Source organism: Streptomyces sp. NPDC059832, from assembly GCF_042731715.1.
Lineage (GTDB): Bacteria > Actinomycetota > Actinomycetes > Streptomycetales > Streptomycetaceae > Streptomyces.
On sequence record NZ_JBHWIY010000005.1, the window covers coordinates 211,076 to 323,341 of the forward strand.

General features: G+C 71.9%; 103 protein-coding genes, 5 tRNA genes and 1 pseudogene (1 of these 109 running past the window's edge). 72 read left to right on the forward strand and 37 right to left on the reverse strand.

Annotation, left to right across the window (positions count from 1 at the left end; translation table 11 throughout):
* Positions 1-89: 89 nt before the first annotated feature.
* Positions 90-1,115, reverse strand: a complete 1,026-nt coding sequence (locus ACFV8T_RS11120; RefSeq protein ID WP_385326498.1) for a LacI family DNA-binding transcriptional regulator — start codon at positions 1,113-1,115, stop codon at positions 90-92.
* A gap of 133 nt (positions 1,116-1,248) precedes the next feature.
* Here ACFV8T_RS11120 and ACFV8T_RS11125 point away from each other — a divergent pair, with 133 nt between their 5' ends.
* The 12 genes from ACFV8T_RS11125 (at position 1,249) to ACFV8T_RS11180 (ending at position 13,327) form a co-directional block, all read left to right on the forward strand.
* A complete protein-coding gene (locus ACFV8T_RS11125; protein ID WP_385326500.1) occupies positions 1,249-2,508 on the forward strand; it encodes an MFS transporter in 1,260 nt (419 codons plus the stop codon).
* 9 nt (positions 2,509-2,517) lie between these two features.
* Entirely contained in the window at positions 2,518-3,879 is a 1,362-nt protein-coding gene (gene pafA / locus ACFV8T_RS11130) for a Pup--protein ligase (protein ID WP_266421641.1), read from the forward strand.
* 126 nt (positions 3,880-4,005) lie between these two features.
* Complete coding sequence (locus ACFV8T_RS11135) at positions 4,006-4,953, forward strand: FKBP-type peptidyl-prolyl cis-trans isomerase (protein WP_385326502.1); 948 nt, start codon at positions 4,006-4,008, stop codon at positions 4,951-4,953.
* Positions 4,954-4,996: 43 nt separating this feature from the next.
* Positions 4,997-5,371 (forward strand): FKBP-type peptidyl-prolyl cis-trans isomerase, encoded by a 375-nt coding sequence (locus tag ACFV8T_RS11140; protein ID WP_266421645.1) that lies wholly within the window; start codon positions 4,997-4,999, stop codon positions 5,369-5,371.
* A gap of 113 nt (positions 5,372-5,484) precedes the next feature.
* Complete coding sequence (locus ACFV8T_RS11145) at positions 5,485-6,438, forward strand: WYL domain-containing protein (protein ID WP_326764656.1); 954 nt, start codon at positions 5,485-5,487, stop codon at positions 6,436-6,438.
* Positions 6,439-6,455: 17 nt separating this feature from the next.
* Positions 6,456-7,424, forward strand: a complete 969-nt coding sequence (locus ACFV8T_RS11150) for a helix-turn-helix transcriptional regulator (protein WP_385326504.1) — start codon at positions 6,456-6,458, stop codon at positions 7,422-7,424.
* Between the two features lie 7 nt (positions 7,425-7,431).
* Complete coding sequence (locus ACFV8T_RS11155; protein ID WP_385326505.1) at positions 7,432-7,704, forward strand: hypothetical protein; 273 nt, start codon at positions 7,432-7,434, stop codon at positions 7,702-7,704.
* A gap of 46 nt (positions 7,705-7,750) precedes the next feature.
* Positions 7,751-7,948 carry a hypothetical protein gene (locus tag ACFV8T_RS11160; protein ID WP_385326507.1) on the forward strand — a complete coding sequence of 66 codons (198 nt, stop codon included), beginning with the start codon at positions 7,751-7,753 and terminating at the stop codon, positions 7,946-7,948.
* 263 nt (positions 7,949-8,211) lie between these two features.
* Positions 8,212-8,505 (forward strand): Sec-independent protein translocase subunit TatA, encoded by a 294-nt coding sequence (gene tatA, locus ACFV8T_RS11165; protein ID WP_266421656.1) that lies wholly within the window; start codon positions 8,212-8,214, stop codon positions 8,503-8,505.
* Positions 8,506-8,570: 65 nt separating this feature from the next.
* Positions 8,571-9,521 (forward strand): twin-arginine translocase subunit TatC, encoded by a 951-nt coding sequence (gene tatC, locus ACFV8T_RS11170; RefSeq protein WP_385326509.1) that lies wholly within the window; start codon positions 8,571-8,573, stop codon positions 9,519-9,521.
* A gap of 17 nt (positions 9,522-9,538) precedes the next feature.
* Positions 9,539-10,447 (forward strand): diacylglycerol kinase, encoded by a 909-nt coding sequence (locus ACFV8T_RS11175; protein ID WP_385326511.1) that lies wholly within the window; start codon positions 9,539-9,541, stop codon positions 10,445-10,447.
* Positions 10,448-10,492: 45 nt separating this feature from the next.
* Positions 10,493-13,327, forward strand: a complete 2,835-nt coding sequence (locus ACFV8T_RS11180) for a DEAD/DEAH box helicase (RefSeq protein WP_385326512.1) — start codon at positions 10,493-10,495, stop codon at positions 13,325-13,327.
* Positions 13,328-13,478: 151 nt separating this feature from the next.
* Here the strand turns inward: ACFV8T_RS11180 and ACFV8T_RS11185 are convergent, their stop codons facing one another.
* The 3 genes and pseudogenes from ACFV8T_RS11185 to ACFV8T_RS11195 form a co-directional block, all read right to left on the reverse strand.
* On the reverse strand, positions 13,479-14,600 hold the full coding sequence (locus tag ACFV8T_RS11185) for an LLM class flavin-dependent oxidoreductase (protein ID WP_385326513.1): 1,122 nt from the start codon (positions 14,598-14,600) through the stop codon (positions 13,479-13,481).
* 220 nt (positions 14,601-14,820) lie between these two features.
* Positions 14,821-16,092, reverse strand: a pseudogene (locus tag ACFV8T_RS11190) (allophanate hydrolase); the annotation flags it as partial.
* A 9-nt stretch (positions 16,093-16,101) separates the two neighbouring features.
* Entirely contained in the window at positions 16,102-17,655 is a 1,554-nt protein-coding gene (locus tag ACFV8T_RS11195) for a PucR family transcriptional regulator (RefSeq protein WP_385326515.1), read from the reverse strand.
* Positions 17,656-17,759: 104 nt separating this feature from the next.
* Here ACFV8T_RS11195 and ACFV8T_RS11200 point away from each other — a divergent pair, with 104 nt between their 5' ends.
* The 5 genes from ACFV8T_RS11200 to ACFV8T_RS11220 all read left to right on the forward strand — a co-directional run bounded on the left by ACFV8T_RS11200 (position 17,760) and on the right by ACFV8T_RS11220 (position 24,411).
* Positions 17,760-18,806 carry a DUF917 domain-containing protein gene (locus ACFV8T_RS11200; protein ID WP_385326516.1) on the forward strand — a complete coding sequence of 349 codons (1,047 nt, stop codon included), beginning with the start codon at positions 17,760-17,762 and terminating at the stop codon, positions 18,804-18,806.
* Complete coding sequence (locus ACFV8T_RS11205; RefSeq protein WP_385326518.1) at positions 18,803-20,143, forward strand: hydantoinase/oxoprolinase N-terminal domain-containing protein; 1,341 nt, start codon at positions 18,803-18,805, stop codon at positions 20,141-20,143. The genes ACFV8T_RS11200 and ACFV8T_RS11205 overlap by 4 nt, the downstream gene beginning before the upstream one ends.
* A gap of 96 nt (positions 20,144-20,239) precedes the next feature.
* Positions 20,240-21,694 (forward strand): purine-cytosine permease family protein, encoded by a 1,455-nt coding sequence (locus ACFV8T_RS11210; RefSeq protein WP_385326520.1) that lies wholly within the window; start codon positions 20,240-20,242, stop codon positions 21,692-21,694.
* Positions 21,695-21,749: 55 nt separating this feature from the next.
* The gene (locus ACFV8T_RS11215) at positions 21,750-23,345 is read left to right on the forward strand and encodes a hydantoinase/oxoprolinase N-terminal domain-containing protein (RefSeq protein ID WP_385326521.1); all 1,596 of its coding nucleotides are present in this window, start codon (positions 21,750-21,752) and stop codon (positions 23,343-23,345) included.
* A complete protein-coding gene (locus tag ACFV8T_RS11220; RefSeq protein WP_266421670.1) occupies positions 23,338-24,411 on the forward strand; it encodes a DUF917 domain-containing protein in 1,074 nt (357 codons plus the stop codon). The genes ACFV8T_RS11215 and ACFV8T_RS11220 overlap by 8 nt, the downstream gene beginning before the upstream one ends.
* Positions 24,412-24,524: 113 nt before the next feature.
* Here the strand turns inward: ACFV8T_RS11220 and ACFV8T_RS11225 are convergent, their stop codons facing one another.
* The 3 genes from ACFV8T_RS11225 to ACFV8T_RS11235 all read right to left on the reverse strand — a co-directional run bounded on the left by ACFV8T_RS11225 (position 24,525) and on the right by ACFV8T_RS11235 (position 27,756).
* A complete protein-coding gene (locus tag ACFV8T_RS11225; protein WP_266421673.1) occupies positions 24,525-24,968 on the reverse strand; it encodes an SPW repeat protein in 444 nt (147 codons plus the stop codon).
* A 99-nt stretch (positions 24,969-25,067) separates the two neighbouring features.
* Complete coding sequence (locus ACFV8T_RS11230; protein ID WP_385326524.1) at positions 25,068-26,090, reverse strand: ADP-ribosylglycohydrolase family protein; 1,023 nt, start codon at positions 26,088-26,090, stop codon at positions 25,068-25,070.
* A gap of 55 nt (positions 26,091-26,145) precedes the next feature.
* A complete protein-coding gene (locus ACFV8T_RS11235; protein ID WP_385326526.1) occupies positions 26,146-27,756 on the reverse strand; it encodes a molybdopterin-dependent oxidoreductase in 1,611 nt (536 codons plus the stop codon).
* Between the two features lie 190 nt (positions 27,757-27,946).
* Here ACFV8T_RS11235 and ACFV8T_RS11240 point away from each other — a divergent pair, with 190 nt between their 5' ends.
* The 3 genes from ACFV8T_RS11240 (at position 27,947) to ACFV8T_RS11250 (ending at position 30,777) form a co-directional block, all read left to right on the forward strand.
* Complete coding sequence (locus tag ACFV8T_RS11240) at positions 27,947-28,609, forward strand: PadR family transcriptional regulator (RefSeq protein WP_385326528.1); 663 nt, start codon at positions 27,947-27,949, stop codon at positions 28,607-28,609.
* 378 nt (positions 28,610-28,987) lie between these two features.
* Positions 28,988-30,001 carry an ATP-binding cassette domain-containing protein gene (locus tag ACFV8T_RS11245; RefSeq protein WP_385326530.1) on the forward strand — a complete coding sequence of 338 codons (1,014 nt, stop codon included), beginning with the start codon at positions 28,988-28,990 and terminating at the stop codon, positions 29,999-30,001.
* Positions 29,998-30,777 (forward strand): ABC transporter permease, encoded by a 780-nt coding sequence (locus tag ACFV8T_RS11250; protein WP_385326532.1) that lies wholly within the window; start codon positions 29,998-30,000, stop codon positions 30,775-30,777. The genes ACFV8T_RS11245 and ACFV8T_RS11250 overlap by 4 nt, the downstream gene beginning before the upstream one ends.
* Before the next feature lie 9 nt (positions 30,778-30,786).
* Here the strand turns inward: ACFV8T_RS11250 and ACFV8T_RS11255 are convergent, their stop codons facing one another.
* Positions 30,787-31,257: an ABA4-like family protein gene (locus ACFV8T_RS11255; protein ID WP_385326533.1), complete on the reverse strand. Its 471-nt coding sequence runs from the start codon at positions 31,255-31,257 to the stop codon at positions 30,787-30,789.
* The gene (locus tag ACFV8T_RS11260; RefSeq protein WP_385326535.1) at positions 31,254-32,312 is read right to left on the reverse strand and encodes a hypothetical protein; all 1,059 of its coding nucleotides are present in this window, start codon (positions 32,310-32,312) and stop codon (positions 31,254-31,256) included. Before ACFV8T_RS11260 ends, ACFV8T_RS11255 begins: the two co-directional genes overlap by 4 nt.
* A gap of 105 nt (positions 32,313-32,417) precedes the next feature.
* Here ACFV8T_RS11260 and ACFV8T_RS11265 point away from each other — a divergent pair, with 105 nt between their 5' ends.
* A complete protein-coding gene (locus tag ACFV8T_RS11265; protein ID WP_385326537.1) occupies positions 32,418-33,122 on the forward strand; it encodes a MerR family transcriptional regulator in 705 nt (234 codons plus the stop codon).
* Positions 33,123-33,185: 63 nt separating this feature from the next.
* On the opposite strand, the gene ACFV8T_RS11270 is transcribed toward ACFV8T_RS11265, so the two are convergent.
* Together ACFV8T_RS11270 and ACFV8T_RS11275 are read right to left on the reverse strand one after the other, a co-directional pair.
* On the reverse strand, positions 33,186-34,028 hold the full coding sequence (locus tag ACFV8T_RS11270; RefSeq protein ID WP_385326538.1) for a siderophore-interacting protein: 843 nt from the start codon (positions 34,026-34,028) through the stop codon (positions 33,186-33,188).
* Positions 34,029-34,075: 47 nt separating this feature from the next.
* Positions 34,076-34,984 carry a 5'-3' exonuclease H3TH domain-containing protein gene (locus ACFV8T_RS11275; RefSeq protein ID WP_385326825.1) on the reverse strand — a complete coding sequence of 303 codons (909 nt, stop codon included), beginning with the start codon at positions 34,982-34,984 and terminating at the stop codon, positions 34,076-34,078.
* Positions 34,985-35,335: 351 nt separating this feature from the next.
* Between ACFV8T_RS11275 and ACFV8T_RS11280 the strand changes: the two genes are divergently transcribed.
* The 4 genes from ACFV8T_RS11280 (at position 35,336) to ACFV8T_RS11295 (ending at position 40,461) form a co-directional block, all read left to right on the forward strand.
* Positions 35,336-36,409: a glycine betaine/L-proline ABC transporter ATP-binding protein gene (locus tag ACFV8T_RS11280; RefSeq protein ID WP_385326539.1), complete on the forward strand. Its 1,074-nt coding sequence runs from the start codon at positions 35,336-35,338 to the stop codon at positions 36,407-36,409.
* Positions 36,402-39,038, forward strand: a complete 2,637-nt coding sequence (locus ACFV8T_RS11285; protein WP_385326541.1) for an ABC transporter permease/substrate binding protein — start codon at positions 36,402-36,404, stop codon at positions 39,036-39,038. The genes ACFV8T_RS11280 and ACFV8T_RS11285 overlap by 8 nt, the downstream gene beginning before the upstream one ends.
* 160 nt (positions 39,039-39,198) lie before the next feature.
* On the forward strand, positions 39,199-39,744 hold the full coding sequence (locus ACFV8T_RS11290; protein ID WP_266421699.1) for a helix-turn-helix domain-containing protein: 546 nt from the start codon (positions 39,199-39,201) through the stop codon (positions 39,742-39,744).
* Positions 39,745-39,756: 12 nt separating this feature from the next.
* On the forward strand, positions 39,757-40,461 hold the full coding sequence (locus ACFV8T_RS11295) for a helical backbone metal receptor (protein ID WP_385326542.1): 705 nt from the start codon (positions 39,757-39,759) through the stop codon (positions 40,459-40,461).
* On the opposite strand, the gene ACFV8T_RS11300 is transcribed toward ACFV8T_RS11295, so the two are convergent.
* Positions 40,400-41,551, reverse strand: a complete 1,152-nt coding sequence (locus tag ACFV8T_RS11300) for a TDT family transporter (protein WP_385326543.1) — start codon at positions 41,549-41,551, stop codon at positions 40,400-40,402. The two genes, ACFV8T_RS11295 and ACFV8T_RS11300, sit on opposite strands and share 62 nt — an antisense overlap.
* Positions 41,552-41,621: 70 nt before the next feature.
* Between ACFV8T_RS11300 and ACFV8T_RS11305 the strand changes: the two genes are divergently transcribed.
* Together ACFV8T_RS11305 and ACFV8T_RS11310 are read left to right on the forward strand one after the other, a co-directional pair.
* Positions 41,622-42,545, forward strand: a complete 924-nt coding sequence (locus ACFV8T_RS11305; RefSeq protein ID WP_385326545.1) for a LysR family transcriptional regulator — start codon at positions 41,622-41,624, stop codon at positions 42,543-42,545.
* A 105-nt stretch (positions 42,546-42,650) separates the two neighbouring features.
* Entirely contained in the window at positions 42,651-43,607 is a 957-nt protein-coding gene (locus tag ACFV8T_RS11310) for a phosphotransferase family protein (RefSeq protein WP_385326547.1), read from the forward strand.
* A 70-nt stretch (positions 43,608-43,677) separates the two neighbouring features.
* On the opposite strand, the gene ACFV8T_RS11315 is transcribed toward ACFV8T_RS11310, so the two are convergent.
* Complete coding sequence (locus ACFV8T_RS11315) at positions 43,678-44,406, reverse strand: FadR/GntR family transcriptional regulator (protein ID WP_385326548.1); 729 nt, start codon at positions 44,404-44,406, stop codon at positions 43,678-43,680.
* Between the two features lie 110 nt (positions 44,407-44,516).
* Between ACFV8T_RS11315 and ACFV8T_RS11320 the strand changes: the two genes are divergently transcribed.
* Complete coding sequence (locus ACFV8T_RS11320) at positions 44,517-45,449, forward strand: DUF2510 domain-containing protein (protein WP_385326550.1); 933 nt, start codon at positions 44,517-44,519, stop codon at positions 45,447-45,449.
* Between the two features lie 15 nt (positions 45,450-45,464).
* Here the strand turns inward: ACFV8T_RS11320 and ACFV8T_RS11325 are convergent, their stop codons facing one another.
* Positions 45,465-46,667: an amino acid deaminase/aldolase gene (locus tag ACFV8T_RS11325; RefSeq protein WP_385326551.1), complete on the reverse strand. Its 1,203-nt coding sequence runs from the start codon at positions 46,665-46,667 to the stop codon at positions 45,465-45,467.
* 461 nt (positions 46,668-47,128) lie between these two features.
* On the opposite strand from ACFV8T_RS11325, the gene ACFV8T_RS11330 reads away from it, so the two are divergent.
* Entirely contained in the window at positions 47,129-48,031 is a 903-nt protein-coding gene (locus ACFV8T_RS11330) for a hypothetical protein (RefSeq protein ID WP_385326827.1), read from the forward strand.
* Positions 48,028-49,215 (forward strand): type VII secretion-associated serine protease mycosin, encoded by a 1,188-nt coding sequence (gene mycP / locus ACFV8T_RS11335; RefSeq protein ID WP_385326553.1) that lies wholly within the window; start codon positions 48,028-48,030, stop codon positions 49,213-49,215. The genes ACFV8T_RS11330 and mycP overlap by 4 nt, the downstream gene beginning before the upstream one ends.
* Positions 49,216-49,243: 28 nt before the next feature.
* Here mycP and ACFV8T_RS11340 read toward each other — a convergent pair whose 3' ends face one another.
* Positions 49,244-49,981, reverse strand: a complete 738-nt coding sequence (locus ACFV8T_RS11340; RefSeq protein ID WP_385326554.1) for a serine hydrolase — start codon at positions 49,979-49,981, stop codon at positions 49,244-49,246.
* Positions 49,982-50,089: 108 nt separating this feature from the next.
* Here ACFV8T_RS11340 and ACFV8T_RS11345 point away from each other — a divergent pair, with 108 nt between their 5' ends.
* The gene (locus tag ACFV8T_RS11345; RefSeq protein WP_385326556.1) at positions 50,090-50,818 is read left to right on the forward strand and encodes an SseB family protein; all 729 of its coding nucleotides are present in this window, start codon (positions 50,090-50,092) and stop codon (positions 50,816-50,818) included.
* A gap of 73 nt (positions 50,819-50,891) precedes the next feature.
* Here ACFV8T_RS11345 and ACFV8T_RS11350 read toward each other — a convergent pair whose 3' ends face one another.
* Entirely contained in the window at positions 50,892-51,254 is a 363-nt protein-coding gene (locus tag ACFV8T_RS11350; RefSeq protein WP_266421723.1) for a DUF1844 domain-containing protein, read from the reverse strand.
* Between the two features lie 343 nt (positions 51,255-51,597).
* Between ACFV8T_RS11350 and infC the strand changes: the two genes are divergently transcribed.
* The 9 genes from infC (at position 51,598) to ACFV8T_RS11395 (ending at position 61,502) form a co-directional block, all read left to right on the forward strand.
* Positions 51,598-52,296: a translation initiation factor IF-3 gene (gene infC / locus ACFV8T_RS11355; protein WP_266421725.1), complete on the forward strand. Its 699-nt coding sequence runs from the start codon at positions 51,598-51,600 to the stop codon at positions 52,294-52,296.
* Between the two features lie 121 nt (positions 52,297-52,417).
* Positions 52,418-52,612, forward strand: a complete 195-nt coding sequence (gene rpmI / locus ACFV8T_RS11360) for a 50S ribosomal protein L35 (protein WP_072484441.1) — start codon at positions 52,418-52,420, stop codon at positions 52,610-52,612.
* A gap of 109 nt (positions 52,613-52,721) precedes the next feature.
* Positions 52,722-53,105 (forward strand): 50S ribosomal protein L20, encoded by a 384-nt coding sequence (gene rplT, locus ACFV8T_RS11365; protein WP_072484442.1) that lies wholly within the window; start codon positions 52,722-52,724, stop codon positions 53,103-53,105.
* 125 nt (positions 53,106-53,230) lie between these two features.
* Positions 53,231-54,061, forward strand: a complete 831-nt coding sequence (locus ACFV8T_RS11370; RefSeq protein WP_385326558.1) for a TrmH family RNA methyltransferase — start codon at positions 53,231-53,233, stop codon at positions 54,059-54,061.
* Between the two features lie 103 nt (positions 54,062-54,164).
* The gene (locus ACFV8T_RS11375) at positions 54,165-55,328 is read left to right on the forward strand and encodes an ATP-binding protein (protein WP_385326560.1); all 1,164 of its coding nucleotides are present in this window, start codon (positions 54,165-54,167) and stop codon (positions 55,326-55,328) included.
* Positions 55,329-55,474: 146 nt separating this feature from the next.
* On the forward strand, positions 55,475-56,602 hold the full coding sequence (gene pheS / locus ACFV8T_RS11380; protein WP_385326562.1) for a phenylalanine--tRNA ligase subunit alpha: 1,128 nt from the start codon (positions 55,475-55,477) through the stop codon (positions 56,600-56,602).
* Positions 56,602-59,112: a phenylalanine--tRNA ligase subunit beta gene (gene pheT / locus ACFV8T_RS11385; RefSeq protein WP_385326564.1), complete on the forward strand. Its 2,511-nt coding sequence runs from the start codon at positions 56,602-56,604 to the stop codon at positions 59,110-59,112. Before pheS ends, pheT begins: the two co-directional genes overlap by 1 nt.
* A gap of 422 nt (positions 59,113-59,534) precedes the next feature.
* The gene (locus tag ACFV8T_RS11390) at positions 59,535-60,884 is read left to right on the forward strand and encodes a transcriptional regulator (RefSeq protein ID WP_385326566.1); all 1,350 of its coding nucleotides are present in this window, start codon (positions 59,535-59,537) and stop codon (positions 60,882-60,884) included.
* An 87-nt stretch (positions 60,885-60,971) separates the two neighbouring features.
* Entirely contained in the window at positions 60,972-61,502 is a 531-nt protein-coding gene (locus ACFV8T_RS11395; RefSeq protein ID WP_385326568.1) for an NUDIX domain-containing protein, read from the forward strand.
* Between the two features lie 72 nt (positions 61,503-61,574).
* On the opposite strand, the gene ACFV8T_RS11400 is transcribed toward ACFV8T_RS11395, so the two are convergent.
* A complete protein-coding gene (locus ACFV8T_RS11400) occupies positions 61,575-62,435 on the reverse strand; it encodes a 3-hydroxybutyryl-CoA dehydrogenase (protein WP_114243580.1) in 861 nt (286 codons plus the stop codon).
* A gap of 216 nt (positions 62,436-62,651) precedes the next feature.
* On the opposite strand from ACFV8T_RS11400, the gene ACFV8T_RS11405 reads away from it, so the two are divergent.
* Positions 62,652-63,917: a glycoside hydrolase family 10 protein gene (locus tag ACFV8T_RS11405; RefSeq protein WP_385326569.1), complete on the forward strand. Its 1,266-nt coding sequence runs from the start codon at positions 62,652-62,654 to the stop codon at positions 63,915-63,917.
* 134 nt (positions 63,918-64,051) lie between these two features.
* Here ACFV8T_RS11405 and ACFV8T_RS11410 read toward each other — a convergent pair whose 3' ends face one another.
* Positions 64,052-64,261 (reverse strand): DUF1918 domain-containing protein, encoded by a 210-nt coding sequence (locus tag ACFV8T_RS11410; RefSeq protein ID WP_385326571.1) that lies wholly within the window; start codon positions 64,259-64,261, stop codon positions 64,052-64,054.
* An 85-nt stretch (positions 64,262-64,346) separates the two neighbouring features.
* Positions 64,347-65,345: a DMT family transporter gene (locus ACFV8T_RS11415; protein WP_385326573.1), complete on the reverse strand. Its 999-nt coding sequence runs from the start codon at positions 65,343-65,345 to the stop codon at positions 64,347-64,349.
* On the opposite strand from ACFV8T_RS11415, the gene ACFV8T_RS11420 reads away from it, so the two are divergent.
* On the forward strand, positions 65,344-66,813 hold the full coding sequence (locus tag ACFV8T_RS11420; protein ID WP_385326575.1) for a PLP-dependent aminotransferase family protein: 1,470 nt from the start codon (positions 65,344-65,346) through the stop codon (positions 66,811-66,813). The two genes, ACFV8T_RS11415 and ACFV8T_RS11420, sit on opposite strands and share 2 nt — an antisense overlap.
* A gap of 146 nt (positions 66,814-66,959) precedes the next feature.
* Positions 66,960-67,535 (forward strand): histidine phosphatase family protein, encoded by a 576-nt coding sequence (locus tag ACFV8T_RS11425; RefSeq protein WP_385326577.1) that lies wholly within the window; start codon positions 66,960-66,962, stop codon positions 67,533-67,535.
* A gap of 331 nt (positions 67,536-67,866) precedes the next feature.
* Here ACFV8T_RS11425 and ACFV8T_RS11430 read toward each other — a convergent pair whose 3' ends face one another.
* From ACFV8T_RS11430 to ACFV8T_RS11445, 4 genes are all read right to left on the reverse strand, one after another.
* On the reverse strand, positions 67,867-68,610 hold the full coding sequence (locus ACFV8T_RS11430) for a Clp protease N-terminal domain-containing protein (RefSeq protein ID WP_385326579.1): 744 nt from the start codon (positions 68,608-68,610) through the stop codon (positions 67,867-67,869).
* A 54-nt stretch (positions 68,611-68,664) separates the two neighbouring features.
* Positions 68,665-69,168, reverse strand: coding sequence for a hypothetical protein (locus tag ACFV8T_RS11435; protein ID WP_385326580.1), 504 nt, complete (start codon positions 69,166-69,168; stop codon positions 68,665-68,667).
* 110 nt (positions 69,169-69,278) lie between these two features.
* Positions 69,279-69,776, reverse strand: coding sequence for a peptidylprolyl isomerase (locus ACFV8T_RS11440; protein WP_266421761.1), 498 nt, complete (start codon positions 69,774-69,776; stop codon positions 69,279-69,281).
* Positions 69,777-70,017: 241 nt separating this feature from the next.
* Positions 70,018-71,202 carry a serine hydrolase domain-containing protein gene (locus ACFV8T_RS11445; RefSeq protein ID WP_385326582.1) on the reverse strand — a complete coding sequence of 395 codons (1,185 nt, stop codon included), beginning with the start codon at positions 71,200-71,202 and terminating at the stop codon, positions 70,018-70,020.
* Positions 71,203-71,533: 331 nt separating this feature from the next.
* Here ACFV8T_RS11445 and ACFV8T_RS11450 point away from each other — a divergent pair, with 331 nt between their 5' ends.
* Complete coding sequence (locus ACFV8T_RS11450; protein WP_385326584.1) at positions 71,534-72,844, forward strand: MFS transporter; 1,311 nt, start codon at positions 71,534-71,536, stop codon at positions 72,842-72,844.
* 6 nt (positions 72,845-72,850) lie between these two features.
* On the opposite strand, the gene ACFV8T_RS11455 is transcribed toward ACFV8T_RS11450, so the two are convergent.
* Complete coding sequence (locus ACFV8T_RS11455; protein WP_385326585.1) at positions 72,851-73,453, reverse strand: TetR/AcrR family transcriptional regulator; 603 nt, start codon at positions 73,451-73,453, stop codon at positions 72,851-72,853.
* A gap of 133 nt (positions 73,454-73,586) precedes the next feature.
* Between ACFV8T_RS11455 and ACFV8T_RS11460 the strand changes: the two genes are divergently transcribed.
* The 3 genes from ACFV8T_RS11460 to ACFV8T_RS11470 are packed head-to-tail and all read left to right on the forward strand — an operon-like array spanning position 73,587 to position 77,652.
* The gene (locus ACFV8T_RS11460) at positions 73,587-75,185 is read left to right on the forward strand and encodes an AMP-binding protein (protein ID WP_385326587.1); all 1,599 of its coding nucleotides are present in this window, start codon (positions 73,587-73,589) and stop codon (positions 75,183-75,185) included.
* Between the two features lie 35 nt (positions 75,186-75,220).
* A complete protein-coding gene (locus ACFV8T_RS11465; protein ID WP_385326588.1) occupies positions 75,221-76,417 on the forward strand; it encodes an acyl-CoA dehydrogenase family protein in 1,197 nt (398 codons plus the stop codon).
* Between the two features lie 59 nt (positions 76,418-76,476).
* Positions 76,477-77,652, forward strand: coding sequence for a CaiB/BaiF CoA transferase family protein (locus ACFV8T_RS11470; protein ID WP_385326590.1), 1,176 nt, complete (start codon positions 76,477-76,479; stop codon positions 77,650-77,652).
* Here ACFV8T_RS11470 and ACFV8T_RS11475 read toward each other — a convergent pair.
* A complete protein-coding gene (locus ACFV8T_RS11475; protein ID WP_385326592.1) occupies positions 77,643-78,440 on the reverse strand; it encodes a hypothetical protein in 798 nt (265 codons plus the stop codon). The genes ACFV8T_RS11470 and ACFV8T_RS11475 overlap by 10 nt on opposite strands.
* A gap of 288 nt (positions 78,441-78,728) precedes the next feature.
* Here ACFV8T_RS11475 and argC point away from each other — a divergent pair, with 288 nt between their 5' ends.
* The 5 genes from argC to ACFV8T_RS11500 are packed head-to-tail and all read left to right on the forward strand — an operon-like array spanning position 78,729 to position 83,559.
* On the forward strand, positions 78,729-79,757 hold the full coding sequence (gene argC, locus ACFV8T_RS11480; RefSeq protein WP_385326594.1) for an N-acetyl-gamma-glutamyl-phosphate reductase: 1,029 nt from the start codon (positions 78,729-78,731) through the stop codon (positions 79,755-79,757).
* Entirely contained in the window at positions 79,754-80,908 is a 1,155-nt protein-coding gene (argJ, locus tag ACFV8T_RS11485; protein ID WP_266421781.1) for a bifunctional glutamate N-acetyltransferase/amino-acid acetyltransferase ArgJ, read from the forward strand. Before argC ends, argJ begins: the two co-directional genes overlap by 4 nt.
* Positions 80,905-81,819 carry an acetylglutamate kinase gene (gene argB / locus ACFV8T_RS11490; protein WP_385326596.1) on the forward strand — a complete coding sequence of 305 codons (915 nt, stop codon included), beginning with the start codon at positions 80,905-80,907 and terminating at the stop codon, positions 81,817-81,819. The genes argJ and argB overlap by 4 nt, the downstream gene beginning before the upstream one ends.
* Complete coding sequence (locus ACFV8T_RS11495) at positions 81,816-83,012, forward strand: acetylornithine transaminase (protein ID WP_385326597.1); 1,197 nt, start codon at positions 81,816-81,818, stop codon at positions 83,010-83,012. The genes argB and ACFV8T_RS11495 overlap by 4 nt, the downstream gene beginning before the upstream one ends.
* 10 nt (positions 83,013-83,022) lie before the next feature.
* Positions 83,023-83,559 carry an arginine repressor gene (locus ACFV8T_RS11500; RefSeq protein ID WP_072484461.1) on the forward strand — a complete coding sequence of 179 codons (537 nt, stop codon included), beginning with the start codon at positions 83,023-83,025 and terminating at the stop codon, positions 83,557-83,559.
* Between the two features lie 24 nt (positions 83,560-83,583).
* Here ACFV8T_RS11500 and ACFV8T_RS11505 read toward each other — a convergent pair whose 3' ends face one another.
* On the reverse strand, positions 83,584-84,285 hold the full coding sequence (locus ACFV8T_RS11505) for a L,D-transpeptidase (protein ID WP_385326599.1): 702 nt from the start codon (positions 84,283-84,285) through the stop codon (positions 83,584-83,586).
* Positions 84,286-84,340: 55 nt separating this feature from the next.
* Positions 84,341-84,955, reverse strand: coding sequence for a pyridoxamine 5'-phosphate oxidase family protein (locus tag ACFV8T_RS11510; RefSeq protein WP_385326600.1), 615 nt, complete (start codon positions 84,953-84,955; stop codon positions 84,341-84,343).
* 351 nt (positions 84,956-85,306) lie between these two features.
* On the opposite strand from ACFV8T_RS11510, the gene argH reads away from it, so the two are divergent.
* From argH to ACFV8T_RS11525, 3 genes are all read left to right on the forward strand, one after another.
* Positions 85,307-86,740, forward strand: coding sequence for an argininosuccinate lyase (argH, locus tag ACFV8T_RS11515; protein WP_385326602.1), 1,434 nt, complete (start codon positions 85,307-85,309; stop codon positions 86,738-86,740).
* Between the two features lie 114 nt (positions 86,741-86,854).
* Positions 86,855-87,826 (forward strand): aldo/keto reductase, encoded by a 972-nt coding sequence (locus ACFV8T_RS11520; RefSeq protein WP_385326604.1) that lies wholly within the window; start codon positions 86,855-86,857, stop codon positions 87,824-87,826.
* A 93-nt stretch (positions 87,827-87,919) separates the two neighbouring features.
* Positions 87,920-88,819 carry a sigma-70 family RNA polymerase sigma factor gene (locus ACFV8T_RS11525; protein ID WP_385326605.1) on the forward strand — a complete coding sequence of 300 codons (900 nt, stop codon included), beginning with the start codon at positions 87,920-87,922 and terminating at the stop codon, positions 88,817-88,819.
* Here the strand turns inward: ACFV8T_RS11525 and ACFV8T_RS11530 are convergent.
* A complete protein-coding gene (locus ACFV8T_RS11530; protein ID WP_385326607.1) occupies positions 88,809-89,342 on the reverse strand; it encodes a hypothetical protein in 534 nt (177 codons plus the stop codon). The two genes, ACFV8T_RS11525 and ACFV8T_RS11530, sit on opposite strands and share 11 nt — an antisense overlap.
* Before the next feature lie 83 nt (positions 89,343-89,425).
* Between ACFV8T_RS11530 and ACFV8T_RS11535 the strand changes: the two genes are divergently transcribed.
* On the forward strand, positions 89,426-89,977 hold the full coding sequence (locus ACFV8T_RS11535) for a TetR/AcrR family transcriptional regulator (protein WP_385326608.1): 552 nt from the start codon (positions 89,426-89,428) through the stop codon (positions 89,975-89,977).
* Positions 89,974-91,518: an MFS transporter gene (locus ACFV8T_RS11540; protein WP_385326610.1), complete on the forward strand. Its 1,545-nt coding sequence runs from the start codon at positions 89,974-89,976 to the stop codon at positions 91,516-91,518. Before ACFV8T_RS11535 ends, ACFV8T_RS11540 begins: the two co-directional genes overlap by 4 nt.
* A 99-nt stretch (positions 91,519-91,617) precedes the next feature.
* Here ACFV8T_RS11540 and ACFV8T_RS11545 read toward each other — a convergent pair whose 3' ends face one another.
* Positions 91,618-92,289 (reverse strand): lysophospholipid acyltransferase family protein, encoded by a 672-nt coding sequence (locus tag ACFV8T_RS11545; RefSeq protein ID WP_385326612.1) that lies wholly within the window; start codon positions 92,287-92,289, stop codon positions 91,618-91,620.
* A 235-nt stretch (positions 92,290-92,524) separates the two neighbouring features.
* Here ACFV8T_RS11545 and ACFV8T_RS11550 point away from each other — a divergent pair, with 235 nt between their 5' ends.
* The 3 genes from ACFV8T_RS11550 to ACFV8T_RS11560 all read left to right on the forward strand — a co-directional run bounded on the left by ACFV8T_RS11550 (position 92,525) and on the right by ACFV8T_RS11560 (position 94,898).
* On the forward strand, positions 92,525-93,697 hold the full coding sequence (locus ACFV8T_RS11550; protein ID WP_385326614.1) for a glycerophosphodiester phosphodiesterase: 1,173 nt from the start codon (positions 92,525-92,527) through the stop codon (positions 93,695-93,697).
* Between the two features lie 94 nt (positions 93,698-93,791).
* The gene (locus tag ACFV8T_RS11555) at positions 93,792-94,358 is read left to right on the forward strand and encodes a sigma-70 family RNA polymerase sigma factor (RefSeq protein WP_385326615.1); all 567 of its coding nucleotides are present in this window, start codon (positions 93,792-93,794) and stop codon (positions 94,356-94,358) included.
* Positions 94,359-94,394: 36 nt separating this feature from the next.
* Positions 94,395-94,898 (forward strand): GNAT family N-acetyltransferase, encoded by a 504-nt coding sequence (locus tag ACFV8T_RS11560; RefSeq protein WP_385326617.1) that lies wholly within the window; start codon positions 94,395-94,397, stop codon positions 94,896-94,898.
* 4 nt (positions 94,899-94,902) lie between these two features.
* Here the strand turns inward: ACFV8T_RS11560 and ACFV8T_RS11565 are convergent, their stop codons facing one another.
* Positions 94,903-95,340, reverse strand: a complete 438-nt coding sequence (locus ACFV8T_RS11565) for a hypothetical protein (RefSeq protein ID WP_385326619.1) — start codon at positions 95,338-95,340, stop codon at positions 94,903-94,905.
* A gap of 2 nt (positions 95,341-95,342) precedes the next feature.
* Positions 95,343-95,702 carry a hypothetical protein gene (locus ACFV8T_RS11570; protein ID WP_266421820.1) on the reverse strand — a complete coding sequence of 120 codons (360 nt, stop codon included), beginning with the start codon at positions 95,700-95,702 and terminating at the stop codon, positions 95,343-95,345.
* 605 nt (positions 95,703-96,307) lie between these two features.
* Between ACFV8T_RS11570 and ACFV8T_RS11575 the strand changes: the two genes are divergently transcribed.
* The 8 genes from ACFV8T_RS11575 (at position 96,308) to ACFV8T_RS11610 (ending at position 107,409) form a co-directional block, all read left to right on the forward strand.
* Positions 96,308-97,369 carry a methionine ABC transporter ATP-binding protein gene (locus tag ACFV8T_RS11575; RefSeq protein ID WP_385326620.1) on the forward strand — a complete coding sequence of 354 codons (1,062 nt, stop codon included), beginning with the start codon at positions 96,308-96,310 and terminating at the stop codon, positions 97,367-97,369.
* Positions 97,366-98,037: a methionine ABC transporter permease gene (locus ACFV8T_RS11580; RefSeq protein WP_266421825.1), complete on the forward strand. Its 672-nt coding sequence runs from the start codon at positions 97,366-97,368 to the stop codon at positions 98,035-98,037. Before ACFV8T_RS11575 ends, ACFV8T_RS11580 begins: the two co-directional genes overlap by 4 nt.
* A 75-nt stretch (positions 98,038-98,112) precedes the next feature.
* Entirely contained in the window at positions 98,113-98,979 is an 867-nt protein-coding gene (locus tag ACFV8T_RS11585) for a MetQ/NlpA family ABC transporter substrate-binding protein (RefSeq protein ID WP_385326623.1), read from the forward strand.
* Positions 98,980-99,119: 140 nt separating this feature from the next.
* A complete protein-coding gene (locus tag ACFV8T_RS11590; RefSeq protein WP_266421830.1) occupies positions 99,120-99,767 on the forward strand; it encodes a GNAT family N-acetyltransferase in 648 nt (215 codons plus the stop codon).
* Between the two features lie 107 nt (positions 99,768-99,874).
* The gene (gene cbiE, locus ACFV8T_RS11595) at positions 99,875-101,113 is read left to right on the forward strand and encodes a precorrin-6y C5,15-methyltransferase (decarboxylating) subunit CbiE (RefSeq protein WP_385326625.1); all 1,239 of its coding nucleotides are present in this window, start codon (positions 99,875-99,877) and stop codon (positions 101,111-101,113) included.
* A gap of 333 nt (positions 101,114-101,446) precedes the next feature.
* A complete protein-coding gene (gene cobT, locus ACFV8T_RS11600; RefSeq protein WP_385326626.1) occupies positions 101,447-104,986 on the forward strand; it encodes a nicotinate-nucleotide--dimethylbenzimidazole phosphoribosyltransferase in 3,540 nt (1,179 codons plus the stop codon).
* Between the two features lie 248 nt (positions 104,987-105,234).
* On the forward strand, positions 105,235-106,491 hold the full coding sequence (cobA, locus tag ACFV8T_RS11605) for a uroporphyrinogen-III C-methyltransferase (RefSeq protein ID WP_385326628.1): 1,257 nt from the start codon (positions 105,235-105,237) through the stop codon (positions 106,489-106,491).
* Positions 106,492-106,590: 99 nt separating this feature from the next.
* A complete protein-coding gene (locus ACFV8T_RS11610; RefSeq protein WP_385326630.1) occupies positions 106,591-107,409 on the forward strand; it encodes a TrmH family RNA methyltransferase in 819 nt (272 codons plus the stop codon).
* 4 nt (positions 107,410-107,413) lie between these two features.
* On the opposite strand, the gene ACFV8T_RS11615 is transcribed toward ACFV8T_RS11610, so the two are convergent.
* Positions 107,414-108,754 carry a serine/threonine-protein kinase gene (locus ACFV8T_RS11615; RefSeq protein WP_385326632.1) on the reverse strand — a complete coding sequence of 447 codons (1,341 nt, stop codon included), beginning with the start codon at positions 108,752-108,754 and terminating at the stop codon, positions 107,414-107,416.
* 606 nt (positions 108,755-109,360) lie between these two features.
* Here ACFV8T_RS11615 and ACFV8T_RS11620 point away from each other — a divergent pair.
* The 3 genes from ACFV8T_RS11620 to ACFV8T_RS11630 all read left to right on the forward strand — a co-directional run bounded on the left by ACFV8T_RS11620 (position 109,361) and on the right by ACFV8T_RS11630 (position 111,160).
* Positions 109,361-109,567, forward strand: coding sequence for a hypothetical protein (locus ACFV8T_RS11620; protein ID WP_385326634.1), 207 nt, complete (start codon positions 109,361-109,363; stop codon positions 109,565-109,567).
* Positions 109,568-109,847: 280 nt separating this feature from the next.
* Complete coding sequence (locus ACFV8T_RS11625) at positions 109,848-110,819, forward strand: aminoglycoside phosphotransferase family protein (RefSeq protein ID WP_385326635.1); 972 nt, start codon at positions 109,848-109,850, stop codon at positions 110,817-110,819.
* A 68-nt stretch (positions 110,820-110,887) separates the two neighbouring features.
* On the forward strand, positions 110,888-111,160 hold the full coding sequence (locus tag ACFV8T_RS11630) for a zf-TFIIB domain-containing protein (protein ID WP_189543692.1): 273 nt from the start codon (positions 110,888-110,890) through the stop codon (positions 111,158-111,160).
* Positions 111,161-111,281: 121 nt separating this feature from the next.
* Here the strand turns inward: ACFV8T_RS11630 and ACFV8T_RS11635 are convergent.
* The 5 genes from ACFV8T_RS11635 to ACFV8T_RS11655 all read right to left on the reverse strand — a co-directional run bounded on the left by ACFV8T_RS11635 (position 111,282) and on the right by ACFV8T_RS11655 (position 111,727).
* Positions 111,282-111,356 (reverse strand) — tRNA-Val (locus ACFV8T_RS11635).
* A gap of 23 nt (positions 111,357-111,379) precedes the next feature.
* Positions 111,380-111,451, reverse strand: a tRNA-Val gene (locus ACFV8T_RS11640).
* Between the two features lie 19 nt (positions 111,452-111,470).
* Positions 111,471-111,542 (reverse strand) — tRNA-Val (locus ACFV8T_RS11645).
* 1 nt (position 111,543) lies between these two features.
* Positions 111,544-111,617 (reverse strand) — tRNA-Cys (locus ACFV8T_RS11650).
* Positions 111,618-111,654: 37 nt separating this feature from the next.
* A tRNA-Gly gene (locus ACFV8T_RS11655) sits at positions 111,655-111,727 on the reverse strand.
* Between the two features lie 163 nt (positions 111,728-111,890).
* Between ACFV8T_RS11655 and ACFV8T_RS11660 the strand changes: the two genes are divergently transcribed.
* On the forward strand, positions 111,891-112,266 hold the beginning of the coding sequence (locus tag ACFV8T_RS11660) for a chorismate-binding protein (protein WP_385326829.1). 659 nt of this gene lie beyond the right edge of the window; 376 of the gene's 1,035 nt are visible here — the first part of the coding sequence; the start codon lies at positions 111,891-111,893; its stop codon lies beyond the right edge, outside the window.

A 112,266-nucleotide genomic window follows, 5' to 3' on the forward strand; every position in this document is an offset into this window, starting at 1 on the left:
GGGGGAAAAAGAAGGGGAGGGTCTTTGGGGGGGGGGCCCAACCAGGGGCCTTCCCTTTGTTCCCCTTTCCCGGGGGGCGGGTGCCACGGTCATGCGGGCGGGGGCGCCGAGGAGCCGCGGGCCACCAGATGCACGGGGAGGCTGCCGGGCTCGGCCGGCCGGTCGTCCAGGACCGCCAGCAGGGCGGCCATGCCGCGCTCCCCGACCTGCTCGGCGGGCAGCTGCACGGTGGTGAGCTCCGGTTCGACGGCCGTGGCCAGGGCCAGATCGTCGAACCCGGTGACGGACAGGTCGCCGGGCACCCGGAGGCCGAGCCTGCGGGCGGCCTTGCAGGCACCCGCGGCGAGGATGTCGTCGTCACAGACGAGGGCGGTGGGCCGGGGGCCCGGTGCGGCGAGCGTGCGCTCCGCCGCGATGCGGCCCGCATGGACGTCGAGCGCCGCCGCGACGGTCCGTACGGAGGTGCCGGGCACCGCCCGCAGCGAGTCGTGGAGCGCCCGGCCGCGCACCGCGAAGGTCCAGGAGTCGACCGCCGACGCCAGATGGACGAAGCGGCGGTGGCCGAGGGCGAGCAGATGGTCCGCCACCTGCCGCATTCCGTCGGCGATGTCCAGGTTGACGCGGGCCGCGACACCGGTGTCCGCCGGGTCGCTGTCGAGCATGATCAGTGGCAGGCCCGCGCCGCGCAGCTCGTCGAGCGCGCCGGCGGCCATGGAGGAGGCGATCACGCCGTCCAGGGAGGCGCTCGCCGAGGCGAAGGGGTCCCGGGCCGGACCGGTGCCGTCGGGGGACGGGTAGAGGACGACGCCGAAGCCGTGCTCGGCGGCGACCCCGGCGGCGCCGGTGTAGACGCGCGCGAAGAACTCGTTGGTGAGCGCGGGGACGACCAGCAGCGCGGTCCTGGTGCGGCCCAGCCGCAGGTTGCGGGCGGCGAGATTGGGCCGGTAGCCGAGTTCGTGGGCGGTACGGCGTACGCGTTCGGCGGTGGCCTCGGAGACCCTGCCGCGCCATTTGCCGCCGAGCACGAGGGAGACGGTGGCCTGCGAGACGCCTGCGGCCCGCGCGACATCGCGGCTGGTGGGCCGGGTCGGGGCGGGCTGTGGTGCGCTGGTCACTCGGGCCTCCGGGCCGGTCGGGGCAGGCGCCGTGAGGTGGACCTGCGGACTGGGCACATGGTACGTATGAACCTCGACGTTATACGTAAAACCTCGGGGTCGTCGGACCGCTCGGGGGAGAGGGGCGACCGACATGGCCGCGGGATATCTGGACATCCTCCGGGCGCGGCATGCCGCCCGGCTGCTGGCGGGGACCCTGGTGGGACGACTGCCGAACGGCACCGCCCCGGTCGCGATCGTGCTGTTCACCCGCGCCGAGGGCGGCACCTACACCCTGGCCGGCGCGCTCGCGGCCGTGTACGGGCTGGCCACCGCGGTCGGACAGCCGCTGCTGGGCCGTGCCGTGGACCTGTACGGCCAGCCGCGCGTCCAGCTCCCGGCCGCCGTGGTGTCGGCGCTGGGCATGTCCCTGCTGGCCCTGGTGGGCCTGGGATCGCTGCCGCTGGCCTACGGGGCGGTGGCGGTGGCCGGAGTGTTCACGCCGCCGCTGGAGGGCGGCCTGCGGGCCCTGTGGCCGAGCGTCCTGGGCCGTGAGGACCGGGTGCACCGGGCGTACGCCATGGACGCCGTCGCCCAGGAGGTCATGTTCACCGTGGGCCCGCTGCTGGTGACGGTGCTGGTCTCCTTCTGGTCACCCGCCGCAGCCCTGCTCGTCATCAACGCGATAGGGGTCCTGGGGGCGCTCTCCGTCGTTCTGTCCGAGCCCTCCCGGACCTGGCGCTCCGCACCCCGCGAGGCGCACTGGCTGGGCGCGCTGCGCTCACGGGGGCTGCTGGCGCTGCTGGGGTCGTTCTTCTTCGTCGGACTCGCGCTGGGCTCGATCACGGTGGCCGGCGTGGCCTACGCCGACGACCACGGCCGGGAGTCGGTGTACGGCTGGCTGATGGCCGCGCTCGGGCTGGGCGCGCTGATCGGCGGTGCCGTCTACGGGGCGCGGCAGTGGGCCGGGGCGCCGGAGCGCCGGCTGCGGGTCATCGTCGCGCTGCTGGCACTGGGCTATCTGCCGCTGATGCTGACCCCCGGAGTGGTCGCCATGACCGCACTGGCGGCAGTGGCCGGGGTCTTTCTGGCGCCCGCGATCGCGTGCTCCTTCATCGTGGTCGACCGGCATGCTCCGCGGGGCACCGTGACCGAGGCGTTCTCCTGGCTGGTGACGACGTTCGGGGTCGGCGCGGCGGCGGGAACGGCCGTGGCGGGCCCGGCCGTGGAGCTGGGCGGCACGTCGTGGAGTTTCGCCGTCGCGGGGGCCGGTGGGGTGGCGGCGCTGCTCGTCCTGCTGGCGACGGGAAGGGTACTGGCAGTTCCCGGGCGTACGGCCGTTGCCGTACAGGGATCGGAAAATGATCGAAACGGTGCTGTCGAACCCGGTTTCAGCTCAGGCCATCAGGCGTAATGTTCAGTCATGGACCGCCGCATTTTCGGGCTGGAGAACGAGTACGGCGTCACGTGCACGTTCAGGGGACAGCGCCGACTGTCCCCTGATGAAGTGGCGCGCTACCTCTTCCGCCGTGTTGTGTCATGGGGCCGCAGCAGCAATGTCTTTCTGCGGAACGGCGCCCGCCTCTACCTCGACGTGGGATCGCATCCGGAATATGCAACCCCCGAATGCGACAACCTGACCGAACTGGTCACCCACGACAAGGCCGGCGAGCGCATTCTCGAAGGCCTGCTCGTCGACGCCGAACGCCGCCTGCACGAGGAGGGAATCGCGGGCGACGTCTATCTCTTCAAGAACAACACCGACTCGGCGGGAAACTCCTACGGATGTCATGAGAACTACCTCGTGGCCCGGCACGGAGAATTCTCCCGGCTCGCGGACATCCTCATTCCCTTCCTCGTCACGAGGCAACTGATCTGCGGCGCGGGCAAGGTGCTGCAGACCCCCCGGGGCGCGGTCTACTGCGTCAGCCAGCGTGCCGAGCACATCTGGGAGGGCGTCAGTTCCGCGACCACGCGCTCCCGCCCGATCATCAATACACGTGACGAACCGCACGCGGACGCGGAGCGGTACCGCCGCCTCCACGTCATCGTCGGCGACTCCAACATGTCCGAGACGACCATGCTGCTCAAGGTCGGCGCGACCGATCTGGTGCTCCGCATGATCGAAGCGGGCACGGTGATGCGGGATCTGACGCTGGAGAACCCGATCCGGGCGATCCGGGAGGTCAGTCACGACACCACGGGGCAGCGCAAGGTGCGCCTGGCCAGTGGCCGCGAGGCGTCCGCCATCGAGGTGCAGCGCGAGTACTACGAGAAGGCCGTCGACTTCGTCGACCGCCGTGGCATCCGCACCGGAACCGTCGCACAGGTCCTGGAGCTCTGGGGCCGTACGCTCGACGCGATCGAGGCCGAGGACCTCGACCGGATCGAGACCGAGATCGACTGGGTGATGAAGTACAAGCTCATCGAGCGGTACCGGGCCAAGCACAACATGACCATGTCGCATCCGCGGGTCGCCCAGATAGACCTCGCGTACCACGACATCCACCGGCGTCGCGGCCTGTACTACCTGCTGGAGCGCAAGGGACAGGCCGCCCGCATCTGCAACGACCTGAAGATCTTCGAGGGCAAGTCCGTGCCCCCGCAGACGACCAGGGCGCGGCTGCGCGGCGACTTCATCCGCAGGGCGCAGGAGCAGCGGCGGGACTTCACCGTCGACTGGGTCCACCTCAAGCTCAACGACCAGGCGCAGCGCACCGTGTTGTGCAAGGACCCGTTCCGTTCGGTGGACGACCGGGTGGAGAAACTGATCGCGGGTATGTGAGCCGGCACAGGACGTTCCCGGCCGAAGACGCGACGCGGGCCCCGTACGTTCCTCGTGCGGGGCCCTGCGTACGCCCTAGAGTGTCGGGGACTCAACCAACTGTGCCGTCTGAGATCTGAGGAACAAGTGCGCCGACTTGCCGGCCTTCTCGTCGTCCCCCTGTTGCTGCTGACAGCGGCTTGCGGCGGCGAAAAGGGCTCCGATTCCGTTTCCGCTTCCGCCACGTCGAAGGACGGGTTCCCCGCGATCACCGCGGGCGCGAAATTCGGTGAGAAGCCGACCCTGGCCAAGGGCACCGGGAACCCGTCCAAGGAGCTGAAGACCCGAGTCGTCAGCCAGGGAGACGGCGCCACGCTCAAGAACGGCGACGCGATCCAGGTCAACTATCTCGGCCAGTCCTGGGACTCCGACAAGCCCTTCGACAACAGCTTCGACCGCAAGCAGCCGTTCGATCTGACGCTCGGCGCCGGCATGGTCATCCAGGGCTGGGACAAGGGCCTCGTCGGCCAGAAGGTCGGCAGCAGGGTCCAGCTGGTCATTCCGCCGGACCTCGGTTACGGCGCCCAGGGCCAGGGCGACATCAAGCCCAACGCCACGCTCGTCTTCGTCGTCGACGTCCTGAAGGCGACGCAGATCCCGGCCTCCGCCAAGGGCACCGAGGTCGCCCAGGACAACATCGACCTGCCGAAGGTCGGCACCAACACGGACGGCAAGGCCCCCAAGGTCACCGTCCCGACCAAGAGCGACCCGCCGACGAAGCTCGTCTCCAACTACATCCTGGAGTCCAAGGGCGAGGTCGTGAAGGACACCGACAGCGTCGTCGTGAACTACGTCGGACTGCTGTGGAAGGACGGCAAGACGTTCGACAGCACCTACAGCGCGGGCAAGACGCAGACCTTCCCGCTCGCCCAGGTGACCCTGAAGGGGCTGAAGAACGGTCTGGTCGGCAAGAAGATCGGCAGCCGGGTGCTGCTCGTCATCCCGCCGGACCAGGGCTTCGGTGACAAGGCGCAGCAGACCATCCCCGCCAAGTCCACGCTGGTCTTCGCCGTGGACCTCCTGGCAAAGATGTAAGACTGTCCCGGTTGCCCAGTTCATCATCAAGAGGAGCAAGTCAGTGAGCATCGAGAAGCCCGAGATCGACTTCCCGGGTGGCGAGCCGCCGGCCGAGCTGGAGATCAAGGACATCTGGGAGGGCGACGGCGCGGTCGCCAAGGCGGGCGCCACCGTCTCCGTCCACTACGTGGGCGTGGCCTTCTCCAGCGGCGAGGAGTTCGACGCCTCCTGGAACCGTGGCACCCCGCTGCAGTTCCAGCTCGGTGCCGGCCAGGTCATCGCCGGCTGGGACCAGGGTGTGCAGGGCATGAAGGTCGGCGGTCGTCGCCAGCTGACCATTCCCGCGCACCTCGCGTACGGCGACCGCGGCGCCGGTGGCGGCCGCATCGCGCCCGGCGAGACGCTGATCTTCGTCTGCGACCTGGTCGCCGTCTGATCCGCACCCGTGCGATGCGAGGGCCCGTGCCGCGAGGCACGGGCCCTCGCTTTTGTCCCGACACCGCGTAGCGGTACGGTCGACGGTCGTAGAGCGAAACAGAAAGGGCGTCGATGGCGATTGCCAAGGCCGAGCGGCTGATGAACCTGGCGCTGTGTCTGCTGGGGACCCGCCGTCCGCTCAGCAAGCGCGAGCTGCGCGGTTCCATCGAGGCCTATCTGGAAGCGGGCTCCGACGACGCCTTCAACCGGATGTTCGAGCGCGACAAGGACGATCTGCGCGAGCTCGGCCTGATCATCGAGACCGTGGAGAACCTGGACGGCGACACGGGATATCTCGCCCGCCGCGACAGCAACCGGCTGCCCCCGATCACGCTGGACGCCGAGGAGGCCGCCGCGCTCGGACTGGCCGCCAAGGTCTGGCAGCAGGCGCGGCTGGCCGGCGCGGCCAGCGGCGCGCTGCAGAAGCTGCGGGCCGCCGGCATGCCGGAGGCCGAGGACGCGTACGAGGTGCACAGTGCCCTCGAACCGCGCATCCCCGTCCACGAGGCGGCGTTCGAGCCGCTGATGCTGGCCTGCCGCGACCGCCGCCCGGTGACCTTCGACTACCGCAAGGGCAACGCCGCCAAGCCCGAACAGCGCCAGGTCGAGCCGTGGACCCTGGAGTGCTGGCGCGGACACTGGTATCTGGCCGGCTGGGACCGGGACCGCGGCGCCGAGCGGGTGTTCCGGCTCTCCCGGATCACCGGCCGGGTCCGCTCCCGGGCCGGGGCGTTCACCACCGAGGTGCCCGACGTCGTGACCGTGCGCGAGACCGTCGAGAGCTGGGCGGGGGAGACGGCCACCAGGACCGCGCTGATCAGGCTGCGCACCGGGGCCGGCTACCCGCTGCGCTCGCGCGCCGTGTCGGTCCGGGAACTCGGGAACGGGTGGGACGAGTTGGAGATTCCGTACGGACACGGCCTGGACGCCTGGCTCGTCGAATTCGGTCCGGACGTCGTCGTACAGGAACCCGCCGACCTGCGGGCCGATGTGGTGGACCGGCTGCGCGCCGTGGCCAAGGACTGAGGGGGAGGACCGTATTCATGGCGACGAACGCGATCGACCAGACCCGCCGGATGCTCTCCCTGGTGACGTATCTGCGTGAGCGCCCCGGCGCCCATGTCCAGGACGTCGCCCGCGCCTTCGGGATCACCGAGGACGAACTGATCTCGGACCTCGACGTGCTGCCCATGTGCGGTACGAGCTTCCGCGGCGGGGACCTGCTGGACATCGACACCGACGGCGACCGCATCTGGTGGCACAACCCGGACGACGTCGCCGAGCCCCTGCGGCTCGCGGCCGACGAGGCGACGGCCCTCCTGGTCGCCGCCCGTGCCGTGGCCACGCTGCCGGGACTGCGCGAGAGCGACCGGCAGGCGCTGCTGCGGGCCACCGCGAAGCTGGAGACCGCGGCCGGTGAGGTGGGGGCGGCGAGCTCGCGGCTCTCGGTCACCTTCGAGTCCGAGGGCGGTGTCTTCGCCGATGTCGACCGGGCGATCTCCGAGCGGCGCAGGCTCTGGCTGCGTTACTACTCGCCCGCGCGTGACGAGCTCACCGAGCGCGAGGTGGACCCGATCCGGCTGTTCGCCGTGGGGCACACCTACATGGAGGCCTGGTGCAGGTCGTCCGAGGACCGGCGTACGTTCCGGCTCGACCGGGTCGCCGAGATCCGGTTGCTGGACGAGCCCGCCGCGCCGCCCGAGCTGGAGCTGCGGGATCTGTCCGAGGGGCTCGTCCAGCCGGCCGCCGAGGACCCGGAAGTCGTCGTCGAGGTGGGTCCCGGCGGACGCTGGGTCGCCGAGTACTACCCGCACGACAGCGCGCAGGAGCTGCCCGACGGCGGGCTGCGGATCGTCCTGCGCACCCCCGACCCGGCCTCGCTGCGCAGGCTCGCGCTGCGACTGGGCGGCGAAGGCCGCATCGTCTCCCCGCCGGAGCTGGCGCAGAGCGCACAGCAGGCGGCCCGTGCGGCGCTCGCCGCGTACGACGAACCGGTCCGAGCGGAAACCTGAGGGAGATATGAGCAATATGTCTGTGGTGTCAGGTGTTCCGACCGTGGTGGTGCCCGAGTCCGTGCGGTTCAAGGCCGCTTGCCCGGACTGCCGCGAGCGGTTCGAGCTGGCCGCGGCCGCCATTCGCCTCGTGGTGGGGGCGAGTCGTCGGACGACGTTCTACTCCTTCACCTGCCCGCAGTGCCGTGCGGCCGTCCGCAAGCCCGCGGGGGAGCGGATAGTCGAGCTCCTCAGCCGGGGCGGGGTGCGGACGCTGCGCCTCCACACCACCAGCTTCTAGAAAACGCCCACGCAGTCGGACACCTAGACACATCGAGGCTCTGCGCATGTTCTGGCCCATGCTCGCCATCGCCCTGGGATTTCTCGGGATCGCCGTTCTCGGTGCGCTGGCCGTCAAGGTCTTCATCGAGGCACAGCGGCTCGGGCATCAGGTGACGCGGACCACCCAGCGCATCAACCGGGCTGCGGAGGACCTCGAAAGGGCGGCGACGGACCTTGCCGCGACCGGCGAGGCGCTGCGCTAGACGTTGACGCCCCATCTGTCCGTACACGGCTGTGAGCAGGGCAGATGGATCAGGGCGGGCGCGGCCTCCTGTTTCGCGGGTTCGGAGGGTACGCTGCTGAAGGCGGCCCTGAGAGCGAGGCATGGGCCGTAATCGCAAGGATGCATGGGTATTGCCCTGCGTTTACTCCTGCGGGATACGATCGCTGACGGTAAGAAGATCGGACGTCTGTCCGAGGTTCCATCCGCCCCACCCCTGCTGCCTCGGTGAGAAGGTACACGCATATGTTCGGAAGGCTCGGCGCTCCCGAGATCATCCTGATCCTCGTCGTCATTGTTCTGCTGTTCGGCGCGAAGAAGCTTCCTGACATGGCTCGCTCGCTCGGCAAGTCGGCCCGCATCCTCAAGAGCGAGGCCAAGGCCATGAAGTCCGAGGGCAGCCCGTCGGCGACCCCGGCCGAGCCGGCCGCCAACGACGCCGCCCAGGACCAGGCCGCCCCGCGCACCATCAAGGCAGCCCCCGGCGACGTGAGCAGTTCGCGTCCGGTCGCGGAGCCGACCGACTCGACCAAGCGCTGACAAGAAACGGGCCGACGCAGGCGCCGCGATCGGTGACGGCCTGCTGCACGAGATGAGGACGTGGGTTGCTCAAGTCTGCCCGCAAGCAGGAGACGGACCCAGAGGGCCGCATGCCCCTGGTGGAGCACCTGCGTGAGCTGCGTAACCGGTTGGCCAAGGGGCTGCTCGGGATCGTCGTCGTCACGATCGTGGCTGCGTTCTACTACAAGGGGATCATCGAGTTCTTCACCGACCCGGTGCTGAAGTCGGTCGGCTGCGCGTCGAGCTTCGCCGAGCTCGCCAAGCAGGAGGACGGTACCTGCGCGCGTATCGTCCTGAACGGTCTGCTCACCCCGTTCACCCTCGCCCTCAAGGTCTCCTTGATGGCCGGTGTCGTCCTTTCCTCGCCGGTCTGGCTCTATCAGTTGTGGGCCTTCGTCGCCCCGGGCCTGCACAAGCACGAGAAGAAGTACTCGCTCGCCTTCGTCGGCGCGGGATTCCCGCTCTTCCTCGCCGGTGGCTTCTTCGCGTACAAGACGCTGCCCACGATGGCGCGGGTGCTTCTGGAGTTCTCGCCGGCCGACCTGGACAACCAGCTGCCGCTGGACGATCTGCTCGATCTGATCACACGCATGGTGGTCGTCTTCGGGCTCTCGTTCGAACTGCCGCTGCTGCTCGTCATGCTGAACTTCGGCGGGGTCGTCACCGGCAAGCGGATGCTCGGCTGGTGGCGGGGCATGATCATGGGCATCACGGTCTTCGCGGCGGTGGCCACGCCCAGCACCGACCCGGTCAGCATGCTGGGGCTCGCCGGACCGATCTGGGTGCTCTACTTCGTGGCCACGGCGATCTCGCTCCTCAACGACCGCCGCAGGGCACAGATCGTGGCAGCCGGGCCCGCCGACGACGAGGCCTCGGAGCTGGACCTCACCCCCGAGGACATCGGTGAGATCGAATCGGTCTCGTCCAGCCGGTCGTTGCCCACCCAGGCGAGCTCGGACCATGACCGGGTCAACGGTTACGACGACATCACCTGACCTTGTAGGGTCCCGGGGTGACCAGCGAGATCACCCTCTTCGTCAATCCCACCGCAGGACGCGGCCGGGGCGCGCACGCCGCGCAGCCGGCCGCTTCCGCGTTGCGGGACGCAGGATTCTCCGTGCGTACGGTTCTCGGTGAGGATGCCGACGACGCCCTGCGGCGGGCCCGTGCGGCCGTCGCGGCCGGGACCGGTGCCCTGATAGCCGTCGGCGGGGACGGCATGATGTCCCTCGCCCTGCAGGCGGTCGCGGGAACGATGACCCCGCTCGGGGTCGTGGCCGTAGGCACCGGCAACGACTTCGCCCGCGCGCTCGGGCTGCCGATACGGGACCCCGCCGCCGCCGGACGGCTGGCCGCCGAGGCGCTCAAGGGCGGTGCCGTCCGCGAGATCGACCTGGGCCGGGTCGGTGAGCGGTGGTTCGGGTCGGTGCTCGCCTCCGGCTTCGACTCCCGGGTCAACGACCGCGGGAACCGGATGCGGTGGGTCGGCGGACGGTTCAAGTACGACCTCGCGATCCTCGCCGAACTCGCCGCGTTCAAGCCCATTCCGTACCGCATCAGGCTGGACGGCGGACCGGTCCGGGAGATCGAGGCGACGCTCATCGCCGTCGGCAACGGATCGACGTACGGCGGCGGCATGCGGATCTGCGCCGACGCCGTGATGGACGACGGGCTCTTCGACGTGACCGTCGTCGGGGACTGCAGCCGCACGACCCTGCTGAAGGTCTTCCCCCGCGTCTACAGGGGAACGCACCTCGGCCATCCCGAGGTCACCGTGCACCGGGTCTCCTCGATCGAGCTGGCCGCAGCCGGTGTCACGGCGTACGCGGACGGTGAACAACTCGGGTCGCTGCCACTGACCGCGGACTGCGTGCCGGGCGCGGTGAGAGTGCTCGCACCCGCTGCTCCCACCGGGATTTAAAGATCGCGCCTGCTGTCAGAGGTGGCGGGTAGGCTCGTAAGCAAGATGACAGAGGACCTCTCACCAGCTGAGCGATACCAGGCTTCTCGGATCCGCGCCGCCGAGCAGGCCACCGCACTCGCGCCCTTCCGCGAGCTGTACGAATTCGATCTGGACCCCTACCAGATCGAGGCCTGCGAGGCCCTGGAGGCCGGCAAGGGGGTGCTCGTCGCCGCCCCGACCGGCTCGGGCAAGACGATCGTCGGCGAGTTCGCCGTGCACCTCGCCCTCGCACAGGGCCGCAAGTGCTTCTACACCACCCCCATCAAGGCCCTGTCCAACCAGAAGTTCGCCGATCTGGTCAAGCGCTACGGACCGGAGAAGGTCGGCCTGCTGACCGGCGACAACAGCGTCAACGCCGATGCCCCGGTGGTCGTCATGACCACAGAGGTGCTGCGGAACATGCTGTACGCGGGTTCGCAGGCGCTGCGGGGCCTGGGCCATGTGGTGATGGACGAGGTGCATTACCTCTCCGACCGCTTCCGGGGTGCCGTCTGGGAGGAAGTGATCATTCACCTCCCGGACTCCGTGACCCTCGTGTCACTGTCGGCGACCGTGTCGAACGCCGAGGAGTTCGGCGACTGGCTGGACACCGTCCGCGGCGACACCCAGGTGATCGTCTCCGAGCACCGCCCCGTGCCGCTCTGGCAGCATGTGCTGGCCGGCCGCCGGATGTACGACCTCTTCGAGGAGGAGACCGACCACGGCGGCCGCGGTGCCGGACGCCGCGAGGTCAACCCCGACCTCGTCCGGCTCGCCCGGATGGAGAACCAGCGCGGGTACAACCCGCGTGAGCGCCGCCGCGGCAAGATGGTCCGCGAGGCGGATCGTGAGCGCGAGCGGCGTCAGCGCAGCCGGATCTGGACCCCGGCCAGGCCCGAGGTCATCGACCGGCTGGATGCCGAAGGGCTGCTCCCCGCCATCACGTTCATCTTCAGCCGGGCCGGCTGCGAGGCCGCCGTGCAGCAGTGCCTGCACGCCGGACTGCGGCTCAACGACGAGGACAAGCGACGCCTGGTCCGCGAGATCGTCGAGGCGCGGACCGCGTCCATTCCCGGCGAGGACCTCCATGTCCTGGGCTATTACGAATGGCTCGAAGGGCTGGAGCGGGGCATCGCCGCGCACCACGCGGGCATGCTCCCGACGTTCAAGGAAGTCGTCGAGGAGCTGTTCGTACGCGGGCTCGTCAAGGCCGTCTTCGCCACGGAGACCCTCGCCCTCGGCATCAACATGCCCGCGCGCTCGGTGGTGTTGGAGAAGCTCGTCAAGTGGAACGGCGAGCAGCACGCCGACATCACTCCCGGCGAGTACACCCAGCTGACCGGGCGGGCCGGGCGGCGCGGCATCGATGTCGAGGGCCACGCGGTGGTGCTGTGGCAGCGCGGCATGGATCCGGGGGCACTGGCCGGACTCGCGGGCACGCGTACGTACCCGCTGCGGTCCAGCTTCCGGCCCTCCTACAACATGGCCGTCAACCTGGTGCAGCAGTTCGGGCGGCACCGTTCGCGCGAGCTGCTGGAGACCTCCTTCGCGCAGTTCCAGGCGGACCGGTCGGTGGTCGGTATCTCCCGGCAGGTCCAGAAGAACGAAGAGGGGCTGGAGGGCTACCGGGAGGGCATGACCTGCCACCTCGGTGACTTCGAGGAGTACGCGCGGCTGCGCCGCGACCTCAAGGACCGGGAGACCGAGCTCGCCAAGCGGGGCGCGACGCAGCGGCGGGCCGAGGCCGCGGCGTCCCTGGAGAAGCTCAAGCCCGGCGATGTCATCCACGTGCCCACCGGCAAGTTCGCCGGGCTGGCACTGGTCCTCGACCCCGGACTGCCCGCCGGGCGGACCAACGGGCACGGCCACCGCGGGCTCGAATACCACGACGGGCCGCGGCCGTTGGTGCTCACGGCCGAGCGGCAGGTCAAGCGGCTCGCCTCGATCGACTTCCCGGTTCCGGTGGAGGCGCTGGAGCGGATGCGGGTGCCGAAGTCGTTCAACCCGCGCTCCCCGCAGTCGCGCCGCGACCTGGCCTCCGCGCTGCGGACCAAGGCCGGGCACATAGTGCCCGAGCGGCACCGCAAGGGGCGGTCCGCCGCGGCCGACGACCGGGAGATCGCCCGCTACCGGGCGGAGTTGCGCGCGCACCCCTGCCACGGGTGCGCCGAGCGCGAGGACCATGCGCGTTGGGCCGAGCGATATCACCGGTTGCAGCGCGACACGAGGCAGTTGGAGCGGCGGATCGAGGGGCGGACGAACACGATCGCCCGCACCTTCGACCGGATCGTCGCGCTGCTCACCGAGCTCGACTATCTGCGGGGCAATGAGGTCACCGAGCACGGGCGCCGCCTGGCGCGGCTCTACGGCGAGCTCGATCTGCTGGCGAGCGAATGCCTGCGGGCGGGTGTGTGGGAGGGGCTGAACCCTGCCGAACTCGCGGCGTGCGTCTCGGCGTTGGTGTACGAGGCGCGGCAGGCCGATGACGCGGTGGCGCCGAAGCTGCCATCGGGGCCCGCGAAGACCGCGATGGGTGAAATGGTCCGGATCTGGGGCCGGCTCGACGCCCTGGAAGAGGACTTCAAGATCAACCAGGCGGAGGGTGTCGGGCAGCGCGAACCCGATCTGGGCTTTGCCTGGGCGGTCTATATGTGGGCGTCGGGGCGGTCGCTGGACGAGGTGCTGGGCGAGGCGGAGATGCCGGCCGGGGACTTCGTGCGGTGGTGCAAGCAGGTGATCGACGTGCTGGGGCAGATTGCGGCTGCGGCGCCGCGGGACGGGAGTACCGTGGCGCGGAATGCGCACAAGGCGGTGGATGCGGTGTTGCGGGGGGTTGTGGCGTACAGCTCTGTGGGGTGAGGGTTCCGCGGGGGTGCGGATTCCAGGGCGGGGTGCGGGGGTGGAGTGCGGTGGGGTGTTGCGGTGCGGTGCGGGGGTGCGCCTGCGGCGGGCCTGTTCCCCTACCCGCCCCTTCCCGTAACCGGAGGATCCGCCCCCGGACCCCCGCTCCTCAATCGCCGGAGGGGCTGAAGATGTGTGCCGGACGGGCTGCTTCTCGTTTGGCTACTTCCTCGCGGACTGTCGGGATGACGTGCCGGCCGAAGTCGATGGCGTCGTCCAGCAGGTCGTAGCCACGGGCCGAGAGGATTTCCACGCCGAGGTCGTAGTAGTCCAGCAACGCCTGTGCCACTGTCTCCGGCGTTCCGACCAGGGCCGTCGAATTGCCGGCGCCGCCTGTCTCCGCCGCGGTCGGTGTCCACAGGGCGCGGTCGTGGCGCTCGCTCTCGGCGGCCACCGCGAGGAGTCGTCGGGAGCCGGCGTTCTCCGGGTCGGTCAGCGGGTGACGGCGGCTCAGTGGCGTGCCGGCCTTGCGGGCCTTGATCCGGGCCAGGGTGCGGTGGGCCTTCTCCCAGGCCAGTTCCTCGGTGGGTGCGATGATCGGGCGGAAGGCGACCTGGATCCTCGGCACGTCCGTGCGGCCCGCCGCCTTCGCGGCCTCCTTCACCGAGGCGATCTGCTCCGCGGTCTGTGCCAGCGGCTCGCCCCACAGGCAGTAGATGTCGGCCTCGGCGCCCCCCGCCGCGTACGCCGCAGGCGAGGAACCCCCGAACGAGACCTGCGGATGCGGTTGTTGCACGGGGAAGGTGTCGCTGACGAAGTCGTCGAAGCGGTAGTGCGTGCCCTCGTGGTCGAAGGGCTCGTGCGACGTCCAGGCCTTCTTGATGATCTGGATGGCCTCACGGGTGCGTGCGTACCGCTCGTCCTTGGTCAGGAAGTCGCCCTCGCGCTGCTGCTCGTGGTCATTGCCTCCGGTGATGAAGTGCACGGCGAGGCGGCCGTCGCTGATCCGGTCCAGGGTCGCGAAGGTCTTGGCCGCGAACGTCGGGTACGAGACGTTGGGGCGGTGCGCCACCAGGATCTGGAGCTTCTCGGTGCGGGCCGCTACGTAGGCGGCGGCCGGGGACGGATCGGGGGAGCCGGAGCCGTAGGCGAACAGGACCCGGTCCCAGCCGTGGTCCTCGTGCGCGCGGGCCAGCTTGAGCGTGTACTCCTTGTCGAAGGACGCCCCGGAGCGGGGTGTCACTTCGGAACCTTCGTTCGTTGCTGCGATGCCGAGAAACTCGACGGGCATGGCGAAGCCTCATCTCGTGCTGCGGAAAACCGGTGGTGTGAAGTGCTGACGCGGGAACGGTCAGCGGCAACACGAGGCGGACCACACTCGACCGAAGTCGATGTGGTCACGGGTGACCAGCCGCAGCTGAGGGCGCATCTGCCCAGTGGAACAGGTGTGTTGGTGACCAGTCAACCGTTTCAGGGACCAATGGCCGGGACCCGACCCGGCGTCAGGACGCCGGGGCCAGCAGGGCCGCGATCCGGGCCAGGCGTTCGTCGGTGTCCGCCGGGCCCATCAGCATCATGCCGAACGGCCGGCCGTCCACCTCACCGGCGGGGGCCGCCACCGCGCACAGGCCGAGCAGGTTGGTGGAGCTGGTGAACCGGCCGAGGCGGGCATTGACGCCCACCGGGTCCGCGGCGACCTCGGCGAGGGTGGGATGCCCCGGCGTGGTGGGCAGCAGGAGCGCGTCCGCGTCGCCGAGTGCGGCCGTCGCGGCGGTGCGGAGGACGGCCAGCCGGGCCTGGTCGGCGAAGAGCCGGTGTGCCGGGATGTCGCGGGCCGCGGTGATGATCCGGGCCACCGTGGGATCGAGGTCGGGCGCGGTGGGCGCGCCGTCGATGAAAGCGCCGACCGCGGTGTAGCGCTCGGCGACGAACGCACCGCCGTACAGCAGCGCACCGGCCTCGGTGAACGGTGTCGGATCGATCGGCCGGAGCAGCGCCCCCGCCGCGCGGAGCCGGGCGGCCGTCGACTCGTACGCCGCCGCCCAGCCCGGGTCCAGCTCGCCGAGCTGCCCGGTGGGCGGGACCGCGATCCGCCAGGGGCCCGGAACTCGGGAGCGGTCGGGCCGCGGGGCCCGGATGGCCATCAGGGCCATCGCCTGTTCGGCCTCGGGGAGCGTACGGGCGAAGACGGTGACGCAGTCCAGGCTCGCGCAGGCGGGCACCACCCCGTCCGTCGGGACGAGACCCCGGGTCGGCTTCAGCCCGAAGACGCCGTTGAACGCGGCGGGAACACGGCCGGAGCCCGCCGTGTCCGTACCCAGCGCGAGATCCACGATGCCCAGGGCCACGGCGACCGCCGAACCGGAGCTGGAGCCGCCGCCGACCCGGTACGGATCCTGCGCCGAGGCCACCGCGCCGTACGGGGAACGGGTGCCGGTCAGACCGGTGGCGAACTGGTCCAGATTGGTCGTGCCGATCACCAGGGCTCCGGCGGCCCGCAGCCGGGCCACCGCCGGGGCGTCGGAGTCCGGCTCGTACGCGTACGAGGGACAGCCCGCGGTGGTGGGGAGGCCGGCCACGTCGATGTTGCCCTTGACGGCCAGCAGACGGCCCGCGAGGGGGAGGAACTCGCCTGCGGCCAGACGGGTTTCGAGCTGCTCGGCCTCCGCCTCCACGTCTTCCCGGGGCCGCAGACCGATCCAGAGCTCGGGGCGCTCCACCGCTTCGACGAGGGCGTGGGCGGCCCGGACACGGGTGAGGACGGGGGAGGTCGTCGGCGCCATGGTCGCTCCTCAGGTCCGGTGCGCCGGGGCCGGGGGCGTCCGCGGCGGGCCCGGCTCGTTCGGGGGAGCGGACAGGCCGGCGCGGCAGGCCAGTTGGAGGGCGAGGCGGACATCCGGCTCGTTCAGATCGGCGCCCGTCAGCTGGACGATCTTGCGGATGCGGGCGCCCACCGCGTTCCGGTGCAGATGGAGCGCGTCGGCGGCGCGGGCGGGCGAGTTGTTGTGGTCCAGGTATCCCTGGAGCGTGCGCAGCAGTGGCTCGGCGCGTTCCGGGCCCAACGCCAGTACCGGGGCGAGGAGTTCGCTGACCGCCTCGCGTGCCGTGTCGGAGGCGTACCACTCCAGCAGCATCCGGTCGAGGCCCACCGCGTCATGCGCCGCCACCACCGGCCCGGCACCGCGTGGCACCGCGGCACGGGCCTCGCGGGCGGAGGTGCGGATGCCCAGCGGGCCCCGGTGCGGTGAACCCACACCGCAGCGCAGACCGGCCTCCGGGCGCAGTCCGGCCAGCCGGTCCACCACCCGGCGGGCACGGGCCAGGGTGGCGCGCCGCCCGTCCGACCCCGGGTCGGCGGGCCAGGTGCTGAGCAGGACCAGGGCGTCGTCGACCAGCGCGGCGTTCCACTGGACGGTGTCGGCGGCCTGCGGCGCGGGGGCGGACGGGGCGGCGGCGTCGGGGAGCGCCGCCCCGTCCCAGGTGCGCAGCAGGGTCAGCGCCTGGGACATGACCGCGTCCAGGGCCTTCGGCCGGTTCGAGGCGTCGAGGCCGCCCGCCTCCACCCGCAGCGCGATGTGCCAGCCGTCCACGGGCAGCGCGAGCGCCCGGCCCCGGGCGGCCAGCCGGGCGGCCTGGTCCTGCGGGGCCACGAGCAGCTCGGCGAGCAGCCGGCCCCGGGAGCGCACGGGAACGTCGCCGTGCCCGCCGCCCGCCGCGGCGAGGGCCGCCAGCGCGAGGACGGAGCGCACCGCCGCCCCCGCGTGACCGGGGCGGGCGGGGGCCGCGAGCCGGATCTCACCGTCCGGGCCCGCGGCGGTCGCACCCTCCTCACCCGGACCCGCGGCGCGCAGCTCCACCGGCACGCCCAGGGCGCGGCCCGCCGCCGCGGCCACCCGGTCCGGGTCACCCGCGACGGCCGTCACCTCCCGCGCCGCCGCCGCGACCCGGGCCAGCGCGTCCGCCGCGGATCCGGCCACCGCCCGCTCCACGGCCACCACCAGAGCCGCGAGGTCCCCGTCGGCGTACAGCACCGCGACCCGGCCCCGCTCGGCGAGCGCCCGCGCCGTGGCCGTCACCTCGGCGGGCAGCCCGTGCGGTGCCTCCGTCACGCCCGTCAGGACCAGCGCGGCGGCCCCCGCCGCGGCCGCGTCCCGCACCGCCACATCCAGCAGGTGCCCCGGTACCGGGGCCAGCAGCACGGCGACCGTCCCGGCGGGGATGGCCGCGAGCCGGTCCGGGCGCCGCTCCAGACGCACCCCCGTGACCTCCACCGCGTCGAGCGGCCCCACCAGCGGGCGGACCGCGTCGAGTCCGGGGGAGGAGAGGAGCTCCAGGATGTTCGCCATCCCCCCAGTGTGCGGCAAGCCGGTGTGCTGCACGCACACCCGGCCGCGAAATCACGGGCCGATGGCCCATGGGGAGCGCGATCCGTCTCCGTACGCTGGGATTCATGCACGTGGACGCCGGAGCACTCGCCGACTTCGCGCGGGGCTGTGCCGTCCTCGGATCAGGGGGCGGCGGACCCGCCGATGTGACCCTTCCCGTCGCCGGACAGGCGATCGAGGAGTGCGGTCCGGTGCCCGTCGTCGACCCGGCCGTACTCCCCGCCGACGCGCTCGTCATGCCCGTGGGGCTCGTGGGGTCGCCCGCCGTCGCCGCCGAACGGATCGGCGGCCGGGAGGAACCCGCCCGGCTGCGCGCCCGCTTCGAGGCCTTGCACGGCGCCCCGGTCGCCGCGGTCATGAGCAGCGAGATCGGCGGCCTCAACGGCTGCGTCGCCGTCGCCTGGGCGGCCCGGCTGGGGCTGCCGCTGCTCGACGCCGACTCGATGGGCCGGGCCTTTCCCCGCATGGACCAGAACGTTCTCGAACTGGCCGGACTGCGCCCGGGACCGGCCGTGCTCGCCGACGAGCACGGGCACACCGTCGTGGTCGACGACATCGACGGCGCACACCTCGAACAGTTCGCCCGCGCCGCGGTCGTCGCCTTCGGCGGGCGCGCCGCGTCCACCGACTACCCCCTCACCGCCGGGCAGGCGGCCCGGCACGCCGTCGCCGGATCGGTCACCCGCGCCCTGGCGCTCGGCCGCGGCGAGGGTCCGGCGCCACTGCTGACCGGCAAGGTCTCGTCCGTCCGGAGGTACGCCACCGAGGGCGCCGACGGCGACGACGCCACCGGTGTCCTGCTGGAGGGCGGCGGCCCCGACGCGGGCCGGCTGGTGCTCGTCGAGGCCCGCAGCGAGTTCGTCGCGGCCCTGGAGGACGGCACCCCGCTGGCCGTCGTACCGGACGTCATCGCCCTGGTCGACGTGAGGACCGGCTGGGCCGTCCCGGTCGAGGAGGTCCGCTACGGGCTGCGCGTCCACCTCGTCACGCTCCCCTCGGACCCCGCCTGGTACACGCCCGAGGGCCTGCGGCTGGCGGGCCCGTCCGCCTTCGGCCTCGCCGGTCTTCCGGACGCCGCGGGCGAACGCCGGGTCCCGGGAGGCACGCCATGATCCTCGGAGTGGACGTCGGGCCCACCAACACGGATGCCGTGCTCCTCGACGGCGACCGGGCGGTGCGGGCCGTCAAGGTGCCCTCGGTGACCGGTGACGCCGTCGGATCGCTCGCCGCCGCCGTCCGCGCACTCCCCGCCGAGCTGCGCGGCCGGGCCACCCAGCTCGCCGTGGGCCTGCGGGTCGCCGCCCGCGCGGTCAGGGAGCGGGACGGGCTCGCCCGGGTCGGAGTGCTGCGGGTCGGGGGCGCCGCCGCCGACGCCGTGCGGCCGCTCTTCGGCTGGCCCGGGGCGCTGCGCGACGCCGTGTGCGCGGGCACCGCGAACGTCCGGGGCGGCGGCGGCCTGGCACCTCGTGACACCACTCCGCTCGACCGGGACGCCGTCGCCCGGTTCGGCGCCTCGCTGGCCGGGCGCGCCGAGGCGTTCGCCGTCACCGCCGTGTTCTCGCCCGTCGACGGCGGCCAGGAGCGGGAGGCCGCCGAGATCCTGCGCGCCGAGACGGGCCCCGACACGACCGTCCTGCTCTCCAGCGACGTCGGCACCCTCGACCTGCTGGCCCGCGAGAACGCCACGGTGCTCGACGCCGCCCTGTCCGTGCTCGTGGCCCGGGTCGCCGACGAGCTGACCGCCACCCTGCCCCGCCTCGGCCTCGCCCCCGGCGCCGCCGTCCTCGTCACCCGCAGCGACGGCACGCTGATGAGCCTGGAGTACCTGCGCCGCCAGCCCGGACTCAGCCTGGGCAGCGGGCCCGCCTGCACCATCCGCGGCGCCGGACTCCTGGCCGGCCTCCGGGACGCCGTGGTCGCCGACATCGGTGAACGCCGCGCCCGGGTCGGAGCGCTGACCGGCGGCTACCCGCAGGAGGCCGGACCCGGCGAACGCATCGGCGGCGTCCCGGTCAGCCTGCGCTTCCCCGACCTGATCACCGTGCGCGCCGACGCCCACCGCGAACTCGCCGAGGCCGCCGACCGGATGCGCCCCGCCGCCGGACCCCTCCCGCTGATCCTGGTCGGCGGCGGTGCCGGCGGAGTACCCGCCGGAGTGCTGGCCGGGTTCGATGTCGTACGGCCCGAACACGGCGGCGTGGCCGGGGCGTTCGGCGCCGCGGCCAGCCCGGTCGGCGGCCACTGCGACCGCATCGTCCGCCGGGGCCCCGGCCGACGGCTCGACGCCGTACGCGACGAAGTGCGCGACCTGGCCCGAGCCGGTGCCGTACGGGCAGGGGCCGATCCCAGGCGCGTACGCACCCACGCGGAGCCGGACCTCCCGGTGCCGTATCTGCCCGGTGCGGTGCTCCTGCGGGCCCGCGCCGTCGGGCCTCCCCTTCCGCTCTGAACCCCGCTCGACGCCCCTTCCCCCTCCCCTCCGGAGCAGCCCGGTGCCGTGCTGCTGCGCCCTCCTGCCCGCCCGCTCACCCGAGGACCCGTCCCCATGACCCAGCAGTTCCATGTGGATCAAGAGCCATCCGCACAGACGCAAGCACAGAACCAGGCGCAGAACCAGGCACAGACGCGGCAGCAGGACGAGGACTACCCGCTGGAGCGGGTGCCGCGCGCGGCCCGCTACTCCTGGTTCAACGTCGCGGTGCAGCGCTTCGGCCAGCTCTCCGACCTGACGCAGTTCCTGCTGGGCGCCGCGCTCGGCGCCGGACTCTCCTTCTGGGGCGCCTTCTGGGCGTTCACGCTCGGTTCCGTGATCCTGGAGATCGTCTGCATATTCGTCGGCATCGCCGGCATGCGGGAGGGCCTGTCCACCTCGATGCTGGTCCGCTGGACCGGCTTCGGCCGTTACGGCTCCGCCCTCATCGGACTCGTCATCGCGGTCAGCCTGTTCGGCTGGTTCGGTGTGCAGACGGCGGTGTTCGCGGCCGGGCTGCACTCCATCGTGCCCGCGCTTCCGGTCTGGGCCTGGTGCCTGATCTGCGGGCTCGGAGTCACCGCGCTCGTACTGCGCGGCTTCCGCGCCATGGGCTGGACCGCGTTCGTCACCGTGCCCGCCTTCCTCGGCCTCGCGGGCTGGGCGATGATGGTCGAGTTCTCCCGGCACGACGTCGGCGACCTGGTGGCCTCGGCGCCGTTCGGCGCCCACATGTCCGTCGCCACCGGCGCGACCATAGTCGCCGGCTCGTACATCGTCGGCGCGGTCACCACCCCCGACATGACCCGCTTCAACCGCAACACCGGCGACGTCGTCAAGCAGACGGTGGTGGGCATCAGCCTCGGCGAGTACGTCCTGGGCCTGGGCGGCGTGCTGCTCGCCTACGCGGTGAAGTCCTCCGACCTGATCGCCATCATCACGTCCTCCTCCGGTGTCATCGGCGTCATCGTCCTGGTCTCCGCCACCGTGAAGATCAACAACTGGAACCTGTACTCCTCGTCGCTCGGCCTGATCGGCGCGGTCGAGGCGCTCTTCAAGGTCCGCCTCAACCGGGTCGGCACGACCGTCACGATCGGTGTGCTCGGCAGCCTCGCCGCGGCCGCCGGAATCCTGGACCGGTTCACCGACTTCCTCACCGTGCTCGGTGTCCTCACCCCGCCCGTCGCCGGGATCATGGTCGCCGAGTACTTCGTGGTGAAGAAGTGGCGGCCGCAGCTGGACGCCTCGCGCGCGGCCGGCCGGCTGCCCGGGACCGAACCCAGCTGGGTGCCGGCCACGATCGCCCTGTGGACCGCCGCCTCCCTGTTCGGCTGGCTCGGCGACCACTACCAATGGTGGGGTATCCCGGCGCTCGACTCCCTGCTGCTGGCCGGTCTCGGCTATGTCGTCCTCGGCAAGCTCGGCCTGGTGCGCGGGGCCCGTGAGCTGCCGTTCGAACAGCCCGTACGTCCCGCGGCGGCGATCGAGGCGGAAACGGGCACGGCCTGGTCGCCGAAGGCCACCGCCTGACATCCCCGTCCCTACGAAGCCCGCCATGAAACCCCCTACGAAAGACAGACACACCATGCGCATCGGAATCGACGTCGGAGGCACCAACACCGACGCCGCCCTTCTGGGGGACGACGACCGGATCATCGCGACCGCGAAGACCCCCACCACCTCCGACATCACCTCCGGCGTGACCGCGGCGATCCGGGCACTCGACCCGCCGATGGAAGCCGTCACCGCCGTGATGATCGGCACGACCCACTTCCTCAACGCGCTGATCGAGGGCGCCCGGCTCGCACCCGTCGCCGCGGTACGCCTCGGCCTGCCCGCCACGGCGGCGCTGCCGCCGATGACCGACTGGCCGGAGCGCCAGCGGGTGGCCGTCGGCGGGCACGGCTATCTCTGCCACGGCGGCCGGGAGTTCGACGGACGGCGGCTGTCTCCGCTCGACCCCGAGGAACTGAAGCGCACCGCCGCCGACATCGCCGCGCGCGGACTGACCTCGGTGGCCGTCTCGTCGGTGTTCTCCCCGGTCGCCGAGGAGGACGAGCGCCGGGCCGCCGAGATCCTCGGTGCCGAGCTGGGCCCCGGCGTGCACTTCTCGCTCTCGCACGAGCTCGGCCGGGTCGGACTGCTGGCCCGCGAGAACGCCACGATCATCAACGCGGCCCTGCGGGACCTGGCGACCGCGATCGTGGAGTCGTTCGCCAAATCGCTCGCCGAGGTGTCGCTGACCGCCCCGTTCTTCCTGTCGCAGAACGACGGCACGCTGATGGACGTGGACTTCGCCCGCGCCTACCCGGTGGCCACCTTCGCGTCGGGGCCCACCAACTCGATGCGCGGAGCCGCCTTCCTGTCCGGACTCGGCGACTGCGCGGTCGTCGACGTCGGCGGCACCACCGCGGACGTCGGCATCCTGGCCGGGGGCTTCCCGCGCGAGGCCGCGGGGGAGAGCGAGGCCGCGGGCATCCGTACCAACTTCCGTATCCCCGACGTCCTCTCGCTCGGCATCGGCGGTGGCTCCCTGGTGTCGCCGGACGGCGAGACCGGCCCCCGCTCGGTCGGATTCCGGCTCACCGAGGAGGCGCTGGTCTTCGGTGGTACGACCCTGACGGCGACCGACCTCGCGGTGGCCGCGGGCCGCGCCGACATCGGCGACCGCTCCCGGGTCGCGCATCTGGACCCGGAGTTCACCGCCCGCGCGCTCGACCGGATCGCCGAGCGGCTGGCGGAGACCGTCGACCGGATGCGTACCTCGGCGGGGCCACTGCCGGTCGTCGCGGTGGGCGGCGGCAGCGTGCTGGTGCCCACGGCCCTGCCCGGCTTCGACGATGTGCGCCGCCCCGGCCACTTCGACGTCGCCAACGCGGTGGGCGCCGCCATCGCCCAGGTCGGCGGAGAGGTGGACCGGGTCTTCCAGGTCCCGGAGGGGCGTCGGGACTCGGTGCTCGCCGAGGCCCGCGAGGAGGCCGTGGGCCGGGCCGAGAGCGCGGGCGCCCGGCCCGGCACGGTCCGCATCGTCGACGTGGAGGAGGTCCCGCTGGCCTATCTGCCGGGCGGTGCGACCCGGATCCGGGTCAAGGCGGTCGGCGATCTCGACCTGAACGGCATCGGCAGCACCCGCGCCCCGGCCGGGGCGCGCGACACCCATGGAGCAGCGTCACATGCGTGAGATCAACCTCGACAACCTGGACGACATCGCGCGCGGCGCGGGCATCCTCGGCACCGGCGGGGGCGGCGACCCGTACATAGGCAAGCTGCTGGCCCGCGAGGCCATCCGCAAGCACGGCCCGGTCCGGCTCGTCGCCTTCGACGAGGTGCCGGCCGACGCGACCGTGGTACCCGTCTCGGGGATGGGCGCGCCGACCGTGCTGCTGGAACGCGTCCCCGCCGGCGGCGAGGAAGTGGCCGCCCTGCGCGCCCTGGAGAAGCACATCGGCCGGGCCGCCACCCATATCGCGCCGATCGAGGTCGGTGGCGTCAACTCCATGCTGCCCATCGCCTGCGCCGCCGAGGCGGGGCTGCCGCTGGTCGACGGCGACGCCATGGGCCGCGCCTTTCCCGAGGCGCAGATGGTGCTGCCCGGTCTGATCGGGGTGGCCAACACCCCGATGGCGCTCGCCGACGACAAGGGCAACAGCATCATCGTCGACGCCGTCTCCAACCACGCCGCCGAGCGCATCGCGCGGGCGGTCTGCGTGGAGCTCGGCTGCCAGATCTCCAGCGCCGACACCGTGATGCGGGGCGACCAGCTCGCCGACGGGCTCGTCCCCGCCACGCTGACGCTCGCCGAACGGCTCGGCTCCGCCGTGCGCGAGGCGCGCGCCGCGCACACCGACCCGGTGCGCGCGGCCCGCACCATGCTGTCCGGCACGCACCTGCTGACCGGCAAGGTGATCGACGTGAGCCGCCGCACCCAGGGCGGCTTCGCCCGGGGCAGCGCCCGGATCGAGGGCATCGGCGACGACGCCGGAAGGGTGCTGGAACTCGGCTTCCAGAACGAGCATCTGCTGGCCACCCGCGACGGCGAGACGGTCGCCACCACGCCCGACCTCATCTGCGTGCTGGACACCGACACCGGCGACCCGGTGACCACGGAGGGCCTGCGCTACGGCCTGCGCGTCAGCGTCCTCGCGGCCCCCTGCGACCCGCGCTGGACCACCCCGGGCGGCCTGGCGCTCGCCGGACCGCGGTACTTCGGGTACGACGTGGACTATCTGCCGTTCCGGCAGAGCTGACCCACGGGCCGGACCACACCGGCGCCCGGCCGGTCCGCTCCCCGCGGGCCGGCCGGGCAGTCCCTTTCGCCGAGTGATCCCGGCCGAGCGATCCCTTTCGGGCGGTCCCTTCCTCAGACCGCGCGCTTGCCGCTCTTCATGGATACGGCGGCGCAGGCCAGTCCCAGCAGCACGGTCAGACCGCCGATGATGACGTTGTTGAGGACGATGCCGAGGTCGGGGCTGCTGCCGACGATCCACGTCGAGATGATCGTCCAGGCACCCATGGCGCAGATGGCCCAACTCAGGCCGTACATGCGCTCCGGCATGACGGTGAACCCGAGGCCCAGCGCGGCGATTGCGATACCCATGATCAGGTTGTGCGTCGCGAGGGTGGGCTGACTTGCCGTGAAGTGCAGCACCCACGGCGAGATGGCGCAGTAGAGACCGACGAGGAACACCGGTGCGTCCACCAGGGCCACATCGCGGCCACCGAGCATGCGGGCATAGCGATCACGCATTTCGGAAACATCGGGGTGACTGGCCATGTCACGGCCGGTGTGCGAGAGGTTTGACATGGGGTTCGTCTCCTTCGCTCCTGCAGGCCGACCCGTCGCTTCTGTGCGATAAGCAGCCTGCTATGCCATTCTGCGCTTATACCGCCCTTATGTGTAGATTCAGGACTCGCGAAAATCCGAGGGAAGCGCACGAGGCTCCGCGGTAACCACGTGAGACTCCGCGGGAACCGCGCACGGTGAGGCCCCGTCCAGCCGCCGCGCCAGGGACACCAGGCCGGGCGTGCGCAGCACCCGGTCCCCGTACCCCGGCAGCGGCACGTGCAGTGGCTCCGTCCAGCGCGCCGGGATCGCGCCGAAGCCGTACACCGCGCCCGCCAGACCGCCGGTCACGGCGGCGACCGTGTCGGTGTCCCCGCCCACGTCGACCGCCGCCGCCAGGGCGTTCTCGTACGTATCCGTGGTGCGCAGCGCCCACAGCGCGGTGCCCAGGCACGGCCAGACCGCACCGTTGAACTCCGTCGCCGCCTCCGGGTGCCAGTCCAGCGCGAGGACGGTGGCCCAGCGCTCCCGGTGATCCTCGTGCACGGCGTCCAGCGCGCCCGGGACGGCAAAGAGCGGATCGTCGCCGCCCAGTGCCACCCGGATCAGCTCGTGGAGCACGGCGGTGCCTTCCCAGGCGGCCCGGTCGCCATGGGTCAGCGCGGCGATCCGGCGGCCGGCGTCCATGGTCGCCGTCCGGCCCTCCGCCGCGAAGTGCACGGCGGACGTGGCCGCCCGCATCAGCGAACCGTTGCCCGCCGCACGGCCGTCGACCTGGAAGTGCAGCGCCGCCGCGAGATCCCACGCGTCCCCGCTCGTCAGGACGGTCTCGGTCTGCAGCCCGATGTCCTTCGGATCGCCGGCCGCCCACCGGCAGAACCGGCCGAACATGTCGGGAAGGTCGAGGCCGCCCCGCTCCAGCAGGGATTCCGCGACCAGGACGGCCATCTGCGTGTCGTCCGTGGCCTCACCCGGATCCCAGCCGCCGCCCCCGCACATCGTGCCGACGCCGTCCGGGAAGCGGGCCGAGTACACCCCGGCGGGGCCGAACTCGAACGGCGCGCCCAGCGCGTCACCCACCGCCGAACCGACGACGGCGCCCGCCACCCGGTCCTGCCGTTCCACGTGGTCCGGAGGATTCATCCGGTCAGCGTACGGACGACGCCCGCCTCCCGTACGCCGCGGGGTGTGCCCCGGCTCAGGAGACGTCGACCACCACCGAGTGCCAGCCGGTCGCGCCGTCGGGCACGGTGCCGGTCCGCTGCCCGGTCTGGGTGGCGCCGGTGCCGTCCGTCGCCCGGACTTCGAGGGTGTGGCGGCCCGACGTGGCCGGCCACTTCCAGACCCACTGGCGCCAGGTGTCCCTGCTGTCCTGTGCCGCCAGCCGGGCCGGGTGCCACGGACCGCCGTCCACCCGGACCTCCACCCGCGAGATGCCGCGGTGCTGCGCCCAGGCGACCCCGGCCACCGGTACGGTGCCGGGCTTGGGGGACGCGAGGGCGCGGGGGGTGTCGATCCGGGACTCGGTCTTGACCGGTGCCTGCTGGGCCCAGCTCCGCCTGACCCAGTAGGCGTCGTACGCGTCGAACGTCGTCAGCTCGATGTCCTCGACCCATTTGCAGGCCGACACGTATCCGTACAGACCGGGGACGACCATCCGGACCGGGAAGCCGTGCGCGAAGGGCAGCGGCTCGCCGTTCATGCCGAAGGCCAGCATCGCGTCGCGCCCGTCCATGACCGTCTCGACCGGTGTGCCGATCGTCATGCCGTCGACGGATCGCGCCACGAGCTGGTCGGCGGGCCCGCCCGCCGACGGCGGCCGCACCCCCGCCTCGCGCAGCAGATCGGCCAGCCGTACCCCGATCCACCTGGCATTGCCCACGTACGGGCCGCCGACCTCGTTGGAGACGCAGGCCAGCGTGATGTCCCGCTCGATGGTCTCCCGGCGCAGCAGGTCGTGGAGGCCGACCGTGACGGGCCGGGCGACACCCTCGCCGTGGATCCTCAGCCGCCACCCGGCCGCGTCGAGCCGGGGCACGACCAGGGCCGTGTCCACCCGGTAGAAGTCCTCGGCCGGGGTGATGAAGGGGCTCAGCCCCCGGATCCGCAGATCGGCGCCGGCCGGGACCGCCGGGGCGGCGGAATCGGGTACGGGCAGGACCAGGTCGTGACGTGAGGCGGTGGCCCCGGCCTGGACGGAGGAGGTGAGCCGCCGCCCCAGGAGTCCCGCGCCGGCCGAGAGCGCCGTCGCCACGGTCGCCGTGATGACGAAGCCGCGGCGGTCGTAGGCGCCGTACGCCCCGTCCGTCGCGCGCGGCGGACGGGGAGCCGTCGCCAGCCGTCCGGCCAGGAGGAAGAGCACCCCGGCGCCCACCGCGGCGCCCACCACCGAGGGCAGCGCGTCGGGCGCGCTGCCCTCCGGCCGCCCCACCGCGGCCACTGCCCCGACCGCGCCGAAGACCAGGACGGCCGCCGATCCGGTCCGGCGGTGGTGCAGCGCCAGCACTCCGACCGCCATGGCGAAGACCGCCAGCAGCACCACGATGCCCAGCTGCAGCACCAGCTTGTCGCCGGTACCGAAATGCCGTACGGCGAACTCCTTCAGGGCCGGCGGAGAGCGGTCGATGACCGCCCCGCCCACGGCCGTGACCGGCCCCGCCTCGGGGCGCACGAAGGCCGAGACCAGCTGGGCGACGGCCAGGGCGCAGAACCCGGCGATCAGTCCGCCGAGCGCGGCGAGGGCGGTACGGGCTCCGCGCGCCCCCTCGGCCGGTGAGGTCCGGTGGCGTTGCGCATCGGCTTCTTTCACGCGAGCTGCCTCCCTGGCGGCGCCTCGGCTCTCCGGCGGCGCTCCGGAGGCGGTAGCGGTACAAAACGGTCAGTGGGCGAGATCCTTCCATGCGGTCGGGAATTCGCGATACATCGTGGTTGACGCGTCTGGGTGAACGCGATATGTTCGCTCACGAGTATTCGACGGCGAGGTAAGGGTGGTGGGGGCGGTGGCCAAGCGGCGCAAGCTCGGCAATCCGCTGGCGCTGACGGTCATGGTGCTGCTCGCCGAGCGCTCCATGCACCCGTACGAGATCGCCCAGACGCTTCGGCGGCGCGGCAAGGAGCACAGCGTCAAGATCAATTTCGGCTCGCTCTACACCGTCGTCCAGAACCTGGAGAAGCACGGGTACGTGGAGGTGGCCGGCGTCCAGCGACAGGGCAACCGCCCCGAGCGCACGCTTTACGGCATCACCGAGGCCGGGCGTGCGGAGATGCTGGACTGGCTATCCGATCTGGTCGCCGTCCCCGCCGCCGAATACCCGGTCTTCGAGACGGCGCTGTCGCTGCTGCCGGTGCTGCCGCCGCAGGACGTGGCGGAGCTGATGGAGACCCGGGGGGCGGCGCTGGCGATCCAGGCGGCGGCCCTGCGAGGTGTCCTCGGTCAGCTGGGGGAGAAGCTGCCCCGCGTCTTCGTCATCGAGACCGAATATCAACTGCACATGATCGACGCACAGTTGGAGTGGATCAAGAACTTCCGCACCGAACTCGCCGACGAGACGATCAGCGGGATCGAGGAGTGGAAGTCCTTCCACGAGACCGGTGAAGTCCCGCAGGACTGGCAGGACCTGGACGAGCAGGAGATCGTCCTGGACCCGGGGCGGAACGGCTAGCACCTCGCGGCGTTGCCGAAACGCCGGACAGCTCCGCTATCAGGACGCTCCGGCGCCTTGCGATGCACCGCACCAGACGCCGCGCCCTGCCCGACCCTGATCCGCCGGACAGGCCCCAGGGCCATTCGTTCGGATCGGGCCGGAGCCGAACGAAAGGCCCTGGACGCAGGAAACCAGACAGGGAAAGACCCCGGCGGGAGCTGTTGGAGCAGCGACCGCCGGGGTCTCGAACCCCGAACCGGTCACGCCGTGGAGGCGAGCCGGGCGATCGAGGTGCGGCACACCAAGGATAGCCCGGCGCTCTTCACGCGGATCGGCTCGGCATGCCCGAGTGCTCGGTGCACCCGAGCACCCCGCCGACCACAGGAGAGCTCTGCCATGAGCACCCGTGCGCCCGCAGTAGCGGCGCGAAATCTGATCAAGACCTATCCCGGCGATGTCACCGCCCTGGGCGGCATGGACCTCACCATCGAGGCCGGTACGGTCTTCGGACTGCTCGGCCCCAACGGCGCCGGCAAGTCCACCACCGTCAAGATCCTGACCACCCTGGCCCGTCCCGACTCCGGCACCGCGACCGTCGCCGGACACGACGTGCTGCGCCACCCCGACCGGGTCCGCCGCGCCATCGGCGTCGTCGCCCAGAAGTCCGGCGCCGACCCGGTCGCCACCGGCCGGGAGAACCTTCTGCTCCAGGGCAGGCTGTACGGGATGCGGGGCACGGCCGTCCGGCGTCGCGCAGATGAGCTGCTGGACCGCTTCGACCTCGCCGACGCGGGGAACCGCCAGGTCAAGGGGTACTCCGGGGGGATGCAGCGGCGCCTCGACGTGGCGCTCGGCCTGGTCCACCGTCCCGAGGTGCTCTTTCTCGACGAACCCACCACCGGACTCGACCCCGAGGCCCGTACGGCGATGTGGGACGAGATCGCCCGGCTGGCCGGCGACGAGGGGCTGACCATCGTCCTGACCACGCACTACCTGGAGGAGGCCGACCGGCTCGCCGAGCGGATCGCGATCGTCGACCGCGGCCGGATCGTCGTCGAGGGCACCCCCGACGAACTCAAGGGTGAACTCCGGGGCGACGCCGTCCACATGGAGCTGCGCACCGAGGGCGACACCGGGGCGACCACCGCCGCGCTGACCGGACTGCCCGGTGTGCACGAGGTGCTGGTCGACGGCCGCCGGGTGAGCGTACGCGCCGAGGACGGCGCCGCGGCCGTCCCCGTCCTGCTCACCGCCCTGGAGCGGGCCGGCGCGGCGGTCGCCGCCGCGACCGTGGCCCGCCCCTCCCTCGACGACGTCTATCTCCGCTACGCCGGACGGCGCTTCGCCGAGGCCGAAGCCGCGGACGCCGGGAACACCCCCGCCCTGACCCCCGCCGGAGGACCCCGATGAGCAGCCAAGCACTCGCCCAGACCTGGTACATGACCCAGCGTCAGCTCATGGCGATCATCCGGCAGCCGGTCTTTCTGGTGATCTCCCTGATCCAGCCGGTGATCTGGCTGTTCCTGTTCGGCAACCTCTTCAAGAAGGTCGTCGAGCTCGGCGGCTTCGGCACCACGTCGTATCTGGACTACCTGATCCCGGGCATCGTGGTGATGAGCGCGCTCGGATCGAGCATGTGGGCCGGGATGGGCACCCTGGAGGAGATCGAGCGGGGCACGCTCAACCGTTTCCTGACGACACCGGTCAGCCGCAACGCGCTGATGAACGCCAATGTTGTGCAGAACGGCATCAGCACCGCCGCGCAGTCCGTCATCATCGTGCTGCTCGGCCGGGCCGCCGGGGCCACCTATCCGGGCGGCGCGGGCGGACTGCTGATCCTGGTCGTCGCCTCGGTGCTGCTCGGTACGGTCTTCGGCGCGCTCTCCAACGCCCTGGGCATGCTGGTCCGCCGACGAGAGTCGATCATCGGCATCAACACCTTTCTGCTGCTGCCGCTGACCTTCCTCTCCTCCTCCTTCATGGCCCCGAGCCGGATGCCGTCCTGGATGCGGCACATCGCCGACTTCAACCCGGTCAACTGGGCGATGGTGGCGGGCCGTTCGGCGCTGAGTGCCGCCCCGGACCAGGGTGTGGTGCTCAGCCGCGGGGGAGCCCTTCTGGTCCTCGCGGTGGTGGCGGTCGGGCTGTCGACCCGTACGTTCCGCTCGTACCAGAAGTCCGTCTGACGGGCGCACCTACGACAGCGTCGTACCGCCGACCCGGTCCGGGGCCGAATCCCCGGGCCGGGTCCTCGACTTCAGTACCGCCCTCAGCGCGAGGAAGATCAGCAGCCCGAACGGCGAGAGCAGGATCGTCAGCACCAGCAACGGCCCCATCACCAGCGGGGAGATGCCCAGCCGACGCCCTTCCAGGAACATCCACTGGCCCAGCAGCAGATCCCAGGCGATCACCTGCGCCCAGATCGCCCCCGCCCCGTTCGCCAGCGCCATCAGATCGCGGAAGGTGTCGAGGTCGGGGCTGCGCACCGCGTCCCAGAGCTCGGGGAAGACGGGCACGGACATGATCAGGTAGAGCGCCAGCACCGGCAGAACGGTGAGCGGCGAGGCGGCGATGCGCGCCGTGAGGCGTCGGCCGGGCGCCAGGATCATCAGCAGCCAGAACGGGGCTGCCAGGAAGAACGAGATCTCGAAGAGTGCACCGGTCATGACGCGAGCTCCTTCCGGGCGGAAGCGGAAGCGGAACCGGAAGCGGTGCGGGTGCGGGTTCCGGAGCCGGCGCCGGAGCAGGCGTCGGAATCGGGGCCGGCGTCGGCGTCGGAATCGGGGCCGGTCCGCCGCCGTACGGGAGCCGGCCTCAGTGCCCCGAAGGCGCCGGTGGCGCTCGCGACCGCGAGCAGGGCGGCGGCGCCGAGCGTCGCACCGTCCGGGTGGATCAGCGGCTGGCCGCGCAGCGCCTGCCAGGTGACCAGTGCGACGACCGCCGCGTATGCCGCCGAGGCCACCAGCACCAGCCGCAGCCGGACCCGCGGGTCGCGCAGCCGCGGGAAGCGCGGGGCCAGGGAGACCAGTGCGAGCAGGAAGAGCGGCAGCAACTGGAGCGCGTGCATCCCGATGAAGTGCGGGATGCGCAGATCGCCGCCGGTCGTGGACCAGCCGGTGAGGGGCATCGACGGGCCGCCGTCCGGTACGCCGACGGAGTGCGCGCCGACCACATCGGCGGTGTCCAGGTTCCCGGCCGCCCGCTGCTCGGGGGTGGGCCGGGTCATCAGGAAGCCGAATCCGGCGCCCACCAGGGCGAGCAGCACGCCGGAGCGGATCGCCCAGGCGGAGGCGCGGTCGGCGATACGGGCGCGCAGCAGCAGGATCGCGATGACCAGCGTGCTGGTCCACAGGATGACGACGGTGACGGCCATCGCGCTGAACAGCGTCTCGTCGAACGGGGTGGCGTGGTTGAAGTGGCTCCGCTTCCCGCGGACCACCTGCCCGGTGATGATCGCCATCTCGACCAGGCTGGACAGCGCGACCACGGTCCCGGCCCACCGGCCGACCCGTCGGCCACGGGTGACCAGCGTCAGCATCCAGGCGAGGGCGAGTGCGTACACGGCGAACGAGGCCGCGAATTTGAACGGTTTGAACCATATCGCCGCGCCCACCAGGACCCGGTCGTCGACTATGAGGCCGATGGCCGAGACGACCGTCATGACGGCCATCGCCGCGGCGAAGAGGACTAGCGGCCGATGCCAGGAACGCCACGAAGACATGAGGACCCCTCAGAGATTATGGATAGCAGCACTTTCCGCTATCCGATAGCGGAACTATCTATGATGGGTCGGGGGATTGGCAAGGGCAGGAAGGAAGAACGCGCGGTGCGCATCGGCGAGTTGAGCAACAGGTCCGGGGTCCCGGTACCGACGATCAAGTTCTACGTACGTGAAGGGCTGCTGCCCGCAGGGCAGTTGACCAGCCCGAACCAGGCGAGCTACGACTCCGGCCATGAGCGCAGGCTGCGACTGATCCGCGCCCTGCTGGATGTCGGCGGGCTCTCGCTGGCCGCCATCGGCGATGTGCTGCGGGTGGTCGAGGATCCGGCGCAGCCGGTGCACAAGGTGCTGGGCGCCGCGGCGAAGCGCCTTACCCCGGTGCACGGGGACGGGTCGGGGCCCGAGCTGGAGGACGCCCGCGAAGAGGTGGCGGAGCTGCTGGAGCGGCGCGGCTGGCGGGCCGCGGCGCACGGCCCGGCGGGCGATTCCCTGGCCGAGGTGATCGTCGCACTGCGGCGGGCCGGGCACGGGGGGTTCGTCGAGCTGCTCGACGACTACGCGGCCGCCGCCGAACCGGTCGCACGGGCCGACCTCGACTATGTGGGACGGCGGGTGGCGCGCGAGGACCTGGTGGAGAGCGTGGTGGTGGGCACGGTGCTGGGGGAGGCGATGTTCGGCGCGCTGCGACGGCTCGCGCACGCGGACGCGTCCGCGCGTGCGTACGAGGGGGGCGGCGGGGGCGGTGCGGGCGGCGACGACGCGGGCGGTCCGGACGGCGACGGGGCGCAGGTGCGGGGCGCCGGTGGGTGACCCGGTGCCCCGGACACGGGTACGCCCCGGCCGGCGGCCGGGGCGTACGGGTGCGATCAGGTGTTACGCGGCGCTCTCCTGCTCGCGCTCCACCTGTGCGTTCCACTCGCGCTTGACCGAGCGCCAGGAGTCGTCGTTCTGGCCGAGCCGCCAGTAGCCGGAGATGGACAGCCGGGGGAGCGGGATCCCGCGGTCCAGGCGCAGATGGCGGCGGATCTCCTTCACGAAGCCCGCCTCGCCGTGGACGAACGCCTGGACCTCGCCCGCGGGGAACTCCAGCTCCTTCACGGCGGCGGTCAGCGCCTCGCCGACCGGGCGCTCCCCGCGGTGCAGCCAGGTCACCTCGACGCCGTCGGGCGTCACGATCTTCTGCTCCTCCGCCGCGTCCGCCACCTCGACGAACGCGTGCACCACCGCGCCCGCCGGCATCTGCTCCAGGGCCGCCGCGATGGCCGGCAACGCGCTCTCGTCGCCCACCAGGAGGTGCCAGTCCGCCGAGGTGTCCGGGCCGTAACCGCCTCCCGGGCCCAGGAAGGTCACCTGCTCGCCCGGCACCGCCCGCATCGCCCAGGGCCCGGCGAGGCCCTCGTCGCCGTGGACCACGAAGTCGATCGCCAGCTCCCGGGTGACCGGGTCCCAGGAACGCACCGTGTACGTACGGGTCGTGGGCCACAGCTCCCGCGGCTGCTCCTCGCGGATGCGGGATATGTCGAAGGGGTGCGCGTAGTCGGCGCCCTCGGGGGCGAAGCAGAGCTTGACGTAGTGGTCGGTGAACCCGGAGAGCCCGAAGCCGGCGAGGCCCTCGCCGCCGAGCACCACGCGCACCATGTGCGGGGTGATCTGCTCGGTGCGCACCACCTGGGCCCCCTGCGCCGTGGGTGCCTGCCGTGCCGGTCGTTCTGCCACGAGGTTCTCCCTGCTCCGATGTGCTAAGGCTTACCTAAGCTAGCACCTCAGTCGCGCAGAGTGGAGAGCAGGCGCTGGAGCGCACCGCCCAGTCCCCACCGCTTCGCGAGGGCTTCGAGGGCGGCGGGATCGCGCGGCCCGGCGGGCAGCGCGGGGTCGAATTCCGGCAGGGGTACGTCATCGGCGACCCGGACCACCTTGGGTGCGACGGCCACGTAGTCCCGCGCCTCGTCGAGCCGCTTGCGCTGCGACGGTGTCAGCCTGGCCTTCGGGTCGTCGACGGCGGCCATGATCCCGGCCAGGTCGCCGAAGGCGTCCAGCAGCTTCGCCGCGGTCTTCTCGCCGATGCCGGGGACGCCCGGCAGCCCGTCGCTCGGGTCGCCGCGCAGCAGGGCCAGATCGACGTATCCGGAGCCGTCCACCCCGTACTTCTCCCGCAGCCACGCCTCGTCCGTCAGCTGGAGCGAGCCGACGCCCTTCAGCGGGTAGAGCACCCGCACCCCGCGGGCGTCGTCGACCAGCTGGTAGAGGTCCCGGTCGCCGGTGACGATGTCCACGGGGCCGGTGGCCAGGCCGCTGAGCGTGCCGATCACATCGTCCGCCTCGTAGCCCGCGACACCGACCCGGGCGATGCCGAGCGCGTCGAGCACGTCCTCGATGACCGGCACCTGAGGGGCCAGGGTGTCCGGGGTCTCCTCCTCGTCGGGCAGCCCCTCGGCGGTCTCCACCGCGACCCGGTGCGCCTTGTACGAGGGGATCAGCTCGACCCGCCAGTGGGGCCGCCAGTCCGCGTCCATGCAGGCGACCAGGTCGTCCGGCCGGTGGTCCTGCACCAGGCGCCCGATGAAGTCGAGCAGGCCGCGCACGGCGTTGACCGGTGTCCCGTCCGGCGCGCGCACCGAATCGGGGACCCCGAAGTAGGCGCGGTAGTAGAGGGGGGCGGTGTCGAGGAGCATCAGGCGTCGCGTCACACCCCGATGATGCCGCACACCACTGACACCGGCCGTCGCGGACACCGTCCGTCAGGGACACGGAGGGCCGGGGGACGGGTGGCGGCAACCATCCGTTCATACGTGACCTGGATCACTCTTGTGTTTGGGCTGTGTAAGTGGGGGCAGGCGCGCAGCCGGAGCGGATCACGTACCGGTTTCAACCAGTGCACGTGTCATGCGGGCCGAATCCGCGCCGCTCCACGGTCTGCCGGAGGGGGTGGCAGACCGTTTTTCGGTTCAACCCGCGAGGTGTATGTGTCAAGGCTGCAAGCTGAACGCTTGTACAAAGTGTTCGGCAGACGACCCGATCAAGCCGTGCAGAAGCTCGAAAGCGGTGCCGACCGCGACGAGCTGCGCGCCGACGGAACGACCGCAGCGGTGATCGATGCCTCGTTCACCGTCGAACCGGGACAGATCTTCGTCGTGATGGGTCTGTCCGGGTCCGGAAAGTCGACGTTGCTGCGCATGCTCAACGGCCTTCTGGAGCCCACAGCCGGACGCGTGCTCTTCGACGGCCAGGACCTGACCGCCCTGAGCCCCGCCGAACTGCGCCATGTCCGGTCCTCCAAGATCAGCATGGTGTTCCAGCACTTCGCGCTCTTCCCCCACCGCAGTGTGCTGGAGAACGCCGGATACGGCCTGGAGGTCCAGGGTGTGCCGCGCGCCGAGCGCGAGAAGCGCGCCGCCGAGGCGCTGGAGCTGACCGGCCTCGCCGGCTGGGAGAAGTCCTGGCCCGACGAGCTGTCCGGCGGCATGCAGCAGCGTGTCGGCCTGGCCCGCGCCCTGGCCACCGACGCCGACCTGCTGCTGATGGACGAGTCCTTCAGCGCACTCGACCCGCTGATCCGCCGCGACATGCAGGATCAGCTGCTCGAACTGCAGAAGCGGCTGAAGAAGACCATCGTCTTCATCACCCACGACCTCAACGAGGCCATGCGCCTCGGCGACCGCATCGCCGTGATGCGCGACGGGAAGATCGTCCAGCTCGGCACCGCCGAGGACATCCTCGTCACCCCGGCCAACGACTACGTCGCCTCCTTCACCCAGGACGTCGACCGGACCCGGGTGCTGACCGCGGGCGCCATCATGGCCGAACCGCACACCGTCATGGGCACCAGCACGGACGACGGCAAGGAACTGCGCACCGCGGCCGATGTGCTCGCGGCCGCCCCGGCCACCGTCACCGAGTCCACGCCGATCATCGAGCTCTTCACGCCCTGCTCGCAGAGCGGAGTGGCGGTCGCCGTGACCGACGCCGGGGGCAAGCTCGTCGGCGTCGTACCCCGCGCACGGCTGCTCGCCGTGCTCGGTGAGCCGATGACCCCCACCGAGGTTCCGCAGGACATCGAGCCCGGCGCGGCCGGCACGAAGAAGGTGGCCAGTGTTTAGGCTCCCTCTCGGCGACTGGGTCGACTCCGCCGTCGACTGGCTGCAGACCCATCTGGCCTGGCTGTTCGACGCGATCAGCTCGATCGTCAGCAATATGTTCGACGGCATAGCCGCCGTACTCTCCGCCCCCGCCCCGCTGCTCTTCGCGGGCATCGTCGCGGTCATCGCCTGGTGGCTGCGCGGTCTGCTCGCCGGTGTGCTCGCCTTCGTCGGCTTCGCCGTCATCGACTCCGTCGAGCTGTGGGACGAGGCGATGGATACCCTCACCCTGGTGCTCGTCGCCACCATCATCGCGCTGGTGCTGGCCGTACCGCTGGGCATCTGGGCGTCCCGCTCCAAGACCGTCAGCGCGGTGACCCGGCCGGTCCTGGACTTCATGCAGACCATGCCCGCCATGGTCTATCTGATCCCCGGCGTCATCTTCTTCGGCGTCGGCGTGGTGCCCGGCATCATCGCCACCATCATCTTCTCGCTGCCCCCGGGCGTCCGGATGACCGAGCTCGGCATCCGCCAGGTCGACGGCGAGCTCGTCGAGGCGGCCGAGGCGTTCGGCACCACCCGGCGCAACACCCTGCTGCGGGTCCAGCTGCCGCTCGCGCTGCCCACGATCATGGCGGGCATCAACCAGGTCATCATGCTGGGCCTGTCCATGGTGGTCATCGCCGGCATGGTCGGCGGCGGCGGCCTCGGCGGCGCCGTCTACCGCGCCATCGGCAACGTGGACGTCGGTCTCGGCTTCGAGGCGGGCATCTCCATCGTCATCGTGGCGATGTACCTGGACCGGATGACCGGCGCGCTCGGCCGCGAGGTCTCCCCGCTCGCCCGCCGCGCGCTCGCCAGGGCGCAGGCCATGGCCGGCGGATTCAAGATCTGGAACCACCGCCCGCAGCCCGTCGTCGCGGTCTCCGGCGTCGTCGTCCTCGCGCTCGTCGCGGGTGCCCTGGGTATCTTCGGCTCCTCCGGGTCGGACAAGACCCGGAGCACCGCCGACGGTTCGGACATCGGCGCGGGCAAGAAGATCAGCATGGGTTACATCCCGTGGGACGAGGGCATCGCCTCCACCTTCCTCTGGAAGGAGATGCTGGAGCGGCGCGGCTTCGAGGTCGACGTCAAGCAGTACGAGGCCGGCGCGCTCTACACCGGTATGGCCAACGGCCAGATCGACTTCGAGACCGACTCCTGGCTCCCGGTCACCCACGCCAGCTACTGGAAGACGTACAAGGACCGCCTGGAGGACATGGGCTCCTGGTACGGCCCCACCTCGCTGGAGCTGGCCGTCCCCTCGTACATGAAGGACGTCCAGTCGCTGGACGACCTCAAGGGCAAGGGCTCGCAGTTCAAGGGCCGGATCGTCGGCATCGAGCCGAGCGCCGGCGAGATGGGCCTGCTCAAGGACAAGATCCTGCCGGGCTACGGCCTGGACAAGGAGTACAAGGTCGTCGACGGCTCCACGCCGTCGATGCTGGCCGAGCTGAAGCGCTCGTACGCCAAGAAGGAACCGATCGTCGTTCCGCTCTGGTCGCCGCACTGGGCGTACAACCAGTTCGAGCTCACCAAGCTCAAGGACCCCAAGAACCTCTGGGGCAAGGGCGACGGCATCCACACCCTGGCCCGCAAGGGCTTCTCCGCCGACAACCCCGAGGTCGGCAGCTGGCTCAAGAACTTCAAGATGAGCGAGGACCAGCTCACCAGCCTTGAGGCGCAGATCCAGAAGTCCGGCTCCGGCAAGGAGCAGGAGGCGGTCCGCACCTGGCTGAAGGCCAATCCGGGCGTCGCCGACAAGTGGACCCCGGTCGCCGAGGGCGGCACGGCCAAGGGCGCGAACGACAAGGACGAGCGCGACCGCGCCGTCGAGATGGCCTGGTTCCCCTGGGAGGAGGACATCGCCGCCACGTATCTGTGGAAGGCCGTCCTGGAGGAGCGCGGCTACAAGATCAACCTCAAGCAGTTCGAGGTCGGTCCGATGTACACCGCGATGTCGCGCGGCCAGATCGACGTGCAGTTCGACGGCTGGCTGCCGTACACCCAGAAGAACTACTGGGAGAAGTACGGCTCGCAGCTGAGCGACCTCGGATCGTGGTACGGCCCGACATCGATCGAGGTCGCGGTGCCCTCCTACGTGAAGGATGTCAAGTCCCTCGCCGACCTCAAGGGCAAGGCCTCGCAGTTCAAGGGCCGGATCGTCGGCATCGAGCCCGGCACCGCCACGATGGAGAACCTCAAGAAGAACGTCCTGCCGACCTACGGCCTGGACGAGGAGTACAAGGTCGTCGACTCCTCGACGCCCGGCATGCTCGCCGAGCTGAAGCGTGCGTACGCCAAGAAGGAGCCCATCGCGGTGCTGCTCTGGACCCCGCACTGGGCGTACAGCGAGTACGGCATGACCAAGCTGAAGGACCCCGAGAAGGCCTTCGGCGACGGCGACCGGCTGCACACCATCGCGGCCAAGGACTTCCCGGAGAACTACCCGCAGCTGACGAAGTGGTTCAAGAACTTCAAGCTGAGCGAGGACCAGCTCGCCGGACTGGAGAACCAGATCCAGAAGCGCGGCGCGGGGCACGAGGAAGAGGCCGTGAAGGCCTGGATGGAGACGAATCCGGGCATCGTGGACAAGATGGCTCCGCAGTAGGGCCTCCCGCAGGCCCTGAGGCACCTGGAAGGGTGGGCACCGCCGACGGCGGGCCCGCCCTTTCCGGGTTCCCGGACGTTCACCATCCGGCCGACCTTGCGCAACCGTATGCGTAATGTGCTGGCAGCCGGAAGGATGGCGAGTCGGGAGGGAGCCGGACATGGACGAGAAGGAAGCACTCCGCGTGGGCGCCGCGGTCCGCCGAAGGCGCAGAACCCTGGGGCTCACACTGGCCGCGGTCGCCGACCGCAGTGGTCTGTCCGTGCCGTTCCTCAGCCAGATCGAGAACGAGCGGGCCCGGCCCAGCGCCCGGTCCCTGGACCGGGTCGCCGAAGCCCTGGAGACCACCACGGCACGGTTGCGCGCCGCCGCGGACTCGGCACGCGCCGTCGCCGTGGTGCGCGCGGGCGAGGGCGACGGGGTACGCAGGGTGGTGCGCGGACGCCATCAGCTCAGCGCCCTGGAGTTCACCGGGGAACTGGACCTCGGGCGCGAGTTCCAGCACCGAAACGACGAGGTGATGTACGTGGCGCAGGGCGCCGCCGAGGTCGAGGCCGAGGGACAGGCGTACCGGCTGGAGCAGGGCGACACCCTCTTCCTGTCCGGCGGGGTGCGGCACCGCTGGCGGGCCACGGTGCCCGGTACGCGGCTGCTGGTCGTCGCGGTCGCCGAGCACATCGACGCCACCTACGACCCGCGCCGCTGAGAGGGGCCCGTCGTGCGAGTCGTCTCCCTGGTCCCCTCGCTCACCGAGGCGGTCGCGGTCACCGCGCCCGGACTGCTGGTCGGGGTCACCGACTGGTGCACCCACCCGGCCGGCCTGGCCGCCGCCCGGATCGGCGGGACCAAGAATCCCGACGTGGCCGCGGTGCTCGCGCTCCGGCCCGATCTCGTCGTCGCCAACGAGGAGGAGAACCGCGAGGCCGACCTCGCGGCGATCCGGGCCGCCGGGACCGCGGTGCTGGTCACCGGGATCCGCACCCTCGACCAGGCCTTCGAGGAGCTCGAACGCGTCCTGGCCGCCTGCGGCCGGCCCAGGCCGCGCTGGCTGGACGAGGCCGAGGCCGCCTGGGCCGCGCTCCCGCCGCCCCGCGCCCCGCGCCGTGCGGTGGTGCCCGTCTGGCGCAGGCCCTGGATGGTGCTGGGCCGCGACACCTTCGCCGGGGACCTGCTGGCCAGGCTCGGCGTCGAGAACGTCTACGCGGACCACGCCGAGCGCTACCCCCGTATCCCGCTCGACGCACTCAACGCGGCGGGCGCCGATCTGGTGGTGCTGCCCGACGAGCCGTACCGCTTCACCGCGGACGACGGGCCCGAGGCCTTCCCCGCCCTGCCCGCCGCGCTGGTCGACGGGCGGTTCCTCACGTGGTACGGGCCGTCACTGGTGCGGGCGCCTGCGGTGCTGCGAGCAGCGCTCCGCTGAACAGCCCGCGCAGCGTCCGCACCCCGGCCACCGCCCATGCCGCCACCAGCAGCACATAGAGCGCGACGGCCAGCCAGGTGTACGCCGTGAGACCGGTGTGCCGGGCCAGGCCCGCGGCACCCGTGACACACGTACCGACCGGGAAGGTGAAGCCCCACCACGTCATGCCGAAGGTCATGCCGTTCCGTGCGGCCCGCACCACCAGTGCCACGGCCAGCGCCAGCCACAGCAGCGCGAAACCCATCACCGGCACCCCGTACAGCACGGCGAACACCCCGAGCCCCGAGGCGTACGGCGCCCGGATGGCGTCCGGCGCCACGTCGGCGAGCTGGTTGACCGCGGTCGTCGACTGCCCCAGCGGGCCGAGTACCAGGAAGAGCGTGGGCGTCAGCGCGAGCGGCAGCGGCCCCTGGTGGACGAGCCGGGCGAAGATCAACGGCAGCATCACCAGCGTGGCCAGCAGACTCAGACCGAACATCGCGTAGCAGGCCAGCAGCAGCGCCTCCCGCCACTGACCGGCCGGCAGCTCCGGCACCAGCAGCGGACCGAGGGCCGCGGAGACCATCGGGGCCACCAGCGGCAGCAGCCACACCGGCGACGCGGTGCCGGGTTCGATCCGGTGGCGTACGACCATCAGATACGGGATCGCGACCGCGGCGGCCAGCCCGATCAGCGTGCCCGCCGTGTACAGCACCACGTCCAGGGCGAGCGCGGCCCCGTGACCGATGACATCCCGGCCGACCACCATCGACGAGCCGCCGACGGCCAGCAGGGCCATCGAGAGACAGCCGTAGAACGGGGCCACGGCCGGGTCGAGCAGATGGCTGCGGGCCTGGTCGCGATGGGCGATCCAGTGCCCGGTACGGGCCACGAGCACCGCGGCGAGCGCGACCACCGCCAGCACCCACACCACCGTGCAGGCGGCCCGCAGTCCGGGGACGTGCACGGGCAGCGCGACACCCGCGCTCGCGACGATCGAGGTGCCCATGACGGCCGCGTACCAGTTGGGGCCGAGGTACCGCAGGGAAGGCAGCCGCACGGCGGCCGGAATCGGGGCTGGGGACTGCTGCGTCTGCGGAAAGATGGCCATGCCACGATTTTCTCGGCGAGGGACGGACCCCACCAGGGAGTCCGCATCTATGAGGTCATAAGGTGGCTTTATGGCCGGCGAAGCACATGTCCCTCTCTCCCACCGGGTTCCCGACCTCGGAGCGCTGGAACTCCTGCTCGCCGTCGCCCGGCACGGCAGCCTGGGGCGAGCCGCCCGGGACGTCGGCGTCACCCAGCCCGCCGCCAGCAGCCGCATCCGCTCCATGGAACGGCAGCTCGGCGTGGCCCTGCTGGACCGTTCACCGCGCGGCTCCCGGCTCACCGACGCGGGCGCGCTGGTCACCGACTGGGCACGCAGGATCGTCGAGGCGGCCGAGGCGTTCGACGCGGGCGCGCAGGCGCTGCGCGACCGGCGGGACTCCAGGCTGCGGGTCGCCGCCTCCATGACCATCGCCGAATACCTGCTGCCCGGCTGGCTGATAGCGCTGCGCGCCGAACGGCCGGACACGGCGGTCTCGCTGCTCGCCGGGAACTCGGCGGCGGTCGCGGGCCGGCTGCTGGTCGGCGAAGCCGACCTCGGTTTCGTGGAGGGCCTGTCCGTACCGGAAGGGCTCGACGGCACGGTCATCGCCCACGACCGCCTCGTCGTCGTGGTCGCCCCGTCCCACGTCTGGGCCCGCCGCCGCACGCCCCTGACCCCGCAGGAACTGGCCGCCACCCCGCTGATCCTGCGCGAACACGGCTCCGGCACCCGCCAGGTCCTGGACGCGGCCCTCGCCGTGCACGGCGGCCTCGCCCAGCCGCTGCTCGAACTCTCCTCCACGACCGCGGTGAAGGGAGCGGCGGAGAGCGGCGCCGGACCGTGCGTCCTGAGTGAACTGGCGCTCGGCGAGGAGCTGTCCTCGCGGCGCCTGGTCAAGGTCCCGGTCGCCGGAGTACGCCTGCGACGCCAGCTGCGCGCGGTCTGGCCCTCCGGCCACCGCCCGACCGGGCCGGCCCGCGACCTCCTGTCACTGACGGCGCGGGACGGCTGAGAGGCTGTCCCGCAATCCCAGGCTTCACGTCCGGACCGTGCCGGGGCCCGCGAGCCCCGGCAAAACCGCTGGCGGGCACCCGGTTCCGTGGCCAAGGATGCGCGGATGGATGTGATCGCTCCACCCGCCACCGGCGTCCGGCACCACTGGGCCGACCTCCCCGCGTCCGTCCGGAGCGCCGTCGAGGACATCCTCGGCGCCCGCGTCGTCGAGGCGCGGAGCCAGAGCGGTGGGTTCTCGCCGGGCGTCGCCGCCCGCGTCCGGCTCGCGGACGGGCGGCGCGCGTTCGTCAAGGCGGTGAGTGCCGGGACCAACCCCGGCAGCCCGGACCTGCACCGCGCCGAGGCCCGGCACACCGCGGCGCTCCCGCCCGACGCCCCCGCGCCCCGGCTGCTCGGTTCGTACGACGACGGCACCCGGGTCGCCCTCGTGCTCCAGGACATCGACGGCCGCCAGCCCCGCATCCCCTGGGAACCCGCCGAGCTGCACCGGGTCCTGGCGGCGGTCGGTGAGCTGGGCACCGCCCTGACCCCGGCACCGTTCGACGCGCCCTGCGCGGCCGTCCGCAAGGCCAAGATGTTCACCGGCTGGCGGACCCTGCTTGCCGAGGGGGACCCGGGTCGGCTCGACCCGTGGGCGGCGCGCCACCTCAGCCGGCTCGCGGAGCTGGAGTCGGGCTGGGAGGGACCGGCCACCGGGGACAGCCTCGCCCACAGCGACCTGCGGGCCGACAACATCCTGCTCACGGACGACCGGGTGGTCTTCGTCGACTGGCCCCACGCGCTGAGGGCCGCGCCCTGGTTCGACCTGCTGGTGATGCTGCCGTGCGTGGCGGCGCAGGGCGGCCCCGATCCGGAGACCGTCTTCACCGCCCACCCGCTGGGCCGGGACGTCGACCCGGCGGGGGTGACGGCCGTACTCGCCGCGCTGACCGGCTACTTCGTATCGGCTTCGCTGAAGCCGGCCCCGCCCGGTATGCCGACCCTCCGGGCCTTCCAGCGCGCCCAGGGCGCGGCGGCGCTGCGCTGGCTGCGGGAGAGACTGGGGCACGGCGCTCCTTGAGGGAGCCCTGTCAGACACCGGGCGCCAATGGTGATGAATCAGACCTTTGCGACCTCCGTGCGCTCCCCGCTCAGGCCAGGAAGCCGCGCAACAGTGCGGCCGTACCGGCGCAGTGCTCGCGCATCACCGCGCGCGCGGCCTCCCCGTCACCGTCGAGGACCGCCTCGACGAGGCTGGTGTGCTGGTGCTGCGAATGCTCCAGGTTCCGTACGAGCAGCGGTATGCAGTCCAGCAGGTCGTTCAGGGTGGCCCGGACGGCCGCGTACTGGGTGGTGAGCGACGCCGACCCGGAGAGCTCGGCCAGGGTCAGATGGAACAGGGTGTCGCGCCTGCGGTAGTCCTGCAGCGGGGCCTCGTGAGTCGCCGTCAGGGCGGCGCGCAGCCGGTCCGCGCCCTCGTCGTCGAGTCCCTGTACGGCGCACAGCTCGGCCGCCCCGGCCTCCAGCACCTCGCGGAAGCGCAGCACGTCCTCGATGTCGACGGACGCGACCCTCCGGCGCAGCTCGTCCTCGCCGGGGCTGCCGGTGCGCCGCAGCACGAACGTGCCGCCGTACCGGCCGCGCCTGCTCTCCACCAGGCCCTGGTCCTGCAGGACCTTCAGCACCTCGCGCAGGGTGACCCGGCTGATCCCCAGCAGCTCGGAGAGGTCGCGCTCGGCCGGCAGGCGTCCGCCGCCCGGCACCAGCCCGAGCCTGATCACCTGGAGGATCTGCTCCAGTGCCTCCTCGAAGCCGTTCCCCGCCCGGACCGGCCGCAGCACGGGCATCAGGCGGTCGATGAACTCGCTTTCCCCGGCCATGCCCCGCTCCCCTTCCCGGTCAAGGTCGACCATCAATGGTTGACCCTCACACCTTAAGTCTTCCGGCAATTGACGGGTCCCGGCCGGTGATCGAACCCTAGAGTGGGGGGATGAGCAACACGACACCGCCCGGCTGGTACCCGGACGCCGCGTCACCGGGCACCGACCGCTGGTGGGACGGCACGGAGTGGACCGCGCACACCCGTCCGGCCGCCCAGGTGTCCCAGGGGTTCGGTCCGCCCGAGCCGGTCGCCGCCGCATCCGGCGGCGGCACCGCCGGGGGCGGGGGCGGCACCCGGCTCGTCGCGCTCGCCGTGGCCGGGCTGGTCGTCGTCGGCGCGGCCGTCACCGGGGCCGTCCTGCTGGGCAGGGACGAAAGCGGTACGCGGCCCGAGGCCCGACCGAGCAGCTCCGCTCCGCCGGCCACCGCCGCGACGGACACCCCGTCGCCCGGTGACTCACCGGCCGAGGACGACCCGAAGGTCCTCGTCGACCAGCTCGACGGCATCACCCTGCCGATCCCCGACGGCTGGGAGAAACCCGGCAGGACCGTCGAACCGGTCCTCACCATGCGCACCGTCGGCTCCTACGACTGCCCCGGCAGCGCCTCCGACTTCTGCTACCACGGCACGGTGACCAGCCGCATCGCGAGCGCCACGGACATCACCTCCGCCGAGGAGCTCGCCAAGCAGGACATCGCCACCGCCGCCGACAGCGCCTACGGGAAGAACCTCGTCGGCGAGCGGATCCACGGCGGCATCACGTCCCACAAGCAGCTCGACTCCGCGGCCGTGAGCGTCGCCGGACGCGCCGGCTACCAGGTCCGCTGGCGCGTCGACACGGCCGAGGGGCCCGGCGGTTATGTGCAGTCGCTCGTCTTTCCGTCCACGATCGGCAGCGAATCGCTGATCATCGTCCGCTACGCCTTCGACGCCGGCCCCGACGGACCGCCGCTCTCGCTCATGGACACCATCACCAAGGGGATCCGGCGGATCGGCGACAGCGCGACGAGCGGTGGCGTGGGCAGCTCGATCGCGCCCTGACACGGGCCGCCCCGCTCAGAGGAACGTACGGCCCTCGCCCCGGTACGTCGGCACGGCCGCGGTCACCCGGTCGCCCTCGATCAGCTGCAACTCGTCGAAGCGCTCGCACAGTTCACCGGCCTTCGCGTGCCGGAACCACACCTTGTCACCGATCAGCAGATCGTCGGCCGGGGCGCCGAGCAGCGGGGTCTGCACCTCGCCGGGCCCCTCCTGCGGGTCGTAGCGCAGTCCCTCCGGCAGATACGGGACGGGCAGCCGGTCCGGGCCCGCGGGGCCGGACGCCGGGTAGCCGCCACCGAGGACCGTCACCACGCCAACTCCCGGCCGGCGCACCACGGGATGGGCGAACAGTGCCGCCGGACGGGCCGTGAACGACGTGTAGTTGTCGAACAGCCTCGGCACGTAGAGCCCCGACCCGGCCGCGATCTCGGTCACCGCGCGCTCGGCCGCGGTGTGCTGCACACTGCCCGTGCCGCCGCCGTTCACGAACTCCAGGTCCGGCGCCACCGCCCGTACCGCGCGCACCACCTCGGCCCGCCGGACGGCCAGTTCCCTGCGGCCCGCGGCCTGCATCAGCCGGACCGCCCGGGAGCGCAGCGGCCGGCCCTCGACCGAATCCCCGACCCCGGCGATATGGCCCTCGTACGCCATCAGACCCACCAGCCGGAAACCCGGCCGCCGGGCCACCGAGCGTGCCAGTTCCGCCAGTTGGGCGGGGGAGCGCAGCGGCGACCGCAGGGCGCCGACCCTGACCCGGCCGCCGAGCAGCCGGAGCGAGGTGTCCAGCTCCAGGCAGACCCGTATCTCCTCGCGGCCACCCGCCCGCGCCGCGTCGATCAGCTCCAACTGCGCGTGGTCGTCGACCATCACCGTCACCGCCGCGGCCAGCTTCGGATCGGCGGCCAGCTCCGCGAAGGCGGCCCGGTCGGCCGACGGATAGGCCAGCAGCACGTCCTCGAACCCGGCCCGCGCCAGCCACAGCGACTCCGCCAGCGTGAACGACATGATCCCGGCGAAACCGGGCCGCGCCAGCACCCGCTCCAGCAGGGCCCGGCAGCGCACCGACTTGCTCGCCACCCGGATCGGCTTCCCGGCCGCCCGGCGGACGAGATCGTCGGCATTGGCGTCGAACGCGTCGAGATCGACGATGGCGATCGGGGCGTCCAGATGGGCGGTGGCCCGGTTGTACCGGGTCCGGTCAGCGGCACGGGCAGTCATGGCGGCAGCTTGCCAGACGTCCGTACCGCTGGGTAGGGGGATGTTCCGCGCAGATCGTCCGGGGCCGGGCGGCCCGCTCCCGCCAGGGGCGTTCCACCCCGTAGAGTGACGGCACGCGGCAACCAACGGGCCTGCCTGTGACGTCGATCCGCGCACGGTACGGAATGGGACCAGGGGGGCGGATGAGTACCGAGGCGCAGCACGCTCCTGTCCCGCCCCGACCCACGACCCCGCCGTCGGCGCCCCCGGCGCAGGACCCCCCTCCGGCTTCCGCGGGCACACCCGATCCGACGCGCCCGAGCACACCGCCGCCCGCGGCGGCCGCCCCGCCCGTGGAGACCACGGCCCGGCTCCGGCCCGTGCCCCCGGCCCCCGCCGCGCCCGCCACCACCCCACTCGGCACCACCCCGCCGCGCCCCGAACAGCCGCCCGCGGCGACCCGCCGCCGGCCCGTCGGCGCCGTGGACCTCACCCCGCGCCCGGGAGCGGCCCCGCCACCGGCCGGGCCGGCCCACGTCCCGCACCCGTACCGGCAGCCGCAGCCGTACCGAGGTCCCCACCCCGAGACACCCGCCGAGACCACCACCCGGCTGCGCCCGATCCGTACCCGTCACCCCGCCAGGACCGCGACCGCCGCGGCCTGTGTCGTGCTCGGGCTCGGACTGATCGGCGGCGCGGCCACCGGCGCCTGGCTCACCAGCGACTCCTCGGCCGACGCCGCCGCCCACAGCGCCTACACCGTGGGCCGTTCCGCCTGGCACAGCGTCCCCGTGGACACCCTCTTCCCCCGCACGCTGACCGGTGACGGAGCGGGCCCCGGCGGCGCCGACCGGATCTGGACCCGGATCGCCGTCGCCCCGGACGGCGGCTGCCGGGCGGCCCTGGACCCGCTGCTGGCCAGGACCCTCGGCCCGGTCGGCTGCGAGCGCCTGCTCCGTGCCACCTACACCGACGCCACCACCAGCAGCGTCACCACGGTCGGGGTGATCTTCACCGAGGGCGACCCGGCGGCGATGAAGGCGCTGAGCACCCGCTTCACCGGCCAGCACCTCGGCCGGCGCACCGACCTGATGCCCCGCACCTACCCCGCCAAGGGCACGGTCGCCGCCGGGTTCGGCGACCGGCAGCGCGCCAGCTGGACCGTCCGCGTACTGACCGAGGTGCCCGTCGTCGTCTTCGCCGTGTCCGGCTTCGCCGACGGACGGACCGTCACCGACCCGCAGCCCGTCGACCGGGCCACGGCCGCGGACGCCACGACGGCCGCCGCCCAGGCCGGGCTCGGCCACGAGGCCAAGGGCATCGCCGACCGGATCGAGCGCGGCCTGCGCCGGACCGTCACCGACCTCACGGAGAAGCCGGAATGAGCCGCCGTCACCGTGCCCTGGGCGCGGTCTGCGCCGCCACCGCGTTCACGCTCCTGCCCGCGGCACCGGCCGGGGCCGACGCCATCCGGGACCAGCAGTGGGGCCTCCAGACGCTCCACACCGACAAGGCGTGGCGGACCACCAAGGGCAGGGGAGTCACCGTCGCCGTCGTCGACACCGGGGTCGACGGCAGCCTTCCCGATCTGGCCGGCCAGGTACTGCCCGGCAAGGACATGATCGGCTTCGGCGCCCGCAGCGGTGATCGCTCCTGGGCCCGGCACGGCACCGCGATGGCGGGCATCATCGCTGGTCACGGCCATGGAGCGGGGCGCGACGACGGCGTGCTCGGCATCGCGCCCGAGGTGAAGATCCTCCCGGTGCGGGTGATCCTCGAAGCCTCCGACCCGGCCCGCGCCAAGGCCCGGGAGTCACGCGGCACGGCCCTCGCCGACGGCATCCGCTGGGCCGCCGACCACGGCGCCGACGTCATCAACCTCTCGCTCGGCGACGACAGCAAGTCCGCGCACCCCGAGCCCGGCGAGGACGCCGCCATCCAGTACGCGCTGAAGAAGGGGGCCGTCGTCGTCGCCTCCGCGGGCAACGGCGGCGAGAAGGGCGACCACATCTCGTACCCCGCCGCCTACCCCGGCGTGATCGCGGTCGCCGCCGTCGACCGGTACGGCACCCACGCCGCGTTCTCCACCCGCCGCTGGTACGCCACCGTCAGCGCCCCCGGGGTCGACATCGTCGTCGCCGCACCCGACCACCAGTACTACGTGGAGTGGGGCACCTCCGCCGCCTCCGCTTTCGTCTCGGGCGCGGTCGCGCTGGTCCGCGCCGCGCATCCCGGACTGACGCCCGCCCAGATCAAGAAGCTCCTCGCGGACACGGCCCGCAGCGCCCCGGCGGCCGGCCGCGACGACGCCCGGGGGTACGGCATCGTCGACCCCGCCGCGGCGATCGAGGCCGGAGCCGCGCTCCGCCCCGCCGGTCTGCGCGCCGAATCCGCCGGGACCGGCTACCGGAAGCGGTACTTCGGCGCCGGCCCCACCCCCGAGCGCCACGAAAGCAGCCCTGCGGGCTGGCTCGCCGCAGGCGCGGGCGGCCTCGGAGCGGTGCTGCTCGCCCTGGCCGTGGTGCTCTGGCGCGGCAGGGGCCGCGGTCCCGCCGCCGTACGGGGCTGAACGCGGCCCCAGGGCGAAAGGCGCCGGCTCACCGCGCGGCGCCGAGCACCCCCACCGCGGCCCTCGCCACCGACTCGACCAGCGCGATCCCCGACTCCTTCGTCCCGTGCCCGTCCGAGAGCACCGCCAGCAGACAGGCGCGCGCGCCGGTCCGGACCCGCCCGATGCTGTTGATGTCCCACAGCCCGGTCGTCGTCCGTGGCATCCACCCGTTCTTCAGGGCGCAGTCGCTGCCCGCCGCCGACACACCCCACCGCTGACCGGCCTCGACCCGCTCCATCAGCCCCCGCAGATACGCACGCGAGTCCTCGCCCAGCTCCGAAGCCGTGCCGAACACCGCGCGCAGCAGCGTCAGCCGGTCCGCCGCCGTGGTCCGGGTCAGTCCCCAGGCGTGCGCCGCCGTCGTCCCGGTCAGGCCCAGGCGCGCATTGGCCGCGTCGAGCGCCGCCGGACCGCCGATGGCCCGCAGCAGCGCGGTGGCGGAGGCGTTGTCGCTCCGCTCGATCATGACGGTGGCACGGTCGCGCTCGACGGCGGTGAGCGCGCGGTGCTCGTCCTGGGCGATGAGCAGCAGTGCCGCGGCGATGTCGACCTTGACGACGCTGGCGGTGTCGAACGCGCCGTCCCCGTAGACCGCCCGAGCCCCGTTTTCGGTGTCCAGCACGGCGACCGACACCCTCGCGCCATCCGTGCCGGCCGGCAGCGGCTCCACCGCCGCGGCCAGTGCCGTGTCGAGATCCACCGGCGGCTCCTCGCTCTTGGTCACCCGTCGTCACCCGTCGTCGCCGGGACCGACGATACGGACCCGGCCGCGGAGAGCGGCCGATGCCGACCTGTCGGCAGGGCGGGAAAGCCCAGGCACTAGGCTCGCCCTGTGGCGCAGAAGAACATTCCGGACCCCGGATACTCCGACGACGACGGCACGGCCGACCCGGCACTGACCGAGGCACTGGCCGCCTGGGCCGAGGACCGCAAGGCCGTCGGCCCGGTACTCGAAGCACTCAAGGGCACCCGGCTCCTGGTCCCGGTCGTCGCGGTACTGGGGGAGGTGGAGGAGGACGAGAACGGGCTGCGTCGCGAGAAGACCAGCGACATGGCCGTCCCCACCCTCCAGGCGGGGGACCGCCGCGCCCTGCCCGCCTTCACCTCGACCGCCTCGCTGGCCCTCTGGGATCCGCAGGCACGCCCCGTCGCCGTACCCCTGCACCAGGCGCTGCAGGCCGCCGCGCACGAGAAGGCGGACACGGTCGTCCTCGATCTCGCAGGCCCGGTCGCGTTCGAGCTGACCGGCTCCGCACTGCTCGCCCTCGCCGAGGGCCGCACCAGCGCCGACCCGCTGGACGACCCCGCCGTCACCTCGGCGGTACGGACCGCGGTCGCCGCCGAGCCCGCGGTGCTCCGGGCCCACCTCGGCCCCGGCCGGGCCGACGGCACCCTCGCCCTGGTCCTCGCACCCGGCGCGGACGCCGCCGAAGCGGCCCGCCGGGTCGCGGAGCTGCTGGCGGCCGACGAGGTCCTGCGCGCCCGCCTGGTACGCGGCCTCGACCTGGCACTGCTGCCGGCCGACGCCGCCGCGCCCGGTAAGCCCCTGTTCACGCGCTGAACGTCGAGAGCCCCCTGCCCGGGATGGGGCTGGGGGCTCTCATGCTCGTGGCAACGGAACAGACGGGTGGGGCTCAGCCGAAGACCGGGCCGGTGTACTTCTCGCCGGGACCCTGACCGGGCTCGTCCGGTACCAGCGACGCCTCGCGGAACGCGAGCTGCAGTGACTTCAGGCCGTCCCGCAGCGGGGCCGCGTGGAAGGAGCTGATCTCGGTGGCGCTGCCGTCCAGCAGACCGGCCAGCGCGTGCACCAGCTTGCGGGCCTCGTCGAGGTCCTTGTGCTCGTCGCCGTCCTCGGTCAGGCCGAGCTTCACGGCGGCGGCGCTCATCAGATTGACCGCGACCGTCACGATCACCTCGACCGCGGGCACCTCCGCGATGTCGCGGGCCATGTCGTCGAAGCCGGGGGAATCACTGGTGGGGGTCGCGTCACTCATGCGCCATACGATAGGCCCACGCCGATGCCGCCCCGCCCGCGGGAGCGGTGCGGAGACAGCCGGTTAGCGTACGCCCGGGGGAGCTGCTAACCTTGTGTAACGACCGGCTGGGCAGCTATGTGCCCGGCCCACAAGTGGAGGCTCCGATCTCCCACCTGGCTGTCCTTCAGGATGGCGGGTCATCCGGTCAGGCGGTGGCCATCGTTCCGTACGGACGATGGGACCGCCCGATGCGCCCCGCGGTTGGCCGCGGTGGTTCCGGTTGTTTCAGGAGCCCCGCCTGTGTCCCGTCCGGGGCATTTTTATTGCACTGGTGCGGTTGGTCTCACGAAACAGACGTTACGTGGCTGTCCGCCAGGCGGCCGCGTGGTGCTACCGAGGAGGATCCATCAGCGCCGAGCCCCGCATCAACGACCGGATTCGCGTTCCCGAGGTGCGACTTGTCGGTCCCAGCGGCGAGCAGGTCGGGATTGTTCCGCTTGCCAAGGCCCTGGAACTCGCACAGGAGTACGACCTCGACCTGGTCGAGGTGGCGGCGACCGCCCGTCCGCCCGTGTGCAAGCTCATGGACTACGGGAAGTTCAAGTACGAGTCGGCCATGAAGGCCCGTGAGGCGCGCAAGAACCAGGCGCACACGGTCATCAAGGAGATGAAGCTCCGGCCGAAGATCGACCCGCACGACTATGACACCAAGAAGGGTCACGTCGTCCGGTTCCTCAAGCAGGGCGACAAGGTCAAGATCACGATCATGTTCCGTGGTCGTGAGCAGTCCCGCCCGGAGCTGGGCTTCCGACTGCTCCAGCGTCTGGCTTCGGATGTGGAGGAACTCGGCTTCATCGAGTCCAACCCGAAGCAGGACGGCCGGAACATGATCATGGTTCTGGGCCCGCACAAGAAGAAGACCGAAGCCATGGCCGAGGCCCGCGAGGCCCAGGCCGCCCGCAAGGCGGGGCGTCAGGGTTCCACCCCCGACGCCGAGGCCGCGGACGAGGCTGCCGAAGCGCAGCCCGAGGCTCCGGCCGAGACACCTTCCGAGGCGTGACCTCAGGGGGCCGCCATCCAGGCGGCCCCGGGTCTCCCCGGAATTCCCACCAAGATCTGACGCCCCTGCTGCCCGGTGCCCGCACCGCGAGGGGCGCCACTGACGAGGAGAGAACGGCGCGATGCCGAAGAACAAGACGCACAGCGGTGCCAGCAAGCGCTTCAAGATCACCGGCTCCGGCAAGGTGCTCCGTGAGCGCGCAGGCAAGCGCCACCTTCTTGAGCACAAGTCGTCCAAGAAGACCCGCTCGCTGACCGGCACGGTCGTAGTGGCTCCGTCCGACGCCAAGAAGATCAAGAAGCTTCTCGGCAAGTGAGTCCGCGGCCCGCGGTGAACCCGTGGGCGGCGCACTCGACTGAGACCGGGACCAATTCGTTTCCGGGCCGTGTGAGTCCAACCACGGCCCCGCTACAAGGAGTTAAAAAGTGGCACGCGTCAAGCGGGCAGTAAACGCTCACAAGAAGCGCCGGGCAATCCTCGAGCAGGCCAGCGGTTACCGCGGCCAGCGCTCCCGCCTGTACCGCAAGGCGAAGGAGCAGGTCACCCACTCCCTCGTCTACAACTACAACGACCGCAAGAAGCGCAAGGGCGACTTCCGTCAGCTGTGGATCCAGCGCATCAACGCCGCTGCCCGCCAGAACGGCATGACGTACAACCGCCTCATCCAGGGTCTGAAGGCCGCCAACATCGAGGTGGACCGCAAGATCCTGGCCGAGCTCGCGGTCAACGACAGCAACGCGTTCGCCGCCCTCGTCGAGGTTGCCCAGAAGGCCCTCCCGAGCGACGTCAACGCCCCGAAGGCCGCCTGATCCAGGTCGCACTTCCTGTCTTCTGAGCCGGACCCGCAGGCGCTCGCCGTCTGCGGGTCCGGTGCGTTGCACGACATGTTCCGTACGTCCGTCACCTCCGTACGCAGAGAGGCTCGCCGCCGACCATGGGCACCCCCGAACTGATCTCCCCGCGATCACCGCGCGTCACCGCCGCCCGGCGGCTGGCCAGGCGCAACTTCCGCGGCAAGGAGCGCAGGTTCATCGCCGAGGGGCCGCAGGCCGTGCGCGAGGCCGCCGAGCACCGCGGCAGCGACGGCGAGCCGACACTGATCGAACTGTTCGCCACCGTCGAGGCGGCCGAGCGGTACGCCGACATCGTCGCCGCCGCCCACGCGGCCGGCGCCCGGGTGCACCTCGCCGACGGCGAAGTGCTCGCCGACGTGTCGCAGACCGTCACCCCACAGGGCCTGATCGGCGTCTGCCGCTTCCTCGACACCCCGTTCGACGCGATCCTCGCCGCGAAGCCGAAGCTCGTCGCCGTCCTCGCCCACGTGCGCGACCCCGGCAACGCCGGTACGGTGCTGCGCTGCGCCGACGCGGCGGGCGCCGACGCCGTCGTGCTCACCGACGCCTCGGTGGACCTCTACAACCCCAAGTCGGTCCGGGCCTCGGTCGGTTCGCTCTTCCACCTCCCGGTCGCCGTCGGCGTCCCGGTCGAGCAGGCCGTGCGGGGGCTGCGGGCGGCGGGCGTACGGATCCTCGCCGCCGACGGCGCGGGCGACGACGACCTCGACGACGAGCTCGACGCGGGCACCATGGGCGGTCCGACCGCCTGGGTCTTCGGCAACGAGGCCTGGGGCCTGCCTGAGGAGACCCGGGCGCTGGCCGACGCCGTCGTACGCGTTCCCATCCACGGCAAGGCGGAGAGCCTCAACCTCGCGACGGCGGCGGCCGTCTGCCTGTACGCCTCCGCGAGGGCCCAGCGCCCGAGGTGACCGCGGCTCCGCGCCACCGCAGGGTGTCGCTCCGTCACCGACGACTAGTAGGGTGGCGAACTCGGGGGCCCACTGCACCGGTTCGAGAGGTGGGGTACGGGATATGGCTGTCGGCATGAGCAGGCCGCGCGAGACACATGCGGCCGTCGTGCGCGCCCGTGAACCCGTCGGCACGGCCGGTGGACCGGACGGGAGCGGGGAGCTCGGAGCCGTCGACATGGGTGTCGATCCCGACGACCTGCCCGACGGACTGGTCGTCGCCGACGAGACCGGCCGGGTCATCTGCTTCAACGCCGCCGCCGCCCGGATCACCGCGGTGCCCCGGGCCGCCGCCCTCGGCCGCTCCCTGGAGCACGCGCTGCCGCTGGAGGACCTCAAGGGCCGCCGCTGGTGGACCCTGACCGATCCCTACGGCGGCCTCGCCACCCGGGTCGGCCAGCCCGAGCGCAATCTGCTGCTGCCCGGCGGCCGGGAGGTCCTGGTCTCCGCCCGTTACGTGCGCGAGCACCCGACCGGCCCGGTGCGCCGCGTGGTGATCTCGCTGCGCGGCACCGAGGCCCGCCGCCGCAACGAGCGCAGCCACGCCGAGCTGATCGCGACGGTCGCCCATGAGCTGCGCTCCCCGCTGACCTCCGTCAAGGGCTTCACCGCGACCCTCCTCGCCAAATGGGAGCGGTTCACCGACGACCAGAAGCGCCTGATGCTGGAGACGGTCGACGCCGACGCGGGCCGCGTCACCCGGCTCATCGCCGAGCTGCTCGACATCTCCCGGATCGACTCAGGACGCCTGGAACTGCGGCGCCAGCCCGTGGACCTCTCCGCCGCCGTCGAACGTCACATCCAGGCCCTCACCGCGAGCGGCCAGACCCCCGACCGCTTCCTCGTGCGCACCTGCCAGCCGCTGCCCGCGGTCTGGGCCGACCCGGACAAGGTCGACCAGGTGCTGGGCAACCTGCTGGAAAACGCGGTGCGCCACGGCGAGGGAACCGTCACCATTGAAGTCGCACCCGCACCCGCGAAGAGCGACGAGAAGGGAACGGCCGTCACCGTGAGCGACGAGGGCCCCGGCATCCCCGAGGAGTCGATGGGCCGTGTCTTCACTCGCTTCTGGCGGGGAAGCAAGCGCGGCGGCACGGGCCTGGGCCTCTACATCGTCAAGGGCATCGTCGAGGCGCACGGCGGCACGATCACGGTCGGCCGTGGTCCCGGCGGCGGCGCGGAGTTCCGATTTATTCTGCCCGTGAGCGCGCCGGCCTACCTGGTCTGAGCGGCCCACGGGCCTCCCACACATCCTGTGGCCCTTAGACTCGACCTTTGGCACCTTTGCGTCCTCCAGTCGTCGATCGGGGCCATGGGGGTCCGGGGCATTCCCCCGGTAAGCGCAGTATCAGCCAATCGGAAGCACGGGAAGAGATGTCGGCACCGAACAAGTCGTACGACCCAGTCGAGGTCGAGGCACTGAAACCGGAAGAGATCGAGCGCATGCGGGACGAGGCGTTCGCCGCCTTCGCCGCCGCCGGTGACCTCGACGCGCTCGCCCAGGCGAAGACCGCGCACACCGGTGGTACCTCGCCGCTGTCGCTCGCCAACCGCGAGATCGGCGCACTGCCGCCGCAGGCCAAGGCCGAGGCGGGCAAGCGCGTGGGCCAGGCCCGCAGCGCCGTCTCCAAGGCCCTCGCCGCCCGTCAGGCGGAGCTGGAGGCCGAGCGGGACGCCCGTGTGCTGGTCGAGGAGGCGGTGGACGTCACGCTGCCCTACGACCGCACCCCGGCAGGTGCCCGCCACCCGCTGACGACCATCATGGAGCGCGTCGCGGACGTCTTCGTCGCCATGGGCTACGAGGTCGCCGAGGGCCCCGAGGCCGAGGCGGAGTGGTTCAACTTCGACGCCCTGAACTTCGTGCCCGACCACCCGGCCCGGCAGATGCAGGACACCTTCTTCGTCCAGGGCGCCGACGGTGCCAGGAACGACGAGTCCGGTGTCGTGCTGCGTACCCACACCTCGCCGGTCCAGGCCCGCTCCCTGCTCGACCGCGAGCCGCCGGTCTACGTCGTCTGCCCCGGCCGCGTCTACCGCACCGACGAGCTCGACGCCACGCACACCCCGGTCTTCCACCAGATCGAGCTGCTGGCCGTCGACGAGGGCCTCACCATGGCCGACCTCAAGGGCACCCTCGACCACATGGTCCAGGCGCTCTTCGGCCCGGACATGAAGACCCGGCTGCGGCCGAACTTCTTCCCGTTCACCGAGCCGTCCGCCGAGATGGACATGGTCTGCTACGTCTGCCGCGGCGCGTCCGTCGGCAACCCGGACCGCCCCTGCCGCACCTGCGGCAGCGAGGGCTGGATCGAGCTCGGCGGCTGCGGCATGGTCAACCCGAAGGTGCTCATCGCCTGCGGCGTCGACCCCCAGAAGTACAGCGGATTCGCCTTCGGGTTCGGCATCGAACGGATGCTGATGTTCCGCCACAACGTAGAAGACATGCGAGACATGGTCGAGGGTGACGTCCGGTTCACCCGGCCGTTCGGGATGGAGATCTGATGCGCGTCCCGCTTTCCTGGCTGCGGGAGTACGTCGACCTGCCGGCGACGGAGACCGGCCGTGACGTACAGGCCAAGCTCGTCGACGTGGGTCTGGAGGTCGAGACCGTCGAGCAGATCGGCGCCGGCCTCAAGGGCCCGCTGGTCGTCGGACAGGTACTGACCATCGAGGAGCTGGAGGGCTTCAAGAAGCCCATCCGCTTCTGCACGGTCGACGTCGGCGACGCCAACGGCACCGGCGAGCCGCAGGAGATCGTCTGCGGCGCCCGCAACTTCGCCGTCGGCGACAAGGTCGTCGTGGTCCTCCCGGGCGCCGTGCTGCCCGGTGACTTCGCGATTGCCGCACGCAAGACGTACGGCAGGACCTCGCACGGCATGATCTGCTCCACCGACGAGCTCGGCATGGGCGACGACGGCACGCACGGCATCATCGTGCTGCCGCCGGAGCACGAGGCCGGTACCGACGCGATCGAGCTGCTCCAGCTCGTCGACGAGGTCCTCGACATCGCCGTCACGCCCGACCGCGGCTACTGCCTCTCCATGCGCGGCGTCGCCCGCGAGACCGCCATCGCGTACGGCCTGCCGCTGCGCGACCCGGCGCTCCTGGACGTGCCCGCGCCGAACGCGTACGGCTACCCGGTCAAGGTCGCCGACCCGTTCGGCTGCGACCGCTTCACCGCGCGCACCGTCGTCGGTCTGCAGCCCGAGGCCCGGTCCCCGATCTGGATGCAGCGCCGGCTCCAGAAGGCCGGGATGCGGCCGATCTCGCTCGCCGTCGACGTCACCAACTACGTGATGCTCGAACTCGGCCAGCCGCTGCACGCCTACGACCGGACCCGGATCGACGGTCCGATCGGGGTGCGCCGCGCCGAGCAGGGCGAGAAGCTCACCACGCTCGACGGCACGGTCCGCGTCCTGGACGCCGCCGACCTCGTCATCACCGACAACCGCGGGCCGATCGGCCTGGCGGGCGTCATGGGCGGTGCCAACACGGAGATCGCGGACGCAGCCGAAGGCACGCACACCACAGAGGTCGTCATCGAGGCGGCGCACTTCGACGCGATCTCGATCGCCCGGACCGCGCGCCGCCACAAGCTGTCCTCCGAGGCCTCCAAGCGCTTCGAGCGCGGCGTCGACCCGCAGGCCGCGGCAGCCGCCGCGCAGCGCACCGTCGACCTGCTGGTGCTGCTCGCCGGCGGCACCGCCGAGGCCGGGGTCACCGAGGTCAGCGCACCGTCCGCGCCCCGCACCATCGCGATGCCCGCGAACCACCCCGACCGGGTGGCCGGTGTCGCGTACGGGCGCGAGACCGTCGTACGCCGCCTCCAGGAGGTCGGCTGCGACGTCTACGGGCAGGACGAGCTGATCGTCACCGTGCCGTCCTGGCGCCCCGACCTCGGCGAGCCGAACGACCTCGCCGAAGAGGTCATCCGGCTGGAGGGTTACGAGAACCTCCCGTCCACGCTCCCGACCCCGCCGTCCGGCCGCGGGCTCACCGACCACCAGCGGCTGTACCGCAGGGTCGGCCGGGCGCTCGCCGGAGCCGGCTACGTCGAGGCGCTGAACTACCCGTTCATCGGCGACGCCGTCCTCGACCAGCTCGGGCTCGACGCCGACGACGCCCGCCGCCGTACCGTCAAGCTCGTCAACCCGCTCTCCGACGAGGAGCCGGCGCTGCGCACCACGCTGCTGCCGGGCCTGCTCGGCGCACTGCGGCGCAACGACGGCCGCGGCAGCCACGACCTCGCGCTCTTCGAGACCGGCCTGGTCTTCAGGCCGACCGGTACCGAGACCAGGGCCGTCCGGCTGCCCGTCGACCGCCGTCCCACCGACGAGGAGATCGCCGGGCTCGACGCCTCGCTGCCGCGTCAGCCGCGCCGCGCCGCGGTCGTCCTCGCGGGCGCCCGCGAGCAGGCCGGCTGGTGGGGCAAGGGCCGCCCGGCCGACTGGGCGGACTCCGTCGAGGCCGCCCGCACGATCGCCCGTGAGGCCGGTGTCGAGGTGACCGTCCGCAGCGACCGGCACGCGCCGTGGCACCCGGGCCGGTGTGCCGCGCTGTACGTCACGGTGAACGGCGAGGAGACCCTCTTCGGGCACGCCGGTGAGCTGCACCCGCGGGTCGTCAAGGACCTTCACCTGCCCGAGCGCACCTGCGCCATGGAGGTCGAGCTCGACGTCCTGGAGCAGGCCGTCGACGGTGCGCTCCAGGCGCCCCGGATCTCCACCTTCCCGGTGGCGACCCAGGACGTCGCGCTGATCGTCGCGGAGAACGTCCCGGCCGCCGATGTGGAGCGGGCGCTGCGCGAGGGCGCGGGCGAACTGCTCGAATCGGTGCGGCTGTTCGACGTCTTCACCGGTGAGCAGATCGGTGCGGGCCGCAAGTCCCTGGCGTACGCGCTGCGCTTCCGCGCGGCGGACCGCACGCTGACCGTCGACGAGGCTTCGGCCGCGCGCGACGCGGCGGTGGCCCTCGCCGCGGAGCGGACGGGCGCGGTGCTGCGGGGCGCGTAGCGTTTCGCGGGAACACGGCGAGGAGGGGCGCATCCGGTGACCGGGTGCGCCCCTCCCGCATGCTCGCCGAGCGGCGAGGACCGCACCCGGGCCCCGGCGCGGCCCGGGGGAACCCGGCTCCGAGCCGACCCCGCAGCCACCCTCCGATCCGTGGGCAGTGGGTCGTGCGATCCGGCGCCGTCCGCGCTGCCACGGAGTGTCGGGCAGGTCGGCAGGGCGGACGGCGCGGGTGCGGGTCGTCGTGCTGTACGAGGGGGAGCAGACGACCCGTCCGCCTCTTGCGAGACGACTGATTCAACCGATCCGCGCGCCGGCGCAACAGGGTGCGCAGCGGGACGGTTCGGGCATTGCGTTCACACCCCGTGTGAATCGTGCTCCACTGGTGCGACACGCCTCGGCGTGCCGAACCACCGGAGGGGCGCATGGGGGCAACGGAGCCCAACATTCTGCTGGCTGCCCTGATCGAGGAGGCGGGTGTCTCCCGGGCGGGCCTTGCCGCGCACATCAACCGGGCCGGCCGCTCCCGCGGTCTGCGCCTGCGGTACGAACACACCGCGGTGTCCCGCTGGTTGAAGGGGCAGCGTCCGCGCGGCCAGGTGCCCGACCTGATCTGTGAAGTGCTCGGCGACCGGCTGAGCAGGCCCCTCTCGCTGGACGACATCGGCATGGCCACCCCGGGTCCCGGCTCGCCCGTGCCCGCCTCCTCGCTCACCGGCTTCGTCGAGCGGGCCACCGCGCTGTGGCGCTCCGACGAAGGACAGCGCCCGCACAGCCTCGTCCCGGCCGCCGTCACCGGAACCGCGGCGGTGATGCCCGTCTGGGAGTGGGAGAACCCGCCGGAGGACGCCGATGTCTCGCGCGCTGGACCGACCCGCGTCTGCACGGCTGACATAGTGACCCTGCGCGCGGCCCGTGCCCACTACGAACTGATGTACCGCCGGGCAGGCGGGATCGCGACCCGATCCCGCATCGTCGGCTTCCTCAACGCCGAGACCGCCCCGTTGCTGCGCGGCGGATACAGCGACGCGATGGGCCGCCGGCTGCACCGGGCGGCGGGCGGTCTGGTGGCGGTCGCGGGGATCTGCGCCTACGACTCCGACGCGCACGGGCTCGCCCAGCGCTACTTCCACCAGGCGCTGCGGCTGGCCAAGGCGAGCGGGGACAGGGGGTTCGGCGGCTATGTGATCGCGCTGCTGGTCAACCAGTCGCTCCTGCTCGCCGACTACCGGCAGTCCGTGGCCTTCGCCCAGGCGGCGCTGCGGGCCGCCGGAGGCCACATCAGCCCCGCGCTCGCCGCCGACCTGTACGCGATGCAGGCCAAGGCGTACGCCCGGCTCGGCGACGCGGGCGGCGCCCGGGAGTGCATCCGGCGCGCCGAGTCGGAGGCCGAGCGCATCAGGCCGGGCCATGAACCGGACGAGACGGGGTACGTCCAGCCGGGCCTGGTCGATGTGCAGGTGGCCGAGGCCCTGCTCAGCATCGGCGATCTGCCGGCGGCCAGGGAACACGCGGTGAAGGCCGTACGGATCCCGGCGCACGACCGGGGCCGGGTGCACCGGCTGGCCATGCTGACCCATGTCGAGCTGCGCCAGGGCGAGGCGGACCGGGCGGCGGCCACGGCCGCGGAGATGGCGGAGCGGGCCAGGGGCATGGAGTCGCGGCGGCTGCGCGACCGGCTGCGTGCCGTGCGCGAGGATCTGGTCGCGAGCGGCTGCGCCGACGCGGGGCGGGCCGCCGAACTGATCGACGGAGCGTTGCGCGTACCGCTGTGAGTGCGTACCCGGGAGGACCGGTGCGTTCCGTTCCGGTCCCGCTCCTGCTGCGATGTTGTCACCTACTTGTCGGAAGGTGGCAGAAACGTGCAATGGGCGAATCTGAACGAACAAACTGTGTACGAGAACCGCTGGTTCCGGGTCAATCTGGCAGACGTGGTCATCCCCGACGGCCGCCATCTCGACCACTACCTCATCCGGCTCCGCCCCGTCGCGGCGGCCACCGCCGTCAATGAGGCCGATGAGGTGCTCCTGCTCTGGCGGCACCGGTTCATCACGGACAGCTGGGGCTGGGAGCTCGCCGCGGGCGTCGTCGAGGACGGCGAGGACATCGCGGCCGCCGCCGCCCGCGAGATGGAGGAGGAGACCGGCTGGCGCCCCGGGCCGCTCCACCCGCTGCTGACCGTGGAGCCGTCGAACGGGCTCACCGACGCCCGGCACCACCTCTACTGGTCCGAGGAGGCCGCCTGGACCGGCGCGCCCAGCGACGCCTTCGAGTCCTCACGCCGCGAGTGGATACCGCTCAAGCTGGTGCCCGAGATGATCGCCCGCGGCGAGGTCCCGGCCGCCGGCATGGCCGCCGGGCTGATGATGCTCCGCCACTTACGGCTGGGGTGAGGCACCGCGAACCGCGAACGGGGCCGGTCCGGGGATCGCCCGGACCGGCCCCGTACGGGCACGAAGGAAGGATCAGGAGTACGGGTAGAAGCCCGAGCCGGTCTTGCGGCCGAGCCGGCCCGCGTCCACCATGCGCTGGAGCAGCGGGGGAGCGGCGTACAGCGGCTCCTTGAACTCCGCGTACATCGAGTCGGCGACCGAGGCCACCGTGTCGAGACCGATCAGGTCGGAGAGCTTGAGCGGGCCCATGGGGTGGGCACAGCCGAGCTCCATGCCGTTGTCGATGTCCTCACGGCTGGCGATCCCCGACTCGAACATCCGGATCGCGGAGAGCAGATACGGAATCAGCAGCGCGTTGACGACGAAGCCGGAGCGGTCCTGGGCGCGGATCGGGTGCTTGCCGAGCACGTCCTGCACCAGGGCCTCGGCGCGCTTCACCGTCTCGTCGGACGTGGTCAGCGCGGGGATCAGCTCGACGAGCTTCTGCACCGGCGCCGGGTTGAAGAAGTGGATGCCGATGACCTGGTCCGGGCGGGAGGTCGCCACGGCCAGCTTCACCAGCGGGATGGAGGAGGTGTTCGAGGCGAGGATCGCGTCCTGCCGGGTCACCACCTGGTCGAGCACCTGGAAGATCTCGGTCTTGACCTGCTCGTTCTCCACGACGGCCTCGATGACGAGATCGCGGTCGGCGAATTCGCCCAGGTCCGTGGTGAAGCTCAGCCGAGCGAGTGTCTCGTCGCGCTCCTCGGGAGTGATCTTGCCGCGCTCGGCGGCCTTCGAGAGGGAGTTGTGCAGCCGGGTGCGGCCGATCTCCAACGCCTCGCCGGTGGTCTCGGCCACCATGACCTCAAGACCGCTGCGGGCGCACACCTCCGCGATGCCCGCGCCCATCTGGCCACAGCCCACCACTCCGACGCGTGCAATGTCGGCCATAGAGTCCGTCACCTCGTGCCTTTCGCTGTTCTGCGTGTCGCAGGTTCCCGTCTGATTCCGGTGCCCGCCCCGACCCCCCGACGTTACTCCGCGACCTACGGGTCATCGTGGGCCGGGGCGGGCATGCTCTGCGTTACGCCCGGATACCGGGGTGACGGATGTGGACAGAGAGACGGCAGGTGCAGCGAAATGCGGCAAATGGCCCGAAGAGGCTTTGTGGCGGGTGCGGCTGGGGTGGTTGCGGGGGTGGTGAGCACCGTCACCGCGGCCGGTGACGCGGCCGCGGTTCCGCCCCGGCGGACCGGTGCCGGGCGGACCGGCGCACCGGCGCGCCCGGGTGCTCACCATGTGGCACGGCGCGAACTGCGCGGCATCTGGGTCGCCACCGTCGCCAACGTCGACTGGCCCTCGGCGCCCGGACTGACGCCGGCCGCGCAGCGGGCCGAGCTGATCGCGTACCTCGACGAGGCCGTCGCCCGGCGGCTGAACACCGTGATCCTCCAGGTCCGGCCGACCGCCGACGCGCTGTGGCCCTCGCCCTACGAACCGTGGTCCCAGTACCTCACCGGCGTCCAGGGCAAGGACCCCGGCTGGGACCCACTGGGCACCGCGGTGAGCGAGGCGCACCGTCGCGGCCTGGAGCTGCACGCCTGGTTCAACCCGTACCGGGTCGCCAACCACACCGACCCGTCCCGGCTGGTCGCCACCCACCCGGCCCGACTGCACCCCGACTGGGTCCTGCCGTACGGCGGGAAGCTCTACTACAACCCCGGGATCCCCGAGGTCCGCCGCTTCGTCCAGGACGCGATGCTGGACGCGGTCCGCCGCTACGACATCGACGCCGTGCACTGGGACGACTACTTCTACCCGTACCCGGTGGCCGGGCAGGTCTTCGACGACGACGCCACGTACGCCAAGTACGGCGCGGGCTTCCCGGACAAGGCCGCCTGGCGGCGCGACAACACCGACAAGCTGGTGCGCGAGACCGCCGAGCGGATCAAGAAGATCAAGAAGAACGTCCAGTTCGGGATCAGCCCGTTCGGGGTGTGGCGCAACGCCGCGACCGACCCGCTCGGCTCCGACACCAAGGCGGGGGTGCAGACCTACGACGATCTGTACGCCGACACCCGCGGCTGGGTCAGGAAGGGCTGGATCGACTACATCTGCCCGCAGGTCTACTGGAACATCGGCTTCGCCGCCGCCGACTACGCCGAGCTCGTGCCCTGGTGGAGCGAGGCCGTGCGCGGCACGGGCGTCGACCTGTTCGTGGGGGAGGCGCTCTACAAGGCCGGTGACCCGGCCCAGCCCGCCGCCTGGCAGGACCCGGCCGAACTCTCCCGGCACCTCGACTTCGCCGCCGGGTACGACCAGGTGCGCGGTCACGTCTTCTTTTCCGGGAAGGACGTGGTCACGGACCGGATCGGGGCCATGGACCGGGTGGTGGGCGACCACTATCGCAACCGGGTGCGCCCGCCCCGCTGACACGGAAAGGTGCGCCCACCCCGCCGGGACAAGAATGCGGAGTGGGCGCGTGGGGTGTCGGGGGCGGGCTGCCGGGAACCGGCCGGCCCGCCCGCGGCCCGGAGGCGAAGAGCAGTGCCGTCCGCCGGAGGCCGCTACGGAGTCGGGGGCTGTTTCCGGATGTCGGTGTGCTGTACGACGCTGTCGGGACCGGGTGAAATCAGGTGTTCGTGTCCGTCGTCGGAGCGCACGCGGTACGGGGGAGCGCCCCCGGCCCCGAGCACTTCGACGATCTCTGCGACCTTGTCGTGCTGGCCCACGGTCCTGCCGTGCGTCACCAGCCGGTCGCCCGTGTGTGCCTCCATCGGGACTGACCTCCTCACGGATGGCGGTCCATGTCGACAAGTCTATGACCGAAAGGCGACTTCGCCCGGTGGAGCGGGCAGGTCCTCACCGCGGACGCCGGGCACGCCCCGCCCGCTGGGTGGCCGCGATGCAGACGAGCACCGCGAGTGCCGCCACCGGCGCCGCGGCCGAGACCGTCTCGCCGAGCAGGAAGAACGACCAGACCAGGGTCAGCAACGGCTGCGCGAGCTGGAGCTGGCTGGCCCGCGGCACCCCGATCTCCGCCATCCCGCGGTACCAGACGTACAGGCCGAGGAAGGTCGAGCCGGCCGCCACCCAGACCAGACCGATCACCCCGTGCGCGGTCAGCCGCACCGGCTCGGCCGGCAACGCGACCGCCGCGCCCGCCACCGCGAGCGGCAGACAGAGCACCAGCGCCCAGCCGACCACCTGCCAGCCCGGCATGACCCGGGCCAGCCTGCCGCCCTCCGTGTACCCCGCCGCGCACACCAGCAGCGCGCCGAACAGGTACAGATCACCGCCGGACAGCTCACCCCCGCTCTGCTGCACGGTGAACACGATCACCACGGCGGCACCGGCCAGCGCCGCGACCCAGAAGGCGCGGGGCGGTCGCGCTCCCGTACGCAGCGAGGAGAACACCGCGGTGGTCAGCGGCAGCAGCCCCACGACCACGGCCGCGTGCGAGGTCGTCGAGGTCTGCAGCGCCAGCGTGGTCAGCAGCGGGAAGCCGATCACCACACCCGCGGCGACGACGACGAGCCCGGCCCGGTGCCGCCGGTCCGGCAGCGCGACGCGTCCCAGCAGCAGCGCACTGCCAGCGATCAACGCGGCGAGCAGGGTGCGCAGCGCCACCAGCGACCAGGGGCCGAAGCTCTCCAGGCCCCAGGCCGTGGAAGGAAAGGTCAGCGAGAAGGCCAGGACACCGAGCCCGGCGAGAACGGCGCCGCCGCGGTTTCCCTCACGGCCGGTGACGCGGCCCGTCCTGCTCCCGGCCGCACCGTCGGCCCCGCGGTCGGGATCGATGCCGACGGAGGAACCGACCGCTATCGTGCCATTGTTGGTAGCGCTATCCTTGGCTCTCATGCATGAGCGTAGCAGTGTCGCCGAACTCGTCGGATCTCTCCGAAGTGAGGTGAACTGCTACTCGCCCGGTGGAAAGCTGCCGTCGAGTCGAGCCCTCGTGGAGCGCTTCCGGGTCAGCCCCGTCACCGTCTCCCGGGCCATCGCCCAGCTCGTCTCCGAGGGGCTGGTGGTCACCAGGCCCGGCTCCGGCGCCTTCCGGGCGCAGCCCCGCACCGATGTGCCCCCGCCGGGCGACACCTCCTGGCAGGAGGTCTCCCTCAGCGGCGACGGCGGCCCCGAGGTGGTGCCGCGCACCGTCGACGCCTCCGGGGTCCTGGTCACGCTCGCCGCACCGCCGCCCGGTGTCATCGAGCTGAACGGCGGCTACCTCCACCCCTCGCTCCAGCCGGAGCGGGCGCTCGCCGCCGCCCTCGCGCGGGCCGGCCGCCGCCCCGGCGCCTGGGGCCGGCCACCCACCGACGGCCTGACCGAACTGCGGTCCTGGTTCGCCCGGGAGATCGGGCCCGCGTTCACCACCGCCGACGTGCTGATCACCGCGGGCGGCCAGAGCGCCCTGGCCACCGCACTGCGCGCCCTCGCCCCGCCCGGCGCCCCGCTGCTGGTCGAGTCACCCACCTACCCCGGCATGCTGGCGGTCGCCCGCGCCGCCGGACTGCGGCCCGTGCCGGTGCCCATGGACGCCGACGGCGTACGGCCGGAGCTGCTCGACGCGGCGTTCCGTGCGACCGGTGCCCGCGTCTTCGTCTGCCAGCCGCTCTTCCAGAACCCGACCGGCGCGGTCCTCGCCCCCGAACGGCGCGCAGAGGTCGTCCGGATCGCCCGTGCGGCGGGCGCCTTCGTCATCGAGGACGACTTCGCGCGCCGGCTGGTCCACGACGACGCCGGGCCGCTGCCCGCACCCCTGGCCGCCGACGATCCGGACGGGGTGGTCGTCCACGTCTGCTCCCTCACCAAGATCGCCTCGCCGAGCCTGCGGGTGGGGGCGCTCGCCGCCCGTGGGCCGGTACTGGGCCGGCTGCGGGCCATCCAGGTCGTCGACAGCTTCTTCGTCCCCCGGCCGCTCCAGGAGGCCGCGCTCGAACTCGTGGGATCCCCGGCCTGGGGCCGCCATCTGCGGTCGGTGTCGACCGGGCTGAGGAACCGCCGTACCGCCATGACGACGGCCCTGAGCCTGGAACTGCCCGCCTTCACGGTCCCGCACATCCCCGCCGGCGGCGGCAGTCTGTGGTTGCGCCTGCCCGAGGCGGAGGCTGGTACGGACGAGTCCGCGGTGGTCTCGGCGGCCCTGCGCGCGGGTGTCGCCGTCGCACCCGGCCGCCCGTACTTCTGCGCGGAACCGCCGGCCCCGCAGATCCGGTTGAGCTACTCCGCGGTCGCCGGGCCGGCCGAGATCGTCGAGGGGATCCGCCGGCTGCGCACCGCCTGCGACGAAGTCCTGTCCGGTCCCGGGGGCGGTCTCCGGCCCTGACCCGGGCCGCCCGTGGCGTCCTTGAGAAGGCCGCTTCAAGCCAATCGGGGGCAGGCGTCGCGGGATCCGCCCCGGGCCGGGACAGGACGGAAGGAGTCGTGAAGGCCCTCTTGACCGGAAGAGTGTTCGGATCCACGATCACCGCCATGACTTCCAGAGTCTCGTTGGTCGCCGCGGCACGCAGCTCCGCCGTGCTCGCCGAGCGCTTCGACGACGACCGGCCGCTGGACCACACCGGTCTGTACGAGGTCCGGCTCGCCGCGCCCGCCCTCATGCCACTGGGCGCCGCCGAGCTGCGCTACTGCTCGCCGACCCCGCGCAGCCGTGCGACCGGCGACGTGCTCGGCTTCGCCCCGCTCGTCCAACCCGCCCTGCGCGACTGCGACATGGGCCGCTGGCGCGGCTGCACCCTCGCCGACGTCACGGCATGCGAACCCGCGGCGGTCGACGCCTGGCTCGCGGACCCGCGCTCCGCCCCGCACGGCGGTGAACCGCTGCTCGCGTTCATCTCGCGGATAGGGGGCTGGCTGGACACCCGCCCCGTATGCGAGGGCGCCATCGTCGCCGTCGCCGAACCGGCGGTCGTCCGGGCCGCGCTCGTCTACGCGCTCAAGGCCCCGCCGTCGACGTACTGGAGCGTGGACGTCGGGCCGCTCTCCACGGTCACGCTCACCGGGGTGCCGGGCCGCTGGAGTCTCAGGCTCGAAGCGGGAGTCCGCTGAAGTTCCTGGAGGACTTCCCGGCGAATTTCTGGGAGTACGGGGAACCGGGCGCGGCGGTCGGCGTACGTATCGGCGGGTCGGTGGTCTGTCTGCGGGGCGGTCGGCCGGACGGCGCCCCGTCCGGCCCGGGGAGCGGGAGGCCCTGGTCAGCGTCCGGTGAGCGAACAACGGCCACCGCTCGACGCGGCCCGTCCTCGCCGGCCGGGTGCCTTGCGGGCCTCGCCGCCCCGGCCGCCGCGCACTGGCCGGAATTCGCCGCGGCGGGTCCGGCACCGGCGTACGACGACCGGCACCGGGTCCGCCGGGGCGTCCGGCGGACCCGGTGGCTCGGTCAGTCGTCCTCCCGTGAGCCGGTGAGGAGGGTGAGGGCCTCGGCGATGCCCGTCTCGGCGGTCGCCTTGTCGATGCCGAGATCCGTCAGCACACCCGTACCGTCCTCCTGCTCCAGCAGCGCGAGCAGGATGTGCTCGGTTCCGATGTAGTTGTGGCCCATCCGAAGGGCCTCCCGGAACGTCAGTTCAAGCGCCTTGCGGGCCCCGGCGTCGTACGGGACGATCTCCGGCAACTCGCCGGTCGCGGCCGGTGGCAGTGCCTCGGTCGCGGCCCGGCGGACGTCCTCCAGCGTGATGCCCTGGGCCTTGACGAACGCCGCGGCCAGCCCTTCCGGCTCGCTGAGCAGCCCCAGCACGAGGTGCGCGGTGCCCACCTCGTCGTTGTGTGCCGTGCGGGCCTCGTTCTGCGCGGCCATCACGACGTTCCTGGCCCGCGGGGTGAAGCGGCTGAACCCCTGGCTGGGGTCGAGATCCGACACCTCGCCGGGATCCTTGGCCACGAACCGCTTCTGGGCCGCCTGCCTGGTCACCCCCATGCTCTTGCCGATCTCGGTCCAGGAGGCGCCCGAGCGCCGGGCCTGGTCCACGAAGTGGCCGATCAGGTGGTCGGCGATGTCACCGAGGTGGTCCGCGGCGATCACCGCGTCGGAGAGCTGGTCGAGGGCGTCGGTGTGCACCTTTTTGATGGCCTCGATCAGATCGTCGAGGCGCACGGGATGGGTCGGGCGTACGGGATTCACCATGTGTCAACCGTAGGTTGACAGTCCCGAGGTGTCAACCTTCAGTTGACAGTGGGGTCAGTGGCGCGACACATTGCAGAAGACGCATGCCTCCCAGTACGCCGGCGCGCACAGCACGCGGTGCCGTACGCACGAGGCCATGGCGGCCTCCTCCGGACCGGGGAAGGGGAAAATGCCGCTCCGCGGCTCGGTGCCGGCGGGGTCGAACGCCTCGACCATCTCCCGGTACTGCCGCAGATATCCCTCGGCGAACGGCGGCTCGTAGCCCAGCTCGTCCCACCGGTGCCTGCGCAGGGCCAGATCGAGCACTCGCAGCACGAAGTCCTTCGCCGCGGCCTGTTCGCCCGGGGAGCTGCCCCAGTCGACTTCCTCCAGGTCGAATCCGACCACCCCGCGCCCCACGGCGCCCTGGTCCTGCAAGGTCAGCAGGGTGGCGAAGCGGTACTCCCAGACGCTCTCGGCGAGACCGGACACGGCCAGCATGAGCACGTCGACGAAGACGTCCGTGCCCCCGTTGGACATGGACAGACTGCGGCCCCCGCCGTTGAAGAAGTTTCCCATCCCGGCACCGTATCGGCGGAGCGGGGGCTGTTCGGCCGCCGGTACGACGGAGCGCGCCGCCCGACAGGACTGCCGGGCGGCGCGCTCGTTCCAGCGATTGTGCGTGCGGGTCAGACGGTGCCGCTGTCCGCGATGGTGATCTTTGCCTGCGGGCGGCCGCTCTGGGAGCCGAGGGACTCGATCTTCTTGACCAGCTTCATGCTGTCCTCGTCGTCGACCTCGCCGAAGACCACGTGCTTGCCGTCCAGCCACGACGTCACGATCGTCGTGATGAAGAACTGCGAGCCGTTGGAGTGGGGGCCGCTGTTGGCCATGGACAGCTGGCCCGGCTTGGTGTGCGCGAGCTTGAAGTTCTCGTCCGGGAACTTGGCGCCGTAGATGCTCTGGCCGCCCGTGCCGTCGCCCCGGGTGAAGTCGCCGCCCTGCAGCATGAAGTCGGGGATGATCCGGTGGAAGGACGACCCCTTGTAGCCGAAGCCCTTCTCGCCCGTCGCCAGCTGGCGGAAGTTCTCCGCCGTCTTGGGAACGATGTCGTCGAACAGCTTGAACGTGATCCGCCCGGCGGGCTCGTCGTTGATGGTGATGTCGAAGTAAACCTTGCTCGTCATGGAACCATCCTGACATCGACTCGTTCGGCATCGACGGGCGGGCACGGGTGACACGCGCGCTCGGGTGGCGTCCGGCCCGCTCGGGTGCGCTCCCGCACGCGTGCGGCGACCCGTTCCCGTCCGGGCTTCCCGGCCCGGCGGAGCTCGGCCTCCGCCGTGATCACCGGGTTCCGGAACGGCGTGATCATCGGGATCCGGAACAGCCGGCCCCTGCCGCGGCGCCGGGCCCGTGGCGCCGGGGTCAGCTCGTGCGCCGGAGGTGGGCGCCGATCTGCAGGAACGCCGGGACGAGCGGGGCCGCGGGGGCGACCGGGGACATCACCTGGGATCCGTAATGGACGATGACGGTTTCCAACTGGGGTGAGATGAAGAGACGTTGGCCGTGAATGCCGCTGGCCATGAAGGAGCCGTAGGGGTCGTTCAGGATCCACCAGAAGTCGTGGTACGAGAGGTTGGCGGGGGCGCCGGGTGGCGCGGCGGGGAAGCGGACGCGCTTGGGGTAGCCCTCCGGCGCGTCGGTGATGGCGGCGGTCACGGCGTTCGGAATGATCTGCCGGTCCGCGACGGCACCGCCGCAGCGGATCATCTCGCCGAGCCGGGCCACGTCGCGGGCGGTGGCGCTGAATCCGCCGCAGGCGGCTTCGGTGCCCTCGCCGTCCAGGACGTAGTAGGCGTCCTCGTCGGCTCCGAGCCGGGACCAGATCATGTCGCTCAGCAGGGCCGAGGTGGTGGTACCGGTGACGCGGCGGAGGATTTCGGCGAGCGCTTCGACGTTGCCGTTCTCGTAGCGGAACTCGGTCCCCGGTGCGGCGGTCGCGCGTGCGGTGGTGAGGTGTTCGCGGATGCTGGTGGGGCCGCTGTAGCCGTAGGGGCGCAGGGGTGGTGCGACGACCGCGAAGTAGCGCTGGGCCTCGACGGGCTTGTCGAAGGGGCGCCCCGCGTAGGAGACATGGGTTCCCATGTGCAGCAGGTGGTCGACGGTGCTGTCCCCGAAGGCGGTGCCGGCGAGTTCGGGGATGTACGTGGAGGCTGTCGCGTCGCGGTCGAGGGTTCCCCGGTGGGCCAGGGTGGCCGCCAGGAGGCCTATGTACGACTTGGCCGCCGAGGCGTTGAAGTGGGCGTCGTGGGGCCGCAGCCCGTGCGGGTAGCTCTCGTGGACGACGGTGCCGCGGTGCATCACCAGGAAGGCGTCGGTCTCGGCGGCCGCGAAGAGGTCCTGGAGGGTCAGGGTGCGGCCGTCGGGCGCGGTGATCGTGAGCTGCTCGATGCCGGCGGTGCCGGTCGGCAGGCTGCGGGCGGGGTCCGGTCCGCGCCACACCCGCCGACTGGGCAGCAGTTCCCGGCCCGACGTGGTGTAGCGGCGCACCCATGCCGGGTCGGTATAGCCGCGGGACCAGTGGAGATTCGCCAGCGGTGCCTCGGTCATGCGCGCTCCTCGAAATTGAGTGACGTTCCGATCGCTACCATACACACCGTCTAATTTCATGACGGTCGTGTTCTGGTTCGCTACCGCCCTCAGCGATCGAATCGTGGTGCATCGCCTCGCTTGCCATAGAAGCATTGACCGGAAGTGGCCAGCACGTTACGTTGCCGAATCAACAGCCCATTACTGGACGCTGTGTTCAATCGCTTGGCCGTCGCACCCCGACAGGGCGTGCCCGGACGGGAGCGGCGCCGCCACCCGTGTCGGCTCGATGTCACGTCTCCCGTCGCAGAGCATTCGCCCCCTGCTTCTCCCGAACCGCAGGAGTCTCCCTATGCCCTCGCAGCCATCACCGCCGCTGGCTCCCGACGCGCCCGGCGACCTCGCGGCGCCGGCGTTCGACCGGCGCCGCGCCTGGCTCGTCACCGCGCTGATCGTCACGTTCATGATCGTCAATTTCGCGGACAAGTCGGTGCTCGGACTGGCGGCCGACCCGATCATGGACGAGCTGGACATCAGCCACAGCACCTACGGCCTGATCTCCAGCTCCTACTCGATCCTGTTCAGCCTCTCCGGGCTGGTCGTCGGCTTCTTCGCCGCACGCATCTCCAGCCGGGTCCTGCTGTTCGTGATGTGCGTGGTGTGGGGCCTGGCCCAGCTGCCCGTCCTGATCGTCTCGGCCGTGCCGGCGCTGGTCGCCGGCCGGGTGCTGCTCGGTGCGGCGGAGGGACCGGCCACGCCGATGTCGATGCACGCCCTGTACAAGTGGTTTCCGGTGGGCCGCCGCGGCCTGCCTTCGGCCCTGCAGATCAGTGGTGCCGCGCTCGGCACCCTCATAGCGGCGCCCGTGGTGACCTGGCTGATCACCCGGTTCGGGTGGCGTTCGGCTTTCGCCGCGCTGGCCGTGGCGAGCCTGGTGTGGAGCGCGGTGTGGTGGTTCGTCGGGCGCGACGGGCCCTATGACCGGCCTTCCGCGCGTGTACCGGCCGGGACCGGCGGGCCCGCGCGCGTCCCGTATCGCCGCCTACTGCTCTCCGGCACGGTGATCGGGAGCGTGACCAGCGCCTTCGGGGCGTCGTGGGCGATGGCCCTCAGCCAGGCGTGGCTGCCGTCGTACCTCAGGAACGAGCTCACCATGGGCCCGGGGACGGCGGCGGCGGTGCTCAGTGCCGTGTCCGCCTTCAGTTTCGTACTGCTGCTGGCGCTGTCCCCGATGGTCGACCGGCTGACCCGGCGCGGCGTGTCGCTGCGCCTTTCCAGCGGTGTGCCGCAGGGCCTGGCGGTGGCGTGTGCGGGGGCGGCGATGGCGGTGTTCCCCTTCGTCGGCCCGCTGCCGGTGCGGCTCGTCCTGATCGCGGTCGCCTTCGCGGTGCACTCCATCGCCTTCCCGCTGCACTACATGACGGCCGCGGCGGTCGTGCCCGCCTCACAGCGCGGCGCGCTCTTCGGGATCGTGGCCGCGACGGGGACGCTTCCGGGGCTGCTGGCCCCCTCCCTGACCGGCCGCCTGCTGGACACGGCGCCCTCGGCGAGCGCGGGCTACGCGCAGTCGTTCGCGCTGGCCGCGGGCGTCATGATCACTTGCGGTGCGGTGGCCGTCTGCTGTATCCGCCCGGCCCGGGACGCCGCGCGACTCAGCTCCTAGGGTCGGTCAGTCCCGGTCCGGTGCGGTGAAGCCGCTGGCCCAGTACCGGCCGTGCAGGGCCAGGTCCAGGAGCATGCGGACGGCCTCTTCGGCGGGCATCGGCGGGGTGTCCTGCTCGGCCCACCAGCGCAGTACGGCGATCTGTTCGCCCACCCAGACGCGGGCCAGCAGGTCGGCGTCGATGCGCGGCTGGACGCTGTTGCGTTCGGCGCGGGCCTTGAACTCCTGCGCCGTCGCGGCGGCGCAGGAGTCCACGAACATCTGCAGGGGCTTGCCGTCCCCCTCGCCGCGCAGGACGACCCGGTACACGTCCCGTTCGTCGCTCACGTGCCGCAACATCTCCAGCAGCGGTTTGCCGGTGAACCCGACGGCGCTGCCGGACACCGCCGGCTCCAGGCGCTGCGCGAGCTGCTCCAGCAGGTCGGTGGTCACCCGTGCGAACAGGTCGTCCTTGCCCTTGAAGTGCGCGTAGAACGTGGCGCGCGCGACATCGGCCCGCTCGGTGATGTCTTCGACGGTGAGCGCGCTGAAGCCGCGCTCCAGCACCAGCTCCACCAGTGCGCCGCCCAGCGCCCTGCGGGTGCGCCTGGTGCGCCTGTCCTCGGCCATGCGGCCCCCTTCGCCCTGTCGTGGTTCGCGCACAGTCTAGATGGCTCTTGACAGCTCACAAGATACAAAACATTCTGTCTGTAAACGTTCTTGCTGTATTTAATTGGTCAGACTGCAAGGCTGGAGATCGTTGATGAACCTCGGCACCTACCTCACCCGCAGCGCCCGTTACTGGCCCGACGCGACCGCTCTGGTCTGCGGCGAGCGTTCCCGGACGTACGCGGAGCTGGACGGCGCGACCGACCGGCTCGCCTCGGCCCTGATCGCCCGCGGGCTGCGCCCCGGTGACGCGGTCGCCTCCCTGGCCTGGAACCGCGGGGAGCTGGTCGAGGTCGAATTCGCCCTCTACAAGGCCGGCCTGGTGCGCGCACCGATCAACGCCCGTCTGGGGCGCGGCGAGATCGAGCACATCCTGCGCTACGCGCCGGTGCGCGCCCTCCTGTTCGACGCGGCGCACCGCGAGGACGCGCTGGCCGCCGTCGAGGCGTCGGGCACCGGCTGTCTTCCCGTGCTCCTCGATGACGAGCCGGCCGCCGCGTCGGGCGCGACACCGGATGCCGCCGCGGTCCTCGGCTACCGGGCCCTGCTCGGCGAGGCGGGAGCGAAGAAGGGAGCCGGCCCGGTCGCCACCGACGTGGACGAGGACGCTCCGTGCGTCCTGAACTTCACCTCCGGATCCACCGGAGCGCTCAAGGCCGCCGTCCAGACCTTCGGCAACCGCCTCGCGAACATGCGCAAGCTGCTGATGAGCGACGAGTCCCGGCCCCGGCCGGGCACCCGCTACCTCGCCTGCGGCCCCATCACCCACGCCACCGGCATGACCCTGCTGGCCAATGTGTTCGCCGGGGCGACCACCCATGTGCTGCCGGCCTGGAGCGCCGAGGCGTTCGTGGAGACGGTGGAGAGGGAACGCATCACCGCGACGTTCCTCGTCCCCGCCATGGTCAACATGGTGCTGGCCCACCCGGAGGCGACCGGGCGGGACCTGTCCAGCCTGACCGGCGTGCGCGTGGGAGGCGCGCCCATCTCGCCCCAACGCCTGCGGGACGCCGTGCGGTTCTTCGGCCCGGTCGTGGCGCAGGGCTACGGCCTGGGCGAGACGACCAGCGTGGTGGCGGGCCTGAGCAGCCAGGAGATCGCGCACGCCGTCGCGGACGACCCCGAGCTGCTCCAGTCCTGCGGACGGGCGATGTACGACACCGAGATCCGGATCGTCGACGAGGCCGGCCGGCCGCTGCCGCCCCGCGAGGTCGGCGAACTCATCGTCCGCGGCCCCGACTGCGTAAGCGAGTACTGGCAGGAGCCCGAACTGTCGGCGCAGACGTTCCGCGACGGCTGGGTCCACACCGGCGACCTCGCCTGGATGCGTGAGGACGGCTACCTGTTCCTCGTCGACCGCAAGAAAGACATGATCATCTCCGGCGGGTTCAACATCTACTCCACCGAGGTCGAGGCCGCCCTCTACGAACACCCCGGTGTCCAGGAGGTCTGCGTCATCGGCGTGCCCGACGAGACGTGGGGCGAAGCGGTCAAGGCCGTCATCGTGCCCCGCCCCGGCCACGCGCCGAGCGCCGACGAGATCACCGCGTTCTGCGCCGAGCGCCTCGACCGCTTCAAGAAGCCCAGGAGCATCGACTTCGTCGGAGAACTGCCGCACAACCGGAACGGAAAGCTCGACCGCAAGGCCGTGCGCGAACCGTTCTGGGCCGGCGCCGACCGCCGCGTGAACTGACCCCGCCCCTCCCCGACCGCTAGGACCACCACGACATGACCTTCTCCCTGCGCCCCAGCTACGACGACCCCCAGGTCTCCGGCCTCGTCGACCGGCTCCGCACCTACCTCGACGGCGAACTCGCCGACTACGAACGCGACCGCGGCATCACCCACGAGAGCCGACTCGCCCGCTCCGACCTCGAACCCGTCTGGCAGCGCAGCCGCGAACTCGGCTTCTACGGCATCCATCTGCCCGAGCAGTACGGCGGTCAGAACCTCTCCTACACCGCCCTGGCCGCCCTGAAGGAGGAAGTCGGTGCCTGTGGACGCGTGCTGGGACACAGCGTGCTCGGCGACATGGGCGGCCCGCTCCGTGCCGGTGACATCCTCGACCACGCCACCGAGTACCAACTGGACACGTACCTGCTGCCCCTGGTGCGCGGCGAGCGCGCCTGCTGCTTCTCGTTGACCGAGACCGATGCCGGCTCCGACGTCCGGTCCATGCGCACCACTGCCGTCCGCGACGGCGACGGCTACCGTCTGAGCGGCCACAAGGTCTTCAGCTCCGCGGGCCCCTTCGCCGACTTCGCCATAGTCGTGGCCCGGATGGCGGGGACCGGCGAACAGGAGGGCGAGAAGCCGGCCTTCTCCGCCTTCCTCGTCGACCTCGACAGCCCCGGCTGCCGGGTGGCCGACGGCGCCACGCCCATGTCCGGCGAGCACATCGAGAGCGACATCGTGCTGGACGACTGCCACGTCCCCGCCCGGAACCTCCTCGGGGAGGAGGGAAAAGGCATGCGGATCGCGCTCGGCCGCGTCACCACCAACCGGCTCCTGCACTGCCCGACCGTCATCGGCGCCACCCGCCGCGCCCTCGGCCTCACCCTGGAGCGCACCCGCACCCGAAGGGTCGCCGGCGGGCAGCCCCTGCTGGCCCTGCAGTCCATCCAGCACAAGGTCGCCGACATGGCCACCGGTCTGTACGCGGCCCGCTCGATGACCTACGCCGCGCTCGCCGCCCTCGACCAGGGCAAGGACGTACGCACCGAGGCGTTCATGAGCAAGCTGTTCGTCGCCGAGTCCGCCTTCCGCATCCTCGACCAGGCCGTCCAGATCCACGGCAAGGAAGGTCTCACCCAGGGCAACGAGATCGAGTTCCTGTTCCGCAAGATCCGCATGTTCCGCATCCTGACCGGCACCTCCGAGATCCAGCGCAACGGCATCGCGCACGGCCTCGCCTTCATGGCCTGACCGGCCTTCCGCCCCTCGTGCCGCAAGACACCTCTCACACCGCAGGACAGGTGCACCCGATGACCATCCCCGCCCACCCCGCAGCGCCCGCCTGGTCGTCGCTGACGGGCAAACGCATCCTCGACCTCTCCCGGCTCCTGCCGGGCCCGTACGCCACGTCCCTGCTCGCCGACCTCGGCGCCGACGTCATCAAGGTCGAATCCCCCCACGCCGGCGACCCCCTGCGGATCGCCCCCGACCTGTTCGACGCGCTCAACCGCAACAAGCGATCGATCGCCCTCGACCTGCGTGACGAGGACGGCCGGAGCACCTTCCTGGACCTGGTCCGCACCGCCGACGCCGTCGTGGAGAGCTTCCGCCCCGGCGTCCTCGACGGGATGGGCCTGGGCTACGCCACGCTCCACGAGGCCAATCCGCGCCTGGTGCTGTGCTCGCTCAGCGGCTACGGGCAGAGCGGACCGTACGCACAAAAGCCCGGCCACGAGCTCAACTTCCTCGGCCTGTCCGGCTTCTTCGCCGTTCCCGGACGACTGGACGGCCACATCACACGCCCCGGCGTCCGGATCGGCGACATGGCCGGAGCCATGCACGCGGCCCTCGCCCTGACCGCCGCCCTCGGCGCCGAGACCGAGGGCCAGCACATCGACGTATCCCTCAGCGAGTCCATCACCGCCTGGTGCTCCCTCTTCGCGCTGCCGCTGCGCGATGTCCCCGACCCCCTCGAAGCGGGTCTGGTCCAGGGCGACAACGACACCTTCACCACCGCCGACGGACGCGGCCTCTCCCTCGCCACGTTCGAGGACAAGTTCTGGCACCGCTTCCGCACCGGACTGGCGGACGACTTCCCGGCGCTGAACACCCCCGCCTACGACCTGCGGGCCGCCCGCACCGCCGCCCGGCAGGCGGTGAGCGATCTGCTGCGAGGAGTCTTCCGGGCCCGCGACTACGCCTGGTGGCAAGCACGGCTGAACGATCTCGACGCCCCCTGGGCACCCGTCCTCACCACCCCCGGCGAACTCCTGGCCGACCCCCACACGACGGCCCGGCGGCTGTTCAGCACCCCCGCCGACCCCGCCGCCTGCCCGCAGGCCCGCTTCCCCGTGACGTTCGGAGCGGGTCTGGACACCTTCCGCGACCCGGCCCCCGCCCTGGGCCAGCACACCCGGGAACTGCTGGGTGCGGAGCGGCCGTTCCGCGCCGGACCGGGTGCCACGGGCCGGGCGGTTCAGCGGTAGGCCCGGCCCCGTACATGGAGGACGACGAGGGTGATCGCGGTGACGGCGCACACCAGCATGCCCGCGGCCAGGAAGCCGTAGCCCGCCGAGCTGATGCCGGGTTCGACGCTCTGCACCATGGTCATGCCCTCGCCCGCGGGGACCCGGTGCTCCTTGTCCGGGTGGTCCACGATGTAGAGGATCATCGCCGCGACCGCCGCCACGCAGGCCGCCGCCCCGGCGAGCAGCGGGCCGCCCGCCCTGCCGTACCAGGGGACCCGCGGGACCAGGGCGACGTGCGGGCACCGGGTGAGCAGGGTGCGCCCCAGATCGGCGGCGCGTACGGTGAGACCGTCCGCCCGGAGCCGGGTGCCGTCGTCGAAACGGATCTCGCAGCGGAACCCGTTGCCGAGCCGGGTGGCGATGGCGTTCACCGCGTCGCCGTCGACATGGAGTGAGGTGACGCGGTTCCAGGACCAGCCCGCGGAGCCGCGCCGGGACCCGTGGACGAGACCGCCCTCGCGCACCTCGAAATACTCCCCGGGCTCGCCGCGCACGGCCCGGACGATCTGGTTCACCGCGATCCCCGTGGCACCCAGCGCGAGGCCGAGCAACAGGCCGATCGCCTTGTTGCTGCCGGGTGACCCCTCGCCGGTCGCGGACAGGCTCCACACGCCGAGCCAGCCGGACGGGACGGCGGCGAGCAGCGCACAACCCGCGTTCACCCACCGCTTCCGGTGGTCCACCGCGTGCCGGCGGACCACCGGGCCGAGGCCGTCGAACGTGTCCACTTCTTCGATTCCGGTCATCGGGGGAGTCAAGCACCCGGACCGGTGACGCCTCAAGATCTGGCCACCGGACGGCAGTTGATGCCCGAGCCCCGGCCGCGGAGCATCGTTCGCCGGCCCGGCCGCGGCGGACGCGCATCGGGCTTCGTCGTGCAGGCGCGCTCCGGGCATGATTCCCGGTGGAGCTCAAGGCCCCGGCAGAGGGCGGCCATACGGGTCACCCCGGCATGCCGACCGCCGAACCGCCCCCAAAGCTTTGCATAAAAGTGCATAGCTGCGTATAGTCATGCCATCGACGAGGAGGTTTCGATGGTGGTACGCGCAGCAGTGGCAGGGGCGAGTGGATACGCCGGCGGGGAGCTGCTCCGTCTCCTGCTGGTTCACCCCCAGGTCGAGATCGGGGCGCTCACGGCCAACTCCAACGCCGGGCAGAAGCTCGGTGCGCTGCAGCCGCACCTGCGACCGCTCGCCGACCGGGTGCTCCAGCCGACCACCGCCGAGGTCCTCGCCGGTCACGACGTCGTCTTCCTCGCCCTCCCGCACGGACAGTCCGCCGCCGTGGCCGAGCAGCTCGGTGACGAGGTGCTGATCGTCGACATGGGCGCCGACTTCCGGCTCAAGGACGCCGCGGACTGGGAGAAGTTCTACGGTTCGCCGCACGCCGGCACCTGGCCCTACGGTCTGCCCGAACTGCCGGGCGGACGTTCGGCGCTGGCCGGTTCCAAGCGTATCGCGGTGCCCGGCTGCTACCCGACCGCCGTCTCCCTCGCGCTCTTCCCGGCGTACGCGGCCCAGCTGGCCGAGCCCGAGGCCGTGATCGTCGCCGCGTCCGGCACCTCCGGGGCGGGCAAGGCGGCCAAGCCGCATCTGCTCGGCTCCGAGGTGATGGGCAACATGTCCCCGTACGGCGTCGGCGGCGCCCACCGGCACACCCCCGAGATGATCCAGAACCTCAGCGCGGCGGCCGGTGAACCGGTCACGGTGTCCTTCACGCCGACCCTGGCACCGATGCCCCGCGGCATCCTCGCGACCTGCAGCGCGAAGGCGAAGCCCGGGGTGAGCGCCGCGTCCGTCCGTGACGTGTACGAGAAGGCGTTCGCCGACGAACCCTTCGTCGATCTGCTCCCCGAGGGGCAGTGGCCCGCCACGGCTGCCGTCCACGGTTCCAACGCCGTACAGATCCAGGTCGCCCACGACGAGGCGGCGGGCCGGATCATCGTGATCAGCGCCATCGACAACCTCGCCAAGGGCACCGCCGGCGGCGCCCTGCAGAGCATGAACATCGCCCTCGGACTTCCCGAGGACACAGGTCTTTCCACGATCGGAGTCGCACCGTGAGCGTCACGGCAGCACAGGGGTTCTCCGCGGCGGGCATCGCCGCGGGAATCAAGGAGAGCGGTAACCCGGACCTGGCCCTCGTGGTCAACCACGGTCCGCGTCGCGCCGCCGCGGGCGTCTTCACCTCCAACCGCGTCAAGGCCGCCCCCGTCCTCTGGTCGGAGCAGGTACTGAAGGGCGGCGAGGTCACCGCCGTCGTGCTCAACTCCGGTGGTGCCAACGCCTGCACCGGGCCGAAGGGCTTCCAGGACACCCACGCCACCGCCGAGAAGGCCGCCGAGGTGCTCACCGGCCACAACGCGGGTGAGATCGCGGTCGCGTCGACCGGGCTGATCGGCACACTGCTCCCGATGGACAAGCTGCTGCCCGGCATCGAGCAGGCCGCCGCCGCCCTCAGCGAGCACGGCGGCGAGAAGGCCGCCATCGCGATCAAGACCACCGACACCGTCCACAAGACCGCCGTCGCGGGCGGCGAGGGCTGGACCGTCGGCGGCATGGCCAAGGGCGCGGGCATGCTCGCCCCGGGCCTCGCCACCATGCTGGTCGTCCTCACCACCGACGCCGACGTCGACGCCGCCGGACTCGACTCCGCGCTGCGCGCCGCCACCCGCACCACCTTCGACCGGGTCGACTCCGACGGCTGCATGTCGACCAACGACACCGTGCTGCTGCTGGCCTCCGGGGCGAGCGGAATCGCGCCGGAGCAGGCGGAGTTCGCCGAGGCCGTACGGACCGTCTGCGCCGACCTCGCCCGGCAGCTCATCGGCGACGCCGAGGGCGCCTCCAAGGACATCCGGATCGAGGTCGTCAACGCCGCGACCGAGGACGACGCCGTGGAGGTGGGCCGCTCCATCGCCCGTAACAACCTCCTCAAGTGCGCCATCCACGGAGAGGACCCCAACTGGGGCCGGGTCCTCTCCGCGATCGGCACGACGAAGGCCGCCTTCGAGCCCGACCAGCTGAACGTCGCCATCAACGACGTCTGGGTCTGCAAGAACGGCGGCGTCGGCGAGGACCGCGACCTGGTCGACATGCGCTACCGGGAGGTCAAGATCACCGCCGACCTCGCCGCCGGCACCGAGTCCGCCGTCATCTGGGCCAACGACCTCACCGCGGACTACGTCCACGAGAACAGCGCGTACAGCTCATGAGCGCGGCGCGGAAGCACACCGCACTCCCGAAGGCGCAGATCCTCATCGAGGCGCTGCCCTGGCTGACCCGGCACAACGGCAAGACCGTCGTCATCAAGTTCGGCGGCAACGCCATGATCGACGACGGGCTGAAGGCGGCCTTCGCCCAAGACGTGGTCTTCCTGCGCCAGGCCGGCCTCAAGCCCGTCGTCGTGCACGGCGGCGGCCCGCAGATCAGCGCCCAGCTCGACAAGCAGGGCCTGGTCAGCGAGTTCAAGGCGGGTCTGCGCGTCACCACGCCCGAGGCGATGGACGTCGTACGGATGGTGCTCGCCGGACAGGTCCAGCGGGAACTCGTCGGCCTGCTCAACCAGCACGGACCGCTCGCCGTCGGCATGACCGGCGAGGACGCCCACACGATCACCGCCACCCAGCACCGGCCGACCATCGACGGCGAGCTCGTCGACATCGGCCGGGTCGGCGAGATCACCGCCATCGACACCGGGGCGATCCAGGCGCTGCTGGACGACGGCAGGATCCCGGTCATCTCCTCCATCGCACGCTCCGCCGACGACAACCACGTCTACAACGTCAACGCCGACACCGCGGCCGCGGCGCTCGCCGCCGCGCTGAACGCCGAGACGCTGATGGTCCTCACCGATGTCGAGGGCCTCTACGAGGACTGGCCCAACAGCGACGACGTGATCAGCCGTCTCACCGCGGCCGAGCTGGAGAAGCTGCTGCCGGAACTCTCCAGCGGCATGGTGCCGAAGATGCAGGGCTGCCTGCACGCCGTGCGCAACGGCGTCGAGACCGCCCGCGTGATCGACGGCCGGGTCCAGCACTCGATCCTGCTGGAGATCTTCACCGACGAAGGAATCGGCACAATGGTCGTGCCCGACGCACAGCCCGACGCGCAGGGGGAGTCATGAGCAACCAGGAGCTCGCACAGCGCTGGAGCCACGCGCTGATGGACAACTACGGGACCCCGCAGCTGTCCCTGGTCCGCGGCGAGGGCGCCCATGTGTGGGACGCCGACGGCACCGAGTACCTCGACTTCGTCGGCGGAATCGCGGTGAACGCGCTGGGGCACGCCCACCCCGCCGTCATCGAGGCCGTCTCCACCCAGATCGCCTCCCTCGGCCATGTCTCCAACCTCTTCATCGCCGAACCGCCCGTCGCCCTCGCCGAACGGCTGCTCCAGCTCTTCGGCCGGACCGGACGCGTCTACTTCGCCAACTCGGGCGCCGAGGCCAACGAGGCCGCCTTCAAGATCGGCCGGCTGACCGGGCGGACCCATATGGTCGCCACCGACGGCGGCTTCCACGGCCGGACCATGGGCGCGCTCGCACTCACCGGCCAGCCCGAGAAGCGCGAGCCGTTCCTTCCGCTGCCCGGCGACGTGACGCACGTCCCGTACGGCGACGCGGACGCCCTGCGGGCCGCCGTCACCACCGACACCGCGCTGGTGATCATCGAGCCCGTCCAGGGCGAGAACGGTGTGGTCGTACCGCCCGCCGGATACCTGGAGGCCGCCCGGGAGATCACCCGGGCCACCGGCACCCTGCTCGTCCTCGACGAGGTGCAGACCGGCATCGGCCGCTGCGGCCAGTGGTTCGAGCACCAGGCCCACCAGGGCATCGAGCCCGACGTCGTCACCCTCGCCAAGGGCCTCGGCGGCGGACTGCCGATCGGTGCGACCGTGGCCTTCGGCCCGGCGGCCGAGCTGCTGCATCCGGGCCAGCACGGCACGACGTTCGGCGGCAACCCGATCGCCTGCGCCGCCGGTCTCGCCGTTCTGGACACCCTGGCCGCCGACGGCGTCCTGGACCGGGTCAAGCGGCTCGGCGAGAAGATCCGGGACGGCGTGGAGGGCCTCGCTCACCCGCTGGTCTCCCATGTCCGCGGCTCCGGACTGCTGCTGGGTATCGTGCTCACCGAGCCCCTCGCGCCTCAGGTGCAACAGGCGGCTCAGGGAGCCGGAATCCTGGTGAACGCACCCGCCCCCGATGTCCTGCGGCTCATGCCGCCGCTGATCATCGGCGACGCGGAAGTGGACGCGTTGCTCCGGGCACTGCCCGGCGCTCTCGACGCGGCACAAGGGGACGGACGATCCGGAGAATGAGGCGACGACGATGACCGAGGCGCAGGAAACCGAGTACGGCGGGCCGTCCGTGCCGCAGACCCGCACTGCACGCCACCGCCGGATCGTGGACATCCTGAACCGGCAGCCGGTGCGCTCGCAGAGCCAGTTGGCGAAGCTCCTCGCCGACGACGGGCTGAGCGTCACCCAGGCGACGCTCTCCCGCGACCTGGACGAGCTGGGCGCGGTGAAGATCCGCAACACCGGCGGCGAGCTGATCTACGCGGTGCCGAGCGAGGGCGGATTCCGCACCCCGCAGGCACCCTTGGGCGGGTCGGCGAAGGAGGAGCGGATGCGGCGGCTCTCCGCCGAACTGCTCATCTCCGCGGAGGCATCGGCCAACCTCGTGGTGCTGCGCACTCCTCCGGGCGCGGCCCAGTTCCTCGCCTCGGCCATCGACCAGGCCGAACTGCACGACATTCTCGGCACCATCGCGGGCGACGACACCCTGATGCTGATCAGCCGTGACCCGGCGGGCGGTCAGGCGCTCGCCGACCATCTGCTGCGACTGGCCCAGAACGAGCGCTGAACGCACCGGTGTTGCCGGGTCCGGTCAGTAGCGCGTGATCGCGGTCGGGCCCGACCGGGTCCCGATCGCGATGTGCGGACGACGGGCCGGGTCCACCCAGTCGAGGATCCGGTCCATCGCGGTCGCCGGTACGGAGACGCAACCGGCGGTCGCGCCACGCCCGTTGACGTGGAGGAAGATCCCGGCGCCGCGACCCCGTACCGGCCGTGCGTAGTTGAACCCGATGACGAGCGCGCGGGCGTACTGGGTCGGATACGCGATCAGGTGCTCCGCCTCGCCCGCCCGGCAGTCCTCGGGCCGCGGTTCCACCCAGCGGTTGTAGGCCCGCGCCGCGGTGTCCTGACACCACCACGACCGGTTGCCGACCCGGCGGTACGGATGGACGGTGCCGGCCGGTGCGGGCTCGATCCCGAAGGCGTACGGCAGGTCGTACAGGCCGGTGGGTGTGGTGTTCGTGCCCTGCTTGCGCGTCGCCCCCTCGGCCAGCCCCTTCGCGCCGAAGCGGGCCGGTGCGGATCCGCCCTTCATCCAGGTGCCCCGGCGCAGATTCCACCAGGTGACGGTGCCCGTGGTGGAGCCCCTGGCCGGGGCCTCGGCCGTGATCAGCTGGGTGCCGCCGCCGGTGTCGGCCATCCGATGCGGCAGCGGCGGCGCGGCGGCGGGCCGGGCCGCGACCGAGCCCGCCAGCGCGAGCAGTACCGAAAGGGTCACCAGGGATCTGCGCATGTCCGGACGGTAGACCCGCCGGCCGGGCGCCACCCGTGGTTGTGCTCCGTACGGCTCAATACCGGTCCGCCGGGTCGCCGTCCGGCCGGGGCATCGCCGGCAGCGGGAGCGGCAGCCCCGGAAGCCCGTCGATACTCGTCGCGATGTGCTCCTTCTTCTCGAAGTAGGCACTGAGCGAGGTGTCGTCCTCGCGGGCGAAGCGCTGGGCGTGCAGCGACCGGTCCTCGTCGTACGACATGAACGGCACCCCGTAGCCGCAGGTGTCCCGGATCAGCTCGGCCCGCACCACGACGACGGCGCGCAGCCCGTGGAGGTCGGGGTCCACGTCCGGGAAGTGGGCGAGCAGCGCGCCGAACCGCGGATCGTCACGGAAGACCGGCTCACCGCGGCCGTGCACCCGCACGATGTTCGGCGGTCCCTGGAAGGCGCACCACATCAGCGTGATCCGGCCGTTCTCGCGGAGGTGGGCGACGGTCTCGGCATTGCTGCCGGCGAAGTCCAGGTAGGCCACGGTCAGCTCGTCGATGACGGCGAACGAACCGCTGACGCCCTTGGGGGAGAGGTTGACCGTGCCCTCGCCGGCCAGGGGCGCCGTCGCCGTGAAGAAGATGTGCTGCTCTTCGATGAAGGTCCTGATCCGTCCTTCGATGCGTTCATATGTTTTCCCCATGGCGACCATTGTCGGCGCCGACTCGGGTGATGGCGAGGTGATTCCACCTGGCGGGACGCCTGTTCGGGGCTGCGGGCCGACGATCGCACCTTTGACAAATCATGCAGAGGTCTGCATAGTTATACCTGTCGGTGGTCGCGCCGTGAGGAGAGGCCCGTGACCGAGCGCGTCGTACGCGCCTGTTCGGGCGGCCCGGACACCAGGGCTTCATCGAGATCTTCGGCCTCTCGTCGAAGCTCGCGGCGAAGCGTGACCTCGCCCGACCCCCAGTAGTTACGTCTCCGCCTCCCCGGCCCTCCACGCGGGGAGGCGGTCGCACACCCACCACCCTGTTCTTCCGAGGAGCACGCAGTGAGCAACGGCAACGGCAACAGCGACGTACGCCTCTGGGGCGCCCGCTTCGCCGACGGTCCGGCCGAGGCGCTGGCGAAGCTGTCCGCCTCCGTCCACTTCGACTGGCGGCTCGCGCCGTACGACATCGCCGGTTCCCGCGCCCACGCGCGCGTCCTGAACAAGGCGGGCCTGCTCACCGAGGACGAGCTGAGCCGTATGATCGCCGGTCTCGACCAGCTCGAAGCCGATGTCGCCGACGGCTCCTTCACCGGCACCATCGCCGACGAGGACGTCCACACCGCGCTGGAGCGCGGACTGCTGGAGCGCCTCGGCCCCGACCTCGGCGGCAAGCTGCGGGCCGGCCGGTCCCGCAACGACCAGATCGCCACGCTCTTCCGGATGTACCTGCGCGACCACGCCCGGATCATCGGCGGTCTGATCGCCGAACTGCAGGGCGCGCTGGTCGGCCTCGCCGAGGCGCACCCGGACGTCGCGATGCCCGGCCGTACGCATCTGCAGCACGCCCAGCCGGTGCTCTTCGCCCACCACGTCCTGGCCCATGTGCAGCCCCTGTCCAGGGACGCCGAGCGGCTGCGCCAGTGGGACGAGCGGACCGCCGTCTCGCCGTACGGCTCCGGTGCCCTGGCCGGCTCGTCCCTCGGACTCGACCCGGAGGCGGTCGCCGCGGACCTCGGCTTCGAGCACGGGTCCGTCGCCAACTCCATCGACGGAACGGCCTCCCGCGACTTCGTCGCCGAGTTCGCCTTCATCACCGCGATGATCGGCGTGAACCTCTCCCGGATCGCGGAGGAGGTCATCATCTGGAACACGAAGGAGTTCTCCTTCGTCACCCTGCACGACGCCTTCTCCACCGGCTCCTCGATCATGCCGCAGAAGAAGAACCCGGACATCGCCGAGCTGGCCCGCGGCAAGTCCGGCCGGCTGATCGGCAACCTGACCGGCCTGATGGCCACGCTGAAGGCCCTCCCCCTCGCGTACAACCGCGACCTCCAGGAGGACAAGGAGCCGGTCTTCGACTCCTGCGACCAGCTGGAGGTGCTGCTGCCCGCCTTCACCGGCATGATGGCCACCCTCACCGTCAACCGTGAGCGCATGGAGGAGCTGGCCCCGGCCGGCTTCTCGCTCGCCACCGACATCGCCGAGTGGCTGGTCAAGCAGGGCGTGCCCTTCCGCGTCGCCCACGAGGTCGCCGGTGAGTGCGTCAAGGAGTGCGAGCGGCACGGCATCGAGCTCGACGAGCTGACCGACGAGCAGTTCGCCAAGATCTCCGAGCACCTCACCCCCGAGGTCCGCACGGTCCTCGACGTCGCCGGTGCGCTCGCCTCCCGCAGCGGCCGCGGCGGCACGGCCCCGTCGGCCGTGGCCGTCCAGCTCGCCGAGGTGAAGGCCGACCTCGCCGTCCAGCAGGCCTGGGCCACCGCGAAGAACTGACCGCGACGAGAGCGGCATCGGGGCGGGGAGCGGTCGTACGCTCCCCGCCTTCCGGTTTCCGTGAGCTGGGTTACGTTGACGGGGGAGCACACCCGATCGACGAGGAGCCCAACGATGCCTTTCGCCCGGCTGGCCACGGCGACGACGCCGACCGCCCACATCGGACTCGGCCTGGCGGCGGTCGGCAGGCCCGGCTACATCAATCTCCACCGCGACCGCGATCTGCCCGCCGACCGCGGCGTCGAGGCGATGCGCGAACGCACCCACGAGCTGCTCGACGCCGCCTACGCACAGGGCGTCCGCTATGTCGACGCGGCCCGTTCCTACGGCCGTTCGGAGGAGTTCCTGGCCGACTGGCTGACGGCACACCCCGAGGCGGACGACGTCGTCATCGGCAGCAAATGGGGCTACACCTACACCGCCGACTGGCGCATCGAAGCCGAGGCGCACGAGGTCAAGGACCACGGCCTCGCCACGTTCCTGCGCCAGCGGGCCGAGACCGACGCACTGCTCGGCGACCGCCTCGACCTCTACCAGATCCACTCGGTCACCGCCGACAGCCCGGCCCTCACGGACAAGGAACTGCACGCGCGGCTGGCCGCGCTCGCCGAGGAGGGCGTCAGCGTCGGCCTCTCTACCAGCGGACCCGCCCAGGCCGACGCGATCCGGGCCGCCCTCACCGTCACCGTGGACGGCGAGCCGCTCTTCCGTACGGTCCAGGCCACCTACAACGCCCTGGAGACCTCGGCCGGGGCGGCGCTCGCCGAGGCCAGTGCCGCCGGCCTCACCGTGATCGTCAAGGAAGCCATGGCCAACGGACGGCTCGCCGGAACGGAAGCCCCCGCCGTGGTCCAGGAGATCGCCACCGATACCGGTGTCGGCAGCGACGCGGTCGCCCTGGCACTCGTACTGCACCAGCCCTGGGCCGGGGTGGTGCTCTCCGGCGCGGCGACCGTCGACCAGCTCGCCGGAAACCTGCACGCGGCCGTCGTCGACCTCGACGAGGAGCGGCGCGCCCGGCTCGACGCGCTGGTGGAGGAGCCCGAGGCGTACTGGCGCCACCGCGCCGGGCTGCCCTGGAGCTGACCGGACACCACCGGGAGCGGCGCGGGCTGTCCGTCACATCGACGGGGTTCCGTCCGTCAGTGCTGTGACGGAACACGACGGAGGAATGTGACTGTGGACGGACATGAGTTCCTGGCAGAGCGCTTCGAGGAGAACCGGAGCCGGCTGAAGGCCGTGGCCTACCGGATGCTCGGCTCGACGAGCGAGGCGGAGGATGCCGTCCAGGAGGCCTGGATCCGGCTCAGCCGTTCCGACGACCGGGCGATCGAGAACCTGGGCGGCTGGCTGACGACGGTCGTCGGGCGGGTGTGCCTGGACATGCTCCGCTCCCGGCGCTCCCGCCGCGAGGAACCCCTCGACACCGGGGTGCCCGAGGGCCATGCCCCTGGCCCGGACCTCGGCGAACGGCCGGAGGCCGACCCGGAGCAGCAGGCGCTGATGGCCGACTCGGTGGGTCTCGCGATGCTCGTCGTGCTCGAAACGCTCGACCCCGCCGAGCGGCTCGCCTTCGTGCTGCACGACATGTTCGCCGTGCCCTTCGGCGAGATCGCCGTCGTCGTGGACCGCACCCCGGCCGCGACCCGGCAGCTCGCCAGCCGGGCGCGGCGCCGGGTGCAGGGCGTGGAACCGGTCCCGGACCCCGGTCTCGCCCGCAGGCGCGAGGTCGTCGCCGCCTTCCTGGCCGCCGCCCGGGACGGCGACTTCGAGGCCCTGGTGGCCGTGCTCGATCCGGACGTGGTGGTGCGGTCCGACGCCGGCGCAGGGGGTGCCGGTGCCCCGGCCCTGGTGCGGGGCGCCGAGGCCGTGGCCCGTCGGGCGATGATGTTCGCGCCGTTCGCGCGGTCGGCGCAGCAGGCACTGGTCGCCGGGGAACCGGCCGTCATCGCGACGCGCGAGGGCCGGCGGTTCTCGGTCATGGTCTTCACGGTCGTCCGGGGGAAGCTCGTCGAGATGTCCGTGATCAACGACCCGGCCCGCCTGCCCGGCCTCGATCTGACGGTCCTCAACGACTGACGGGCCCGTCCCGCGGGCCGCCGTCCGCCCACGCCGCGAGCGCCGCGAAATCGGACGGCAGCAGACCGATCCAGGGGTCGATCCACCGGAGCAGCGCCTCGCCGGCCCCCTGGCCGAGGACCCACTCCCGGTCCTGCCCGGTGATCTCGTCGTCGACCCAGGCGAACGGCCGGCCGGCCGCGTACTCCACGACGTACCGCGTCTTCCAGTACGTGCCGTCCGGCGCGCTGCCGTGCATCGACGGCCAGTCGATGTACGGCAGCGGGGGCAGCCCCAGACGCGGCCCGATCCAGACGTTCGCCTCGTCCTTCCAGGTCGTCGCCCAGACCAGCTCGTACCGGCCGGCCAGGGCCCGCAGCGCCGTCCCGTGCTCCGGGTTGAGCAGGACGGGCAGGGGCGGCCCGTAGTCCCACCCCGTCGGCCGCATCAGATGCTTCGCATAACCATCCGGTGGCCGGAGGTGCGCGAGCGCCGCGTAGGGATTGAGCGGACCGTCGATGTCGATCAGCAGCAGCGGCTTCATGGCGCCATGGTCCTCCCTCCCGCCGGGGGAGGACACAGCTTTCCAGTGAGACATTGGTGTCTCATATGGTCTATGCTTGTCTCATGAGTCTCGACCGTGAGCAGGTGCTGCGCAGCGCCGCCGCTCTGCTGACCCGCAAATCGACCGCCACCATGGACGAGGTCGCCAGAGCCGCAGGCATCGGGCGCGCCACCCTGCACCGGCACTTCGCCGGACGGGACGCCCTGGTCAGAGCGTTGGAGAACCTGGGCATCCAGGAGGTCGAAGCGGCTCTGGACGCCGCCGCGCTCGACGAGGGCGCCGCGCAGGACGCACTGCGCCGTTTCGTCGCGGCCGTCGAGCCGAGCGCCGGACTGCTCTCCTTCCTCGTCACCGAGAACCAGCTCTTCGAGGGCGAAGAGATGAACGAGGGCTGGAGCCGCCTCGACGCCCGGGTCTCCGCCTTCTTCAGGCGCGGCCAGGAGCGCGGCGAATTCCGGATCGACCTCACCCCCGCCTGGCTGACCGAGGCCCTCTACGGCCTCATCTCCTCCGCCGCCTGGGCCGTCCAGGACGGCCGGGTCGCGAGCCAGGACTTCCAATACATGATCGTCGAGTTGCTGCTCGGCGGTGCACGCCGGAGCGTGGAGCAATGAGCCGTATCGAACAGCGGGTGGAGACCTCGGACGAACTGCACCGTCCGGGGCGGTGGATCGCCCTGGCCGTGCTGGTCCTCGCCGTGCTGCTCGTGGCGATCGACGCCACCGTCCTCGGCCTGGCGACCCCCTTCCTCACCGAGGACCTCGAACCGACCGGTACCCAGCTCCTGTGGATCGGCGACGTCTACTCCTTCGTCATCGCCGGACTCCTGGTCTCGATGGGCAGCCTCGGCGACCGCATCGGCCGCAAGAAGCTGCTGCTGTGCGGCGCGACGGCGTTCGGCGCGGTCTCGGTGCTCAACGCCTACGCGCACACCCCCGAGATGATGATCCTGGCGCGGGCGCTGCTCGGTGTCGCGGGTGCCACCCTCATGCCGTCCACGCTCGCCCTGATCCGCAACCTCTTCCACGACCCGCGCGAGCGCAGCCTCGCCATCGGGATCTGGGGAGCGATGGCCTCCGCCGGAGCGGCCGTCGGCCCCGTGGTCGGCGGACTCCTGCTGGAGCACTTCTGGTGGGGCTCGGTCTTCCTGATCAACCTGCCCGTCATGGCGATCCTCGTGGTCGTCGGCGCCAGGATGATCCCCGAATCCAGGAACCCGGCCCCGGGCCCCTGGGACCTGGTGAGCGTCGCGCTCTCCTTCATCGGCATGATCGGCGTCGTGTACGCCGTCAAGGAACTGGCGGCGCACGGCCCGAGCGGGGGAACCGTCCTCGCCGGCGTCGGTGGCGTGGCCGCGCTCTGCTGGTTCGTACGCAGGCAACTCACGCTCCCCGCACCCCTGCTGGACATGCGGCTCTTCCACCACCGGGGCTTCTCGGGCGCGGTCCTCGCCGACCTGCTGACCATCCTCGGCCTGTCCGGGCTGGTCTTCTTCCTCTCCCAGTTCCTCCAGCTGGTGCAGGGCCGCGGGCCGCTGGAGGCCGGTCTCGCGGAACTGCCCGCGGCCGTCGGCGCCGTCGCCGCAGGTCTGCTCGCCGGCCGGGCGGCCCGTCGCTTCTCGGTGCGCTCGGTGGTGACCGGCGGTCTCGGGGCGATCGGCCTGGCGCTCGCCGCGGTCACCCTGATCCACAAGGAGACCGCCTACCCGCTGATCGGGGCGGTGCTGCTCATCGTCGGCGTGGGCGCGGGCTTCGCCTTCACCGTCACCTCCGACGTGATCCTCTCCAGCGTCCCGAAGGAGCAGGCGGGATCCGCCGGCGCGGTCTCCGAGACGGCGTACGAGCTCGGCGCGGCCCTCGGCATCGCCCTGCTCGGCTCCATCGTCACCGGCGTCTACCAGACGTTCGAATCGCCCGCGGGGACCCCGTCGGCCAATGCCGCCGCGGCGCACGAATCGCTGGGCGGCGCGGTCGAGGCCGCCCACGGTCTGCCGGCTCCGCAGGGACAGGCACTGGTCGCCGCGGCGCAGGACTCGTTCGTCGAAGGGCTGCGGCTCGCCGCGGGTGTCGGCGCGGCGGTCCTGCTGGCGACGGCCGTCGCCGCCTGGTTCCTGTTGCGCGGTCAGAAGCTGGAGGACGGCATCGTGCACCAGTAGCCGCCCGGGTCGTCCGGACACGCGGAAGGGCCCGTACCACCGGGAAACCGGGGTACGGGCCCTTCCGCATGTCCTGCCGTCGGCGCTGCGCGCCTCAGCTCACGCGGCCTTGGCCTTCGTGGCGTACATGTCGACGTACTCCTGACCGGACAGCCGCATCACCTCGGCCATCACGGAGTCGGTCACCGCCCGCAGTACATAGCGGTCGCGGTCCATGCCCTCGTAGCGGGAGAACTCCATCGGCTCACCGAAGCGGACCGTCACCTTGCCGGGACGGGGCAGGCCGGCGCCGCCGGGCTGCAGCTTGTCCGTGCCGATCATCGCGAACGGCACCACCGGCGCGCCCGTCATCAGCGTCAGCCGGGCGATGCCCGTGCGGCCCCGGTACAGACGGCCGTCGGGGGAGCGGGTGCCCTCGGGGTAGATGGCGAACGCCTTGCCCTCCTCCAGCACCCGACGGCCCGTCATCAGCGCCGCGACACCGCCGCGTCCGCCGTCCCGGTCCACCGGGATCATGCCGCAGCCGGTGAAGAACCAGGCCATCGCCCGGCCCTTGATCCCCTTGCCCGTCACGTACTCGTCCTTGCCGATGTAGAACACCGGCCGGTCGCAGCAGATCGGCATGATCATCGAGTCGATGAACGTCAGATGGTTGCCCGCGAGGATCACCGGACCGTCCCCGGGGATGTTCTCCACACCCTCCACCTGGGGGCGGAACATCAGGCGCAAGATCGGTCCGAGCACTGCCTTGATGAGTGCGTGTCGGGACAACGGTTCCTCCGGTGTAGTGGCCGGGCCGGCCGAGGTGCGGGGATCGTGACGGTCCATGCAGGTGAGGACGATACTCGCGGGTACTCGCTGATCGCACATCGGGTTCATGGAGCGGATACGCGGTGTTGACATGAGTTTGCGCCATGTTCGTCCAGGAGCTGCCCCCACGACGGTACCGCTGCCTACGCTCGGGCCTCGCCCGACAGGTGCCAGACATCACACGCGAGGAGCATTCATGACTGAGCGCGCGCAGGCCGGTCCCGGCCGCAGAACCATGCTGGGAGCGGGAGCCGCCGTACTGGGCACGGCCGCCCTCGGCCTGGCCGGCGGCCCGGCCGCCGCCGACAACGCGGCGAACACCGCCGGACGTCACGGCGGTCACGGCTTCCGCCTCGACCTGCCGGTGCCCACCGTCATCGGACACCGCGGCACCAGCGGCTACCGGCCCGAGCACACCCTCGGCTCCTACCAGCTGGCCCTCGACATGGGCGCGCACATCGTCGAGCAGGACCTGGTGCCGACCAAGGACGGCCACCTGGTATGCCGTCACGAGAACGACATCACCGCCACCACCGATGTCGCCGCCCACCCCGAGTTCGCGAGCCGCAGGACCACGAAGAAGGTCGACGGCGTCTCCCTCACCGGCTGGTTCACCGAGGACTTCACCCTCGCCGAACTGAAGACACTGCGGGCCAAGGAGCGCATCCCCGGCACCCGTCAGAAGAACACGCTCTACGACGGCCGCTGGGAGATCCCCACCTTCGAGGAGGTGCTGCGCTGGGCCGACCGGGAGGGCCGCAGGCGCGGAAAGCCCGTCTGGCTGTACGTCGAGACCAAGCACCCCACCTACTTCCGCGGGCTCGGCCTCGGACTCGAGGAGCCGCTCGCCAAGCTGCTGCGCCGCTACAACCGGCACCGTCAGCAGTCGCCGCTCATCCTCCAGTCCTTCGAGCCCGGCAGCATCCAGCGGCTGGCGCGGCTCGTCGCGACCCCGCGCGTCGTACTGCTCTCCGGCGCGGGCGAGCGCCCCTGGGACTTCGTGACGTCCGGTGACCCGCGCACCGTGGCGGACCTGGTGAGGCCCGAGGGGCTGAAGTGGATGGCCTCCTTCGCGCAGGGCATCGGCCCCACCCTGGACCTGGTCATCCCCAAGGACGCCGCGGGGCGGCTCACCGCACCGACCACCCTGGTGAGGGACGCGCACGCCCAGGGTCTGGTCCTGCACCCCTACACCATGCGCAACGAGAACACCTTCCTTCCCGCCGACTTCCGCCGCGGCACGGACCCCAACGCCTACGGCGACGCGTTCGGCGCGTTCCGGACGTACTTCGCGACGGGCATCGACGGCGTCTTCTCCGACAACCCGGACACGGCCCTGCTCGCCGCGGCGGACTTCGCCGGGAAGTGACACCCGCGTCAGCACCCGGCCGGGGCGTGCCCCGGTCGGGTGGTGCTCGCCCGGTACGGCAACCGGCCGCGGGCGCGGGCGCGTCGGCCGGGGCATGACGCTTCTCGATCTTGCTCCCGCGGGTCCCGCCCCGGCCCCCGCTTCCGTCGTCCGCGCCCTGTACCCGCTGGTGAGCGCCGAGGCCATGGCCGAGGCTGCCGCCTCGCTGACCGGCGCGGCGATCGAACCGGCCGATCTCGAACAGGCCGTCTGGCTGCGGCTGCTGGAGCGGCTCGCCGGGGAGGGGCCGCCGGTGGACCCGGCCCGCTGGGTGCGGGACGCCGTACGGGGAGAGGCCCGCAGGGCCCGCCGCACCGCCCGGCGCGAACGTCCCTACCGCGACGACTCCGCCGCGGACCCGGGCGGCTGCCCCGAGCGGCTCGCCCTCGGTGCCGACGAACGCAGGGCGCTGCGCGCGGCGGTGGACCGGCTGCCCGGCAGGTGCGCCCGGCTGCTGGCGGCGATGCTCTCGCCCGGCGATCCCACCTACCGGGAAATCGCAGGGAAGTTGGGTATGTCACAGGGGAGTTTGGGCCCGATCCGTTCCCGTTGCCTTGGATGTCTGCGCAGAATGCTCGCGGCGGAGGTTGCGGCTCCTGAACTGTGGGGAAAGGAGCGTTAGACAACCGGTGGATCAGGTGGGCGGAGGCATGCGCACATGGGCATGAGCGTGATCATCTCGGCGGCGACGGCACAGGACGCCGAACAGATCTTGAAACTCCAGTACCTCTGCTTCCAGAGCGAGGCGGAGCTGTACGGGAACTACCGGATCGACCCGCTCGTCCAGACCCTGGACTCGTTGCACGCCGAGATCGCCACGAACCTGGTGTTCGTGGCGCGGCTGGGTGACGAGGTGGTGGGATCGGTCCGGGGAACCATCGGTCAGGACGGCGCGGGGGAGATCGGCAGGCTCTGCGTCCACCCCCGGCTCCAGGGACACGGTCTCGGTGCCCGGCTGCTGCGGGCGGCGGAGGCGGGGCTCGCCGACGAGCGGTCGGCCACCCTGTTCCGGCTGCACACCGGTCATCGCAGCGAGAGCAATCTCCGGCTCTACCGGCGGGCGGGTTACGCCCCCGTGGGCAACGAGACCGGCCGGGACGGCGTCCTGATGATCCTGCTGGAGAAGGACGCCACCGAGCCCGCGTACGTGGCCAGCGCCTGAGCCGCTACGCCTTTCTCGCCCGGCGCAGCCACATCATCCCGGTGATCGGCAGGATCACCGGGATGAACAGGTACCCCATGCCGAAGTCGGACCAGACGGTGGCGTCCGCGAACGCCGAGGGCTCCGCCATCGTCCAGGTCCCGACGACCAGCACACCCAGCAGCTCGGCGGCGCAGCACACCAGTGCCGTCCTGCGCGCCTTCTCGCCCCCGCGCACCAGCGAGTACGTGATGAACCCGTACACGAGCGCGGCGACGGCCGACAGCACATAGGCGAGCGGGGCCCTGCCGAAGTCCAGGATCATCTGGACGATCGAGCGGGAGGCGGCCGCGACGGTGAACACCCCGTAGAACCAGACCAGTACCCGGCCGGGGCCCGTGCCGAGGTCGAAGGGCTGCTTCTCGCCGGTGGCCGCCGCGGGGGCGCGATCGGTGTCGGTCACGGTCAGTTTCCCCAGATGTCGTAGAGCCGTACTTCGAGGACGGCCAGCACGATCGCGCCCGCCGCCACCGTCACCGAACCCCACCGGGTCCGCTCGGTCAGCGACAGGAAACCGGCCGCGGGCACCGCGAGGAAGGCCCCGATCAGATACGCGATGAAGATCGTCATGCCCTGCTCGGGCCGTTCGCCCCGGGACAACTGCACGATGCCCACCACGAGCTGGGCCAGTCCCAGCAGCGAGACCACGGCCATCCCGATGAAGTGCCAGTCCTTGGTCGGCTGGTCCCGGTACGCGGCGAATCCGCACCAGGCGGCGAGGGCGAGCGCGGCCACGGCGACCGCGACCGTCAGGGCGTCAAGCATGAGCCGAGGGTATTACGGACCGGACGCCCCCCTGCGTGCGCCCCCGTCCCCGCCGGACGGCGGGCCCGACGGGCGGCAGGGACGGGAGTCGTGGCCTTGGCCACAACCCGCGACCGTTCCGAGCCGGTCGCGGGTTGTGGCCGGCGAAGCCCTGTCCGCCGTATCGATGCAGGTCACAGCCGGGGGAGTGGAAATCCCGGCGAGCGGCCGAACCGGCTCGCACCACCATCCACGTCTGTCCGCTATTCGGACAGGCGGGTCGGGCGGAACGTTACGTCTGTTTTACTTGGCGCATGACCACGACGAGCAACCGCATCCTTGCGACCGAGGCGATCACGACGCCCGGTGCTCGTTGTATGTGTCGAATGCGCACCTTCTGAGGGCCCACGCCTGAGCCTCGCGCCCCGAAGCGAGACCGAGCCCGAGCCGTCCGCATCCAGCGGAACGAGCCTGCCCCAGCACCGCCGCCCGGCCACCCGCCGCCCCGAGCCGTGCCGAGACCCCCGCTTGGAACGTCCGATCGAAACGTCCAGACCGTCTCATCAGACGAATGCCCCGTGCCCGGCGGCCACCGCGCCGCGCACTCGACAGTGACGGAAACCCCTGTGATCACCACTTCGGGCCTCACGAAGGTCTACCAGTCGCGCGGCCGTGAGGTCACCGCCCTGGACGGCGTCGACCTGCACGTCCGCGAGGGCGAGGTGTACGGCGTCATCGGACAGAGCGGCGCCGGCAAATCCTCCCTGATCCGCTGCATCAACCTCCTGGAACGCCCCACCTCCGGCACCGTGACCGTGGGCGGCCAGGACCTCACCGCACTCGCCGGACGCGGCCGCCGGGCCGGCAAGGAACTGCGCGAGGCGCGCAGCCGCATCGGCATGGTCTTCCAGCACTTCAACCTGCTGGCCTCCCGTACCGTCCAGGACAACGTCGAACTCCCGCTGGAGATTCTCGGCGTCTCCGGCCGGGACCGCTCCCGCAAGGCCCTCGAACTCCTCGACCTGGTCGGCCTCGCCGACAAGGCCAAGGCCTATCCCGGCCAGCTCTCCGGCGGCCAGAAGCAGCGCGTCGGGATCGCCCGCGCCCTCGCCGGGGACCCCAAGGTCCTGCTCTCCGACGAGGCCACCTCGGCCCTCGACCCCGAGACCACCCGCTCCATCCTCCAGCTGCTGCGCGACCTCAACCGGCAGCTCGGCCTGACCGTCCTGCTCATCACGCACGAGATGGACGTCGTCAAGACGATCTGCGACTCCGCGGCGCTGATGCAGAAGGGACGCGTCGTCGAGTTCGGCACCGTCGGCGAACTGCTCGCCACCCCCGGCTCCGAACTGGCCCACGAGCTGTTCCCCGTCGGTGGCACGGCCTCCGGCCCCGAGTGCACGGTCGTCGACGTCACCTTCCACGGCGACGCGGCCGGCCGGCCGGTGATCTCCCAGCTCTCGCGCACGTACAACATCGACATCTCGATCCTGGGCGCCGCGATGGACACCGTCGGCGGCAAGCAGATCGGCCGGATGCGCATCGAGCTGCCCGGCCGCTTCGAGGAGAACGTCGTCCCGATCGGCTTCCTGCGCGAGCAGGGCCTCCAGGCCGAGGTAGTGGAGAACGACGGCAGCGCCATCCCCGTACAGACCCCCGCCCCGCTCACCAAGGAGGTGGCGAAGTGACCTGGTCCGAAATGCAGCCGCTGCTCACCCAGGGGACCATCGACACCCTCTACATGGTGCTCTGGTCCACGGTCGTCACCGTGCTCGTGGGACTGCCGCTCGGCGTCCTGCTGGTCCTCACCGACAAGGGCGGACTGCTCCGGAACACCCCGGTGAACAAGGTCATCGGCGTGATCGTGAACATCGGCCGCTCGCTGCCGTTCATCATCCTGCTGATCGCCCTGATCCCCTTCACCACCTGGGTCGTCGGCACCTTCATCGGCCCGTCCGCGATGATCGTTCCGCTCTCCGTCGGCGCGATCCCGTTCTTCGCCCGGCTCGTCGAGACCGCCGTCCGCGAGGTCGACCACGGGCTCGTCGAGGCCGTCCAGTCGATGGGCGGATCCATCCCGACGATCGTCCGCAAGGTCCTGCTGCCGCAGGCGCTGCCCTCGCTGATCTCGGGCGTCACCACCACCGTCATCGTGCTCATCGGCTACTCCGCGATGGCCGGCGCGGTCGGCGGCGAAGGGCTCGGCTCCAAGGCCGTCACCTACGGATTCCAGCGCTTCGACAACCAGTTCATGCTCATCACCGTCGCGCTGCTGATCGTCATCGTGACCGTGATCCAGCTGATCGGCGACGGAGCCGTACGCCTGCTGGCCCGCCGGGGCCGCACCACCTCCTGAGACCTCCTCTCCGCTCACAAGCCCGAACTCCTTGTCCGGGCGCACCACCCTCACCACCAGAAAGAGGCACTTTTCGTGCGTAAGAACATCAAGATCACCGCAACTGCCGCCGCCACCGCCGCCATCGCCCTCGGCCTCACCGCCTGCGGTACGTCGTCCGACCCGGGCGCCAAGAGCGGGACCGGTGCCGAGGCCGACACCTCCAAGGCGCTCGTCGTCGCCGCGTCCCCGACGCCGCACGCCGACATCCTGGACTTCGTCAAGAAGAACCTGGCGGAGAAGGCGGGCCTCAAGCTCGAGGTCAAGGAGTTCACGGACTACGTCCTGCCGAACACCGCCACCGAGACCGGCCAGGTCGACGCCAACTTCTTCCAGCACCAGCCGTACCTCGACGACTTCAACAAGAAGAAGAACACCCACCTCGTCTCGGTCGGCACCGTCCACCTGGAGCCCCTCGGCCTGTACTCCAAGAAGGTCAAGGACCTGAAGGACATCAAGGCCGGCCAGACCGTCGCCGTCCCCAACGACACCACCAACGAGGGCCGCGCCCTCCAGCTTCTCGCCGAGAACGGCCTCATCACCCTCAAGGCCGGCGTCGGCACCAGCGCCAAGCTGAGCGACATCACGGACAAGAAGGGCCTGGAGTTCAAGGAGCTGGAGGCCGCCACCGTGCCCCGCGCCCTGAACGACGTCGACGCCGCCGTCATCAACGGCAACTACGCGATCGAGGCCGACCTCAAGCCCTCCAAGGACTCCCTGGTGCTCGAAAAGGCCGACGGCAACCCCTACGCCAACATCATCGCCGTGAAGAAGGGCAACGAGAAGGACCCCCGCGTCCAGAAGCTCGTGAAGCTCCTGCACTCCGACGAGGTCAAGAAGTTCATCGAGGACACCTACCAGGGCTCCGTCGTCCCGGCCTTCGGCACCGCCGCCAAGTCCTGACACCCGCACGGCATTTGTCCCAGGAGCCCCGCGCACCCCACCGAGGGGGCGCGGGGCTCCGTCGTACGGACCCGCCCATGCGCGACATCGGGCCGATGCTGCATGCTGTGCCTTTAACGGTCTTCGGCATGGAGCTGCGCATGACTTCCACCTTTCCGGACATCTCCATCAGCACGGATCGGTTGGTGCTGCGCCCTTTCGACATGGCGGACGTCCCCGCGTACATCGAGATGATGAACGACGAGCTGGTCGTCGCCTGGACCGAGGCCCCCCACCCCTACACCCAGGTCGACGCGGAACGCTGGGTCCGCCGGATCGCTCCCGCCCAGCGCACCACCGGCGACGGCATCGTCCTCGCCGTCACCGAATTCCTCACCCAGCGGCTCGTCGGCTCGGTCCGGCTCCGCAACACCGACTGGCGCACCCTCGCCACCGAGGCCGCCTACATCACCGCCCCCTGGGCCCGCGGCGAGGGATACGCCACCGAGTCCGTGCTGGCGGTGGCCCAGTGGCTCTTCCGGGACCAGGGCTTCGAGCGCATCGAACTGCGCACCGCCGCCGACAACACCGCCTCCCAGCAGGTCGCCCAGAAGCTCGGCTGCATCAGCGAGGGAGTGCTGCGCAACGCCCGCATAGCGCGCACCCGGACCGAGAACGGCACGGACGGCGGCTGGACCGACATCCGGACCGACCTGATCGTCTGGGGCCTGCTTCCCGAGGACCTCGAAGGCGTCGCCGAGCAGCTCGCCGACGCGGGCGGCTACGGCGCCTACAACGACTGGAACTGACCCCGCGAAGGGGCCCTGACCCCAGGTCGGCACGGACCGGGTACTCTCACCCTGCCCGCCCCTCACCAACATCCCCACCTGCGACGACTCCAGGAGACTGACGACAGATGGCCGATCGGGTCACCGTGATCGGCTGGGACGGCTCGCCACTGACCGGAGCGGCCACGGCCGCCCTCTCGGCCGCCACGCTCGTCGCCGGAGCCGCCCACCACCTCGCACTCCCCGAAGTCCCGGCGAACGCCGAACGGATCCGCCTGGGCTCCATCGACCTCGCCGCCCGCCGGATCGCCGGCCACCGGGGCAGCGCCGTGGTCCTCGCCGACGGGGACCCCGGCTACTTCGGCGTCGTACGCAACCTGCGCGCACCCGAACACGGCCTGGAGGTCGAGGTCGTCCCGGCCGTGTCCTCCGTCGCCGCCGCGTTCGCCCGCGCGGGAATGCCGTGGGAGGACGCCCGGACGGTCGTCGCCCACCCCCGCACCCTGCGCCGCGCCGTCAACGTCTGCCGTGCCCACCACAAGGTCGCCGTCCTCACCTCGCCCGGCGCGGGCCCCGCCGAACTCGCCCTGCTCCTGGAAGGCGTCCACCGCACCTTCGTCATCTGCGAGGAACTCGGCACCGCCCGCGAACAGGTCACCGTCGTCACCTCCGACAAGGCCGCCGACCACGTCTGGCGCGATCCCAACGTGGTCATCGTCATCGGCGGCGGCCCCGAACCGCAGGCCGCCGGCGCCTGGATCGCCGGCAGTCACCCCGCCCATCCCCACGGCGTACGCGGCTGGGCACTGCCCGCGGAGGCCTACCCGGGCGGTGCCACCGAGGGCGGCGGGCAGATCGGCGAAGGCGAGTCCCCGGGGCTGCGCGCCGCCCAACTGGCCCGCCTGGGGCCCCGGACCGGCGACCTCCTCTGGGACATCGGCTCCGGCAGCGGGGCCCTGGCCGTGGAGGCCGCCCGCTTCGGCGCGGCGGTCCTGGCCGTCGACAGCGACCCGGCCGCCTGTGCCCGTACCGCCGCGGCGGCACGGGCGTTCGGGGTCCAGCTCCAGGTCGTCGAGGGCCGGGCCCCCCATGTGCTGGAACGGCTGCCGGAACCCGACGTCGTACGGATCGGGGGCGGCGGGGTCCCCGTCGTCACCGCCGTCACCGAACGGCGACCGGAGCGCATCGTGACCCATGCCTCGACGCGGGACGAGGCCGAGGCGCTCGGCGCCGCCCTGGGCGGGAACGGATACACCGTCCGGTGCTCGCTCCTCCAGTCCGTCGAACTCGACACGGCCGCTTGGTCGGAGCGCGAACGCTCGGTCGTGTTTCTCCTCTCGGCGCTGCGCTCGGACCTCGCCCCGTGAGCCGGTCGGCGTACAGCGGGAGGTAGGCTGGCCGATCGTTGCACCGCGCCTGGATGTTCGTCGCTTCGTTCGTCAATGTCCGGAAAAGGGGACCGTTTTGGCCCCCGTTGTGGTACGGCAGAACCGGGGGATGCGCGACGTGGCGCAGTCCACAGCGGGCCGTGGCGAAATGAGCTGCCGCGGCGGCGAACGGCCGCGAGAATGCAGTATGTCCGCGACCGATTCGTGCCGCGCGGCGAGCCCGCTCGTTCTTGTTGACGAGCACCGGCCTGCCGTGTTCGGGCGTCCCGGGCGAAGGGCCGAAGGAGCACTGACGATGGGCGAGGGGTACGCATGAGTGACACCGGCCAGATCCCGGGTGAGGGACTGCCGGAGAACGCAGGCATGGTGGAGCAGCCGGGCGTCGCCGCCCCGGATGCCTACGCCTACCTCGCTCCCTCCGAGCATGTCTCCGAGGACGACGACCTCCTCCTGATGCCGAGCCCCCAGGGCGCCTGGAGCGACCCGCAGGCCGTACCGGCCCCGGGCCAGTACCCCGAGGGCGTCGCCGCCCAGGCGCCGCTGCCCGGACAGGGCGCCTATCAGGCCCAGGCCGTGGCACAGCCCTATGCCCAGCCGGCCGGTGAGACCGCCGCGCAGCCCCAGGGACCCGTCCAGGTCCAGGTGCAGGAGCCCGTCCGGACGCAGGCCCCGGACGCGTACACCGCTCAGCAGGCGGTGGCGGAGCCGCTGCCCGAGACCGGCCAGGGGACTCATGAGTCCGGTGGCCGCGACTCCGGTTCGGTCGACCTGAGAGGCGTACGCATTCCGTCGCCCACCCCGGCCCCCGCTCCGGCTGCCCAGGGCCAGGCCCAGGCGCCGGTGCGCCGACCGCTGCACCGCGGCCCGGTCGCGGCCGACGGCTCGCCGACCTACGGCGGGACGCCGACCGGCGGAGTGGTGCGCTCGCTCGCCGACCGCGGCCCCGCGGGCGCGCCCCGGACGCAGACCCGGACCCCGGCCCCAGCGAGGCACGCCGGTCCGCCGACCACCGGCCCGGAGTACTTCGAGGCGCCGGGCGAGGACGCGTCCGCGCTGCCGGGCCCGCAGCTCGGGGAGATTTTGCCGCAGGGCGGGAGCCCGTGGGCGGCCCAGCCACCGCAGCCGGAGGCCGCACCGGTGGCCGCAGAATCGGTCGTTCCGGAGCCGGTCGCCGAGTCGGTACCGGCGGCACAGCCGGTCGCGGAGTCGGTACCGGCGGCACAGCCGGTCGCCGAGCCGATGCCGGCGGCACAGCCGGTGCAGGCCGCTCCGGCCGCGGTGCCGGAGGCCGAGGCCGCTCCGGCCGCGGTCGCTCCCACCGCCGAGCCGGTACCGGCCGCGGTCGAGACGCCCGCCGAAGTGCCCGTCGACGCCGGGGCGCCCGCCGAAACGGTCGTGCCGCAGGACGCCGCGGAAGCCGTTCCCATGGGCCAGTTCGTGCCCGTGGAGGGTTCGGTGCCGACGACTCCGCATCTGGCCCCGACGCCCGTGGCGGAGCAGACCGTCGAGGCGGAGCCCGCGGCCGGGCCCGAGCCCGAGGCCAAGCCCGTGGCCATCGCCATGGAGCCTGTGCGGACCCCTCAGCCGGATGTCGCGGCGGCCGTGGAGGCCGCGGACGAGGTGACGGCCGGAGGAGTCGTCGAGCCTTCCGAGGCCGCCGCGAACGCCGAGCCCGTCGCGACCGCCGAGGTCGTCGAGGCTGTCGAACCGGCCGTGAACGCCGAAGTCGGCGAGGCCGTCGAGAACGCCGCGCCCGCCGAAGCCTCCGAGCCGGTCCCCGCTCCCGCGCCCGTCCCCGCCCCCGAGGCCGAGGTGCTGACGGCGCCCGAGCCGGAGGCCGAACAGGGACCGGAGGTCATCGAGACCCCGGACATCACGGCCCCCTCGGACGCCGTGAACACCGCGGACACCGCGGAAGCCGCCCCTCTCGCGGAGCCCGCAACGGCGGCGCCCGGCACAACGGAGACGACGGAGACCACGGAGACCACGGAGACCGGGCACGTGCAATCCGTACAGCCCGAAGCCCGGACCCAGGAGCCCGCCGAGGCTGGAACCCCTGAGCAGGAGGCCCCCGAGGCCCCTGAGGCGTCCGAGTCCGACGAGGCCGCGGTTCCCGCCGGCCCGCCGGCCCCCGGCTACGACGACGCCGAGCGCGAGGCGGTGCTCCGCGTCATGCGTGAGCGCCGCGACATCCGCAACGGCTTCCGCAACGACCCCATCCCGCACGAGGTCCTGCTCCGCGTCCTCGAAGCCGCGCACACGGCGCCCAGCGTCGGCCACTCGCAGCCCTGGGACTTCGTCGTCATCCGCTCGGCGGAGACCCGCCGCTCCATGCACGAACTGGCACAGCGTCAGCGCGACGCCTACGCGAAGTCGCTGCCCAAGGGCCGGGCCAAGCAGTTCAAGGAACTGAAGATCGAGGCCATCCTCGACACCCCGGTGAACATCGTCGTCACCGCCGACCCCACCCGCGGCGGCCGCCACACCCTCGGCCGGCACACCCAGCCGCAGATGGCCCCGTACTCCTCCGCGCTCGCCGTCGAGAACCTCTGGCTCGCCGCGCGCGCCGAGGGACTCGGTGTCGGCTGGGTCAGCTTCTTCGACGAGCGCGAAATGGTCCGCGCCCTGGGCCTGCCCGAACACCTCGAAGTCGTCGCCTACCTGTGTGTGGGCTACGTCGACGAGTTCCCCGAGGAGCCCGAGCTGATGCAGGCGGGCTGGTCCAAGCGCCGCCCGCTGTCCTGGGTCGTCCACGAGGAGACCTACGGCCGCCGCGCCCTGCCCGGCGAGGAGCCGCACGACCTGCTGCAGGAGACCATCTCCAACATCCGCCCGCTGGACGCCAAGGCGCTCGGCGAGGCGTGGGAACGTCAGAAGCGGATGACCAAGCCGGCCGGTGCGCTCGGCATGCTGGAGATCATCTCGGCGCAGCTGTCCGGGCTCTCCCGGATGTGCCCGCCGCCGATCCCGGAGCCCGCGGCCGTCGCGATCTTCGCGGGCGACCACGGGGTGCACGCCCAGGGCGTCACGGCCTGGCCGCAGGAGGTCACCGGCCAGATGGTCGCCAACTTCCTCGGCGGCGGCGCGGTCTGCAACGCCTTCGCGGCCCAGGTCGGCGCCGAGGTGTGCGTGGTCGATGTCGGCGTGGCCATGGAGCTGCCCGCGACGCCCGGCCTGCTGCCCCGCAAGGTGCGCGCCGGAACGGCCGATTTCACGACCGGCCCCGCGCTCGCCCGCGAGGAGGTGCTCGCGGCGATCGAGGTCGGCATCGAGACCGCCCGTGATCTGGTCGCGGCAGGCAACAAGGGCCTGCTCACCGGTGAGATGGGGATCGCCAACACCACGGCGTCGGCCGCGCTGATCTGTGTGTACACGGGCATGGACCCGGCCGAGGTGACCGGTCGCGGTACCGGCATCAACGACGAGATGCACGCCCGCAAGGTGGACGTGGTCCGCCGCGCCCTCGAACTTCACCAGCCCGACCCGGCCGACCCGATCGGTGTCCTGGCAGCGGTCGGTGGCCTGGAGCACGCCGCGATGGCCGGCTTCCTGCTGGGCGGCGCCTCGCTCCGTACGCCCGTCATCCTCGACGGCGTGAGCGCGGGAGCCGCGGCCCTGGTCGCCCGTGCCATCGCCCCCGAGGCCCTGGCCGCCTGCATCGCGGGCCACCGCAGCGCCGAGCCCGGCCATGTCGCCGCGCTCAACAAGCTGGGCCTGCGCCCGCTGGTCGACCTCGACCTCCGCCTCGGCGAAGGAACGGGCGCGCTGCTGGCGCTCCCGATCGTGCAGAGCGCGGCGCGGGCGATGCACGAGGTGGCGACGTTCGACTCGGCGGGCGTCACCGAGAAGTAGTACGTCACCGAGAAGCAGTACACGGCCATGCTCGGCCCGGACCGGCGCCTCGGGTGCCCGGTCCGGGCCGAGCCACGGTTCAGGGCAGGGGCCGAGCTCCGCGCAGCGGCCCCCGCCCGCTCCACCGGCCCGCCCCGCGCCCCGAAGCACCCCGTATCGTGGACGCACGCCCCGCAGAACCGCACGTCACAGCCGCTCCACCGTCGCAGCGGCCCGCACCCCGTATCGCACGAGGAGTCCGCACCGCCATGGCCGAGCACGCCGATCACCCCGCGTACCCCGTCGGACTGCGCCTGAGCGGGCGCCGCGTCGTCGTCGTCGGCGGCGGTCAGGTCGCGCAGCGCCGCCTTCCGGCGCTCATCGCGGCCGGCGCCGACATCACCCTCGTGTCGCCGTCCGCTACCCCCTCCGTCGAGGCGATGGCCGACGCCGGTGAGATCCGCTGGGAGCGCCGCCGGTACGCGGACGGGGACCTGACCGACACCTGGTACGCGCTCATCGCCTCCGACGACGACGCCGCGAACGACGCCGCGTCCGCCGAGGCCGAGCGCACCCGCACCTGGTGCGTGCGCAGTGACAACGCCGACGTGGCCACCGCCTGGACACCTGCCACCGGTCGCAGCGAGGGCGTGACCGTCGCCGTCCTCTCCACCGACGCCCAGGGCCGCGACCCGCGCCACTCCGCCGCCGTCCGCGACGCCATCGTCGAGGGACTGCGCGACGGCACGCTCGCCGCCCCGCACCACCGCGCCCGGCCCACCCCCGGTGTCTCCCTGGTCGGCGGCGGTCCCGGCGACCCCGACCTGATCACCGTGCGCGGCCGTCGTCTCCTCGCCGAGGCCGACGTGGTCATCGCCGACCGGCTCGGCCCGCGCGACCTGCTCGACGAACTGCCGCCGCACGTCCAGGTGATCGACGCGGCGAAGATCCCGTACGGCCGCTTCATGGCGCAGGAGGCGATCAACCAGGCGCTCATCGAGCACGCCAGGGCGGGCAAGGCCGTCGTACGGCTCAAGGGCGGCGACCCGTTCGTCTTCGGCCGGGGCATGGAGGAGGCCCAGGCGCTCGCCGCCGAAGGCATCCCGTGCACCGTCGTCCCCGGCATCTCCAGCTCGATCTCGGTACCCGGCGCGGCCGGAATCCCCGTCACCCACCGAGGCGTCGCCCATGAGTTCACCGTCGTCAGCGGTCATGTCGCCCCCGACGACGAGCGCTCGCTGGTCGACTGGGCGGCGCTCGCGCAGCTGCGCGGCACCCTCGTGCTGCTGATGGCCGTCGACAAGATCGGCGCCATCGCCAAGGCCCTCGTCGCCCACGGCAAGTCCCCGGACACCCCGGTCGCCCTGGTCCAGGAGGGCACCACGGCGTCCCAGCGCCGCGTCGACGCGACCCTGGCGACCGTCGCCGAACGGGCCGCCGCCGAAGAGGTACGTCCCCCGGCCGTCATCGTCATCGGCGACGTCGTCGCCGTCGGCACGGGCGCCGCACCGCACCCCGCCGAGTAGCCGGCCAGGACGTCTCCGTACCCCCACCGAGCAACCAGCGGTAACGGATCTTCTCCCGAGCCGTTGGCACCACACACCGGACAAGGCAGTATCGAACCCGTGGCTGATCTCATCACCGTCGACGACCCCGACGACCCCCGCCTGCGCGACTACACCGGACTCACCGATGTCGAACTCCGGCGCAGGCGGGAGCCCGCCGAGGGCCTCTTCATCGCCGAGGGCGAGAAGGTGATCAGACGCGCCAGGCACGCCGGGTACGAGATGCGGTCGATGCTGCTCTCGGCGAAGTGGGTCGACCTGATGCGCGACGTCATCGACGAGGTCCCGGCTCCGGTGTACGCGGTCAGCCCCGAGCTCGCCGAGCGCGTCACCGGCTACCACGTCCACCGCGGCGCCCTCGCGTCGATGCAGCGCAAGCCGCTGCCGACGGCCGGCGAACTGCTGACGACGACCCGCCGGGTGGTCGTCATGGAGGCCGTCAACGACCACACCAACATCGGGGCGATCTTCCGCAGCGCCGCCGCCCTCGGCATGGATGCCGTACTGCTCTCCCCGGACTGCGCCGACCCGCTCTACCGGCGCTCCGTCAAGGTCTCGATGGGAGCGGTCTTCTCCGTTCCCTACGCCCGTCTCGACACCTGGCCCAAGGACCTGGAGGCCGTACGCGAAGCGGGCTTCAGGCTCCTCGCGCTGACCCCGGACGAGAAGGCCGGAAGCATCGACGAGGCGGCACCGCACCGGATGGACAAGGTGGCGCTGATGCTGGGCGCCGAGGGCGACGGGCTGTCCACCCGGGCCCTGGTCGCCGCCGACGAATGGGTACGCATCCCGATGGCGCACGGCGTCGACTCGCTCAACGTGGGAGCGGCCGCGGCGGTCGCGTTCTACGCGGTGGCATCGGGCCGCCCGCGGAACTGACCGGCTACCGGAGCTGCCGGCTCTGGGGCGGGGCCTCGACCTGGGTCTGCGTCCGGGTCCCGTTCCGCCCCGGATCCGTGCCCAGCCCGCGCGAGGGCCCCTGGCAGCCCTGGGCCGCCGCGATGCCGAGCGCCACCAGCAGCGTCACCACGACGAAGACGACGAGCCGCTGCCGCAGCAGCCGCGGATTGGCGGGACGCAGCCCCGCCGAATTCGTACGGGTCCCGGGCCGCGTGCCCGGCCGGCCGTTCGTCCCGTTCGTCCCCTGCGGGCGCCTGCCGGGCCGGGTGGTGTCGCGCGGCGGCCGCTGCTGCTGAGGACGCGAACCACCGGTCCGGGGCGACCCCGCCCGCGACGACGAGGACGGCCTGCTGCTCTGCGGTTGCTTCTGCTTCTGCTGACGGGGCGCGGGAGGAGCCGAACGCCGCGTCTGCTGCTCGGTGTACGGGCCGTCGAGACGGCCGGTCGGCCGGTCCAGCTCCTGTGCCGAACGCTGCACGGGCGGCCGGCTCTCGTGCAGCCCCTGCGCCTCCCGCGCCGCGATCTCCTTGAGCCGCATGGAGAGTTGGAGCGTGCTCGGCCGCTCCTCGGGGTCCTTGGCCAGGCAGGCGCTCACCAGCGGCGCGAGCGCGTCGTGCACGTCGCGCAACTGAGGCTCCTCGTGCACCACGCGGTACAGCATCACCTCGGAACTGCCGTGCCCGAAAGGTGAGTCGGCCATCGCCGCGTACGCGAGCGTGGCACCGAGCGAGAACACATCGGTGGCGGGTGTCACGGCCGCGCCGCGCACCTGCTCGGGTGCGAGGAATCCCGGCGAGCCCACCGCCGTACCGACATGGGTGAGGGTGGAGGCCCCGGTCGCCCAGGCGATGCCGAAGTCGATGATCCGGGGGCCCTTGGGGGAGAGGAGGATGTTCGACGGCTTCAGGTCACGGTGGACGACACCGGCCTCGTGCACCGCCACCAGGCCCTCGGACAGCGCGGCCCCGATGGAGGCCACCTCGGCCGCCGACAGCGGCCCCTCCTCGGCCACCTTGTCGTGCAGCGAGGGCCCCGGGACGTACTGCGTGGCGAACCACGGACGGTCCGCCTCCAGGTCCGCGGCCACCAGGCGCGCGGTGCAGCCGCCACGGATCCGCCGGGCTGCGGACACCTCGCGCGCGAAACGGGAGCGGAACTCCTGGTCCTCCGCCAGATCCGGGCGGATCACCTTCAGCGCCACCCGCTGGCCCCGCCGGTCCGAACCCAGGTAGACGACACCCATGCCGCCCGCCCCGAGCCGCCGGTGCAGCCTGAACGAGCCGACGACACGCGGGTCCTCGCGCCGGAGCCGCATCATCGCCATGTCTGCCCATCCCCGCTGCCTGGTCCGCCTGACGAGGCACAGCTTACGTACCCGGCGCCCGGGGTGCTCAGAGGCCGCGCCCTCGCCGGTCGATCGATTGTCGGTGCGCGGCACGGCCGATGACGGGGCGTCCGGCCGGAGCGGATCCCCTGCCGGACGGGCCCGGACCCCAAGGCGGTTGCGGCGGCGGGTGGTTGGAGCCGCACCGGCCGGCCGGCCGTTCGTCGCGCGCCCCGGCCCGGACCGGCGCGCGCGGCCCCCGTCGGCGCCCCGGGGCCGACGGCCGGGAACCCGGGGAATGAAGGGTGAGTGAAGTCACGGTGACCGTGGCCGCGCGCACCGGCGGCCCGCGCCGTCCAACGACTCCGACGCCGCGAGAAGTTCGCCGCGCCCCCTCCGGGATGTCCCCGGGATCAGGCGCCCGGTCTCCACCCAGGGGAGTACGCCGAAGGGCCGGGGCTCATCCTCCGGGAGGCCCGGCAATCGGTACGCGGGCATGACGCCCTCCACCCCGCGCGTCCCTAATGTTGAGGTCAAGCGGCGGGCGCAGCACTCGTCCCCCGAGGTCACACGCCCGCCGCCCCACATCGAGTCAGGAGAGGAACCATGGCGGACACGGCAACGCGGACCATGATCCGCACGGGACGCAGGGGCCATGCCTCGTTCGGCAGCCGCCCGTCGTCAGGTACGCGCCACCCACTCGTGGCGACGGCAATGGTTCTTCCTCTGGCGGCCCTGCTCGTGGTCGTCTTCGGCGGCTGGGACGCAGTGGTCACACAGGCGTCGTCCGTGGGCGTGATGCTGGGGCGCTGAGCGGCGCCCCGGGTCCGGAAGAGCGGTCCGGACCGGGACATCCGGCCAACAACCCCGTGGGGACGGGGGTGCGGCGGACGGCAGCGTTTGTCCGGTCAGCTGGGGAGCTGACCGGACATCGCGCTGTCCGGGGCCGTTCGCGACGCAGCGGTGATCGCACCGGACGGCAGCTCGCCGCCGTGACGCTCTGCCCGTCCGTGACCCCGCACGGCGCGCGTACGCTCATCGGCGGGCCCGCGCTGATCGGGCCACCCGCACCTGTCCGCCACCGGGGGAGACCGTGACCACCGCAGTCGTACGCGCGCTGGGCGCCCTCGCCCACCGGGCCGCCCACGCACACCTCGAGGACCCCTGCGGCTGCCCGCCCCCGACGGTCCTCGCGGACCGTGCGGACGGCACGGTGGTCCGCAGCGGGGCCGTCGTCGCCAAGGCCCACGCCCCCGGCACGGACACCCCCGGCCTGCTCACCCGCCTGACCCTCGCCGACGATCCGCGTCTCACCGGCATCCTGCTCGCCCCGCTGGCACCCCACCCCGCCGCACCGTCCGCCCCCCTCCACGACCGCCCCGTCACGCTGTGGCCGCACGGCCGGCCCGTCGACCCCGGCGACCCGGACGGAGCCCCCTGGGAAGAGGCCGCCGCTCTGCTGGCCGGGCTGCACCGGGCCCCGGCCCCGCCCTCCCTCGCGCTCCCGCCCATGCGGGGCCCCGCGAAGGCCGCGCTCGCCGTCGCCCGGATGCGCGCCGCCCGGCCGGCCGACCCGGTCACCGCCCCCGTACTCGAAGCCTGGCACCGCCTGCCGGCCTGGGCCCGCGACGAAGCCGCCGCACCCCCGCACCGTTCGCGCTTCCTCTGCCACGGAGATCTGCACCTCGGCCAACTCGTCCGCCACCCGGCCCCGCACGGACCCTGGCTGCTCATCGACGTCGACGACGCCGGTCTCGGGGACCCCGCCTGGGACCTAGCCCGCCCCGCCGCCTGGTACGCGGCCGGGATCCTGCCCCCCGAGGTCTGGCTCCGCTTCCTGGACGCCTACCGGGCGGCGGGCGGCCCCGCCGTACGGGCCGAGGGCGATCCCTGGCCGGAGCTGGATGTGCCGGCCCGCGCCCTGACCGTCCAGGCCGCCGCGCTGGCCTTCGCCAAGTCCGCGGCGGAAGAGCGGAATCCGGATGAAGTGGAGCAGACGATGATCGACGCCTGTGCCCGAATCGCATCCCTCCCGCCCGAGTTGGGCACCGAACACTCGTCGTAGGCTGAACCGACCGTCGACGGGCATGCATTCCGGCGACGGCGACCCGACGGCGAGGAGTGAGCCGAACCATGCAGTGTCCCAAGTGCCACGCGCAGATGCACACGTACAACCGCAACGGCATACAGATCGAGCAGTGCAGCGGCTGCCGGGGAATCTTCCTCGACTACGGCGAGCTGGAGTCCCTCACCCGCATCGAGGCGCAGTGGACGCAGCAGGCCCCGCCCGCACCGCCGGCCCCGCAGGCCTACCCGGCCGCCCCGGCGCCCGCCTGGGGTGCCCCGCAGCACCACGGCGGTCACTACCGGCACAAGAGCTTCGGCCGCATGCTCTTCTCGTCCTGAACGGGCCGGCGCCCGACCGCGGGCCCGGACGGAAGGCGTCCGGGCCCGCGGTGCGTCCGTACCGGCACTCCTGCGCCGGGAACGACAAAGCCCCGGTCGTCGGAACGACCGGGGCTTCTGCTGGTGCGCGATACTGGGATTGAACCAGTGACCTCTTCCGTGTCAGGGAAGCGCTCTCCCGCTGAGCTAATCGCGCAGGGTGAACCTGCGTGTACTGCGTGCGCGATACTGGGATTGAACCAGTGACCTCTTCCGTGTCAGGGAAGCGCTCTCCCGCTGAGCTAATCGCGCGGGGATCCTTGCGGATCAGTGGACGATACTGGGATTGAACCAGTGACCTCTTCCGTGTCAGGGAAGCGCTCTCCCGCTGAGCTAATCGTCCTTGGAGGTGGAGACGGGATTTGAACCCGTGTAGACGGCTTTGCAGGCCGTTGCCTCGCCTCTCGGCCACTCCACCAGGAGTGGGGGCTCGGGAAGATCCCCCACTTTCTGCGAGCGGACGACCAGGTTCGAACTGGCGACCTCAACCTTGGCAAGGTTGCGCTCTACCAACTGAGCTACGTCCGCTTGTCTTTCCCGGCCCGCTTGCGCGTCCCGGCGACGTGTTGAACTCTAGCGGATTCCCGGGCCAGTACAAAAACGCGTTTGTGCAGCGTGCTGAGGTGCACCCGACCCGGCGCAGGTGATCGTGCGCCGCCCTAGACTCGACGGCGTGCACGACCTCGCTCCAATGGCCCGCTTCGGCGGCCTCGTCGCGTCCGATCTGCAGGACGTGACCAGTGATCCCACAGCCCTCGAATCGTCCGGCTTCTGGGCCGTATCCGCCGATTTCGAGGGCCGACTCGTCTGCGCGCGCTTCGGCTCCGTACGTACGCGGGCGGTACCCGCACCCGTGCGGGGCGCCTGGCGCGGGCCCGTAGCCGGTGACTGGAACTCGTCGCTGGACCGCGCCGCGTACATCGCGGGCGTACGGCGGATCCGCGAGTACATCGCGGCGGGCGAGGTCTACCAGGCCAACCTCTGCCGGGTGATGACCGCGTCCCTGCCCGACCCGGACGCCGCGGACGTGGACGCGCTGACCGCGCTGCTCGCCCGTGGCAACCCCG

What these genes read in the sequence shown, in the direction of transcription:
- ACFV8T_RS11125 (WP_385326500.1), top strand. Translation starts at nt 1,249, where the DNA reads ATGGCCGCGGGATATCTGGACATCCTCCGGGCGCGGCATGCCGCCCGG.
- pafA (WP_266421641.1), top strand. Translation starts at nt 2,518, where the DNA reads ATGGACCGCCGCATTTTCGGGCTGGAGAACGAGTACGGCGTCACGTGC.
- ACFV8T_RS11145 (WP_326764656.1), top strand. Translation starts at nt 5,485, where the DNA reads ATGGCGATTGCCAAGGCCGAGCGGCTGATGAACCTGGCGCTGTGTCTG.
- ACFV8T_RS11150 (WP_385326504.1), top strand. Translation starts at nt 6,456, where the DNA reads ATGGCGACGAACGCGATCGACCAGACCCGCCGGATGCTCTCCCTGGTG.
- ACFV8T_RS11155 (WP_385326505.1), top strand. Translation starts at nt 7,432, where the DNA reads ATGAGCAATATGTCTGTGGTGTCAGGTGTTCCGACCGTGGTGGTGCCC.
- ACFV8T_RS11160 (WP_385326507.1), top strand. Translation starts at nt 7,751, where the DNA reads ATGTTCTGGCCCATGCTCGCCATCGCCCTGGGATTTCTCGGGATCGCC.
- tatA (WP_266421656.1), top strand. Translation starts at nt 8,212, where the DNA reads ATGTTCGGAAGGCTCGGCGCTCCCGAGATCATCCTGATCCTCGTCGTC.
- ACFV8T_RS11180 (WP_385326512.1), top strand. Translation starts at nt 10,493, where the DNA reads ATGACAGAGGACCTCTCACCAGCTGAGCGATACCAGGCTTCTCGGATC.
- ACFV8T_RS11185 (WP_385326513.1), bottom strand. Translation starts at nt 14,600, where the DNA reads ATGCCCGTCGAGTTTCTCGGCATCGCAGCAACGAACGAAGGTTCCGAA.
- ACFV8T_RS11195 (WP_385326515.1), bottom strand. Translation starts at nt 17,655, where the DNA reads ATGGCGAACATCCTGGAGCTCCTCTCCTCCCCCGGACTCGACGCGGTC.
- ACFV8T_RS11200 (WP_385326516.1), top strand. Translation starts at nt 17,760, where the DNA reads ATGCACGTGGACGCCGGAGCACTCGCCGACTTCGCGCGGGGCTGTGCC.
- ACFV8T_RS11205 (WP_385326518.1), top strand. Translation starts at nt 18,803, where the DNA reads ATGATCCTCGGAGTGGACGTCGGGCCCACCAACACGGATGCCGTGCTC.
- ACFV8T_RS11210 (WP_385326520.1), top strand. Translation starts at nt 20,240, where the DNA reads ATGACCCAGCAGTTCCATGTGGATCAAGAGCCATCCGCACAGACGCAA.
- ACFV8T_RS11215 (WP_385326521.1), top strand. Translation starts at nt 21,750, where the DNA reads ATGCGCATCGGAATCGACGTCGGAGGCACCAACACCGACGCCGCCCTT.
- ACFV8T_RS11220 (WP_266421670.1), top strand. Translation starts at nt 23,338, where the DNA reads ATGCGTGAGATCAACCTCGACAACCTGGACGACATCGCGCGCGGCGCG.
- ACFV8T_RS11225 (WP_266421673.1), bottom strand. Translation starts at nt 24,968, where the DNA reads ATGTCAAACCTCTCGCACACCGGCCGTGACATGGCCAGTCACCCCGAT.
- ACFV8T_RS11230 (WP_385326524.1), bottom strand. Translation starts at nt 26,090, where the DNA reads ATGAATCCTCCGGACCACGTGGAACGGCAGGACCGGGTGGCGGGCGCC.
- ACFV8T_RS11245 (WP_385326530.1), top strand. Translation starts at nt 28,988, where the DNA reads ATGAGCACCCGTGCGCCCGCAGTAGCGGCGCGAAATCTGATCAAGACC.
- ACFV8T_RS11250 (WP_385326532.1), top strand. Translation starts at nt 29,998, where the DNA reads ATGAGCAGCCAAGCACTCGCCCAGACCTGGTACATGACCCAGCGTCAG.
- ACFV8T_RS11255 (WP_385326533.1), bottom strand. Translation starts at nt 31,257, where the DNA reads ATGACCGGTGCACTCTTCGAGATCTCGTTCTTCCTGGCAGCCCCGTTC.
- ACFV8T_RS11260 (WP_385326535.1), bottom strand. Translation starts at nt 32,312, where the DNA reads ATGTCTTCGTGGCGTTCCTGGCATCGGCCGCTAGTCCTCTTCGCCGCG.
- ACFV8T_RS11275 (WP_385326825.1), bottom strand. Translation starts at nt 34,984, where the DNA reads ATGCTCCTCGACACCGCCCCCCTCTACTACCGCGCCTACTTCGGGGTC.
- ACFV8T_RS11290 (WP_266421699.1), top strand. Translation starts at nt 39,199, where the DNA reads ATGGACGAGAAGGAAGCACTCCGCGTGGGCGCCGCGGTCCGCCGAAGG.
- ACFV8T_RS11300 (WP_385326543.1), bottom strand. Translation starts at nt 41,551, where the DNA reads ATGGCCATCTTTCCGCAGACGCAGCAGTCCCCAGCCCCGATTCCGGCC.
- ACFV8T_RS11305 (WP_385326545.1), top strand. Translation starts at nt 41,622, where the DNA reads ATGGCCGGCGAAGCACATGTCCCTCTCTCCCACCGGGTTCCCGACCTC.
- ACFV8T_RS11310 (WP_385326547.1), top strand. Translation starts at nt 42,651, where the DNA reads ATGGATGTGATCGCTCCACCCGCCACCGGCGTCCGGCACCACTGGGCC.
- ACFV8T_RS11315 (WP_385326548.1), bottom strand. Translation starts at nt 44,406, where the DNA reads ATGGCCGGGGAAAGCGAGTTCATCGACCGCCTGATGCCCGTGCTGCGG.
- ACFV8T_RS11320 (WP_385326550.1), top strand. Translation starts at nt 44,517, where the DNA reads ATGAGCAACACGACACCGCCCGGCTGGTACCCGGACGCCGCGTCACCG.
- ACFV8T_RS11325 (WP_385326551.1), bottom strand. Translation starts at nt 46,667, where the DNA reads ATGACTGCCCGTGCCGCTGACCGGACCCGGTACAACCGGGCCACCGCC.
- mycP (WP_385326553.1), top strand. Translation starts at nt 48,028, where the DNA reads ATGAGCCGCCGTCACCGTGCCCTGGGCGCGGTCTGCGCCGCCACCGCG.
- ACFV8T_RS11350 (WP_266421723.1), bottom strand. Translation starts at nt 51,254, where the DNA reads ATGAGTGACGCGACCCCCACCAGTGATTCCCCCGGCTTCGACGACATG.
- rpmI (WP_072484441.1), top strand. Translation starts at nt 52,418, where the DNA reads ATGCCGAAGAACAAGACGCACAGCGGTGCCAGCAAGCGCTTCAAGATC.
- ACFV8T_RS11370 (WP_385326558.1), top strand. Translation starts at nt 53,231, where the DNA reads ATGGGCACCCCCGAACTGATCTCCCCGCGATCACCGCGCGTCACCGCC.
- ACFV8T_RS11375 (WP_385326560.1), top strand. Translation starts at nt 54,165, where the DNA reads ATGGCTGTCGGCATGAGCAGGCCGCGCGAGACACATGCGGCCGTCGTG.
- pheS (WP_385326562.1), top strand. Translation starts at nt 55,475, where the DNA reads ATGTCGGCACCGAACAAGTCGTACGACCCAGTCGAGGTCGAGGCACTG.
- pheT (WP_385326564.1), top strand. Translation starts at nt 56,602, where the DNA reads ATGCGCGTCCCGCTTTCCTGGCTGCGGGAGTACGTCGACCTGCCGGCG.
- ACFV8T_RS11390 (WP_385326566.1), top strand. Translation starts at nt 59,535, where the DNA reads ATGGGGGCAACGGAGCCCAACATTCTGCTGGCTGCCCTGATCGAGGAG.
- ACFV8T_RS11400 (WP_114243580.1), bottom strand. Translation starts at nt 62,435, where the DNA reads ATGGCCGACATTGCACGCGTCGGAGTGGTGGGCTGTGGCCAGATGGGC.
- ACFV8T_RS11410 (WP_385326571.1), bottom strand. Translation starts at nt 64,261, where the DNA reads ATGGAGGCACACACGGGCGACCGGCTGGTGACGCACGGCAGGACCGTG.
- ACFV8T_RS11420 (WP_385326575.1), top strand. Translation starts at nt 65,344, where the DNA reads ATGCATGAGCGTAGCAGTGTCGCCGAACTCGTCGGATCTCTCCGAAGT.
- ACFV8T_RS11415 (WP_385326573.1), bottom strand. Translation starts at nt 65,345, where the DNA reads ATGAGAGCCAAGGATAGCGCTACCAACAATGGCACGATAGCGGTCGGT.
- ACFV8T_RS11425 (WP_385326577.1), top strand. Translation starts at nt 66,960, where the DNA reads ATGACTTCCAGAGTCTCGTTGGTCGCCGCGGCACGCAGCTCCGCCGTG.
- ACFV8T_RS11430 (WP_385326579.1), bottom strand. Translation starts at nt 68,610, where the DNA reads ATGGTGAATCCCGTACGCCCGACCCATCCCGTGCGCCTCGACGATCTG.
- ACFV8T_RS11435 (WP_385326580.1), bottom strand. Translation starts at nt 69,168, where the DNA reads ATGGGAAACTTCTTCAACGGCGGGGGCCGCAGTCTGTCCATGTCCAAC.
- ACFV8T_RS11440 (WP_266421761.1), bottom strand. Translation starts at nt 69,776, where the DNA reads ATGACGAGCAAGGTTTACTTCGACATCACCATCAACGACGAGCCCGCC.
- ACFV8T_RS11445 (WP_385326582.1), bottom strand. Translation starts at nt 71,202, where the DNA reads ATGACCGAGGCACCGCTGGCGAATCTCCACTGGTCCCGCGGCTATACC.
- ACFV8T_RS11450 (WP_385326584.1), top strand. Translation starts at nt 71,534, where the DNA reads ATGCCCTCGCAGCCATCACCGCCGCTGGCTCCCGACGCGCCCGGCGAC.
- ACFV8T_RS11455 (WP_385326585.1), bottom strand. Translation starts at nt 73,453, where the DNA reads ATGGCCGAGGACAGGCGCACCAGGCGCACCCGCAGGGCGCTGGGCGGC.
- ACFV8T_RS11460 (WP_385326587.1), top strand. Translation starts at nt 73,587, where the DNA reads ATGAACCTCGGCACCTACCTCACCCGCAGCGCCCGTTACTGGCCCGAC.
- ACFV8T_RS11465 (WP_385326588.1), top strand. Translation starts at nt 75,221, where the DNA reads ATGACCTTCTCCCTGCGCCCCAGCTACGACGACCCCCAGGTCTCCGGC.
- ACFV8T_RS11470 (WP_385326590.1), top strand. Translation starts at nt 76,477, where the DNA reads ATGACCATCCCCGCCCACCCCGCAGCGCCCGCCTGGTCGTCGCTGACG.
- ACFV8T_RS11475 (WP_385326592.1), bottom strand. Translation starts at nt 78,440, where the DNA reads ATGACCGGAATCGAAGAAGTGGACACGTTCGACGGCCTCGGCCCGGTG.
- argC (WP_385326594.1), top strand. Translation starts at nt 78,729, where the DNA reads ATGGTGGTACGCGCAGCAGTGGCAGGGGCGAGTGGATACGCCGGCGGG.
- argB (WP_385326596.1), top strand. Translation starts at nt 80,905, where the DNA reads ATGAGCGCGGCGCGGAAGCACACCGCACTCCCGAAGGCGCAGATCCTC.
- ACFV8T_RS11495 (WP_385326597.1), top strand. Translation starts at nt 81,816, where the DNA reads ATGAGCAACCAGGAGCTCGCACAGCGCTGGAGCCACGCGCTGATGGAC.
- ACFV8T_RS11500 (WP_072484461.1), top strand. Translation starts at nt 83,023, where the DNA reads ATGACCGAGGCGCAGGAAACCGAGTACGGCGGGCCGTCCGTGCCGCAG.
- ACFV8T_RS11505 (WP_385326599.1), bottom strand. Translation starts at nt 84,285, where the DNA reads ATGCGCAGATCCCTGGTGACCCTTTCGGTACTGCTCGCGCTGGCGGGC.
- ACFV8T_RS11510 (WP_385326600.1), bottom strand. Translation starts at nt 84,955, where the DNA reads ATGGGGAAAACATATGAACGCATCGAAGGACGGATCAGGACCTTCATC.
- ACFV8T_RS11520 (WP_385326604.1), top strand. Translation starts at nt 86,855, where the DNA reads ATGCCTTTCGCCCGGCTGGCCACGGCGACGACGCCGACCGCCCACATC.
- ACFV8T_RS11530 (WP_385326607.1), bottom strand. Translation starts at nt 89,342, where the DNA reads ATGAAGCCGCTGCTGCTGATCGACATCGACGGTCCGCTCAATCCCTAC.
- ACFV8T_RS11535 (WP_385326608.1), top strand. Translation starts at nt 89,426, where the DNA reads ATGAGTCTCGACCGTGAGCAGGTGCTGCGCAGCGCCGCCGCTCTGCTG.
- ACFV8T_RS11540 (WP_385326610.1), top strand. Translation starts at nt 89,974, where the DNA reads ATGAGCCGTATCGAACAGCGGGTGGAGACCTCGGACGAACTGCACCGT.
- ACFV8T_RS11550 (WP_385326614.1), top strand. Translation starts at nt 92,525, where the DNA reads ATGACTGAGCGCGCGCAGGCCGGTCCCGGCCGCAGAACCATGCTGGGA.
- ACFV8T_RS11555 (WP_385326615.1), top strand. Translation starts at nt 93,792, where the DNA reads ATGACGCTTCTCGATCTTGCTCCCGCGGGTCCCGCCCCGGCCCCCGCT.
- ACFV8T_RS11560 (WP_385326617.1), top strand. Translation starts at nt 94,395, where the DNA reads ATGGGCATGAGCGTGATCATCTCGGCGGCGACGGCACAGGACGCCGAA.
- ACFV8T_RS11570 (WP_266421820.1), bottom strand. Translation starts at nt 95,702, where the DNA reads ATGCTTGACGCCCTGACGGTCGCGGTCGCCGTGGCCGCGCTCGCCCTC.
- ACFV8T_RS11590 (WP_266421830.1), top strand. Translation starts at nt 99,120, where the DNA reads ATGACTTCCACCTTTCCGGACATCTCCATCAGCACGGATCGGTTGGTG.
- cbiE (WP_385326625.1), top strand. Translation starts at nt 99,875, where the DNA reads ATGGCCGATCGGGTCACCGTGATCGGCTGGGACGGCTCGCCACTGACC.
- cobT (WP_385326626.1), top strand. Translation starts at nt 101,447, where the DNA reads ATGAGTGACACCGGCCAGATCCCGGGTGAGGGACTGCCGGAGAACGCA.
- cobA (WP_385326628.1), top strand. Translation starts at nt 105,235, where the DNA reads ATGGCCGAGCACGCCGATCACCCCGCGTACCCCGTCGGACTGCGCCTG.
- ACFV8T_RS11615 (WP_385326632.1), bottom strand. Translation starts at nt 108,754, where the DNA reads ATGGCGATGATGCGGCTCCGGCGCGAGGACCCGCGTGTCGTCGGCTCG.
- ACFV8T_RS11620 (WP_385326634.1), top strand. Translation starts at nt 109,361, where the DNA reads ATGGCGGACACGGCAACGCGGACCATGATCCGCACGGGACGCAGGGGC.
- ACFV8T_RS11630 (WP_189543692.1), top strand. Translation starts at nt 110,888, where the DNA reads ATGCAGTGTCCCAAGTGCCACGCGCAGATGCACACGTACAACCGCAAC.